The organism is Streptomyces sp. PKA51 (assembly GCF_057552455.1).
Genome location: NZ_BAAJPZ010000004.1, coordinates 57,672 through 170,242, shown reverse-complemented (window position 1 = coordinate 170,242; position 112,571 = coordinate 57,672). Strand labels below are relative to the sequence as shown.

Genomic DNA, 112,571 nt, shown 5'->3' with positions numbered 1-112,571 from the left:
CCGGCGAGGGCGAGGTCCTCGTCGAGGTGGTGGCCAGCGGCGTCAACCGCGCCGATGTGGTGCAGCGGCAGGGCTTCTACGACCCGCCGCCCGGCGCCTCCCCGTACCCGGGCCTGGAGGTCTCCGGCCGCATTGCCGCGCTGGGCCCGGGCGTGAGCGGCTGGGCGGTGGGCGACGAGGTGTGCGCGCTGCTGGCGGGCGGCGGGTACGCCGAGCAGGTGTGCGTGCCGGCCGGTCAGCTGCTGCCCGTGCCGGACGGCATGGACCTGGTCTCGGCGGCCGCGCTGCCGGAGGTGACCGCCACCGTCTGGTCCAATCTGTTCATGATCGCGCACCTGCGGCCGGGCGAGACGCTGCTGGTGCACGGTGGCGGCAGCGGCATCGGCACGATGGCCGTGCAGCTGGGCAAGGCGGTCGGTGCGCGGGTGGCCGTCACCGCGGGCGGCCCGCAGAAGCTGGAGGCGTGCCGCGAGCTGGGCGCGGACATCCTCATCGACTACCGCGAGCAGGACTTCGTCGAGGAACTGCACAAGGTGACCGGCGGCATCGGCGCCGACGTCATCCTCGACATCATCGGCGCCAAGTACCTCGACCGGAACCTCGACGCCCTCGCCGTCAACGGCCGGATGACGATCATCGGTCTGCAGGGCGGCCGCCGCGCCGAGCTGGACCTTGGCAAGCTGCTCGCCAAGCGCGCGGCCGTCGCCGGTACGTCGCTGCGCGGCCGCCCGCTCGCCGAGAAGGCGGCCATCGTGGCGGCCGTGCGCGAGCACGTGTGGCCGCTGATCGGCGGCGGCCGGGTACGGGCGGTGATCGACCGCACCCTGCCGCTGCGGGAGGCGACCGCCGCGCACCGTGTGCTGGAGGAGAGCAGCCACGTCGGCAAGGTGCTCCTGACGACGGCCTGACGACGGCCTGACGACGGCCTGACCCGGGGCGCCCGGGTGCTCCTGACGACGGCCTGACAACGGCCCGACCCGGGGCGCCCGTCACCCGACCGGCCCTCCAGCGCGCCGCCCCGCCGCCGGCGGCGTGTGAGGGTGGGGAACGTCCGCAGATGTCCGCAGGGGGGCTCTCGGAGGCGGCGACATGGCCGGCAGCACCGGAGCGCGAGGGTTCCTGTCCGCCCTGACGGTCTCGCTGACGGTCTCGGCGGCCCTCATGGCCCCGGCCGCGACGGCGACGCCGGCACTGGCGTCCGACCGGGAGCCCACGGCCGCCCCGTCGGCGCCCGCCGCGGACCCGCCGTCCCCCTCCCCGAGCGGGCGCCTGGCGGGCACCCTGGCGGGCGAGGGGCGCCGGCACCCCGGCCGAGCGCCCCGGCACGGTGCGCCCCGCCGGGACCCCGGCGGCGACGGCGACGCCGACTACGGCACCGACTACGGCACCGACGACGTGACCGGCGAGCAGGAGGAGGATCCGGCCGCCACGCCGGCCGCCACACCGGCCGAGCCGCCGCCGGCGGCCTCGCCGGTGCCCGACGCGGCCCGGGCGCCCGCCACCACGGCGGCGCGGCGCACGGCGACGCGGGAACGTGACCGTGTCATACGCGTGCTGCCTCTGGGTACGGGGATGACACTGACAGGTCTGGGCCTGGGCTTCCTCGCGCTGCGGCTGCGACGCCGCTAGCGGACGGAGGGCGTGCGCCCGGACGAAGTTCACGCCCCCGCGCGCCCCCGCGGTGGATCAGGCGTGTACGGGGGCATCAACAGGGGGAAATCACCTGTGCGAGAGAATGGCGGCATGGATATGCCGAGGAATGAACGGTCGCAGGAGAGCCAGCACATCCTGGTCGTAGGGCCGGACGGCATGGCTCTCGGCAGCGCCAGCCCCGGCGGCGGGGAGGGCGAGGACGAGCCGCGCGAGGTCCCGGTGACGGAAATGGTGGAACAGCCCGCCAAGGTCATGCGGATCGGCAGCATGATCAAGCAGCTGCTCGAGGAGGTCCGGGCGGCACCTCTCGACGAGGCGAGCCGGGTGCGGCTCAAGGAGATCCACCGCGGCTCCATCAAGGAGCTGGAGGACGGTCTGGCACCCGAGCTCGTGGAGGAGCTGGAGCGGCTGTCCCTGCCCTTCACCGACGGGACGATCCCCAGCGAAGCGGAACTGCGCATTGCGCAGGCCCAGTTGGTCGGCTGGCTGGAGGGGCTCTTCCACGGCATCCAGACGACGCTCTTCGCCCAGCAGATGGCCGCCCGCGCCCAGCTGGAGCAGATGCGCCGCGCCCTGCCGCCCGGTCTGACGGTCGACGACGACCACGAGGGTCCCCAGCACGGCGGTGCCCGCTCGGGCCCGTACCTCTGAGTCGCCTGCAGGTCCCTGGAGACCTACGGAAAAGAGCGGGTGGTCGATGCCGACCACCCGCTCTTTACGTACCGGCCCGATGCGCCCGACGCGCCCTACGAGCCCGACTCGCCCGTGGAGACCTGCAGCACGACCGTGCCGCTCTTGGGGTCGAACGGGTCGCCGGCCTCCGGCTGCTGGGTCATCACGGTGCCCTTGCCCCAGGTGTTCTCGTTGATCACGTCCACGCGGTACTTCCAGCCCGCCGCCTGCAGGCACTCCTTGACCGAGTCGATGTAGATGTACTTGAAGTCCGGCGTGGTCTTCTTCGACTTGTCCGAGTAGCTGTCGTACGCCTTGGTGCACTTCTCCGTCGCGATGGTCTTGGACTTGTCGCCGTCCTTGACCTTCGCCCGGGCGCCGGAGCCGCCGCCCGTGCCGGTGCCGCCGGTGGTGGTGTTGCCGCCGCCCGGGGCGGGGGCGGCAGACTGGGAGCTGCCGCCGCCACCGGCCTGGTTGTCGTCGTCCTTGTTCTTGGTCAGGGCGATGGCCGCGATGACGCCGATGACGGCGAGCACGGCGACGACCGCCGAGCCGATGACGACCGGCTTGTTGCTCTTGCCGCCGCCGCTGCTGCTCACGGGGGCGGGTGCCGAGGGCGCGGCGTACGGCGGCGGGGTGCCCGGACCGGCCTGGTAGCCGGCGGCCGGGGTCGCGTACGCCGGCGGGCCCTGCGGGGGCGTGGCGGGCCCGTACGGGCCGCTGTACGGCCCCTGGGGCGCCGGCTGGGGCTGGTAGGGGGTCTGGAGCGACTGCGGGCCCGGAGCGGGCGCCTGGCCGTCGACGGGCGGGAAGACGGCCGAGCCGAGGCCGGCACCGCTGCTGGTGGGGCCAGCGCCGGGCACGATCAGGGGCGAGGGCGCGGCCTGGGCGGTGCCCACGACCCGGGCGCACTCGTCGCGCATGGCCTCGGCGCTGGGGAAGCGCTCGTTCGGGTTCTTCTTCAGCGCGCGGGCGACCAGGGCGTCGACGGCCGGCGGGATCGAGCGGTTGATCGAGGAGGGGACCGGCGGCTCCTCCTGGACGTGCGCGTACGCGATGGCCAGGGGCGAGTCGGCGTCGAACGGCAGCCGGCCGGTGAGCAGCTCGAAGAGCATGATGCCGACCGAGTACAGGTCGGAGCGGGCGTCCACGCCGCGGCCCAGCGCCTGCTCGGGGGAGAGGTACTGCGGGGTGCCCACGACCATGCCGGTCTGAGTCATCGAGGTCACGCCGGACTGCATGGCGCGGGCGATGCCGAAGTCCATGACCTTGACCACGCCGCGCTTGGTCATCATCACGTTGCCGGGCTTGATGTCCCGGTGGACCAGGCCCATCTCGTGGCTGACCTCGAGCGCGGCCAGCACATCCGATGTGATCTTGAGCGCTTTTTCGGCGGGCATCGCGCCGAAGCGGGCCACGTCCTCGTCGAGCACCGAGCGCAGCGGCCGGCCCTCGATGTACTCCATGACGATGTACGGCATCGTGGTGCCGTCCAGCTCGTCCTCGCCGGTGTCGAAGACCGAGACGATGTTGGTGTGCGTGAGCTTGGCCACGGCCTGCGCCTCGCGGCGGAAGCGCTCGCGGAAGGAGGACTCGCGCCCCAGTTCGGTGTGCAGGGTCTTGACCGCGACCTGCCGGTCGAGCACCGTGTCGTAGGCGAGATGGACGGATGCCATGCCGCCTTCGCCGAGCAGGTCGCGCAGCTGGTAGCGACCGCGGCCGACGGACCGTCCGGCGTAGCGGGCCTGTGCGCCGTCCTGGCTCATGGTGTTGCTTCCCCCTCGGCGCTCGCCTGGTGATCCCTTGTCGGGCTCACAGCCGTCCGGCAAGCGCTCGGATCCGGCTGTTCTTCGGTTTATCCCGGCCAAGTCTGCCCCAGGGCGCGGGCACGTCAAGCCGCGTGCCCGTTCCGTGACCGGATGCGCGACAAGCCGTCACGGGATTTGCCTTGCTCATACCGGTACGGGTTTGATAGCCGGTCCATCCCGGACCGGAGCGCGGCGCGAAGGCTGTACCGTGCCCTAGCGGAAGAACCTACGAGTTTCCCCGCGCAATCGCCTCCCACGCGAAGCGGCCAGACACGACGGCGAGGACTGATGGCACAGACGCAGAGCGACCAGGGTCCGTCCGACCCTGACGCCAACGGGGCCGGAATGCCCGATGTGCCTGAAATGTGGGGCAATGGAGGGCTGGTCGGCGACGGCCGCTACCGCCTCACCCACCGGCTCGGCCGCGGCGGCATGGCGGAGGTGTTCGCCGCCGAGGACGTGCGCCTCGGCCGCACCGTGGCCGTCAAGCTGCTGCGCGCGGACCTGGCCGAGGACCCGGTCTCCAAGGCCCGCTTCACCCGCGAGGCACAGTCCGTCGCCGGCCTGAACCACCACGCCGTCGTCGCCGTCTACGACTCCGGCGAGGACACCGTCGGGCGCAACGTCGTGCCGTACATCGTCATGGAGTTGGTTGAAGGTCGCACCATTCGCGACCTCCTCCTCAACTCCGAGGCGCCGCCGCCCGAGCAGGCCCTGATCATCGTCTCGGGCGTGCTGGACGCGCTGGCCTACAGCCACCAGCACGGCATCGTGCACCGCGACATCAAGCCCGCCAACGTGATCATCACCAACACGGGCGCGGTCAAGGTCATGGACTTCGGCATCGCCCGTGCCCTGCACGGCGCGGCCTCGACCATGACCCAGACCGGCATGGTCATGGGCACGCCGCAGTACCTCTCGCCCGAGCAGGCCCTCGGCAAGACCGTCGACGCCCGCTCGGACCTGTACGCCACCGGCTGCCTGCTGTACGAACTGCTCGCGCTGCGTCCGCCGTTCACCGGCGAGACCCCGCTGTCGGTGGTCTACCAGCACGTCCAGGACACCCCCGTGCCGCCCTCGCAGGTGCTCGGCGCCGTCCCGCCGGAGCTCGACGGGCTCGTCATGCGCGCCCTCGCCAAGGACCCGGACGACCGGTTCCAGAGCGCCGAGGAGATGCGCGGCCTGGTCCAGTACGCGCTGCAGATGCTGCACGAGGCCGGCAGCCACACCGGCCAGTGGAACACCGGCCCGGTCGACCAGGCCACCGCGGCCACCCAGGTCATCGGCGGCGCCGGCCCCGGCATGGCGGCCACCACCGCGCTGCCGCAGGTCCCGCAGCACGGCGGCCCCGCGCAGCCGCCGCTCATCCCCCGCCGCAACGGTGGCGACGAGGGCGGCTTCGACGGCTACAACGGCCCCCGCGGGGGCGGCGGCCGCGGCAACGGCGGTGGCGGCCGGGCCCGTACGGTCCTGCTCGCGGCGGTCGCGCTGATCGCGATCGTGGCGGGCGTGGTGTGGGCCGTGCAGATGACCAACAAGGGCTCCAGCACCGGCAACAAGAACGACAAGGTCACCACCTCGCCCTCCGTCTCCGACTCCCCAAGCCCGAGCAAGTCGAAGTCCCACAAGCCCGGCAACGGCGGCACCGACCACAACGGCACCACCGGCGGCGACTCCGGCGACCGGGGCAGCTGGACGGGCCCGGACGAGGACGACCAGACCGCCGCTCCGTCCAAGGGCACGCACCCCTCGACGCAGCCCTCGACCGGCCCGAGCAACGAGCCGTCGAACCCGGGCAAGCCGTCGGACGGCGGTGACAACAAGCCCTCGGGCCAGCCGTCGACGCCGACCGACACGGGTGGCAACACCGGCAACACCGGGACGACCGGCAACCCGGGCACCACGGGGAACCCCGGCACCACGACCCGCGGGGTCACCGGAGGCTGAGAAACGCGTCGAGCGGCCCTACGGGGCCGCTCGGTTCGTTTGTGGCGAGTGTTTGTAGCGGGCGTTCGTGGCGGGCGTTCGTGGCGGGGTTTCAGTCCGTGAAGGCGTCGCGCACCGCGTCGTACGCGCGCGTCCACCACACCGACAGGGCCGCGGACGCGGGGAAACCGGGGTCGGCGCGGTGGTCGCCGAGCTGGTAGCGCCAGCGCAGCATCCAGAAGTCGTTGAGCCGCTCCCACCACACGCGGTGCACGGCGGCCGCCAGCTCCGCCGCGTCGGCGCCGGCGGCCCGGCGGTAGGCGCGGGCGTACGGCCGTACCTTCACCAGGTCCAGGGTGCCGTCGGGCCGCAGGAAGAAGATCACGGCGGCCCGGACGGCCTCCTCGGCGCGCGGTTTGACGCCCAGCCGGTCCCAGTCGACGATCGCGGCGGGCTCGCCGTCGCGGTAGAGCAGGTTGAGCGGGTGGAAGTCGCCGTGCACCCAGCCGCGGGCCGGGATGACCGCGGCGGGCGGCCTCAGGTGGGCGTAGCGCTCCAGCAGGGCGCGACGCTCGATCAGGCGGTGCTCGGCCAGCTCGTCGAAGCAGTCGCGGGGGCGGCCGCGCCTGCCGCGCCGTACGAGCTCCAGGAGCTCCTCGATGAGGGCGAACGTCCGCGCCGGGTCCGCGGCGGCGTCAGGGGCGCCCGTGGCGCCCTCGGCGGCCCGCTCGGCGGCGGGGACGCCCGCGCGGCCCGCCATGACCTGTTCCAGCGAGGTGTGGACCTTTCCCAGCAGCGCGCCCAGGCGGCGGGACTGGGCGGCGGTGAGCTCGCCGCCGTCGCGGTGCCGGCCCTCGACCCAGGGGTGCAGGGCGTAGCAGCGGCCGCCGAGGACGGCGACGGTGTTGCCGTCGGCGTCGGGCACGGGCGGGGCCACGGGCAGGCCGATCTCGCCCAGGCGGCGGGTGGCCTCGTGCTGGTGGGAGATGGCGTCGCGGTCGCCGTCGAGGTGGTGCTTGAGGAAGAAGCGTCCCCTGGTGGTGGAGAGGCGGTAGCCGCGGTTGAGGAGTCCCTCGGTCAGCGTTTCGCAGGAGACGACTTCGCCGGCACGTTCGTAGCGGCGCAGCAGGGTGCGCAGGGTGCCGTGGTCGGGCAGGGTGCCGTTGTGAGGTGGGGCGTCGGGTGGGGCAGAAGGGGATACAAGTGAGCGCGGCACGTCCCAAATGTTAGTTCACGCAGCGTGCACGGAGCGTCGCGCGGGCACGCCTTCGAGGTGGTGCAGGCTGATGAACTGGGGTTCTATGCACAGGTATTCGGCCCGGAAGGGCTCGCCGTCCGCGGTGTGCGGGGCGCGGCCGAAGCGGGCGAGCTCCTCGGGCCGCGGGGTGATCGCCCGCGCGGTGCCGACGAACTGCACGGTCCACACCGCCTCGTCCCCCTCCGCGCGGTCGGCGAGGTTGTCCGCGCCGTACGCCACCACGCTGCCGTCGCAGGCCCGCGCGTAGCCGAAGCCGCCGTGCAGCCGCAGCAGGACCCGCGCGGGGGCGTCGCCGGTCACGATGTGCCGGGCGACGGTGACGAACGGCAGGGCGCGCATGCTCACGGAGACGCGGCCGTAGGGGGTGCGGGCGAGCAGGTCGAGGGCGCGCCGTTCGTCGGGGTATGCGGTTGGCATGGGCACCACTTTGCCGTGCAACTGAAGGGATGCCCCAGGGGCTCCCGGCCCTGGGTAATGGGACGTAAGTCCTTACTTCACGTTTATCAATGCTCGTCAGCGCACGTCAGTGTGCCCGTCGGCGCAATGCCGCGCACATTCTCAGCGCTTTTCCGCCTGCAAACGGGCGACGTAGGCGGCGGCCTGGGAGCGGCGCTCCATACCGAGCTTGGACAGCAGGCTGGAGACGTAGTTCTTGATGGTCTTCTCCGCCAGGTGCAGCCGCTCGCCGATGGCGCGGTTGGTCAGCCCCTCGCCGATCAGGTCGAGGATGCGGCGCTCCTGGTCGGTCAGGGAGGCGAGCCGGTCGTCGCCGCGGCCGCCCGTGCCGTCCCGCAGCCGCTCCAGCACCCGGGCGGTGGCCACCGGGTCCAGCAGGGACCGGCCGGCCGCCACGTCCCGCACGGCCGAGAGCAGCTCGGTGCCGCGGATGGCCTTGAGGACGTAGCCCGCCGCCCCCGCCATGATCGCGTCGAAGAGGGCCTCGTCGTCGGCGTAGGAGGTGAGCATCAGGCACTTGACGCCCTCGTCCTGCGAGCGGATCTCACGGCATACTTCGACCCCGCTGCCATCCGGAAGGCGAACGTCCAGTACGGCGACGTCGGGGCGGGTGGCCGGAATGCGCACGAGCGCGTCGGCGGCCGTCCCGGCCTCGCCGACCACCTCGATGTCCTCCTCGCCGGAGAGGAGCTCATGCACGCCGCGCCGTACGACTTCATGGTCGTCAAGCAGAAATACCGTGATTTTTCGTTGCTCGCGCACGCTGCCAGTCTCACACATCGACTCTTCCCCCGCCCGAGTCCTCCGGGATAACGTGCCCCCGTTCCGGCCGCTCGCAAGGCGCTGACCAGTGGAAGTGTCCCCGCATTGGCCCGGCTTTCTCGATTTACTTGGAAATCCAAGCAAAATCGCAGGTCAAGCGGGGTTTCGCAGGAATGCCCCCCACTGGGTAACGTGCTTATTGCAGGCCATTGGCCGGGGCGCCTGTCACGCCCGGTTCCGGCCTCGGCACACCCACCCCGTGTGCCGCCGGGGATCGAGCGAGCCTCTTCCCGCCCCACGGCGGGGGGACCCCCTCTGGCCGCCGGCGACCCCGGGGGCCGGACAGACGGAGGAGCACACGTGACCGTGGACAGCACTGCCGCGCGCAAGCCGCGACGCAGCAGCAAGCGCGCCGGGGCCAAGAAGGCCGCCGGCGAGAGCGAACTCGTCCAGCTGCTGACGCCGGAAGGCGAACGGGTCGAGCACCCGGACTACTCCATCGACCTGTCGCCCGAGGAACTGCGGGGTCTGTACCGCGACATGGTGCTGACCCGCCGCTTCGACGGCGAGGCCACCACCCTGCAGCGGCAGGGCGAACTGGGCCTGTGGGCCTCGCTGCTGGGCCAGGAGGCCGCCCAGATCGGCTCGGGCCGGGCCACTCGTGACGACGACTACGTCTTCCCCACCTACCGCGAGCACGGCGTCGCCTGGTGCCGCGGCGTCGACCCCACCAACCTGCTGGGCATGTTCCGCGGCGTGAACAACGGCGGCTGGGACCCCAACGAGAACAACTTCCACCTCTACACCATCGTCATCGGCTCGCAGGCGCTGCACGCCACCGGCTACGCCATGGGCGTGGCCAAGGACGGCGCCGACTCCGCCGTCATCGCCTACTTCGGCGACGGCGCCTCCAGCCAGGGCGACGTGGCCGAGGCCTTCACCTTCGCCGCCGTCTACAACGCGCCCGTGGTGTTCTTCTGCCAGAACAACCAGTGGGCCATCTCCGAGCCCACCGAGCGCCAGAGCCGCGTCCCGCTCTACCAGCGCGCCCAGGGCTACGGCTTCCCCGGCGTGCGCGTCGACGGCAACGACGTCCTCGCCGTCCTCGCCGTCACCCGTGCCGCGCTCGACCGCGCCCGCAGCGGCGAGGGCCCCATGCTCATCGAGGCGTTCACCTACCGCATGGGCGCCCACACCACCTCCGACGACCCCACGCGCTACCGCCGCGACGAGGAGCGGGAGCTGTGGGAGGCCAAGGACCCGATCCTGCGCCTGCGCGCCCTGCTGGAGCGCGAGGGCCACGCCGACGAGGCGTTCTTCACCGAGCTCCAGGCGGAGAGCGACGCGCTCGCCAAGCGCGTGCGCGACACCGTGCGCACCATGCCGGACCCGGACGACATGGCGATGTTCGAGCACACCTACGCCGACGGCCATGCGCTGGTCGACGAGGAGCGTGCACAGTTCTTGGCCTACCAGGCGTCGTTCGCGGACGAGGAGAGCAAGTAGTCATGGGCACCGAGAAGCTCACGATCGCCAAGGCGATCAACGCCTCCCTGCGCACCGCACTGGAGAGCGACCCCAAGGTCCTCGTCATGGGCGAGGACGTCGGCAAGCTCGGCGGCGTCTTCCGGGTCACCGACGGTCTGCAGAAGGACTTCGGCGAGGAGCGGGTGATCGACACCCCGCTCGCCGAGTCCGGCATCGTCGGCACCGCCATCGGCCTGGCCCTGCGCGGCTACCGGCCCGTCGTGGAGATCCAGTTCGACGGCTTCGTCTTCCCGGCGTACGACCAGATCGTCACCCAGCTCGCCAAGATGCACGCCCGTGCGCTCGGCAAGGTCAAGCTGCCCGTCGTCATCCGCATCCCCTACGGCGGTGCCATCGGCGCCGTCGAGCACCACAGCGAGTCGCCCGAGGCGCTGTTCGCGCACGTCGCGGGCCTGAAGGTGGTCTCGCCGTCGAACGCGCAGGACGCGTACTGGATGCTGCAGCAGGCCATCCAGAGCGACGACCCGGTGATCTACTTCGAGCCCAAGCGCCGCTACCACGACCGCGCCGAGGTCGACACCACCGCCATCCCCGGCCCCCTGCACGCCGCCCGCACGGTGCGCGAGGGCACGGACCTGACGCTCGTGGCCTACGGCCCCATGGTCAAGACCTGTCTGGAGGCCGCCGCGGCGGCCGCCGAGGAGGGCAAGTCCCTGGAGGTCATCGACCTGCGGTCGGTCTCCCCCATCGACTTCGACGCCGTGCAGAGGTCGGTCGAGAAGACCCGCCGGCTCGTCGTGGTGCACGAGGCACCGGTGTTCTTCGGCTCGGGGGCGGAGATCGCCGCGCGCATCACCGAGCGCTGCTTCTACCACCTGGAGGCCCCCGTCCTGCGGGTCGGCGGCTACCACGCCCCCTACCCGCCCTCGCGGCTGGAGGACGAGTACCTGCCCGGCCTGGACCGGGTGCTCGACTCCGTCGACCGGGCGCTGGCGTACTAGGGGAGAGGGTTTCGTGACCATGACTGCAAGCACCCAGCGCTTCCGCGAGTTCAAGATGCCGGACGTCGGCGAGGGACTCACCGAGGCCGAGATCCTCAAGTGGTACGTGAACGTCGGCGACACCGTCGCCGACGGCCAGGTGGTCTGCGAGGTCGAGACCGCCAAGGCGGCCGTCGAACTGCCGATCCCCTTCGACGGCGTGGTGCACGAACTGCGCTTCCCCGAGGGCACGACGGTCGACGTCGGGCAGGTGATCATCTCCGTGGACACCCAGCCCGGCGCGGGGCCCGCGGAGGAGGCCCCGGCGGCCACCGCTGCCCACGCGGAGAGCCGCGCCGAGGCCGCCCCGGCGCTGCCGGACGAGGCCGAGGCCGAGCCGCAGGGCCGGCAGGCCGTGCTGGTGGGCTACGGCGCGGCGCCGTCGTCCACCAAGCGCCGGCCGCGCAAGGCGCGCCCGGAGGCGGGTACGGCCTCGGTGGCCGCGGCCGTGCAGGCCGAGCTCAACGGGCACGGCGCGGCGGCACCGGCCGCCCCGGCCGCGCCGGTCGCCCCCGCGGCCCCCGGTGCCGTGCCGGCGCAGGGACGGGCGCTCGCCAAGCCGCCCGTGCGCAAGCTCGCCAAGGACCTGGGCGTCGACCTGGCCTCCGTCACCCCGACCGGCCCCGGTGGGGTCGTCACCCGTGACGACGTGCACGCCGCCGTCGCCGCGGCGACGCAGCCGGCACCGGCACAGGCCGTCGAGACCCCCGCCGCCCCGGCCCCCGCCGCCGAGGTCCCCGCGTACGGCGCCCGCGAGACGCGGATCCCCGTCAAGGGCGTCCGCAAGGCCACCGCGCAGGCGATGGTGGCCAGCGCCTTCACCGCGCCGCACGTCACGGAGTTCGTGACCGTCGACGTCACGCGCACGATGAAGCTCGTCGAGAAGCTGAAGTCCGACCCCGACATGGCGGGCCTGCGGGTCAACCCGCTGCTGCTGGTCGCCAAGGCACTCCTCGTCGCCATCAAGCGCAACCCGGAGGTCAACGCCGCCTGGGACGAGGAGAACCAGGAGATCGTCCTCAAGCACTACGTGAACCTGGGCATCGCCGCCGCGACCCCGCGCGGCCTGATCGTGCCGAACATCAAGGACGCCCACGCCAGGACGCTCCCGGAGCTCTCCCGGGCGCTGGGCGAGCTGGTGGCGACCGCGCGCGAGGGCAGGACGAGCCCCGCGGACATGGCGGGCGGCACCGTCACGATCACCAACGTCGGCGTCTTCGGCGTCGACACCGGTACGCCCATCATCAACCCGGGCGAGTCCGCGATCCTGGCCTTCGGGGCGATCAAGCTGCAGCCGTGGGTCCACAAGGGCAAGGTCAAGCCGCGCCACGTCACCACCCTGGCGCTCTCCTTCGACCACCGCCTCATCGACGGTGAGCTCGGCTCCCGCTTCCTCGCGGACATCGCCGCCGTCCTGGAGGACCCGGGGCGCCTGATCACCTGGGGCTGACGCAGCGGAAGGGCCCGCGAGGGCACCAAAGGAAACAGGGCCCGGACGATCTCTCCTCGCCCCCCTCCAGCGAGGAGAGAGCGCGTGTCCGGGCCCTGTTTCCGTGTACGGAGCGGCCTCGGGCCCCCACCCTGTCAGAGGGTGGAATGGCCCGTGCTGGGCAATTTACTTAAGATTGACCGACACTTGCAGTGTCGGATTGGGAGGCCGCCGTGAAGGGCGCCGCTGGTCGAGCCGACGACGGCGAATCCATCAGCCGCCTGCTGCGGGCCTGGCGCGCACGCGTCGACGCCCGGACCGTCCCGGAACTGCGCTACGTCCACCCCCGCCCCGGGCGCCGGCTCTCGCAGCAGCATGTCGCCCGGATGACGGGCGTCAGCGAGGGGTGGTACCGCGCCCTGGAGGCCGGCCGGCGCCAGGACTTCTCCGAAGGCTTCCTGCTGCGCGTCGCCGCCGCCCTGCGGCTGAGCGAGGACGAGACCCTGACCCTCTTCCTCGCCGTCACCGGCCGCCGCCCGCCCCGGCCCGCCGAAGCCTGCGGCGACCTGCCCCGGGGCGTGCGCGCCCTGCTCGAACAACAGGTCACCTACCCGGCCTACCTCTCCGACGGCGCCTGGAACATCGTGGCCGCCAACACCCTGATGGGCGCGTGGTTCCCGTGGGTGCTGCGGCCCCGGCCCAACCTCATGCGCTGGGCCCTGCTGCACCCCGAGGCCCGCGAGCAGATGCTCGACTGGGAGGACAGCTGCGCCCGCGTCTACCTCGCGATGCTGCGCGTTGCCGCCAACAGCAACCCCACCGACGCCGCGCTGCGCGCCCTCGTGAGCGAGATCCTGGAGGCAGACGCCGACTGCCGGCGCATCTGGGCCGAGGAGTTCGACGTCGTCGAACACCGCGACGGCCACGTCTTCCGATTGCGCCTGCCGTACCACGACCACGCGGAGGTGCGGGTGACCAGCCACGTCCTGCTGCCGATACAGCGCATGGACCTGCGCTTCGTCTTCATCACCCCGGCCGACGGCCCGACCGAGTAGGGCCGGTCGCGCGGCCCCGGGGCGCCTCGTCTGCGGGCGCGTCGTGGCTTGTCGCGCAGTTCCCCGCGCCCCTGACGGGGCACTGCCCCAGGGCCTGCCCGGCGGATCATGCAGTGCCCCGTAGGGGCGCGGGGAACTGCGCGATCGGCCGGCGACGGGCCGCAGCTGACACACCACCCCGGGCCCCGGGCGCAACACGGCACCCCTCTGCGGGCCGTCGCCGGCCGATCGCGCCCACGCGGCGGCAGCCGCAGATCGGGCACTGCCCCGCGCCCCTACGGGGCGCTAGCGCAGGACGCGGTCCTTCAGGGCCGGGAAGTCCTCGCGGGTCCTGGCCACTCGGGCCGGGTCGAGGTCCACGGTGAGGATCTCCTCCTGCTCGCCGGCCTCCGCCAGCACCTCGCCCCACGGGTCGACGACGAGGCTGTGCCCGGCCTGGGGGACGCCCGCGTGGGTGCCGGCGGTGCCGCAGGCCAGGACGTAGGACTGGTTCTCCACGGCGCGGGCGCGGGCCAGCAGCGTCCAGTGCTCGCGGCGCCGGGCCGGCCAGCCCGCCGGGACGACGAAGGCTTCGGCGCCGGCGTCGACCAGGGAGCGGAACAACTCGGGGAAGCGCAGGTCGTAGCAGGTGGCCAGGCCGACCGTGGTGTCCGCCAGGCGGACGGTGGTGGGCTCGGTGCCCGCGGCCATCAGCACGGCCTCGCCCTCGTCGAAGCCGAAGCGGTGGATCTTCCGGTAGGTCGCGGCGAGTTCGCCGGCGGGGGAGAAGACCAGGGAGGTGTTGTAGAGCCGGCCCTCGGCGTCCCGCTCGACGACGGAACCGGCGTGCAGCCACACCCCGGCCTCGCGCGCGGCCCGTGCCATGACCGCGGCCGTCGGCCCGTCCGGCGTCTCGGCCTCCGCGGCGTACGCCTCGTACGCGAACGCGCCGACCGTCCACAACTCCGGCAGGACGACGAGGTCGCTGCCGTCCAGGCCGCGCACCAGGTCCGCGGCGCGCTCGCGGCGCGCGGCGACGGACTCGTCGGTGCCGACACCCAGCTGGATCAATGAGGCGCGCACAGTACCACCACTCTCCCCGTCCCTCGCCCGAAACCTCTGCCGGGGCGACCTGTCGCAGCGTAACTTAGCCGGTGAGAACCCACGCAGCACTTGCTCCCCGCCACTTGCCACGTACGTACGCACGCGCCCACGCACGCACCAGCACCGCCGAGGGAACCGCCCGTGACCGTCCACCCGAGTCTGCAGCCCGCGATCGACGCCTGGACCCACTGCGTCGAATCCGTCAACGAGTTGGTCAAACCCCTTGCCGAGAGCGACTGGAACCGGGCCACCGAATGCCCCGGCTGGTCGGTGCGCGACGTCGTCTCGCACATCATCGGCGTCGAGTGCGAAATGCTGGGCGAACCCCGGCCCATTCACACCCTGCCGCGCGATCTGCGCCACGTCACCGACGAGTTCACCCGCTACATCGAGGTGCAGGTCGATGTGCGGCGCTGCCACACCGCGCCGGAGATGACCTCCGAGCTGGAGCTGACGATCATCCGGCGTTCGCGGCAGCTGCGGGGCGAGCACCGCTCGCCGCAGGCCGTCGTGCGCTGGCCGCTGGGCAGCGGCACCGAGCGCACGCTCGAACGCACCCTGACCATGCGGGCGTTCGACGTGTGGGCGCACGAACAGGACCTGCGCCGCGCCCTGGGCGTCCCCGGCAACCTCGACTCGCCCGCCGCCGCCATCAGCCGCGACGTCCTGCTGGAGGCCCTGCCCACCGTCGTCGCCCGGGACGCGGGCGCGCCCGCCGGTTCGGTCGTCGTCTTCGACGTGCACGGCCCCCTGGAGTTCCTGCGGACCGTACGGGTCGGCCCGCAGGGCAAGGCGACCGTCGACACCCGCGTCTCGCTCGGGCCCACCCTGACGCTCGGCCTGGACTGGGAGACGTACGCCCGCCTGGCCTGCGGCCGGGTGCGTCCCGGGGCGGTGGCCGACAGCGTCAAGATCGAGGGGGACGAGGGGCTGGCGCAGCGGATCCTGCACTCCTTCGCCGTCACTCCCTGACGGCCCGCCGGCAGCCGTCAGTTGGTGGTGCCGCTGTGCGGCACGGGCACGTGCACGGTCTCCACGCGCGAGGCCACGATCCGCTCCCGCTCGCGCCGCCGCGCCCGCCCGCGCAACCGGAGGATCTGCGTCAGGCCCAGGGCCTGCAGCACGAAGACCGAGGCGAACGCCGTGCGGAAGTCCTCGCCGGTGGCGTCCAGCAGCAGGCCCACCGCCAGCAGGGTGGTGATCGAGGCGATGAAGCCGCCCATGTTCACGATGCCGGAGGCGGTGCCCTGGCGCTCGGGGGGATTGGCGGGCCGCGCGAAGTCGAAGCCGATCATCGACGCCGGCCCGCAGGCCCCCAGCACCACGCACAGCGCCACCAGCAGCGCCATCGGCGCCCGGCCCGGCCAGCACAGCACCGCCGTCCACAGCAGGGCGGTCGCACCGAGCGTGCCGAGGGCCAGCGGCAGCCGCGCCGCGTGATGGCGGGCGATGACCTGCCCGTAGACGAGGCCGACGGCCATGTTGGCCAGCACCACCAGCGTCAGCAGCGAGCCGGCCGTACCGCGCGTCAGGTGCTGGTCCTCGACCAGGAACGGCATGCCCCACAGCAGCAGGAAGACCATCGCCGGGAACTGCGTGGTGAAGTGCACCCACATGCCCAGCCGGGTGCCCGGCTCCCGCCAGGCGCCGGCGATCTGCCGCCCGACGCCGCCGTGCCCGGGGCGTGCGCCGGGGGCCGGGGCATGGCCCTCGGGGTGGTCCTTGAGGAAGACCAGCAGCAGGACGAGCACGATCAGCCCCGCCGCCGCACTGCCCGTGAACGTCGCCGTCCAGCCCTCGTCGTGCAGCAGCCGGGCCAGCACGAGCGTGGAGACGAGGTTGCCGGCCATCCCGAACAGCGCGGCGACCTGCGCGATCAGCGGCCCGGTGCGGGCGGGGAACCAGCGCGCCCCCAGCCGCAGCACGCTGATGAACGTCATGGCGTCCCCGCAGCCCAGCAGCGCCCGGCAGGCCAGTGCCATGGCGTACGCATGGGACAGCGCGAACCCCAGCTGCCCCACGGTGAACAGCACGGTGCCCAGCGCCAGCACCTTCTTGGTGCCCAGCCGGTCCACCATCAGGCCGACGGGTATCTGCATGCCCGCGTAGACCAGCAACTGGAGTATGGAGAACGTCGACAGCGCCGAGGCGTTGATGTGGAAGCGCGCCGCCGCGTCGATGCCCGCGACGCCCAGGCTCGTGCGGAAGATGATGGCGACGAAGTAGACGGCGACGCCGATGCCCCACACGAAGACCGCCCGGCGGCCGCCGGGCGGGTCGGCGGCCCGGCTCACCGCTCGTCCCCGCGCGCGAGGTTGCGCACCCAGCCGATGTGCCGGTCGACGACGGCGGTCGCCGCGTCGGTGTCCCCCGCGCGCAGCGCTTCGAGGATCTCGGTGTGCTCCGCGATGTTCTTGGCGATCCGGTCGGGGTGGGCGTGCATGACGGCCACGCCCATGCGCAGCTGGCGGTCGCGCAACTGCTCGTACAGACCGGCCAGGATGCGGTTGCCGGCGTTGCGCACGATCTCGGCGTGGAAGGCGCGGTCGCTGTGCGAGACGGCGGCCAGATCACCGGCCGCGGCCTGCCGCCGCATGTCCGCCACCAGCCGCTCCAGCCGCCTCAGCAGCTCCGGCGGCGCCGGCACGGACCTGGCCACCGCGTGCTTCTCCACCAGCAGCCGCGTCTCCACCACGTCCGCGATCTCCTGCGCCGACACGGCCAGCACGAGCGCCCCCTTCTTGGGGTAGAGCTTGAGCAGCCCCTCGCCCTCCAGCCGCAGCAACGCCTCCCGCACGGGCGTGCGCGAGACCCCGACCTCCTCGGCCAGGTCGCCTTCGGTGAGGAGCGTGCCCCCTTCGTAACGCCGCTGCAGTACGGCGTCCTTGACGTGCGCGTAGACGCGTTCGGCGGCGGCGGGACGTCTGACCTGGACGGTGGAGGCGCTCGGCATGCGCACAGCATAGATACAACACAGATGCGTGATGAGTCCCTGTCCGCCATGTGGAACGCTCCCGGCCGTGGACGCCGTGGACAAACCGATGTGATCCTGCGTTCATCAACGGATGGCACCCTGGTGACATGAACGCTGCCTCCCCCGCCCCGCGTCGTGCCCGCGTCCGTGCCCCCGAGCTGACCGGAAAGGGCGGCTGGCTCAACACCGGAGGCGAGCAGCTGACGCTCGCCGGGCTGCGCGGCAAGATCGTGATCCTCGACTTCTGGACCTTCTGCTGCATCAACTGCCTGCACGTCCTCGACGAGCTGCGCGAGCTGGAGGAGAAGCACCGGGACACCGTCGTCGTCATCGGGGTGCACTCGCCGAAGTTCGTGCACGAGGCCGACCATCAGTCGGTCGTCGACGCCGTGGAGCGCTACCAGGTGCACCACCCCGTGCTCGACGACCCCGAGCTCGCGACGTGGAAGCAGTACGCCGTGCGGGCCTGGCCCACGCTCGTGGTGATCGACCCCGAGGGGTACGTGGTCGCCCAGCACGCCGGGGAGGGGCACGCGCACGCGATCGCGCGCCTGGTCGAGGAGCTGGAGGCCGAGCACGGGGCCAAGGGCACGCTGCGGCGCGGCGACGGGCCGTACGTGGCGCCCGAGCCGGTCGCGGGCGACCTGCGGTTCCCCGGCAAGGCCCTCGTGCTGCCCGGCGGCAACCTGCTCGTCTCCGACTCCACGCGGCACGCGCTCGTCGAGCTCGCGCCCGACGGGGAGAGCGTGGTGCGCCGCATCGGCAGCGGCGAGCGGGGCCTGGCCGACGGGCCCGCCGAGGCGGCGCGCTTCAGTGAGCCGCAGGGGCTCGCCCTGCTGCCCGACGGCACGGTCGTCGTCGCCGACACCGTCAACCACGCCCTGCGCACGTACGACCCGGCCACCGGCCTCGTCGCCACCGTCGCCGGCACCGGACGGCAGTGGTGGCAGGGATCGCCCACCGACGGCCCGGCCCGCGAGGTGGACCTGTCCTCCCCGTGGGACGTGGCCTGGTTCGACGGCCGCGTCTGGATCGCCATGGCCGGCGTCCACCAGCTGTGGACGTACGACCCGGCCGCCGGCACCGTCGCCGTCGCCGCGGGCACCACCAACGAGGGCCTGGTCGACGGGCCCGCCGCTCAGGCGTGGTTCGCCCAGCCCTCCGGGCTCGCGGCGGCCGGCGAGCGGCTGTGGGTCGCCGACTCCGAGACCTCGGCGCTGCGCTACGTCGAGCGGGACGGCGAGGGCTACGCGGTACGCACCGCAGTGGGCACCGGCCTGTTCGACTTCGGGCACCGCGACGGCGCGGCCGGCCAGGCGCTGCTGCAGCACCCGCTGGGTGTGACCGCCCTGCCCGACGGCTCGGTGGCCGTCTGCGACACCTACAACCATGCGCTGCGCCGCTACGACCCGGTCGCGGACGAGGTCACCACGCTGGCCACGGACCTGCGCGAGCCCTCCGACGCGGTGCTCGTCGACGACGACATCGTCGTCGTGGAGTCCGCCCGGCACCGGCTGACGCGACTGCGGCTGCCCGAGGAGGCCGTACGGGTGGAGGCGGTGGCGCACCGCACGCAGCGGGAGGCGACGGCGGTCGCCGGCGGGAAGCTGCTGCTGGACGTGGTCTTCCAGGCCCCGGCCGGGCAGAAGCTGGACACGCGCTACGGGCCGTCCACGCGGCTGCTGGTGAGCTCGACGCCGCCGGAGCTGCTGGCGGAGGGCGCCGGCCAGGGCAGCGATCTGCGCCGCGAACTGGTGCTGGCCGACGGAGTGGCCGAGGGGGTGCTGCACGTCTCGGCGATGGCGGCGTCCTGCGACGACGACCCCGCGAACGAGTACCCGGCGTGCCACGTCCACCAGCAGGACTGGGGCGTGCCGGTGCGGGTGGCGCCGGGCGGCGCCGAGCGGCTGCCGCTGGTGCTGGCGGGCCTGGACGACTGACGCGACGGCCTGCGCGGGCCTTGAGCCCGTCGGGCGGATCATGCAGTGCCCCTACGGGGCGGCAACACGGCACCCCGCCTGCGGGTGCGTCGTGGCTTGTCGCGCAGTTCCCCGCGCCCCTACGGGACGCCCGTCAGGGGCGCGGGGCGGTGTCGATCTGCGGCTGCCGCCGCGTGGGCGCGATCGGCCACCGACGGCCCGCAGTCGACGCGCCACCCCGAGGCCCGGGCGAGGCCGGATCGCGGGCGCGGCGGAGCGTCACCGCACGATGCGGTGGTCCTCCTCGACGACCGGCGCGGCCGGGGGCGGCGGCTGCGTCCGGCGGCGTTTGAAGATGCTGATGTAGGCGGCGAGGCCCAGGATGCCCGCGGCCATCAGCATCAGGCCCACGAGCGGCAGGTTGACCCCGTCGACGTGCCAGTCGACGGCGAACGTGAGGATGCCGCCCACGGCTATCAGGGCGACGCACCATCCCATGCCCATGCGGAAGCCTCCCATGCGATCGGCTCGCCGGTGGTGACCGGCCGGGCATGAGTGCGGCTACCCGGCCTGTTCGCGCCCATGCCGGGGTTCACCACTTGAGGGCGGAGGCCTCGTCCGGCTGCCAGTACGTCGTGCGGGCGGTGTCGTCGACGCGCAGGGTGCCGCCGGGCAGGTCGGGGTGGGCGGGCTCGCTGGAGAGCGGTTCGCCGGCCGGGGTCTGGAAGCTCACCGAGATCTGTTCGGCGTCGTGGCCGCTGCCGCCGGAGCCGTCCGCGGAGGAGGCCAGCACCCCGGCGTAGGCGGACTTGCCGGGGGCGAGGGTGAGCCTGCCCTGCGTCCTGCTCTTCTCCTCGACGCCCACCGTCGCCTGGTCCTGGTCGAAGCGCAGGAAGGGGAAGCCGTAGGCGACGCAGGCGGCGTCGGAGGTGTTGGTGGCCACCAGCACCACGTGGTGGGCCGGCGAGCTCACGGCCTTGACCTCGATCTTGACCGCCCCGGGGCCGCAGGCGTCGCCCTTCTCCCCCGCCTTGTCGTCGACCGTGGTGCCGGCCTCGCCGTCGTCCTCCCCGCCCTCGCCGCCCTCGTCCCCGGCGAGGGTCTGCGGCTCCGGGGCGGCGGAGGGGCTGCCGGTGGCGGCGGCCTGCTGCTCGTCCTCGGCCTGGCCGCTCCCGGAGTCCGAGCCGCCGCCGCAGGCGGTCAGGGTGAGGGCGGCCGCGGTCGTGAGGGCGGCGACGGCGATCCGCAGGGTGCGGGTGGTCATGGTGCTTCCCCCGGGGGAGTGGGAACGGTGCGGTGGCGGGTGCGGGTGTGTGGGGTCAGCCTTCCAGGAAGGCGGTCAGTGCGGAAGCCAGGAGGTGCGGGTCGTCGGAGCCGCACAGTTCGCGGGCGGAGTGCATGGACAGGATCGCCACGCCGATGTCGACGGTGGTGATGCCGTGCCGCGCTGCGGTGATGGGACCGATCGTGGTGCCGCAGGGCATGGAGTTGTTGGAGACGAAGTGCTGCCACGGCACGCCGGCGCGCTCGCACGCGGCGGCGAAGAGGGCCCGTCCGTGGCCGTCGGTGGCGTAGCGCTGGTTGACGTTGACCTTGAGGATCGGGCCGCGGTTGGGCATGGGGTGGTGGCCGGGGTCGTGGCGCTCGGGGTAGTTGGGGTGGACGGCGTGGCCGGTGTCGGAGGACAGGCACACGGTGCCGGCGAAGGCGCGGGCGCGGTCCTCGTACGTGCCGCCGCGGGCGAGGACGGAGCGCTCCAGCACGGTGCCCAGCAGGGGGCCCTCGGCGCCGGTGTCGGACTGGCTGCCGTTCTCCTCGTGGTCGAAGGCGGCCAGGACGGGGATGGAGGGCAGGCTGGCGGAGGTGGCGGCGGCGGTGAGGGCGGCGACGCCGGCGTGCACGGAGAGCAGGTTGTCCATGCGCGGGCCGGCGAGCAGCTCGCGGTCGCGGCCGAGGTAGGCGGGCGCCTCGACGCTGTGCGTCATCAGGTCCCAGCCGGCCACCTCGTCGGCGGCGACGCCGGCCTCCTCGGCGACGAAGCGGATCAGGTCGCCCTCGTGGACGTCGCCGAGGCCCCAGATGGGCGTCATGTGGCGCTGCTTGTCCAGCTTCAGGCCGTCCTGGTTGACGCCCCGGTCGAGGTGGATGGCCAGCTGCGGCACGCGCAGCAGCGGGCGGTCGACGACCACGAGCCGGTGGCTGCCGTCGCGCAGCGTCAGCCGTCCGGACAGGCCGAGGTCGCGGTCGAGCCAGGTGTTGAGCAGGGTGCCGCCGTAGAGCTCCACGGCCACCTGCCGCCAGCCGTGCGCACCGGTGTCGGGCAGCGGCTTGACGCGCAGGTTCGGCGAGTCGGTGTGCGCACCGACGATGCGGAACGGGGAGGCGGGGGTGGCGCCTTCCGGCACGTACCAGGCGATGATCGCGCCGCCGCGCCGCACGAACTTCCCGCCGGCCTGTCCGTCCCAGGCGTCGGTCTCGGCGACCTCGTGGAAGCCGGCCTTCTGCAGTCGCTCGGCGGTGGTGGCCACCGCGTGGTACGGGGAGGGACTGGCGGCGAGGAAGGACATCAGGTCGTCGGTGTGGCCGCGGTCGAAGCGGTGCGCAGAGCTCATGCCAGCAGCATAAAGATGGGGGCAAGAGCCGGGCTGCCCTTTCGGGAGCCCGGCTCCTGCCCGGTGATCCATCGGTGGGAGGGCCTTAGAAGGCGGCCTCGTCCAGCTCCATCAGGGAGCGGTCGACGCTCTCGGCGAGGACGCGCTCGGTGGCCACGCCCGGCAGGACCGTGTCGGCGAAGAACTTCGCCGCGGCAATCTTGCCGGTGTAGAACGCCTTGTCCTTGGCGGAGGCGGTCGGCAGCTTCTCGGCGGCCACGGCGGCACCGCGCAGCAGCAGGTAGCCGACGACGACGTCGCCCGAGGCCATCAGCAGGCGGGTGGTGTTCAGGCCCACCTTGTAGATGGACTTCACGTCCTGCTCGGTGGCGGCGAGGTCGGTCAGCATGGCGCCGACGATGCCCTCCAGGTCGACGGCGGCCTTGGCGAGCTTCTCGCGGGCCTCGGCGAGCTCCTCGCCGCCGGCGGCCTCGGCCAGGAACTTCTTGATCTCCTCGGACAGGGTGGTCATGGCCTGGCCCTGGTCGCGGACGATCTTGCGGAAGAAGAAGTCCTGGCCCTGGATGGCGGTGGTGCCCTCGTAGAGCGTGTCGATCTTGGAGTCGCGGATGTACTGCTCGATCGGGTACTCCTGCAGGTAGCCGGAGCCACCGAAGGTCTGCAGGGACTGGGCGAGCTGCTCGTAGGACTTCTCCGAGCCGTAGCCCTTGACGATCGGCAGGAGCAGGTCGTTCAGGCCGTGCAGGGCCTTGGCGTCCTCGCCCGCGGCCTCCTTGACCTGGATCTCGTCCTGGACGGCGGCGGTGTACAGCACGAGGGCGCGCATGCCCTCCGCGTACGCCTTCTGCGTCATCAGGGAGCGGCGCACGTCGGGGTGGTGGGTGATGGTGACCTTGGGCGCGGTCTTGTCCATGAAGTGCGCCAGGTCGGTGCCCTGCACGCGCTCCTTGGCGTACTCCAGCGCGTTGAGGTAACCGGTGGAGAGGGTGGCGATCGCCTTCGTGCCGACCATCATGCGGGCGAACTCGATGATGCGGAACATCTGGCGGATGCCGTCGTGCTTGTCGCCGATGAGCCAGCCCTTGGCGGGGTGCTTGTCGCCGAAGGTCATCTCGCACGTGTTGGAGGCCTTCAGGCCCATCTTGTGCTCGACGTTGGTGGCGTAGACGCCGTTGCGCTCGCCCAGCTCGCCGGTCTCGAAGTCGAACTCGTACTTCGGCACGAGGAAGAGGGACAGGCCCTTGGTGCCCGGGCCGTGGCCCTCGGGGCGGGCGAGGACGTAGTGGAGGATGTTCTCCGCCATGTCGTGCTCACCGGAGGTGATGAAGCGCTTGACGCCGGTGATGTGCCAGGAGCCGTCCTCCTGCTGCACGGCCTTGGTGCGGCCGGCGCCCACGTCCGAGCCGGCGTCCGGCTCGGTGAGGACCATGGTGGAGCCCCACTGCTTCTCGGTGGCGAGCTTGGCGATGTGCTTCTGCTGCTCGTTGCCCTCCTCGAAGAGGATGCCGGCGAAGGCCGGGCCCGAGGAGTACATCCAGATCGCGGGGTTCGAGCCCAGGATGGACTCGGCGTACGCCCAGATCAGCGAGCGCGGCGCGGTGGTGCCGCCGATCTCCTCCGGGATGCCCAGGCGCCACCACTCGGCGTCCATGTACGCCTGGTAGCTCTTCTTGAACGTCTCGGGGACCGGGGCGGTGTTGGTCTCCGGGTCGAAGACCGGGGGGGTGCGGTCGGCGTCGGCGAAGGACTCGGCCAGTTCGTTCTCGGAAAGGCGCGTGATCTCCGACAGGATGCTCTTCGCCGTCTCGACGTCCATCTCCCCGAAGGGACCGGTGCCGTACAGCTTGTCGCGGCCGAGGACCTCGAAGAGGTTGAACTCGATGTCGCGAAGATTCGACTTGTAGTGGCCCATGACAGACGGCTCCGTAGGTGACGGGAGGGCGTTCCTCTGTGCGTACCGGTCAGTAAGCAGCATGATGCTACCCGTCGGTAATAAGATGCAAGACCCGATCGGCCAACTGTGACCCTTTACGCTTTGGCCCATGTACGGCTACGACCAGACCGCGGCACAGCAGGGTTACGCGCCTCCGCAGCAGCCGGGCGGCTACGGCGAACAGCCGCTCTACCCCGAGCCGTCGCCCCCGTCCCTCGCGGATGCCGTGCGCGCCTTCACCACCGGCCAGATGTCCGCCGAGGACTTCCAGACCGTCTTCTCCGGCTCCAAGGTCTACTGCCCGCGCGGCGACAACCCCGGCTTCCTCGCCCTGCACAACACCCAGCAGCCGGTGATCCCGATGTTCACCTCGCTGAAGGAGCTGCGGCGCTACGCGGGCAAGGAGTCGAAGTACTTCGTGATCACCGGCGCCGAGGTGCTCGACCTGCTGCCGACCGGGTACGGCTTCGTCCTCGACATGGAGGGGGACCACCGCATCGTCTTCGACGCGAAGTCCGTCGAACAGATGGTGGACTTCGCCATGCGCCGGATGTACGGCTAGACGCCATTGCCCCGTAGACGGCCGATGCCGGGCTATCCGTCCGTCGCACGGCGGTAAAGACGCGCCACCGCGTCACCGAAGTACGCGGTGTACGAGGTCTCCTCGTCGCCGCCCTCGTCCTTGCCGCCCAGTACGCCCACCAGCGTCGCGCCGTCGTCCGCCAGGAACGGGCTGCCGCTGGTGCCGTTGAGCAGGCCCTCGCAGTCGAAGCGCAGCTGCGTGGCGCCCTCGGCCTGCGTCGTGCCGCGGCAGGCCACCGGCCGCTCCCCGTCGTTGGGGTAGCCCAGCACCCGGGCCGGGCCCCGCGCCGGCGGGTCGAAGCGGATGCGGGCCGCGCCGGTCGCCCGTTCGAGTGAGCCGTCGCCCTCGGCGGGCTCCATCCGCAGGAACGCCACGTCGTAGTCGGGGTCGCGGTCCTCGGTCCATTCCGGGGCCACGTCGATCGACCGGGGCACCCACACCCCGTACGGCGCCGCACCCCGGTCGTAGCCGGGGACGAAGGCCAGGTCCGTGCGGAAGCCGTCCATGTACACGCAGTGCGCCGCGGTGACCACCAGGTCGCCGGCCGCACTGTGGACGACGCTCGCCGTGCAGCCGTGAACCGGCTCGTCCTGCGCCGTGTAGAACAGCGGGCCGACCGCCGGCGAGGGGGCGGCCTCGGCCGCCGCGCCGTCCTCGGTGGCGGCCGCCTGCGGGGCGCCCAGCGGGCGCTGCCCGCCCTCGCGCACGGCCTCCTTCATGCGCTGCGCGCTGCGCTCGGCGACCTGCCGGGGCTGGGCGTAGTGCCCCTTGCCGTCCCCGGCCGCCAGTGGCGCGTCCGTGGCCAGGCCGCGGTGCGCCACGAGCAGGGCGACGGCGGCCAGAACCAGCGCGAGGGCGGCGACGGCGAGGACGCCGCGGGCTCTGAGACGGGAGCGCATTGATCAAGTGTGCCTCCTTCTGGGGGAACCCGCCGGACGGAGGAGGGGCCGGGAATGTGTCGCCCTTGCCTGTTGTTAAGGATTCAACTAAATTGGGGGTACGACCGAGGAGGCCATCCATGCCCGCAGTCACCGCAACCAACCCGCTGGCCCTGCCGCGCGTCACCGCGCCCGCCGGCGGCGCCCCGCGCCCCGTGGTGCACGTCGCCACCGCGCCCAGCGGCTTCGAGGGCGAGGGCTTCCCCGTCCGCCGTGCCTTCGCGGGGATCCCCTACCGCCACCTCGACCCGTTCATCATGATGGATCAGATGGGCGAGGTGGACTACGCGGCCGGCGAGCCCAAGGGCACCCCCTGGCACCCGCACCGCGGCTTCGAGACCGTCACCTACATCATCGACGGCACCTTCATCCACCGGGACTCCCACGGCGGCGGTGGCGTGATCACCGACGGCGACACCCAATGGATGACCGCCGGCTCCGGCCTGCTGCACATCGAGACCCCGCCCGAGGACCTGGTGATCAGCGGCGGGCTGTTCCACGGCCTCCAGCTGTGGGTCAACCTGCCGGCCGCCGACAAGATGATCGCGCCGAAGTACCAGGACATCCGCGGCGGCAGCGTCAAACTGCTCGCCTCCGAGGACGGCGGCGCGCTCGTCCGCCTGATCGCCGGCGACGTCGCGGGCCACGAGGGCCCGGGCGCGACCCACACGCCGATCACGATGATCCACGCGTCCCTGAGCCCCGGCGCGCAGCTGACGCTGCCCTGGCGGTCCGACTTCAACGCGCTCGCCTACGGCCTGGCCGGCCACGGCTCGGCCGGCACCGAGGGCCGCCCGTTCCGGATGGGGCAGGCGGTCGTCTTCGGCGAGGGCGACACCCTCGTCGTCCGCGCCGACGCCGCCCAGGAGACCCGCACGGAGAACTTCGAGGTGGTCCTGCTCGGCGGCCTGCCGATCCGCGAGCCGATGATGCACTACGGGCCGTTCGTGATGAACACCCACGCCGAGCTGGCCCAGGCCTTCGAGGACTTCCAGGCCGGACGGCTGGGCACGATCCCGGCGGCCTGAGCCGGGGACCCCGCGGCCCCGAGCCGAGTGGTGCCGTGCCCCCGTCGGGGGCACGGTGGAAGGGACGGGCATCCCCAGCGGACTCCTCCAGGAACGGAGGTCCCAGGCATGACCATCAGCCCCTACGGAGTGGTGACGGGCCGTGCGACCGGCAAGCGCCGGGAACCCGGCACCAGTGACAAGCCGCACTTCCAGCTGTTCATGGAGGACAACGCCGGCACCCGCTACCAGGTGCCGGTGAACGTCCTGTCCGACACGGCCCCCTCCCAGCTGCTGTTCCTTGCGGACGACGACTTCCGCCACCCGGTGACGGACCTCCTGCCGCCGGCGGGCAGCGGCTGGCACCCGCTGGCCTCGCAGGCGGGCACGGGCGCCCTCGACTACGTCCGCGGCAATCTGTTCGACCCCACCCGGATGCGGGTGCTGCCACCGGACGTCCAGGGAGTGGACAACGACCTGGAGGACTTCCTGGAGCACTACACGGACCGCGCCATCGCCGACCCCACGGTGGCCGTCTACGCCTTCGGCCAGCGCTTCGGACGGGTCTCCCTGCTGCGCAGGCTCGTCCGCTTCATGGCCCGCAGGCACAGCCACCAGGGCCCCGGCGTCCACGACATCCACATGAACCAGGGCAACGGCGTCAAGCACCGCCCCGACGACGGCATCTGGCAGGACGGCGGACTGCTCTTCCACTTCTCCGCCGAGCACCGCTGGGTGGCGATCTTCCTCGCCTTCCAGTCGCAGTCCTGGCACACCGACGACCAGGGCCACAGCATCGGCCCGCCGTCCCCGCCCGGGGAGCACGAGGCGCCGGTGCGCATCGTGGCGGCCCGGGTCGGGGTGTCCGCGGGGCCGGACGGCCAGTCGGTCACGCTGCTCAACGCCTCCGCGCACACCGTCGACCTGGGCGGCTGGCGGCTGGCCGACGAGCGCGGCCACGTCCGGCCGCTCCCCTCGCGCCGCCTCGCCGCCGGCAGTACGGTCACCGTCGAGGGCGGCGACGGACTGCGGCTCAGCCGGACGGGCGGGGCGCTCAGCCTGCTCGATCCGGTGGGCCTGAAGGTGCACGGCGTGGCCTACACCGACGAGCAGGTGCGCCAGGAGGGCTGGACGACCACCTTCGCGTGACGCATCTTCGCGTGACGCCGGCTACGTCACCGCCTCGAACCGGGCCTCCGCCGCGGCCGCGGCCTCGTACAGCTCGAACCAGATGCTCTTGCCCGCGCCCTGGGGGTCCACGCCCCAGGCGCCGGCCAGGAGTTCGAGCAGGACCAGGCCGCGGCCGGAGGACGCCATCTCGCCGGGGTGGCGGCGGTGGGGGAGCTCGTCGCTGGCGTCCGCGACGCTCACCCGCAGGCAGCGGGTGCCGGGGGCGCCGGACAGCTCGGCGATCAGCAGGGCGTCGCCGTCGGTGTGCACGAGCACGTTGGTGATGAGCTCGGAGACCATCAGCACCGCCGAGTCGCGCTGCTCCTCGTCGGGCCAGTCGTGCAGCAGTTCGCGCACCTGGTGGCGGGCCTCGGCGATGCGCTCCGGCTCGGCCTGGGCGATGCTCATGACCGTGCGCCGCGGCGGGCACGGCACCGCGCCCGCGCCCTCGGGCAGGTCGCGGCGCAGGAGCAGCAGGGCGATGTCGTCCTCGCGCCGGTCGATGAGCGGGCCGGTGGTGTAGTGCGAGGGCGGGCCGTGGACGGCCTGCACGAGGTCGTCGGCGAGCTGTTCGAGGTCCTCGGCGCCGTCGGGGCCCGTGCCGTGGTCCTCGATGATCTGCCGCAGCCGCATCCAGCCGGTCTCCAGGTCGTGGCCGCCGGTCTCGATGAGCCCGTCGGTGCACACCAGCATGGTCTCGCCGGGCTCCAGCACGATCCGCGTCGTGGGGTAGTCGGCGTCCGGCACGATGCCCAGCGGCAGCCCGCCGGCCGTGGGGCGTACGAGCAGGGTGCCGTCGCTGAGCCGGATCGCCGGGTCGGGGTGGCCGGCCCGGGCGATAACGAGCAGTCCGCTGCTGGGGTAGACCTCGATGTACAGGCAGGTGGCGAAGCGCGGGTCCGCGTCCTCGTCGGCACCGTTGATGCCGGCCAGGAAGCGCGAGGCGCGCGAGAGCACGGCGTCCGCGTGGTGGCCCTCGGAGGCGTAGGCGCGCAGGGCGATGCGCAGCTGGCCCATGAGCCCCGCGGCCCGTACGTCGTGACCCTGGACGTCGCCGATGACGAGGGCGAGCCGGCCGCCGGTGGAGGCGCCGTCCTCGGAGGTGCCGCCGGGCAGTGGGATCATGTCGTACCAGTCGCCGCCGACCTCCAGCCCGCCGCCGGTGGGCACGTAGCGCGCGGCCACCGACATGCCGGGGATGTCGGGCTGGACGGTGGGCATCATCGAGCGCTGCAGGCCCACGGTGAGCTCGCGCTCGGACTCGTGCACGCTGGCGCGCCCGAGCGCCTGGGCGAGCATCCGGGCGACGGTGGCGAGCACCGAGCGCTCGTCGGGGGTGAAGGAGACCGGGACGGAGAAGCCGGCCATCCAGGCGCCGATGGTCCGCCCGGCGTTGATCATCGGCAGGAAGGCCCAGGACCGGCGGCCGAAGCGCTCGACCATCGGGTAGATCTCGGGGAAGCGGCGCCGGTAGTCCTCGGGGGAGGGCAGGTACACGGCGCGGCCGGTGCGGATGACCTCGGCGGCCGGGGCGCCGGCCCCCATGGGCTGGTCCATGAAGGCGTCCATGTCGCCGGGGGCGTAGCCGTGCTGCCCGATGAGCTTGACCCGGCCGGCCTCGCCGACGAAGACGGCCAGGCCCGAGGGCTCGAAGCCCGGCATGGACAAGGTGGCCGCGACCCGCAGCACCTCGGAGGTGGAGCGGGCCTCCGCCAGCGCCCGGCCGGCGTCCAGCAGGAACGCCTCGCGGTTGCGCCGCCAGTCGCCGGTGACGGTGCTGCGGGCGGCGGAGGTGCCGGGCTGGGGCGCGGGGACCTCCTCCAGCGTGCCGACGAGGCGGGCGGCGGGCCCGATGCCGTACGGCCGGGTGCGGCTGCGCACGGTCCGCAGCACCCTGCCGTCCTCGTCCACGACCCGCAGCCGGGCCTCGGCGAGGGTGCCCTCGGCGGCGGCGAGGCTGATGATGCCCTGGACCTCCACCCAGTCCACGGCGTGGAAGCGGGCGCGGACGCCGGACTCGGTCAGCTCCACCCGGGTGGGCGGCAGGCCCATGAGCCGGGCGCCTTCGGCGTCGAAGGTGACGGTGCGCGAGGCGGTGTCCCAGTACCACAGGCCGGTCTGGACGGCGGCCAGTACGTCCTCAGTGCGCATTGCCCCACTTTATGCAGGTACGGCCGTAGCGGACCACTGATGGTATGCGAGGGGCAGTACCCTTGCCTGGTGCTGTATGCGCACACTCCACGCCTTCGACCACGACTTGGATGAACGATGCATCGTTACCGGTCCCACACCTGCGGCGAGCTCCGTGCGGCCGACGTCGGCACCGACGTGCGGCTCAGTGGCTGGCTGCACAATCGGCGCGACCTGGGCGGCATCCTCTTCATCGATCTGCGTGACCACTACGGCCTGGTCCAGCTGGTGGCGCGCCCCGGCACCCCGGCCAACGAGGCGCTCGGCCACCTGACCAAGGAGACCGTCGTGCGCATCGACGGCAAGGTCGTCAGCCGCGGCGCCGACAACGTCAACCCCGACCTGCCCACCGGCGAGATCGAGATCGAGGTCGCCGAGGTGGAGGTGCTCGGCGCCGCCGAGCAGATCCCCTTCACCATCAACGCCGAGGACGGGGTGAACGAGGAGCGCCGTCTGGAGTACCGCTTCCTCGACCTGCGCCGCGAGCGCATGCACCGCAACATCATGCTGCGCACCGCCGTCATCCGCGCCATGCGCGAGAAGATGACCGCGCTCGGCTTCAACGAGCTGGCCACCCCGATCCTGTCCGCCACCTCCCCCGAGGGCGCGCGCGACTTCCTGGTGCCCTCGCGCCTGCACGCCGGCCGCTTCTACGCCCTGCCGCAGGCCCCGCAGCAGTTCAAGCAGCTGCTGATGATCGCCGGCTTCGACCGCTACTTCCAGATCGCGCCCTGCTTCCGCGACGAGGACGCCCGCGCCGACCGCTCGCCGGGCGAGTTCTACCAGCTCGACGTGGAGATGTCCTTCGTCGAGCAGGAGGACGTCTTCCAGGTGATCGAGAAGGTCATGACCGAGCTCTTCGAGGAGTTCGGCGGCGGCCGCCACGTCACCTCCCCCTTCCCGCGCATCCCCTTCCGCGAGGCGATGCTCAAGTACGGCTCCGACAAGCCGGACCTGCGCGCCAAGCTGGAGCTGGCCGACGTCAGCGACGTCTTCGCGGGCTCGGAGTTCAAGGCGTTCGCCGGCAAGCACGTGCGGGCCCTGCCGGTGCCGGCCGTCCAGGACCAGCCGCGCAAGTTCTTCGACGGCCTCGGCGACTTCGCGGTCGAGCAGGGCGCCAAGGGCCTGGCCTGGATCCGCGTCGGCGAGGGCGGCCAGCTGTCCGGCCCGATCGCCAAGTTCCTCACCGAGGACGACGTCAAGGCCCTCACCGAGCGCCTCGGCCTGGAGGCCGGCCACGCCGTGTTCTTCGGCGCGGGCGACGTCGACGAGGTCTCCAAGATCATGGGCGCGGTGCGCGTCGAGGCCGCCAAGCGGGCCGGCCAGTTCGAGGAGAACGTCTTCCGGTTCTGCTGGATCGTCGACTTCCCGATGTTCGAGAAGAACGAGGACACCGGGCAGATCGAGTTCTCCCACAACCCGTTCTCCATGCCTCAGGGCGGCCTTGCGGCCCTGGAGAGCATGGACCCGCTGGACATCCTCGCCTGGCAGTACGACATCGTCTGCAACGGCGTCGAGCTGTCCTCCGGCGCCATCCGCAACCACGAGCCCGACGTCATGTACAAGGCGTTCGAGATCGCCGGCTACAGCAACGAGGACGTCGAGCGCGAGTTCGGCGGCATGCTGCGCGCCTTCAAGTTCGGCGCCCCGCCGCACGGCGGCATCGCCCCGGGCGTCGACCGCATCGTGATGCTGCTGGCCGACGAGCCCAACATCCGCGAGACCATCGCCTTCCCGCTCAACGGCAACGCCCAGGACCTGCTCATGGGCGCCCCCAGCGAGGTCGACGACGCCCGCCTGAAGGAGCTCCACCTGAGCATCTACAAGGGCGCGGCCAAGCCGACCCCGTACAAGCCGACGAAGTAGTCGCACCGCACGTGCACCGAAGGCCGGCCGGGCAGCAGCCCGGCCGGCCTTCGGCATGACGGCCTCACACCAGGGCCAGGGGCAGCGGGACTCTCGGGCAGCAGCCGGCCGCGTTGTGCACGGCGCGCGAGAGCCGGCCCGGGGTCAGCCGCTCGCGCCACAGCACGGACTGCACGCCGTACTCCCCGACCGCCATCAGCTCCGCCGGGCCCAGGTCGTCGGCGACCACGAGCAGCGGGGCGCGGTTCGCGCGGACCATCGCCCGCAGCCGGGCCGGGGCGTCGGGGTCGTGCCGCGACAGCAGGAGGACGTCGACGGCCGCGGTGCCGTCGTCCGCCGCGACGACGCCGATGCCCGCGAGGGCGCGCAGCTGCCGGACGACCCGGTACCGGCCCAGCTCGTCGCCGCCGTGGACGCTTACGGTGATGCCTTCGTCGAACACTGCGAACACTGCTCTTCCTCAATCACGCCGAAAGGACGCCTTCAGCGTGCGGGGCGGCGCTCAACGAACGATTGCCGATGGATCAACGCATGCATGAGGGCCCCGGAACCGCACGGTTCCGGGGCCCTTACGCGTACGTCGTTACGCCTCGTCGGCGGCGCCGAAGCGCTCGCGGTAGGACTCCAGGTCCTCCTCGGTGATCTTCGCGAAGAGCACCGGCGGCACGCTGAACGCGGTGCCCGCCGGGACGAACGTCAGCGACTTCGCCTCGTCCGCCGTCACCCACGTCGCGGTGGCGGCCGCCGAGTCCTCCGGCAGCGCGAACGCCGAGCGCATGGCCGCCGCGGAGGCCGGGATGAACGGCTCGGAGACCACCGCGTAGAGGTGGATGAGGTTCATCGCGGTGCGCAGGGTCAGCGCCGCGGCCTCGGGGTCGGTCTTGATCTCCAGCCAGGGGGCCTTGGTCTCCAGGTAGGAGTTGCCCGCGCTCCACAGCGCGCGCAGCGCCTGCGCGGCCTTGCGGAACTGCAGCTCCTCCATGTACCGCTCGTACTCGGCGAGCAGCTCGGCGACCTGGCGGCCGAGCTCGGCCTCGGCCTCGCCCTCCTCCAGACCGGCCGGGACGCTCTCGCCGAAGCGCTTGCGCGAGAACGACAGCACACGGTTGACGAAGTTGCCGAGGGTGTCGGCGAGGTCCTTGTTGACCGTGCCGGCGAAGTGCTCCCAGGTGAAGGACGAGTCGTCCGACTCCGGGGCGTTCGCCATCAGGAAGTAGCGCCAGTAGTCGGCCGGCAGCAGCTCCAGTGCGGCGTCGGTGAAGATGCCGCGCTGCTGCGAGGTGGAGAACTTGCCGCCGTAGTACGTCAGCCAGTTGAAGGCCTTGACGTAGTCGACCTTCTTCCACGGCTCCCGGGTGCCCAGCTCCGTGGCCGGGAACATCACGGTGTGGAAGGGCACGTTGTCCTTGGCCATGAACTGCGTGTAGCGCACGTCGCCGGCCTCGTACCACCACGACTTCCAGTCGCGGTTCGCCGGGTCCTGGCCGGCCCACTCCTTGGTGGCGCCGATGTACTCCACGGGCGCGTCGAACCACACGTAGAAGACCTTGCCCTCGGCCGCCAGCTCCGGCCAGGTGTCCGCCGGGACCGGCACGCCCCAGTCGAGGTCACGGGTGATCGCCCGGTCGTTCAGGCCCTCCGTCAGCCACTTGCGGGCGATGGAGGAGGCCAGCAGCGGCCAGTCCTTGCCGTGCTCGTCGATCCACGCCTCGACCTCGCCCTGCAGCTTCGACTGCAGCAGGAACAGGTGCTTGGTCTCGCGCACCTCCAGCTCGCTGCTGCCGCTGATCGCCGAGCGCGCGTCGATCAGGTCGGTCGGGTCCAGCACGCGGGTGCAGTTCTCGCACTGGTCGCCGCGCGCCTTGTCGTAGCCGCAGTGCGGGCAGGTGCCGACGATGTACCGGTCGGGCAGGAAGCGGCCGTCGGCCAGGGAGTAGACCTGGCGGATCGCGCGCTCCTCGATGAACCCGTTCTTCTGCAGCTGACGCGCGAAGTGCTGGGTGATCTCGTGGTTCTCCGGCGAGGAGCTGCGGCCGAAGTAGTCGAACGAGATGTGGAAGCCGTCGTAGATCGCCTTCTGCACGTCGTGCTGCTGCCCGCAGAAGGTGTCCACCGGCAGCCCGGCGTCCTTCGCCGCCAGCTCGGCCGGGGTGCCGTGCTCGTCGGTCGCGCAGATGTACAGCGTCTCGCGGCCGGTCTGCCGCAGGAAGCGCGCGTACACGTCCGCCGGGAGCATGGACCCCACCATGTTGCCCAGGTGCTTGATCCCGTTGATGTACGGAAGGGCGCTGGTGATGAGGTGTCGAGCCATTGCGGCTGCTCCCTGGTCGCAGTGTTTTCAGGTGTACGTGCCCCTTTAGCGTATCCGAGCACCGGAGCCCGACCGCGCCCCGTTTCCTACCCGCGGTAACGGAGAGTATTTGATGTGTTGCTGACAGGTACACTGAAAGCGTCCCATTCGGGGGGAGTCCCCCGGATATGCCTTTCGAGGAGTTGTCCCACGTGAAGCGCACCACCCTCCGAGCCACCGGTGTCTCGGTCCTGGCCGCCGCCGTCCTGGGCGCCGTCGCCCCCGCCGCCCTCGCCACCCCCGCGAGCGCGCCGTCCGTCGAGGTCAGGAAGATCTTCACCGGGAACGGCATCGTCGCGTCCCTCGACGTCTCCTTCGACTACGTCTGCAACGTCGACACCGAGCGCCTGGAGATCACCCTGCTGTCCGCCCCGGCCGGCAGGAAGCCCGTCTACCTGACGGCCACCAAGGACAAGCGCGACCTGCAGTGCGACGGCAAGAAGCACACGGGCCTGGCCGAGTGGCACGACATGGTCGACGCGAACGTGCCCGCCCGCGCCACCCTGGAGCTCTACGGCAAGGGCGGTCTGCTGCAGACGCCCCTGGTCGAGAAGACCATGAAGCCGGGCCCCGGCCGCCTGCCGTTCGGCGACTGACGGCAGGACGACTGACGGCGGAACGCCTGACATCACAACGCCGGACGGGCCGCATGCGCAGCCCGTCCGGCGTTCGAGGGTCGCTACTTCAGGACGCCCGCCGTGCGGGCCTCCTCCAGCCACCCGGGGAACTCCAGCAGCAGCTCGCGGTAGAGCTCCTCGTGCGGCAGCAGCCGCGGTTCGCGGCCCGCGTGGAAGAAGCCCGTGTTGTCGACCGCCCGCCGCTCGGGCACCGCGAGGTCGTCCAGCCGGCGCAGGAAGTCGAAGCCGCGCGCCTCGGGGTCGCCGAAGCCCACGAACTGCCAGAAGACCGGCAGGCCGGCCGCCTCGCACAGGGCCTTCTCGGCGGCCGCCCGGTTCGAGGGGGCGCCGTCGGTCTGGAAGACGACGAGGGCGGGGTCGGTGGTGCCCGTGGCGCGGTAGTGGTCGAGGACGGCCTCGACGGCCAGGTGGTAGTGGGTGCGGCCCATGTGCCCGTAGGAGGCGTGCAGCTCGGCGATGCGCTCGCGGTGGTCGTCCGCCGTCAGTTCGGCGGTGCCGTCGATGCCGGTGGAGAAGAAGACGACGGGCAGGGTGCCGCCCTCCGTGAGGTGGCCGGCGAGGGCGAGGGTCTGTTCGGCGAGGTGCTGGACGGTGCCGTCCTTGTAGTAGGGCCGCATGGAGCCGGAGCGGTCGAGGACGAGGTAGACGGCGGTGCGCTGCCCGGTGAGGCCGGCGGCGGCCAGGGCCGCGCCGGCGGCCATCGCGGGGGAGGGCTCGGGGTCCGGCCCGGGCGGGGGTTCGGGCACGGGGTGGGGGTCGGGCCGCGGGGCCGGCTCCGGTTCGGGCACCGGTTTGGGCTTCGGCATGGGCGTGGGCTGGGGTTCGGGCTCGGGGAGGGGCTCGGGCCGGGCGGGGCCGGGCGTGGGGATGGGGCCGAGGGGGCCGGGGTCGGGGACGGTGGGGGTGCCGGCCCGGTCGGACTCCTCGGCGGTCGGCTGGGTGGGGACCGTGACGGCGCCGCCCGGCGCCTCCTCCTGCACCGCCGGCGCGCAGGCGCCGGGGCCCGTGCTCTGCTGGGGCAGGCTCGCCTCGTCCTGTTCGCCCCCTCTGGCCGCCCGGCCGAACGCGGTGCGCAGCAGACTCCGAATGCCCATGGGGAAGTTGCCCTTCGTCCTATTAGCTGTCCGTAATGCCCGTAAAATCCCGTTTGCTTGACGAATACGTAAGGCTAGTGGTCAAGCACGGTCCAAGGCGTTCACTCGCGACACGCCGTCGTGCGTGTCGTGTCACGGACAGGGTCGTGAACCGGGCTACGGACAGGGTCGCAACAGGGATACGGACAGGGCCGGAACAGGGCTACGGACAGGGGTCCGGGATCCAGTTCCCGTGGAAGCCCACCGGCACCCGCACCGGCAGGTGCACCCGGGCCACCGGTCCGCCGGCGAGGTCGCCGGCGGCCAGGACGAGCAGGTCGGTGGCCCCGCGCCGCGGGTCGTGGGAGAAGGCCAGCACCCAGCCGTCGTCCTCGGCGGCGGCACGGGACGCCGGCACGAAGACGCCCTCGCCGACGTCCCCGCCCTCCGGGACGGTGAACTCCTCACGCGTACCGCGCTCCAGGTCGTACTTGACCAGCCCCGGCCCCCGGCCCGGCAGCGGCTGGCGCACCGCGTAGCCGAAGCGGTGGTGGACGGTGAGCCGGCGGGGGTCGATGCGCGGGTACTCGGCGGGCAGGTCGTCCAGGCGCGTGCGGTGCACGGTGCCGCGGGCCGGCTCGACCGTCCAGCGTTCCAGGTGCGCGACATGCCGCCCGGGGGCGGGCCGGCGAGGGTCGAAGGCGTCGAACCAGCGGTCGTAGCGCAGGAGATGGACGACGAGCCGCCGGCCGCCCGGCTGCTCGTAGGCGTTCATCTGGTGCAGGACGAAGCAGGGTTCGAGCTCCAGCCAGCGCACCTCGCCCGCCCCGCCGTCGCGCGGCAGCACCCCGAGCCGGGCGGGCCGGTCCGGGTCCCACACCGGGTGGTGCGCGCCGGTGCGCCCGTTGCGGGCGAAGACCACCGGCAGGTCGTACAGCAGCACGTAGTGCTCGGTCAGCGAGAAGTCGTGCATCATCGGGTGCCCGTCGAGGGGGACGTCCACGTACCGCCGTACGCGGCCGTCGCGGCCCGCGACCACGTACTGCACGTACGGCCAGGCCGGGCAGTAGGCCACCGCGTGCAGTTCGCCCGAGCGCGGGTCGACGATCGTGTGCGCGGCCAGCCCGCCCGGCAGCGTGCCGTGGAAGTCGAACGGGCCGATGGTGTACAGCTCCGGGTCCAGTTCGTACGGCAGGGTGCCGCCCTCCACCAGGGCCAGGCAGTGCCCGGCGAAGTACTGCACGTGCGTGTTGGGCGCGAAGTCCATGCCCAGGTGGCGCGGCCCGTGCAGCAGCTTCTCGCCCAGGGCCCCGGCCACGGCGTCCGAGCGCACCCAGCGGTTGCGGTACCACTCGGCGCGCCCGTCGCGCAGCCGGACGCCGTGGATCATGCCGTCGCCGCTGAGCCAGTGGTGGCCTGCCGGGTCGTCGACGTGCACCGGGTTGGGGCCGTTGCGCAGGTAGCGGCCGCGCAGCGCGGCGGGCAGACGGCCGGTGACGGGCAGGTCGACGGCGGTGGTCTCGTCGTGGACCGGCGCGTAGGGGCCGCTGAGGTAGGGATTGGCGCACGGTCCGGGGCGCGGGGCCGGGTACGTCATGCCCTCCACCATCCAGCGGAAGGGGGCGTTCGGCCAGTGCCGTACGGCAGCGGACGACGGCGCGAACAACGGGACACGGGCAGGACAAGACCAGTGCAACAAATGGACGAAGGGCAACCCTCTCCGCACGAATCGGCTTCTTTATCGGTGAGGACGACCGGACACGAGGACGAGAAACCCAGCAGGGGGCAGGAAGTGGGAACCGCATGGGCCTGACCAGCAGGTCGCTTCTGTACACGGTGGTGTTCGCCGCCGTGTTGTGCGTGGGGCTCACCGTGTGGATCTGGCCCCGGCTGGCCGGCCGCGGCGTGCGCCCGGTGCTCGGCCGGCTCGCGGCCATCGCCACGACCCAGCTGGCGGTCATGGCCGCGCTGGCGCTGGCCGTGAATTCCTGGGGCGGTTTCTTCGGCACCTGGAACCAGCTCCTCGGCCGCGTCGACAAGGCGCCGGTCAATGTCACCGAGATGGGCGGCAGCGGCCCGTACGCCACCGTCACCGGGTCGAAGAACGGCCTGGTGCAGCCGGCGGGCCCGCAGGGCCTGGACAAGATAGGCGGAATTCCGCGGGGCCCGGCCGAGAAGGTGGGCAGCGTCCAGTCGGTCAACATCGTCGGGGCGCGCTCGCGGGCGATCAACCCGGCCTTCGTCTATCTCCCGCCGCAGTACTTCCAGAAGCAGTACGACCGCCAGCGCTTTCCGGTGATGGTCGTGATCAGCGGCTATCCCGGCGGGATCACCAACCTGGCGCAGCACCTGCAGGTGCCCCAGACGGCGGGCCGGCTGCTGGCCCAGAACAGAATGCAGCCGACCGTCGTCGTCATGGTCCGCCCGACGATCGCGCCCCCGCGCGACACCGAGTGCGTGGACGTCCCCGACGGGCCGCAGGCGGAGACCTTCTTCACCAAGGACCTGCCCGACGCCCTCAAGAGCACCTACCGCGTCGGCCACGACCCCAGCGCCTGGGGCGTGCTCGGCTACTCCTCCGGCGGCACCTGCGCGCTGGAGCTCGCGATGCGCCAACCGGGCGTCTACCCGGCCGCGGCCGCGCTGTCCGGCGACTACAAGGTCGGCAACGACCTGACCACCGGCAACCTCTTCGGCAGCGGCCCGCAGGCCAAGCGCAACCAGCAGGAGCACGACCTGATCTGGCGGCTGGAGAACCTGCCCGCGCCGCGGGTGTCGGTGCTGGTGACCAGCAGCAAGAAGGGCGAGAAGCAGTACGGCGAGACGGAGCGGTTCCTCAAGGCCGTCAAGCCGCCGATGAACGCCTCCTCGATCATCCTGCCGGAGGGCAGCCATCACTTCACCACCTGGCGCCGGGAGATCGGCCCGGTGCTGGAGTGGATGAGCCGGCAGCTGACCTTCCCGCAGGACACCGCCGACAAGCCCAAGAGCGAGCAGGAGAAGAAGAAGGACGCCGAGCGCAAGGCGCGGGAGGACGCGGCGCAGGACGCGCCGGCGGTGGAGCCCTCGCCGCAGGCGTCGCCCAGCGCCTCGCAGGACGAGGGCGACGAGGACTGAGCCCCCCTCCCCGCATCCGGGAGCGTCCGGGCAGCGGGCGGGCCGGTTACTCCGGACCGCCCCCCAGCTGCTCGGCCAGCCACGAGAACGCCGCGGGATAGAGGTTGATCCACGTTCCGTAGTTGTGGCCCCCGGTCGGCAGCAGCATCGTCTTCAGCCGCACCGCGCTGTCCGCGGCCTCGCGCTGGAACTCCTCGATGTAGCGGGGCGGGCTGTCGCGGTCCTGTCGCGAGGTCGCCAGGAACAGGGCCACGTCCGCGTCGCTGTGCCGCACCAGGTGCATCGGGCTGTTGCGGCGGCGCAGCTCCGGGTCGGCGATCGCGCCGCCGTCGCCGTCGAGCGGGTCGGGGTCCAGGGCGGCGCCCGCGCCGAAGACGCGGGGGTACTGCAGCGGCAGCTTCGCCGCGCAGAAGCCGCCCGTGGAGATGCCGACCAGGCCCCACGACTCGGGGGCGGCCTCGGTGCGGAAGTGCTTGCGCAGCAGCTCGGGCACGTCGGCGGCGAGCCAGGTGGCGACCTTGCGGCCGGGGACGTCGGAGCAGTCGGTGTCCACGCCGCCGGGGTTGATGATCGGCACGGCGAGGATGAACGGGCGGGTGGTGCCCTCGGTGAGCAGCCGCTCGTACGCCCCCGGCATCCGGCCCTGCTCCAGCCAGGACTGCGGCGAGCCGGGCACGCCGTGCAGCAGCACCACCACGGGGAAGGCGGTGTGGCGGTGGTCGGGCTCGGAGTACTGCGGGGGCGTCCAGACCATGACCTGGCCGGACAGCTGGGAGTGCGCCCCGCGGAAGTACGTCTCGCGCATGCCGCCGTCGCCGCGCGTGAAGCGCGCCCGCTCGGCCGGCGGGCCGGGCATCGCCACGGGCCCGGACTCGCTCGTACGGCCCATCAGGTCGTCCCACGAGGCGTACAGGCCGTAGCTGGCGTTGATCCACACCGCGACCACGCAGATGGCGGTGGCCTGGCACAGCACGATCAGGGCGAGCCGGCCCGCCCAGCGCACGGCGCCGGGGCCGGGGATCCTCGTCCACAGCAGCAGCGCCGCCAGGACGGCCAGCAGGCAGGCGACGACGAGCAGGGCGAAGAACGCGGTGCCGGTCAGGCTCGGAATCATCCCGCGGATACGCTCCCCCGGCTCGGTGGACCGATGGCGCAACGACCCTAAGCGAGGACGGCGGCGGACGGCGGGGAAAACGCGGCGGGTGACCCGGACGGGTCCGTCAGGCGGCCACGGAGGGGTGCTCGCAGGTGAGCGAGCAGGCGAAGACCCATGCGCCGTCCTGGTGACCGCTGATTCGCGTGAGAGTGCCGCCGGTCCCGGTCTCCTCCACGGGATCGGCGGATATGTGGACGGGTCTGTCGAGCTCGGCGTAGCGGTGGAAGGAGCTCCTGATCGAGGTCGGCAGGACGACCGGCCAGGGGGCGAGGGCGGTGGCCGCCTGCCGGGCCGCCTCCAGCAGCACCATGCCGGGGATGTGGTCCACCGGATGGTCGAACAGGACGGGATGACGGCCGTCGGCCCGCAGCAGCCAGGAGCGGGGGCGCGCACTGTCGTCCGGCGAGAGGACGACGTCGAAGGGAAAGGTCCGGCCCACCTGCTGCGGCACCACCGGCGCGGTCGTCACCGTCGGCGTGCCGGGCAGCCGGGGGCCGCGCAGCCGGCGGTAGACCTCCGGCGAGGTGCAGGTGAACGAGGCGCTGCCGGTGGCGGCGACGTGTCCGTCGCGGCGTACGGTGACGTCGTAGCGCATGCCCCCGAAGACGCCGCCCCGCAGGCGGATCCGTGAGCACTCGACGTCGAGTTCGAGGTCGGCGGGCGCCGTGCCGATGGTCATGCGATCGGGCCGGACCGTGTAGTCCAGGTGCCACATCAGGAACTGGTGCCCGAGCGGCACGTCGAATTCCGCGTGGGCGAGGAGGGAGCCGATCTGCCGCACGGTCTCGGCGGCCATCATCGGGTCGTACACGGTGCCGTCGACCGGGGTGAAGAAGCTGTGGCCGCGCGGCCATTGGGCCCAGACGGTGAACCGGTCCGGCCCCGCCTTCCGCCATCCGGTCAGCAACACCTCGGCCACGGCGGCCCGGTGGACGTACTCGCGGGGCACGGTCGTGGTCAACCGGGGCAGCGAGGGCGCGGGGGATGTCGGGGCGGAGGTGGTCTGGGACATGGTTCCCCCTCGGATCGGTCGGCGCAGCGGGGCAGGTCGACCGCGGATGGTCAAGGCGGGTGCTGTCCGGACGGGTGCTTTTAGAGTGTTAACGTTCCCCGGTCAACGCCCTTCGGGGGGTCAAGATACAAGGCGGTTGACGACCACTCAGCCCCGATGTGATTCAGCTCTCTGCGGGGGGAACGCCCGCATCGCGCGGGCGGGTTTTCCGGGATCCTTCACCCGACAATGGAGGCAGATAGTGGTCGAACAGCTGAGCCGGTTACGCCTGGCCGCCGTCAATATCGACGGGGTCCTTCTCAACGACACGTTCAGCCCGGTGATCCACCGGTTCGTGACCGCCCGGGGCGGCCGGTACACCGCGCAGGTCGAGCGGGCCGTCTTCTCCCAGCCCCGGCACATCGCCGCGCAGGCCCTGGCCGAGGCCGCGGGCGTCGACTGGCCGCCCGAGAAGGTGCTCGAGGTCTACTTCGCCGAGCGCGCCGCCCACCTCGTGCACGACCCCGTCCGGCTCCTGGACGGCGCGGTCGAACTCGTCGCGCGATTACGGGCGATGGGTCTGCGCACCGTCTGCTACGGAGGTCTGGACGCCTCCCACTTCACCCGCCACCTCGGCGAGCACGCCCACCTCTTCGACGGCCCCGGCTATGTGTGCACCAACGACTTCCGCCCCGGGGTGCGGGAGATCGCTGCGATCTTCGGACTGCACCCGGGCGAGACGCTCTTCGTCGACGACGTGGCGCGCGTCGCGGAGGCCGCCCGCGACCTGGGGGCCGCCTTCGTGGGGCACCCCTCCGCCTTCCCCCACGGATTCCAGCGCGCCGCCATGCACGAGGCGGGCGTACGGCATGTGGTGGACTCCTTGGCCGCCGTCGACGAGGCGCTGGTGCGCACGGTCGACGCGGAGGCGTCGGCGGGCACGCTGTGGTCCCCCGGCCCGGAAACGCGAAGCGACGGATGAAGGAAATCGAGGGAATTCACGGCATGGCCACCGACCACGGAATACCGCAGGGCGCACCCCAGGAAATAGCGCCTGCAATGCCGCCCGTAATACAGCCTGCGGCACCGCCCGCAATGCCACAGGGAATGCTGCACGGGAAAGTCGCGCTCGTCACGGGCGCCAGCAGCGGCATCGGCGCCGCTGCCGCACGGGTGTTCGCACGCGAGGGTGCCACGGTGGTGCTGGCCGCCCGGCGCGAGGACCGTTTGCGCGAACTGGTGGACGAATTGCGGGAAAAGGGTGCCGAGGCCGCCCACGTCGTCACCGACGTCACGCGGCGCACCGACACGGCGCGCGCCGTCGCGTACGCGGTGGAGCGGTACGGCCGGCTGGACGCGGCGTTCAACAACGCGGGTTGGGGCGAGGGCCGCTCGCCGCTGCACTTGATGGACGACGCCACCTACGAGCGCATCATGGACGTCAACGCGCGCGGCGTGTGGAACTGCCTGCGCGACGAGATCACCGCGATGCTCGCCACCGGCGGTGGCTCGATCGTCAACACCAGTAGCGTGGGCGGCCTGTTGGCCACGCCGGTCGCCGCCCCGTACGTGGCGGCCAAGCACGCGGTCATCGGTCTGACGAAGGCAGCGGCCGCCGAGTACGCCGCGTCCGGCATCCGGGTGAACGCGCTCGCGCCGGGAACCACGCGCAGCGAAGTGGTCGTGGAGTGGTTCGCGCAACGGCCGGGCATCGAGGAGGCGTTGCACGCCGCCACCCCGCAGGCGCGCACGGCGGAGCCGGAGGAGGTCGCCGAGGCCGCCGCCTGGCTGCTCAGCGACCGGGCGTCCTTCGTCACCGGGGCCACGGTGCCGGTGGACGGCGGGCTGACGATGGTCTGATCGCGTCAGATCGTGCGGATACCGTCCCGGCCGTGCGGGGCACGCTCGTTGGCCCCTGCAAGGATCGGGACGGTGTCCTCCAGCGCAATTCACAGAGTGAATTGCGCCAGATTGCCAAGCCGCTCTTGATACGATACGTACTCGCCGGTTTGATTTTCGAGGGGCGGCAGCGGTGTGACGGCCGGTTGCGTGCCGCCCCTCGCCGCCCGGGATGCGGCGGAGATATCTCATCGATCCGGAGGCAGACCGTGGCAAAGCAGGACCGCGCGATCAGGACTCGCCAGTCCATTCTCGAAGCGGCCGCGGTGGTGTTCGACGAGCGGGGCTACGACGCCGCCACGATCACCGAGATCCTCGCGCGGGCCGAGGTCACCAAGGGGGCGCTGTATTTCCACTTCGCCTCCAAGGAGGAACTGGCGCTCGCGGTGATCGACGCCCAACTGGCCACCGACATGCCGGTCGGCGAGCCGGGCAGGACCTCCAAGATGCAGGAGCTGGTGGACATGGGCATGATCTTCGCCCACCGGCTGCTGGTGGACCCGCTCCTGCGCGGCAGCGTGCGGCTGACCCTCGAACACGGCTCTACCAACCTCAACCGCAGCAGCCCGTTCAACGGTTGGACGGAACTGCACACGCGCGTCCTGGAGGAGGGCAAGGAGCGCGGCGAGGTGCTCCCGCACGTCGTGCCGGCCGACACCGCCGAGCTCATCGTCGGCGCCTATGCGGGCATCAACACCATGTCCCAGGCGATCAACAACCGCGCCGACCTGGAGCGCCGCGCCACCGTGCTGTACGAGCACGTGATGCCCAGCGTCGCCGTGCCCTCCGTGCTGGCCCGCCTCGACATGGCCCCCGGCCGCGGGGCCAGGGCGCTGGCGGAGGCGGAGCGGCGACGGGCCGCGGCGGAGGCCCCCGAGGTGGCCCCGGCGGGCGTGGCCTGAGGTCCTGCCGACACCTGCAGCCTCCTTGACGGAATCAACTGTTCCGTAAGCGGAGGGTGAATTCTTCCCACCGGCGGGACCGCCCGGTGATCAAGAAACCGACTCTCCGGTATTGAAGCGGGGCCCGAGGGGGCGCAAGGCCCCGTACGGGCGTCCCGGCGGCCCCCCGGCGCACGGGCGCGCGGGCCGGGGCCCGCGGCGTTGCGCAAGCGGGCCCGCCGGCTCAGCCCACGGCGTCCAGGGCGGCCGCGGTCTCCTCGCGGGTGGCGGAGTCGAGGATCTCCAGGCCGACGCGCAGCACGGCCATCCGCTTCTCCTCCTTCTCGCCCGGCAGCCCGTCCAGGGTCAGTGCCCCGAAGTGCACCGCCGCCATCGCGCTGGAACAGCGCACCCGGCCGTCCAGGGAGCCCGCACCGGCCTCCAGCAGCGCGCCGACGGCCGCCAGGCGCTCGCGCAGTGCCGCGCCGATGTTCAGCTCGCGCAGCGTGGCCTGGTTCTCCTGCAGGATCCGGTAGATGGGGGCCGCGTCGCGCAGCGCCTCGCTGTAGCGGCGCAGCAGCTCGCGCTTGGTCTCCGGCGTGGGCGGCTGCTCCCGGCCCCAGGCGACGAGCTCGTCGACCGGCCGGCCGAGGTCGTCGGAGAGCGCGGTGAGGATGTCCTCCTTGGTCTTGAAGTGGTAGTAGAGCGCGGCTTTGGTGACCCCGAGCTCCTCGGCGATCTCCCGCAGCGAGGTCTTCTCGTAGCCGCGTGAGACGAAGAGGTCGAGTGCCGTCCTCTGGATGCGTTCGCGCGTGCCGCTCCTGCGCGCCTTCGGGGTGCTCCCCATGGGCTCACTCTCCTGCTGTCCGTCATGAACCAGCCACCCCGGGTGAGCCTACTTGACGCCCGGCTAGTGGGTGGCCGCCCCTGCCACGAGGGCTAACCCGGCCCGGCGGGCCCGGGGTAACGGCCGCGGTCGTACCTCCACGGTATCTAGCCGGTCGGCAGGCCAGGCAAAACCATACTTGACGCCCGGCAAGGAGCCTCATACGCTTCCCGCTGAGCTGACTAGCCTGGCGGCAGGTACGTAAATACGACTGACCGAGGGGATGGTGTGCGTCGACATGGCACGAAACGCTGCTGCCGCGATCGACTCCTACGCCACGTACGACGACGACGCGACGGCCGGCCGCACGGCGTGCCGGCGCGCTGCGGAGGAACCCATGCCCGCGGTCTTCGAGGGGCTGAGCGTCCCGGTGCGCACGGCCGCCTCCCTGCTGGGGCTCTCGCCGTGGACCGTGGCGCACCTGATCGACCGCGGGGAACTGCGCAGTGAGCGCGGCGGACAATATCGTTATGTGACGCTCTCCAGTATCTTTTCCTATCGGCGGCTGACCCGCTGATGCCTATTGCCTTTCGGTGACAACACCCGCACTGGCGCGAATGAGTGAAACTCTGGAACCTCCGGAACCTCGGGAATGGACCGGAGTTATTCAGAACGCTTTCTCAGTGGGGGCGCTACTCGATCGAAAGGCATAGACGTGCTCAAGAAGGTACTCGCCACGGCCGCCGTCACGGCTACGGCGGTCGGCGCCATGGCCACTCCTGCGATGGCCATCGACGACGACCAGGATGTCGCGAACGCCAACGGCGCGAAGACCGGTTACGGCAACACCGTCACCGGTGGCAAGGAAAGCCCGCAGATGAGCCTCATCCAGGGCACGCTGAACAAGCCCTGCATCGCCATCGGCAAGATCGGCATCCAGTCCGTCCTCGCCCTGCTCAACATCGGCATCCAGGACATCCCGATCCTCACGTCGCAGCAGCAGCAGCAGTGCACGGACAACTCCACGATCAACGACGGCGACGACCCGCTGTCGCACATCCTGGACGAGATTCCGATCCTCTCGGGGAACGGGTCGGGCAACTCCGAGCACGACCACGGTCACTGAACCGGCCGGAGCGCCATTCGGTGAAATCCCCCTGCGGCGGGTGTGCGGGACCCGCGGCGGGGGGATTTCCCCTGTTGGGCCGAATGCATGACTGCGGATAACCTCCGCCGGACCTCCCGGGTTAGGCAGGTAGTTCATGCAATTCGTCGACCGGAGCTGAGGAAAATCTCGTGATCAAGAAGTTTGTGGCCACGGCCGTGGTGGCGCTTTCCGCAGTCGGCGGAACCGCAGCTCCCGCGCTGGCCTACGGCAGCGGGCCCACGCCCGGCTACGGCAGCGGTGACGGCCGCAACGTCTGGAACGCCAACGGCGCCACGCAGATGTACGGGAACACCTACACCAGCGGCTACATGAGTCCGCAGATGGGTCTGATCAACGGCTCGTTCAACAAGCCGTGCATCGCCATCGGCAAGCTCGGCGCGCAGTCGCTCCTCGGTCTGATCAACATCGGTCTGCAGGACATCCCGATCCTGTCCTCGCAGCAGCAGCAGATGTGCACCGAGAACTCCACGATCAACGACGGCGACGACCCGCTGTCGCACATCCTGGACGACATCCCGATCCTGTCCGGCAACGGCTCGGGCAACGGCGAGGACGACCATCGCCACGGTCACCACCGGCACTGACCGGTACGGCTCAACCGGCGCCCGGAACCGCCCCCTTGCACGGCACGGGGGCGGTTCCGCCTTTGTGTTGACCTCAGTTGTGCGGCAGTTGCATGGCAGTCGTGCCGCACCGGATCGGCTTTCGCCGCCGGATCAGCTCTCGTAAATGGTCAGCACGGCGCCGTCCACCTCCACCCGGCGCCGCCCGAGCGGTTCGCCGCGGCGCAGCGCGCACAGGCATGCGCGGAACATGGTCATCTCCTCGCCGGTCAGCACCGCGGCTGCCAGGTCGAGGAGTTCGGCAACGCTCCGGTCGGTGAGCACTTCGGGCAGTTCCCCGGAGAGCAGCACCACGGATTCCCCGGAGCGCCCCCGGACGACGGCGTTGGAGGTCGATCCACCACTGACAACGAGCACGCATTCCCCCTGGCTTCGGGCAGATCGAGACGATAGCGGGGAAGGGGGGTGCGGCTCGGCCGGACGCGAATATTCGCTGGATTCAACCGTTCCGGGAACCGGGTGCCGGGCGGACGGCGTCCGTTTACGGCTCAGCTCTCGCCGCGGGGCTCGTCCCCGGCGGTCTTCGGTCCGCGTTCGAGCAGGGATTCGACCAGGGCGGCCACGTGTCGCCGGTCGTCGGAGCTGAGCCGCTGGACACTGGCGATCAGCAGGTCGACCTCGGGGTCCGGCGGGGTGTCGGGGGTCTTGTCCTCGTCGGCCGGGTAGAGGTGGATGCCGCAGGTCTCGGCGGCGGCGTGGCGCACGGTGTCCAACGGCAGATCGAGCCCGCGGGAGAGCCCTTCGAGGGTGGCCGGCTGCGGCATGCGCACCAGGCGTTCGGCGGTGGCCAGGTGGTGCACGGTCGAGCGGGGGATGCCGCCCCTGCGGGCCACGTCCCCGTACGACCACCCCTGACGGTCCAGGCGCTGTCTGATGATCTGCTGCAGTGCGTTCGCCACGGACTGGTCGCTTCCTGCTCAGGTCGGATCGGGCCTCGGGTGAACCGATTCTACGGGGGGCGTCCAGAGGCCCTTTCGCCGGAACCGCTTGCGCGGCGTCCGACGACGCCGCTAGTGTCCAATCTCGTTGGACAGCTCGTCCGACCGCATCGGACGCGAGGCCGGGGGGAACCTGCCTGCGTCCGGGCGCCACCGCACGGTTCGCAGGCGAACCGTCGTCCCGGAGGGGGAACCGGCATGCTCGACATGCACGAGCTCGAGGCCGAGTCCGCGGAGCTGCTGCCGGGCCGTGAGGCCCTGGGGAAGCTGAAGTTCAGCTTCACGCGCACCACCACCGTCACCAAGCACGTGGCCGACGTCCACGCCCACAACACGTCGACCGCGCTGAACGTCTGCTCGCCGGACGCCGTGGCCCAGTCGGCCGCCACGCAGGCGATCGCCATCCAGCAGTAGCAGCGATCCCCGGCAGGAGCAGTTCCCTGCCGTAGCGGCAAGTCCCAGCAGTAGTAACGCCATCCAGCTGTCGTAGTGAAGGAGAGCATCACCATGAGCATGAACCCGCACGAGCTCGAGGCCGAGTCCGCTGAGCTGCTGCCGGGCCGTGAGGCCCTGGGCAAGCTGAAGTTCAGCTTCACCCGCACCACCAACATCACCAAGCACGTGGCGAACGTCCACGCCCACAACGAGTCCCTCGCCGCCAACGACAACTCGCCCTGGGCGGTGGCGCAGTCCGAGGCCGCGCAGTCCATCTCCATCAAGCAGTAACCGGCCGAGGGGGGCACCACGAGCGCAGCGTCCCGTCCAGGGGGGAGAGCAGATGACGGTGGTCGGAGATCACCAGGCCGGCCACAGCCGCCATCGCACGACGGGCGGGACGACGACGCTCCCGCCCGGCACCACCGGCTCCGGACTGCGGACAGGGGAGACCGGAGCGCCGGTGCCGGGATACGGCGGCTTCCCGTACGCCTCCGCGGCGTACGACGAGGGGGAGGAAGCCGCCACGCTCGAACTGCCGGTGATCCGGCAGGCCGAGCACGAGAAGGAGGCGCAGGAGGGGGAGCCGCCCGCGGCCGGGGACGTCGTCCCCCGGCTCAGCGCGGGCCTGCGCCTGCACGGCGAGTACCAGGGCTCGGGCTTCACCGAGCCCAAGTACATCGCCCGCCGCGGCGACGGCCAGGTGGTGCAGCTCTCCCGCCTGCTGCACCTCGTCGCCTCCGCCGTCGACGGCGTCCGCGACCAGCGGGAGATCGCCCGCCTCGTCAGCGCCGACTTCGGCCGCGAGGTCAGTGCGGAGAACGTCGGTTACCTCGTCGAGAGCAAGCTCCAGCCGCTCGGCATCACCGTGCCGCCCGGCCAGGAGAGCGACGAGGTCGACGGCCCGCGCTCGGACCTGCTGCTCGCCCTCAAGGGCCACCGCGTCCTGTTCGACGAGCCCAAGGTCGCCGTCATCGCCCGCGCCCTGGCCTGGCTGCACCGCCCGCCCGTCGTCGCCACCGCCCTGCTGCTCGCCGCGGCCATGGACGTGTGGCTCTTCGGCTTCCACGGCGCCATGACGCCCGTCCTCAACGTGCTCGACCAGCCGCTGCTGCTGCTCGCCGTCTTCGGGCTCACCGTCGCCTCGCTGCTCTTCCACGAGTTCGGCCACGCCTCGGCCTGCCACTACGACGGCGCCAGACCCGGCTGCATCGGCTGCGGCCTGTTCCTGATCTGGCCCTCGATGTACACCGACGTCACCGACGTCTACCGCATCGGGCGCGCCGGACGCCTGCGCACCGACCTCGGCGGGGTCTACTTCAACGTCGTCTTCATGCTCATGCTGACCGGGCTGTACTTCGTCACCGGGGCGCCCTTCCTGCTCTGCGCGGTCTACCTCGGCCACTTCGAAGTGCTCGAACAGCTCATGCCGGCCGTCCGCCTCGACGGCTACTTCATCCTCGGCGACCTCGCCGGCGTCCCCGACCTCTACGGCAAGATCAAACCGATCCTGCTCGGCATGGTGCCCTGGCGCAAGCCCGAGCCCGCCGTCGCCGACCTCAAGCGCAGCACCCGCGTCATCGTCACCACCTGGGTGCTGACCATGGTCCCGCTGCTGGCCGCCGAGGCCGGGTACGCCCTGTGGAACCTGCCCCGGCTCGTCGGCACCGGCATCCGCTCGCTCACCACCCAACTCACCGGCACCTACGAAGCCTTCGCCGACGGCGAGATCGCGGCCGGCCTCGCCGGCGTGCTCGGCAGCCTCATGCTCATCGTGCCGCTCGCCGGCATGACCTACCTGTCGATCCGGCTCTCCGGCCGCCTCGGCCGCAACGCCGTGCGCGCCACCGACGGACGCCCCCGGCTGCGCGCCGCCCTCCTCCTCGGCGTCCTCGCCGTGGCCGGCACCCTCGCCTACGCCTGGACCAGCGGCGTCACCCCCAAGCCACTGCCGCCCAAGCCGCCCATCGCGCCCATCCTGCAGCCGCACGTCCCCGTCGCCCCGGCCACGCCCGAGGACGACCGGCTCGGCGAGCGCCCCGCCGCACAGGAACCCGACCCGGTCGGCGGCCACCGCCCCGACGGCAGCGCGCCGATCGTCGCACCCCTGCCGTGGCGCACCCCGCCGCCCGCCCCCGGCCTCCCCTCGCCGCCCCCCTCCGCCGCCCCCGCGCCCCCCGCCGGCGCCCCGGCACCCGGCCCCGCCCCGGCCCCCGCGCCCAGCACCGGGCCCGTGCCCGCCCCGGTCGTACTGCCCCCGGCGCCGCAGCCCAGCGCCAGCCCCAAGCCGGTGCCGGCACCCAGCCCCTCGGCCTCCGCCCCCGCCCCGGCGACCAGCGTCCCCGCGCCCGCCCCCAGCACTCCGCCGCCGGCCGCCACCACACCCCCGCCGGCCTCGCCGCCGGCCCCCGCGCCCAGCGCGTCCACACCGTGAGTCACACCTTCAGGACCTTCAGGAGCAACCCGTGAACCCGTACCTCACCCGCCACTTCGTCCGGATCGGCCTGCTCGCCGCCGGCCTCGCCACGGCCGCCACCGCCGGGCCCGCCCAGGCCGCCTCGTCGGTCGCCGTCGTCGGCGACGGCGCCCGCACCACCGCCAACCACCGGCACCACATCGAGTACCACGACACCTTCGCCGTCCACCAGCTCGGCACCGTCCTCGCCGCCCGCGTCGCCAACCACGCCGACGCCACCTCCGCCGGCTGCACGGCCGACGACGCCTGCCGCTCGGTGGCCCTGTCCTTCCAGATCGTCACCCTCTCCGGGGAGAACGTCCGGCTCAACGCCATCAACAAGGGCCACGCCGTCAACGACCACTGCACGGGCTGCCAGACGCTCGCCGGCGCCTACCAGTTCGTGGTCTCCACGGCCCACCCCACGCGCCTGACCCCCGACGCCCAGCGCCAGCTCGACGGCATCCACCGCCGCCTCGACGACCTGGGCCGCTCCCGGCTCCCCGCCGCCGACCTCAAGCGCAAGGCCGACGCCCTGGCCGCCGAGGTCACCGCCCTGCTCTCCCGCCCCACCTCCCTGACGCCCACCACCGCCCACACCGCGGCCCTGCGCCCGGCCGTGCAGGTCCACCGCCACCTGGACGGGTGGCCGGGCCGCTAGGGCCCGACGGTTACCGACCGGGACGGCGCGGAAGCGGGATAATCCCCGGTATGTCGACCGACAACAAGCTCCCGCAGCTCGGCGCAGGAACGGACGCGGAAGCCGCGTGAGAATCACCGATCTGCACCGGCGGCTGCTCGCCGACGTCGTGGCCATCGGCTCCCCGTACCCGCTCGTGCTCACGGGCGGGTACGCGGTACAGGCCCACGGACTGGTGGAGCGGCCCGGCGACGACCTCGAACTGGCCACCGAGGCTCAGCTGCCGATGGCGGACATCGCGGCAGCCCTGCAGCGCGGTCTGATCGAACGCGGCTGGAGGGTCGGCGCGGTCGAGACCGAGCCCATCTCGGCCCGCATGGTCGTCACCGACCCGGAAACGGGCGAGGAGTGCGAGGTGGACGTCCTCAAGGAGACGATGGCCCGCCCGCCGCTGCAGACCGCCCACGGCCCCGTCCTCGCCCTCGACGACGTCGTCGGCACCACGGTGCGCGCCCTCGCCGCCCACGGCCACCCCCGCGACCTCGTCGACGTCCACGCCGCCTCCGCCACCGGCCGCTGGTCACGCATCGAACTCGAGGAGCTCGGCCGCAGCCGTGCCCGGGACGACTTCGACCTCACGGACCTGCGGGCCCGGCTGGAGACCGTCGAACTCCTCGACGACCGCCTCTTCGCCGCCTACGGCCTGGACGAGGAGCAGATCGCCGAGCTGCGCCGCTGGGCGCAGGAGTGGTCCGACGACATCGGCGAACGGCTGATGGAGGAGGCCCCGTACGAGGAGCCCTCCGAGGAGCTCCCCGAGGACTAGGGCCGCCCCTGGCGGGGGCCTAGTAGTCGTCGCCCTCGTAGTAGTTGTTGACGATCACCTCGGGCTCGTCGTCGCTCATCGCCTCGTTCAGCAGCGCGCCGCCGACGAGACCGGCCGCGCCCGCGCCGATGAGCGCACCGGTGCCGAAGCGCCGGCCCTGGCCCTGCTGAGCGGGCTGGCCGGGCTGGCCCTGCTGCGGGTAGCCCTGCTGCTGCACCGGCTGGGGGTAGCCCTGCTGCGGGTACCCGGCCTGCGGGTACCCCGCCTGCGGCGGAGCCGAGTAGTACGGCGGGGCGGTGGTCTGGACGCGCTGGGCGCACCCGTGGCACGCGTCCACGGGGCGGGCGACGCCCCACTGCGGCGACCACATCACGGAGACGGCACCGGGGCCGTGGCCGGCATCGAAGAAACACGTCACGGGGGAACTCCCTGGGGTGTGCTGAGGTGTGGGTACGGGTGCCGGCGGTACGGGCGCGGGCGGTACGGGTGCCGGCGGTACGGGTGCGGGCGCCGCGGCCTCCCGCAGGACGTCGACGCCGTAGTCGGTGGCGATGCCGGCGAGCCCGGAGGCGTACCCCTGGCCGATCGCGCGGAACTTCCACTCGGCGCCGTGGCGGTACAGCTCGCCGAAGACCATCGCGGTCTCGGCGGAGGCGTCGCTCTTCAGGTCGTAGCGGGCGAGCTCGGCGCCCCCGCCGTCCTCGTCGACGACGCGGATGTACGCGCCGGCGAGCTGCCCGAAGTTCTGCCCGCGCTGCGCGGCCTCGTAGATCGAGACCGGGAAGACGATGCGGGTCACCTCGGCGGGCACGCGGGCGAGATCGACGCGGATCCGCTCGTTGTCCCCGCCGCTGCCGCCACCGCTCGCGTTGCCGGTGTGGACCACCGAGCCGTCGGGGCTGCGGAGGTTGTTGAAGAAGACGAAGTGCTGGTCGGAGAGCACGGTGCCGTTCGCCCCGCACAGCAGCGCACTGGCGTCCAGGTCGAAGCCGTCGCCGGCTGCGGCCCCCGCCCGTACCTGCCATCCGAGCCCGACCGTCACGGTGGTCAGACCGGGCGCCTGCTTGGACAGCGACACGTTGCCGCCCTTGGTCAAGGCCACGCCCATCAACGTCCTCCAGTGCTGGTGCGTCTTCTCCTGCGTCACTGCAGGAAACGGGACCGAGTGGCCCACGGTTCCCCAGTTGCGCAAGTAAGAAAATAACCTCCAAGAAAATAACCCCGCGGCATCCGGTGGGGTTGCAGCGGGGGTGGGCGTAGGCGCCGCGCGCCGGCGCATGACGTAACCCGCCGTGCGCCGTCCGCATGGGCCCCCGCGGGCGCCGGGTAGGGACGGCCCGACGCGCACGCACCCGAAGGAAGGCCCCTGGATGTCCCTCTCCCCCGCCGAGCCGCAGCCGGCCCTCGTGGATCTCTCCACCGCGAAGGGGCGCGTTTTCGCAATGCTGGACATGGACGGGGACGGCGTCGCCTCCCGGCACGACTACTTCGTACGGATCGAGCGGGCCACCGAGGCGTCCGGCCGCAAGGGCGACGACCCGCTGGTCGTCGCCGCATTCGCCGCCGGCGAGCGCGCATGGGCGGCGATGGATGCGAACGGCGACGGCGTGATGACCTTCGAGGAGTACGCGGCGTGGGTCGACGCGGAGAAGTTCGACACCATCTGCCAGTACGCGCTCGGGGCCCTGTTCGACCTCGTCGATACCGATCGGGACGGCGCCCTGGACCGCTCGGAGTTCACGATGCTGCGGCAGGCGCTGGGCAACCGGGCGGACAACGCGGGCGCGGCGTTCGACGCGCTGGACGCCGACGGCGACGGCCGGGTCGGCCGTCGCGAGTACCTGGCGTCGATCCGCGCCTACGTCACCGGCGAGGACTCCCCGATGGGGGATGCGTTGTACTGAGTCGTACAGAGTTGTACGGAAACGAAGCATGCCCAGGTCACCGACCTGGGCATGCCGTCCTCCTCCTCTTCCCTACTTCTCTTCGGTGACGCAGGTGGTGTGGTTGAGGATGCCGATCGTGTCCGTCCCGCAGTTGTTGCTGAACCCGGAGGCGTTGCGGGAGTCGATGTTGGAGAGCAGGCCGCCGCTCGGGACGTTCACCTGACGGTTGTCACCGTGGCGGTGGTGGGAGTCGTACCGGGCCACACAGGTCCGGTCGTTGAGCAGGCCCACCCGGCTGGAGCCGCACTGGTTGGAGTGGGCAGCGGCGTTCCGGCTGCCGATGTTGGACAGCAGGCCCCCCGCCCCTTGGTCGATCGTGTCGGCGCTCGCGGCCCCGATGCACGCCGGGGAGGTCAGGATGGCCACGGCCATGCCGGACAGGACTGCGAATCGCTTGAAGGAAGCCACTGCTCCGCCTTGTTCTTCGGTGGGATACGGCAGGGTGGGAGGCGCCGTCCACGCCGTGCGGCCCTGTCGCCGGCCCCCACCCGGTCGGCCTAACGCAACGGTGTGAATGGAGTTACGGTCCGAAGAGACGCCAAGCGCCATCATCGCTACGCGGCTTCCGCCAGGTCGATCAGAGCCCACAGATTCCGCCACCATTGCTCCAGGAAGCCGTAGTGGCGAACGGTGTGCGCCACGAAATAGAGCCCGAAGCGGTTGACGGCCAGGTCCTTGAGGGCGAGGCGGTATCCGCGCTCCCACTGGGCGCGGGCGAGGGTGGTGCGGGCGTGGCTCTCCAGGGACCTGCGGTGGATCTCCGAGAGTTCTGCGACCGTCGTGGCATCGATGTCGGCGGGGTCGAGGGCGGTGCAGAGCAGTTCGGCCAAGTCGTGCTGGGGAATGTGCAAGGTGGCGAGCTCCCAGTCGTACGCGCACAGCCTGCCGTCCGTCCGGATGGCGAGGTTGCGAGGGTTGAAGTCGTTGTGGACGAGCGTCCTGGGCATCGCCTCGATCTGCGGCCACCAGCGGTCGATGGTCCCGATGCAGGAAAGCAGCCGGTCGTGGTGGTGTGCGTCGACAATCTCGGGAAATTCCTCCGCCGCGTGGTCGGCCAGGGCCAGCCACAGGTCCTTCATCTCCACCATGTCGCAGGCGTTGGGAATGTGCCCGATCCACGGCATACGGCTCAGCGCCGGTTCCTTGCCGTACCAGAGGGAGTGGAGCTGGCCGAGGTCGCGCAGGGCGATGCCGAGGTGCCGGCGGGACCATCCGCCGGGATTCTCGGACGTGTCCATCAGCTCCATGTCGCCGAGGCACTCCATGACGATGACGTACGCCTCCCGCCGGTCGTCGCGATAGGTCCGGTACGGCCGCGGCACGAGGCTGGTGAAGCGGGTGTCGGTCTGCTCGTACAGGGCCAGTTCCCGTACGTCGCATCCCACGAAGCCGAGACGTTGCTCGAACCTGCGGTAGTGGGTGGCCACCGGGCCGCCGCACAGGCCGGCTGCCAGGCCGGCCATTTTCATGACCTCCCGGTCGGTGGGCTTGACCTTGACCATGACCTCGAGCTTTTCCTCCGTATCGCCGTGGGCGACCTTCAGCTGCATCGGAAAGAGCCCGACGGCTTTCTTCACCGTCCGTGACGTCAGCTCGGACAGGACGCTGGGTCCCATGGGAATGCGGGAGGCTTCGACGCCGGTGACCTTGACGCCCGGCATGGCGGAGCGGCCCAGTGCCGACTCGAAGAATGCGGCGTCGAGTTCGTCGAGGTCGAACCAGCGGACCGGCCTGTTGCGGCCGAGACGCTCGTGGGCGCTGGCGAACTGCCCGGAAACGGCGGCAGAAACGGTCGACAGGTCCAGGGCCAGGGCGAAGCCGGCGATGATTTCCGCCAGGCGGGCCGCGCTTCCCGGGCCCGTGCACCCCATCGTTTCGAGGAGTTCGTGCTGCGTGGTCAGGTGGGTGCCGCCGCCGACCGTTCCGATCGCGAGGCCGGGGAGGGTCATGCTCGCGTAGACGCCGTCCGGCGTCCGTTCGAGGATGAACTGCCCCCCACCCGATTCGTGCACGCAGGCGATGTCCTGACCGGTCGCGGTGAAAATCGCCGCCACCATGTTGGCGGTGTTGGCGTTGGAGCCCAGCACGCCGCTGTGCACCGCGCCTGCGGCGATGTGCTGGTAGCCCCTGACCAGTTCGTCGGGGGTGGTCTTCAGCACCCGTTCGACGACACCTGCCGGCAGGAGGCAGTCGGCGGACACCCTGATGCCGCGGCCTTCCCCCATGGCCTGCGACGACGCCTTCTTGTCGCCCGAGGTGTTCCCCTCGATGAGGAACGATTCGCATTCCTCGTTCCCGGCCAGGTGGGGCTGCTGGAGGATCCACTGGCAGGCGTGCCAGGTGCAGGCCGTGGTCATGTTCTGCCCTGCGGCGTCCCCGGTGGTGTACCGGAACCGCAGGTGAACCGTCCTCCCCAGCACCACGGGTTCGAGGGAGACGAGTTCGGCATGGTGGGAGACCTGCCGGACGGCCGTGCGGAGGTCGTCGAGATGGCGGGGAATCTCCGCGGCGAAACGGCCGGCGGCCGACAGCCGGGAGAAGGCGAAGACGGGTGCGCGCGTCATCGCCTGCGCAAGGGCACAGGTGGTGACCCCGCCGGCCATGGTGACGGCCAGGGCGCCCCGCGTGGCGGACGAGACGAGGGCGCCCTCGGTGGTCGCCATGGGCGCGTAGATCTCGCCCCGGACGTTCTCCCCGCGGAACGCCAGGGGCCCGGCAATGCCGATCGGGATTTCGACGGTGCCGACGAATCCTTCGATGTTCCCGGTGAGTTTGCCGGCGTCGAGCCGTGTGTGCTGCAGGGAGTCCAGGCGCGTCCCGGTGGTGGAGCGAAGCCAGCCGAGCCGCTGAATGCGCGCGGACTCCGTGTGGATTCCCCTGGCGGGAACGTACCGTCCGGTGGGGCGGGACGGACGGGGCGGGCCCGGATGTCCTCCAGAGCTCATGCGGCATCGCTTTCTCTTTGCGGGCACGCGTGTGCCCGGTCGGCTGGTTCGGGGGCGGTGGTGTCCCGGGGCACATCGGTGAGCGAGGACGTGCGCAGGACGAGGAACGGGACGGCGAGGGCGAGGGTGCCGACGGCCAGGCCGTTCCACAGGCCCAGCCAGGTGCCGGCGGTGCCGGCGAGGAGGGCGGCCACCGGCTGCGAGCCGTACACCACCCACCGGCTGGTGGCGAGCATGCGGCCCTGCAGCGCGGGGTCGCAGACGGCCTGGCGGACGGTGCGCTGGGTGGAGCCCTGGGCCACGGCACACCCCGACTGGACGAACATCGCCAGGCCGACGGCGATCTGCCAGGTGCGACCGGGCGTGGCGAGCAGGAGCGGCACCTCGGTGAAGGGGGCCAGGGCGAGGGCGGTGAGCATGACGCGCACCGGTCCGTGCCGTGCGACCACCGGGCGGACGACGAGCGCGCCGCAGAACCCGCCGAGCGCGGCCACGCTCAGCGTCGTGCCCAGAGCCGCACTCGAATAGTGCAGCTCGCGCAGCACGTACACGGACCACAGCGTGGTGAGGAACGCCATGACGGCGACGTACGCGGTGGCGGCGAGCACCAGCGGCCGGATCGTGGGGTGGGACCACACGTAGCGCATGCCCTCGGCGATCTCGGCCCGGAAGGTCGTGTGCTTCCCCGGCCGAGCCGCAGCCGGTTCGGCGGTGCGGATGCGGGCGAGGAGGAGGGCGCAGACCAGGTAGGAGGCGGCGTCCAGGCAGAGGGCACGGGCCGCACCGAGCACGGCGACCAGGGCGCCGCCGAGCTGGGAGCCGGCACTGTCGGCCAGGGAATTGATGCCGCTGATCTTGGAGTTGGCCTCCAGCAGCCGGTGCCGGGGCAACAGCGAGGGGAGGAAGCTGATGCGCGCGGTGGAGCCGAAGACCTCGGCGACCGCGCTCACCAGTGCCACGCCGTACAGCAGCTCCAAGGACAGCCGGCCGACGGCGTCGGCCAGCGGGACCACGAGGAACGCGGCACCGCCGACCAGTGCCGCGCCCACCATCACAGGACGCTTGCGGTGGCGGTCCGCGAGTGCCCCGGCGGGGAGCGAGACCAGCAGGGGCGGGAGTGTCTGGGCGCACGACAGCAGCGCGACCTGCCAGACGGAGGCGTGCAGAACCACCACTGCGACCAGCGGAAGCGCCACCCGCGTGACGCCGCTGCCCACGAGGTCGACGGCGTTCGCGCTCCAGTAGTGGAGGAAGCCCCGGTGCCGCCAGAGGCCGGCGTCCGCCGGGGCGTCCGCGCGCCGTCGTACGGTCATACCTATGACAACGAGGGGCACGGAAAAGGGTTCGTCCGGACAACGACGAACCCCCAGGCCGCTGACCTGGGGGTTCGGTGAAGAGCGGGCGACGAGAATCGAACTCGCGCTCTGAGCTTGGGAAGCTCATGTTCTACCATTAAACTACGCCCGCGCGGGACGCCCATCGGGGCGTCTCATCGTCGCACACTGTACCTCATCACGGACCCCCGGTGCATCAGCCCGGGGGTTCCGTCGTTGTGTGAGGGGGGTGTGCGGGGAGGGGGATACGGGCGGTGGGGGCCGGGAGTTGGGGCGTACCGTGGGGGCGCGGCAAACGGCCGGGGGAGTGGTCGGGGTGCCGCCTTCAGGAGGGTCCGACGCATCCCTTAATGTGGCTTTTGTCCTTTCGTCTCGGCCATGGGAAAGGGAGCTCGATGGAGCGCACCGTCGTTCGTTGTGCCGAAGGGCACGTGTTCAGCACCGCGTCGTTCCCGATGCAGCACCTCGGCCCCGACCGGATCGGCCCCGGGCGGCTCCTGCGCTGCCCGCGCTGCGCCCGGTTGCGGCAGTCGGTGCCGGTGGGGCCGGAGAAGCGGTGAGCCCGGTGCGGGCCCGGCCCGGGAGGGGGCCGGGCCCGCGTTGTCGGGGTGCCTGTCTTCTTTGCGTATCCTCGAAGCGTGCTTCTCTCAGACAAGGACATCCGGGCCGAGATCGACGCCGGCCGTGTGCGGATCGACCCGTTCGACGAATCGATGGTGCAGCCGTCGAGCATCGATGTGCGGCTGGACCGCTACTTCCGGGTGTTCGAGAACCACCGGTACCCGCACATCGACCCGGCCGTCGAGCAGCCGGACCTGACGCGCGAGGTGGTGCCGGAGGGCGACGAGGCGTTCATCCTGCACCCCGGTGAGTTCGTGCTGGCCTCGACGTACGAGGTGATCACGCTCCCCGGTGACATCGCCTCGCGACTGGAGGGCAAGTCCAGCCTCGGCCGGCTGGGGCTGCTGACCCACTCGACGGCCGGCTTCATCGACCCGGGCTTCTCCGGGCACGTGACGCTGGAGCTGTCGAACATGGCAACCCTGCCGATCAAGCTGTGGCCGGGGATGAAGATCGGCCAGCTGTGCATGTTCCGGCTGACCTCACCCGTCGAGCATCCTTACGGGTCCGCGAAGCACGGTTCCCGGTACCAGGGACAGCGGGGCCCCACGCCCTCGCGGTCCTTCCAGAATTTCCACCGCACGCAGGTCTGAGCGACCAGGGAACAAGGCGAAGAGCAACGTGAGCGACATCCGCGAGAACCTGACCTACCCGATCTTCGGGCAGGCCATCCGTGAGCTGGCACAGACCATCGCGGACGACGGCTACGAGCCGGACATCATCCTGTCCATCGCGCGCGGCGGCGTCTTCGTCGCGGGCGGCCTCGCCTACGCGCTGGACTGCAAGAACATCCACCTGGTGAACGTGGAGTTCTATACGGGAGTCGGTTCGACCCTCGAGATGCCCGTCATGCTCGCCCCCGTGCCGAACGCGATCGACTTCTCCAACAAGAAGGTCCTCATCGCCGACGACGTCGCCGACACCGGCAAGACGCTCAAGCTGGTGCACGACTTCTGCCTGGAGCACGTCGCCGAGGTGCGCAGCGCGGTCATCTACGAGAAGCCGCAGTCGCTGGTGAAGTGCGAGTACGTCTGGAAGCGCACCGACGACTGGATCAACTTCCCGTGGTCGGTCGAGCCGCCGGTCGTGCGCCGCGAGGGCCAGGTTCTCGACGCCTGACAGCCTCGACGCCCGACAGGCGCAAGGCATGGAGAAAGGGCCCGTTCCGGGATCGGAACGGGCCCTTTCGTATGTCCTCGTGGCTACAGCGTGCCCAGCTTGATCAGCGACAGCAGGGCCACCAGCTGGATCGCCGACGCCCCCAGCGCCCTCGGCCACGGCAGGTCGTGGGACTTGCTCACCATGGACGTCAGCAGCGCGCCGGCCGCCACCCACGTGGCCCAGCCCAGTACCTGCACGAGCGTGCTGTCGCCGCCGAGGAACATCGCGAAGAGCAGCCGCGGCGCGTCCGTGATCGACATGATCAGCATCGACAGGCCGACCGTCGGCTGCCATATGCCGTCGCCGCCCAGCTGGCGGGCGAGGGTGTGGGTGACCGCGCCGAGGATCAGGCCGGCGATCACCATGATGACGCCGGTGATCAGTACGGCGGGCAGCACCTGGCCCAGTGACGCCTTCAGGACGTCCGCGCGCGCCTTGTCGAAGCCGAAGACGGCCAGCAGGCCGTAGACGAACGTGACGATCAGGGCCGGCGCCCACACCTGGTGGTCGCGCATCTGCCAGAAGGTGGCCGAGGGGCGCAGCACGATGCCGCTCAGCAGGTCCTTCCAGTGCAGCCGCGGCCCGGGGGGCGGCGCCGGCGGGCCGCTCTCGCCGCCGTACGGGCCGTAGGCGTCCTGCCCGTACGCGTCGGGGGCCTCGCCGATGCTGAACTGGCGGGTCTGGTCCGCGCCGCCGGGGGCCTGCCCCTGCCCGTAGTACGGGTCGTAGCCGCCCTGCGGGTGCGGCTGGGGGTGCGGCTGCCCGCCGAAGTACTCGGGCTCGTCGTACCCGCCGCCCTGCTGCTGCCACTGCGGTTGCCCGCCGGGCGCGCCCTGGCCGCCGTACGGCGCCTGCGCCTGCTGCTGTCCGTGCCATGCGGGCCCGGGCTGCTGCTCGTCCCGTCCGCGTCCCATCCTGAATCCAGCCACGTCAACGAACGTACCCGCTCCGAGGAGCGCCCGGAGCCGCCCCCGGGGGAACGGGCCGTGCTTTGCGGCCGACCTGTGACATCCCCTAGGGGAAAGCCCGGGGGCCCGCCGCGGGCGCGTGTTCAGCGCTTGGGCAGCCAGCGGTCGGGCGAGAGCAGCTCGTCGGCGCCCACGTTGCTGATCATGCGGCGCAGGACGGTGAGGGCGGCGGCGTACTCCTCGTCCGTGATGCCGGCGTGGATCTCCGCGCGCACCCGGCGCACGACCTCGAAGATGCGCTCCTTGGCCTCCCGGCCGGCCTCGGTCAGCACGTACCGGCCCTCGGTGCCCTCGGTCAGCCAGCCGCGGGCGACCATGGCGTACAGGGCCTGGTCGATCTCCTCGGGCCGGTGGTCGAGGTGGACGGTGAGCGACTCGCGCAGCTCCTGCTGCGTCAGGCCGCCCTCGACGAGGTCGGTGCGGTTGAGGGTCCACCACTGCGGCTGCGTGACGTCCTGGGTGGCCAGGGCGGCCCGGATGTGCCGGATGACGGCCTTGTGGGCCGCGTACGTCCAGTAGCCGACGGGCTGTCCGGCGAGGTTGGAGTCGTCGCCCTTCGGCGTGGTCAGCTGCGTGTCGGCCTGCGTGTTCTGCGTCGTCGTCATGTCCTCGACGGTAGGACCTCAAGCGAGCTTGAGATCAAGTGTGTTCGTCGTCACGGGAGTCACAGGACGTCACGGGACGTCGTGGGGACGACGAAGGCCGGGCCCCGCGATCGCTCGCGGGGCCCGGCCTCGTACCCACCTCGACAGGCGGCTGCTTCGGCTACTTCACCGGCTCCGGGTCCGGCGAGGGCGTGCCCGCCGTCTCGCCGTCGCCGTCGCCCTCCGGGGCGGCCGGCGTCTTGACGGACTCCAGCAGCAGCTGGGCGACGTCGACGACCTGGATGGACTCCTTCGCCTTGCCGTCGTTCTTCTTGCCGTTGACCGAGTCGGTCAGCATGACGAGGCAGAAGGGGCAGGCGGTGGAGACGATGTCGGGGTTGAGCGACAGCGCCTCGTCGACGCGCTCGTTGTTGATGCGCTTGCCGATGCGCTCCTCCATCCACATGCGCGCGCCGCCGGCGCCGCAGCAGAAGCCGCGCTCCTTGTGGCGGTGCATCTCCTCGTTGCGCAGGCCCGGCACCTTGGCGATGATCTCGCGCGGCGGCGTGTAGACCTTGTTGTGGCGGCCCAGGTAGCAGGGGTCGTGGTAGGTGATCAGACCCTCGACCGGGGTGACGGGGACGAGCTTGCCCTCGTCGATGAGGTGCTGCAGCAGCTGCGTGTGGTGAATGACCTCGTACTCGCCGCCGAGCTGCGGGTACTCGTTGGCGATCGTGTTGAAGCAGTGCGGGCAGGTCGCGACGATCTTCTTCTTCGACTTCTCGACCTTGACGCCTTCTTCGGCGTCCTCGCCGAAGGCCATGTTGAGCATCTCGACGTTCTGCTGGCCGAGCTGCTGGAAGAGGAACTCGTTGCCCAGGCGGCGTGCGGAGTCGCCCGTGCAGGCCTCCTCGCCGCCCATGATGGCGAACTTCACGCCCGCCATGTGCAGCAGCTCCGCGAAGGCCTTGGTGGTCTTCTTGGCGCGGTCCTCCAGGGCGCCGGCGCAGCCGACCCAGTAGAGGTAGTCGACCTCGGTGAGGTCCTCGACGTCCTTGCCGACGACCGGGACCTCGAAGTCGACCTCCTTGGTCCACGCCAGGCGCTGCTTCTTCGCCAGGCCCCAGGGGTTGCCCTTCTTCTCCAGGTTCTTGAGCATCGTGCCCGCCTCGGACGGGAAGGAGCTCTCGATCATCACCTGGTAGCGGCGCATGTCGACGATGTGGTCGACGTGCTCGATGTCGACGGGGCACTGCTCGACGCACGCGCCGCACGTGGTGCAGGACCACAGCACGTCGGGGTCGATGACGCCGTTCTCCTCCAGCGTGCCGACCAGCGGGCGCTCGGCCTCGGCCAGGGCGGCGGCCGGGACGTCCTTCAGCTGCTCCTCGGTGGCCTTCTCGTTGCCCTCGGCGTCCTTGCCGCCGCCGGCGAGCAGGTACGGCGCCTTGGCGTGCGCGTGGTCGCGCAGCGACATGATCAGCAGCTTGGGGGAGAGCGGCTTGCCGGTGTTCCAGGCGGGGCACTGCGACTGGCAGCGGCCGCACTCGGTGCAGGTGGAGAAGTCGAGGATGCCCTTCCAGGAGAACTCCTCGATCTTCGATACGCCGAAGACGTCGTCCTCGCCCGGGTCCTCGAAGTCGATCGGCTTGCCGCCGCTGGTCATCGGCTGCAGGGCGCCGAGGGCCACGTCGCCGCTCGCCTCGCGCTTGAACCAGATGTTGGGGAAGGCCAGGAAGCGGTGCCAGGCCACACCCATGTCCGTCTTCAGCGAGACCGTGATCATCCAGATGAAGGACGTCGCGATCTTCAGGCCGGCGAAGAAGTAGGTGAGGTTCTGGAGGGTGGAGAGGTCCATTCCCTCCAGCCACGAGACGACCGGGTACGAGATGAAGAACGAGGCCTCGTAGCCGTCGACGTCGTGCTGGGCGCCCTCCAGGGCGTGCAGCATGAAGATGCAGATGCCGACGATGAGGATGACGGCCTCGACGAAGTACGCCTGGCCGAAGTTGGAGCCGGCGAAGCGGGACTTGCGGCCCGCCCGGCCCGGCCTGCTCAGCTGGCGGATGACGATCAGGACCAGGATGCCGAGCGCGGTCATCGTGCCGAGGAACTCGACGAAGACGTTGTACGGGGCCCAGTCGCCGATGATCGGCAGGATCCAGTCGGCCTTGAACAGCTGGCCGATGGCGTTGACGATCGTCAGCAGCAGCGAGAAGAAGCCCACCGCCACGAACCAGTGCGCCACGCCGACGACGCCCCACTTGTTCATGCGGGTGTGGCCGAGGAACTCCTTGACCACCGTCACGGTGCGCTGCACCGGCTCGTCCGTCCGCGTGCCGGCGGGGACGGGCTGGCCCAGTCGCATGTGCCGGTAGATCTGGAGGAGGGCACGGCCGAACAGCGCGATGCCGACCGCCATTAGGGCCAGCGACACGATGATCGCGGCGAGTTGCATGGGTGGCTCCTCGGGCTGCGAAAGCGGGATTACTAATCGGTAACTTATCCAGTCCGTACGAGACTACTCACTCTCGCGCGCGCGATATACCCGCATCGCCGGTGATCTGTGTCGCGCAAGGCAACCCTTGCCCCGGTGCCACGACAGCGTGAACGTTCGCCACTGCCAGTAAGTGCCGCATAAAGGTTGAGCCCGGCTGACTCAGGTCTGTTGACAGGTTTGCATCCCTGTTGCACTCTTGAGTCTGTTCCACTCAAGTCAGCTGGAGGAATCGACATGGCACGTGCGGTCGGCATCGACCTGGGTACGACGAACTCCGTCGTCAGTGTTCTCGAAGGCGGTGAGCCCACCGTCATCACCAACGCCGAGGGCGCCAGGACCACGCCGTCCGTCGTCGCCTTCGCGAAGAACGGCGAGGTGCTGGTCGGTGAGGTCGCCAAGCGCCAGGCCGTGACCAACGTCGACCGGACGATCCGCTCGGTCAAGCGCCACATGGGCACCGACTGGAAGATCAACCTCGACGGCAAGGACTTCAACCCCCAGCAGATCAGCGCCTTCATCCTGCAGAAGCTCAAGCGGGACGCCGAGGCCTACCTGGGCGAGAAGGTCACCGACGCGGTCATCACCGTCCCGGCGTACTTCAACGACTCCGAGCGCCAGGCCACCAAGGAGGCCGGCGAGATCGCGGGCCTCAACGTCCTGCGCATCGTCAACGAGCCCACCGCGGCCGCCCTGGCCTACGGTCTCGACAAGGACGACCAGACCATTCTCGTCTTCGACCTCGGTGGCGGCACCTTCGACGTCTCGCTGCTGGAGATCGGCGACGGCGTCGTCGAGGTCAAGGCCACCAACGGCGACAACCACCTCGGTGGTGACGACTGGGACCAGCGCATCGTCGACTACCTGGTCAAGCAGTTCGCCTCCGGCCACGGCGTCGACCTGTCCAAGGACAAGATGGCGCTGCAGCGCCTGCGCGAGGCCGCCGAGAAGGCGAAGATCGAGCTGTCCTCCTCCACGGAGACCTCGATCAACCTGCCCTACATCACGGCGTCCGCCGAGGGCCCGCTGCACCTGGACGAGAAGCTCACCCGCGCCCAGTTCCAGCAGCTGACCGCGGACCTGCTGGAGCGCTGCAAGGTGCCGTTCCACAACGTCATCAAGGACGCGGGCATCGCCCTGTCCGAGATCGACCACGTGGTCCTGGTCGGTGGCTCCACCCGTATGCCCGCCGTCGCCGAGCTCGTCAAGGAGCTGACCGGCGGCCAGGAGGCCAACAAGGGTGTGAACCCGGACGAGGTCGTCGCCATCGGTGCCGCCCTGCAGGCCGGTGTCCTCAAGGGCGAGGTCAAGGACGTCCTGCTCCTCGACGTCACCCCGCTGTCCCTCGGCATCGAGACCAAGGGCGGCATCATGACCAAGCTGATCGAGCGCAACACCACGATCCCGACCAAGCGCTCGGAGATCTTCACCACGGCCGAGGACAACCAGCCGTCCGTGCAGATCCAGGTCTACCAGGGCGAGCGCGAGATCGCGGCGTACAACAAGAAGCTCGGCATGTTCGAGCTGACCGGCCTGCCCCCGGCCCCGCGCGGCGTCCCGCAGATCGAGGTCGCCTTCGACATCGACGCCAACGGCATCATGCACGTGACCGCCAAGGACCTGGGCACGGGCAAGGAGCAGAAGATGACCGTCACCGGCGGCTCCTCGCTGCCGAAGGACGAGGTCAACCGCATGCGCGAAGAGGCCGAGAAGTACGCGGAGGAGGACCACAAGCGCCGCGAGGCCGCCGAGACCCGCAACCAGGGCGAGCAGCTCGTCTACCAGACGGAGAAGTTCCTCAAGGACAACGAGGACAAGGTCCCGGCCGAGGTCAAGACCGAGGTCGAGACGGCCGTCGCCGAGCTGAAGGACAAGCTCAAGGGCGAGGACACCGCCGAGATCCGCACCGCGGCCGAGAAGGTCGCCGCGGTCAGCCAGAAGCTCGGTCAGGCCATGTACGCCGACGCCCAGGCCGCGCAGGGCGCTGCCGGTGCCGCGGGCGACGGCCAGGCCAAGGCCGATGACGATGTCGTCGACGCCGAGATCGTCGACGACGAGAAGCCGAAGGGCGGTGCGTCGGCGTGACGGAGGAGACCCCGGGCTTCAACGAGAACGAGAAGCCTGAAGGCCCCTCCGAGCCGACCGCTCCCGACGACGCGGCGAAGGCCGCCGGGTCCGCCGATCAGGCGGGCCCGGCCGGCCCGGCCCCCACGGGCGAGGAACTCGTCGAGGTAGGCCTCAAGGCACAGCTGGACCAGGCCCAGGCGGCGCTCGGGGAGCGCACCGCCGACCTGCAGCGGCTCCAGGCCGAGTACCAGAACTACCGTCGCCGGGTCGAGCGGGACCGCGCCGCGGTCAAGGAGGTCGCCGTCGCGAACCTCCTGTCCGAGCTCCTGCCCGTCCTCGACGACATCGGCCGCGCCCGTGACCACGGCGAGCTCGTCGGCGGCTTCAAGTCCGTCGCCGAATCCCTGGAGACGGTCGCCGCCAAGATGGGCCTGCAGCAGTTCGGCAAGGAGGGCGAGCCCTTCGACCCGCTGGTGCACGAGGCGCTGATGCACAGCTACGCGCCGGACGTCACCGAGACGACCTGCGTGCAGATCCTGCAGCCGGGGTATCGCATCGGCGAGCGCACCATCCGCCCCGCGCGGGTGGCCGTCGCCGAGCCCCAGCCCGGCGCCCAGCCCAAGGCCGAGGACGAGTCGTCGGACGAGGAGAGCGGTGGCCCGGACGAGGGCTGACGCACACCGGATGACGAGGAAGGAGGGACGTCGAGGATGAGCCTCAGCAGGGACCTGCTCGAAAAGGATCTGTACAAGGTCCTCGGCGTCCCCAAGGACGCCACCGAGGCGGAGATCAAGAAGGCGTACCGGAAGCTCGCCCGCGAGTTCCACCCGGACGCCAACAAGGGCGACACCTCCGCGGAGGAGCGCTTCAAGGAGATCTCCGAGGCGAACGACGTCCTCGCCGACCCCAAGCGCCGCAAGGAGTATGACGAGGCGCGCGCCCTGTTCGGCAACGGAGGCTTCCGTGCCGGGCCGGGCGCCGGCGGATCGTTCAACTTCGACCTGGGCGACCTCTTCGGAGGCGCCCAGGGCGGCGCCGGCGGCTTCGGCGGAGGCGGCGGCATCGGTGACGTCTTCGGGGGACTGTTCAACCGCGGCGGTGCCACCCGCACCCAGCCGCGCCGCGGCCAGGACATCGAGTCCGAGGTCACCCTCAGCTTCACCGAAGCGGTCGAGGGTGCCACGGTCCCGCTGCGCATGTCCTCCGCGGCCGCCTGCAAGGCGTGCTCCGGCACCGGCGACAAGAACGGCACACCGCGCGTGTGCCCCACCTGCGTCGGCACCGGCCAGGTCTCCCGTGGCACCGGCGGCGGCTTCTCGCTGACCGACCCCTGCCCCGACTGCAAGGGCCGCGGGCTCACCCCCGAGCACCCCTGCGACGTCTGCCACGGCAGCGGCCGGGCCAAGTCCGCCCGCACCATGCAGGTCCGCATCCCCGCCGGAGTCTCCGACGGCCAGCGGATCCGCCTGCGCGGCAAGGGTGCTCCCGGCGAGCGCGGCGGCCCCAGCGGCGACCTCTACGTCGTCGTCCACGTCGGCAGCCACCCCGTCTTCGGGCGCAAGGACGACAACCTCACCGTCACGGTCCCCGTCACCTTCACGGAGGCGGCCCTCGGCGGCGAGATCAAGGTGCCCACCCTCGGCGGGCCCCCGGTCACCCTGAAGCTGCCCGCCGGCACCCCCAACGGCCGCACCATGCGCGCCCGCGGCAAGGGCGCCGTCCGCAAGGACGGCACCCGCGGCGACCTCCTGGTGACCGTCGAGGTCGCCGTGCCCACCAGCCTCGACGACAAGGCCCGGGAAGCCCTGGAGACCTATCGGGAGGCGACCGCCAGCGAAGACCCGCGAGCGGAACTGTTCCAGGCCGCGAAGGGAGCCTGAGCCATGGAAGGTAGTGGCCGTCGACGCAACCCCTACGAGCTGACCGACGACTCGCCGGTCTACGTCATCTCCGTAGCCGCCCAGCTGTCGGGCCTGCATCCGCAGACCCTCCGGCAGTACGACCGCCTCGGTCTGGTCTCCCCCGACCGCACCGCCGGCCGCGGCCGCCGCTACTCCGCCCGTGACATCGAGCTCCTGCGCCAGGTGCAGACGCTCAGCCAGGACGAGGGCATCAACCTCGCCGGCATCAAGCGCATCATCGAACTGGAGACCCAGGTCGCCGCGCTCCAGGCCCGCGTGGCCGAACTCCAGGCCGTGGTCGACGGCGCCGCCGCCGCCATGCAGCAGCGCGAAGCCGCCGTCCACGCCTCGTACCGGCGCGACCTCGTGCCGTACCACGAGGTCCAGCAGGCCAGCGCGCTGGTCGTCTGGCGCCCCAAGCGGGACCAGAAGAAGCACTGAGCGCCCACCCCCACCCCGCCCCTGCCTCAGGGGCGGGGTGGGGTCGCATCAGGGACTTCCCCCATGGGCGCCGCCCCTTGCCCGCGCATAGCCTCTCCGTATCTGATCTTCCTCAAGAACGGTGGGAACCCTCATGCGCGCGCGTCTCCGTCTGATCACCGCCCTCGCCGCGACCGGCGTGGCCGTCGGAGCCCTCAGCGCCTGCGGCAGCCTGCTGAACAAGGACTTCGAGGACGACACCACGATCTCCGAGAAGATCACGTCCGTCCGCATCGACAACGGATCCGGCGCCGTCACCCTCATCGGCGACGAAGGCGGCACCAACGTCGGCCTCCACCGCCGCGTCGAATACGGCAACGACCGCCCCCAGGGCGCCACCCACCGCATCGAAAACGGCGTCCTCGTCCTCCGCGGCTGCGGCGACGACTGCTCCGTCGCCTACACCGTCCACCTGCCGGCCGGCCTCCCCGTCACCGGCAAGAACGCCAGCGGCGCCCTCACCCTCAAGAAGACCGGTGCGGTGTCGGTGTCCACCGGCTCCGGAGCCATCGACGTCGTCGACGTGAACGGCCCCGTCGACGTCCGCGCCGACAGCGGCGCCATCACCGGCCGCGGCCTGGGGGGCGGCCCGGTGCAGGCGAGGACCGGCAGCGGAGCCATCGACCTCAAGCTGTCCGCGCCGCAGGACGTCCGGGCCACGGCCGGCAGCGGGGCCCTCGACCTCACCCTCCCGAACGCGACCTACCGCGTCGCGGCCAAGACCGGCAGCGGCGGCAAGGACATCGAGGTCGACAACGACTCCTCCGGCAAGTACCGCATCGACGCCTCGACGGGCAGCGGCGCGCTGACCATCAAGCGCGGCTGATCTCGCACCACACGGATTTGGCTCCGCCGCCGGGGGAAGGGGCGTGCCCCCAGCGGTCCGCGAGCGCCTGCAGCAGGCGCAGCCCCCGGCCGTTCTCCCCGTACGGGCGTACGGCCCGAGGGGTCGGCGGACGCGGGTAGTTGTCCCGCACGGTGACACGCAGCACGCGCCACTCCGACCACCACAGGCTCAACTCTGCGGTACCGCTCGTGTGCACGATGGCGTTGGTGAGCATCTCGTTGGCCAGCAGCTCGGCCCGGCCGATGAACTCCCCGAGCTCGTGCGCGAGCAGCGCGGCGCGCAGCGTCGTACGGGCGACACGGACCGCTCTCGCGTCGTGCGGCACGAGCAGGCTGTACTCGAACGGTTCGATGCGCGCTTGAGCGGACGGCTCCGGTACGGGGAAGGGCAGCAGCATGTCGCCTCCTGCGGTGGGGATGAGGCGGCCTCGTCGGTGTCATTGCCGGTCCCTGCCGCGTTTCGGGGCAGCCCGGTGCACTTCCGCGAGCCGGAACGGTGCCGCTGCGTGTGCGGCACGCGACTCAACGTAGGGGGCTATGTAGCCCCGCTGCAACGGAGTCGCCGAAGTTCGCCCCATCGGGGCACGGCATGGCGTCACGCCGTTCGCAGCAGCGAGACTGGCCCCATGCCGCCCAGGAACAACCCCACCGCGCGACAGGCGCGCCTCGGTGCCGAGTTGCGCAAGATGCGCGAGCGCGCGGGCCTGACCGCCCGCGAGGCCGCCGCGCAGCTGGGCGTAACGCCCATGCGGATGAGTCACATCGAGATCGGCCGCCTCGGTGTGAGCGAGGAGCGGCTGCGGAAGTTCGCGACGCATTACGGTTGCAACGACAGTGCCTACATCGATGCGCTGGCGGAGTTGACGGGGCGCCAGGAGCGTGGCTGGTGGGAGAAGTACCAAGGGCTGCTGCCGCAGCGATCGCTGGATCTAGCCGCCTTGGAGTGGCACGCCAGTGGGATCGACGGGCTGCAGATTGTTCACATCCCTGGACTCCTGCAAACCGAGGCATACACCCGGGCGATCTTCTCGTACATGCCGCAGGAGGCCAGACCCAGCAACCTTGACGCGATCGTCGACTTTCGGATGCGACGCCAAGAGGTGCTCGATCGTGAGGATCCGTCTCCCTACAGGGCGTTCATCCATGAGGCGGCGCTGCGCATGAAGGTTGGCGATCGCAATGTCGTGCGCCAGCAGCTGGAGCTGATCGCAGCGAGGTCGGAACGCCCCGGCCTGACTGTGAGGGTGGTGCCGTTCTCGGCCGAGGGTTTCGTCTGCATGGGCTACGCGATGCAATACATGGCGGGAGTGGTCCCCCGGCTCGACACCGTGCAGATCGACGAAGTGCACGGCAGCGTGTTCCTCGATGCCCAGGAAGAGCTCGAACGCTACCGCACCGTCTTGCGGACGGTTGATCGGTTGGCCCTCGGAGTCGAGGCGAGTCGAGACTTCGTCCGGAGCATTGCCCACGAGCGTTAAGAGGTGCTGTCGTGAATCCCCTGATGTGGCAGAAGAGTTCGCTGTCGGGCACCGGCCCGGACAACTCCTGCGTGGAGCTGGCCGCGCTGGACAGCATGCGCGCGCTGCGCGAGAGCGACGACCCCGGGGTCGTCATAACCACTGCCCCCGCCACGCTGGCGGCCCTCGTACGCGCCGCCAAAGGCGGGCGGCTGAGCGCCCCGTAGGGGCGCGGGGAACTGCGCGGTCGGCCACTGGCGGCCTGTAGCCGAGGCACGGTCCCCATCTGCGGGTGCGTCGTGGTTTCTCGCGCCGTTCCTCGCGCCCCTGGGGGGCGCTGTGGTGCTGCGTGGCGTCGAACTGCGGGACGCGGCTGGGGGTGCCCTGTAGGGGCGCGGGGAACTGCGCGGTCGGCCACGGACGGCCTGCAGTCGAGGCACGGTCCTCATCCGCGGGCGCGTCGTGGCTTGGCGCGGCCGTTCCCCGCGCCCCTGCGGGGCACGGCGCCGCTAGGCGCGTACGTGGGGGGTGGCGCCGTTGAGGAGGGCGGTGCCGAGCGCCGTTGTCGCGTGCAGAACCGCGTTGCGGTGGCGACTGCTGTGGATCAGGCCCGCTTCGCGCAGGGTGCCCAGGTGCCGGCTCGCGTTGGGGGCGGTGGTGCCCGTGCGGCGGGCCAGTTCGCCGGTGGTGGCGGGGCCGTGGGCGCTCTCCTGCAGCAGTCGGGCCCGTACCGGTCCCAGCAGGGCGGACAGGGCCGTCGGTGCGCCGCCGGAGGCCCAGCCGGGGTCGTGGTCGATGGGGTGGACCAGGACGGGGGCCATGTCCTGGGCGACGACGGTGGTGGCCTGGTAGCGGCAGAAGAAGGACGGTTGCAGGACGAGGCCGCGCCCTTCGAGGTGGACGTCGCGGTCGTCGGGGTAGTCCAGTTCCAGTACGGGAGGGTTCCAGCGTGCCGTGGGGTGCAGGGAGGTGAACACCGCTTCCCAGCCGCCGGTGGCGAGCAGTGCGGAGCGGCGGGCGCGGTCCTGCCGGATCTCCTTGCCGATGCGCTGCCAGTGGGGGGCCAGGCAGGCGTCGAAGTAGGTCTTCACGGCGTCGGTCAGGCGCCCGAGGGTCTCCGTGCCGTCGGCCAAGTGGGCGCACCAGGCGGGTAAGCGGCGTCCGGGGTGCTGCCGGTGGAACTCCTGCAGGTCGCGGCGGATGGCGCTGCGCTCCGTGGAGCGCAGCAGGTCGAGGCCGGCGGCGAGGCTGCCGCCCGATGGGGCCGGGGTGAGGAAGTCGAGGCAGTAACCCTTGGCGGGGGCGACGGGGGAGAGCATGCGCGTGGCTGCCGTGGGGAGGCGGCGCAGGACGTCGCGTCGCCAGGGAGCGAAGAGGATGCCGCTGTCGCGGCGCTGGAGCCGGTGCAGGCTGATGGACACCTCCCAGAGCGGGTCGGGGTGCTCGGCGAGTGTCGTGCGGGCGAGGTCGTCGCCGGTGAAGTGGATGCGGAGCATCTGGGTCTCCTTGGGGCCGGGCCTGTGAGCAGGGAGTGTGCGTTCAGGCGCACACAAGTGCCGCGCGTGGGCGGCTGGTTGCCAGACTCGCGGTATCCCGACGGAAAGGGGAACGAGCATGTGCAGATCAGCGTGGCTCGCGGCTCTCGCCGGTGCGGCAGTTCTGGGCTCGGGCCTTGCTCTCGGCCCTGTGGCGCACGCCTCGGGGGCGTCGCAGGGGCTGCCGCCGGAGCTCGCCCTGTTCGGTTGCTCCCATGCGTGGTCCGACCAGGACGACGGCGAAGCGAAGATCGATCGGACGGACGTCAACGTGCGCTCCGGTCCCCATGCCACCTCCGACGGCGGCCCGTGCAGAGTGCTGTTCCAGCTCGACCGCGACGACCACGTCTACTACCACTGCTACACGTTGACGAACAGCGAGGGCAGCTGGACGCATCTGCGCAAGAAGGGCGGCTCGCAGATGGGGTGGGTGAAGGACACGCTCCTTCCCGGCGGGGGAAGCGGCAAGCCCTGCTAGTGCCGCGCCCCTGACGGGGCGCAGGGGGCCCGGAGCGGTTGCGCGCAACCGTCCCGGGCCCGGTGGTGTTCATTCGGTGGGGACGATCCGCTCCACCGCCGCCGTCACCAGCTGCTCCCGCTCCTCCTCGGTGAAGACGTCCGGCAGGGTGAGCTGCTCCACGATCAGCCAGTTCAGGGCGAGGATGAGGAGTTTGACGGCCGTGGCGTCGCCGGGCAGGCCGGAGGACTCGTGGTAGGCGAGGTTGGCGTCGATGTCGGCGCGGACGCGCTCGGTGAGGACCTTGCGCAGCTCGGGGCGGCGGGTGGCCTCCAGGCGCAGTTCGAGCAGGGCGAGGTAGCCGGTGCGGAAGGCCGCGATGCGGCCGACGAGTTCGCGCATGAGCTGCGCGTACGTCTCGCGGTCGCGGCCGGCGGTCCGCTGGCGGATGATCGTGGCCTCGTCGGGCCGGAGGCGTTCGTAGACGCGGGCGCCGGCCTGGGTGAGCAGGTCGTCGCGGTTGGCGAAGTAGTTGGAGGCGGTGCCGGTGGGCACGCCGGCGGCGGTGTCGACCGCCCGGAACGTCAGGCCGCGCGCGCCTTCGGCGGCCAGTACCTCGATTGCAGCGTCGACGAGGGCGGCGCGTCGCTCGTCGTTCCTTCTCACCATTGACACCACTCCAGATGTAGTACTACGGTTCTGATCACTTCAGTCAGAGTACTACGCAAGGAGTGGTCAAGGTATGCGCAAGCTCGTCTACTACGTCGCCGTCACCCTCGACGGGCGCATCGCCGGCCCCGGCGGTGAGTACGACTTCTTCCCCCAGGGCGACGAGAAGCAGGCAGCCGCCTACTCCGCCTGGATCAACACGCTGTACCCCGAGACCGTGCCGACCGCCTTCCGTGCCGCGTTCGGCGTGGCCGACGCGCCCAACCGGCACTTCGACACCGTCCTGATGGGCCTGGGTGCGTACCGCCCCGGCTTGGACGCGGGCATGACGAGCCCGTACGCGCACCTGCGCCAGTACGTCGTCTCCAGCACGCTGCAGGCCGACATCGACCCGGCCGTCACGGTCGTGCCGGGCGATCCGCTCGCGCTCGTGCGCGAGCTCAAGCGGGAGGAGGGGACGGAGCTGGGCATCTGGCTCTGCGGCGGCGGCAAGCTGGCGGGTGCGCTGCTGCCCGAGATCGACGAACTGGTGATCAAGACGTATCCGGTCGTCGCCGGCGACGGGATCCCGGCCTTCGACGGTGCCTTCGACCCGACGGTCTTCGACGTCGCCGAACGCACGGCCTTCCCCAACGGCGTGACCCTCACCCACCTGACCCGCCGCGTCCTGGACAACTAGCCCCTGCGGCGCTTCGCCCGACTGCAGGCCGTCAGTGGCTGATCGCGCAGTTCCCCGCGCCCCTACGGGGCGCTGCCTGTCCGCCGGACAGGTCTTTGTCGCGCGGCACCCACGGCGCCCTATAGGGGCGCGGGGAACTGCGCGACAGGCCACGATGCGCCCGCAGGTGCGGTGTCGGCTGCAGGCCGTCGGTGGCTGATCGCGCCCACGCGGCGGCAGCCGCAGATCGGCACTGGCCCGCGCCCCTACGGGGCGCTGCCTGTCCGTCGGGCAGGTCTTCGTCGCGCGGCACCCCGCGCCCCTGACGGCGCAGGTCGTCAGCCGCGGCCCAGGGCTCGGGTGACGGTGATTTCTATGAGGACCCGGTCCGGGTTGGGGGAGGGGACTCGGCCGTAGCGCTCCGCGTAGCGGCGTACCGCGTCGTCCACCGCGTCCGCCTCCGTGCGGACGATCGCGCGGCCCTCCAGCGTGGCCCAGCGCCTGCCCTGGTGCTGGGCCACGGCGACGCGGGCGCCGGCGGGGCCGGCGGCCTGGACGTTGGCGACCTTGCGGCTGCTCTTGTTGCAGATGACCCGGGCGGTGCGGGTGGCCGGGTCGAAGGTGACGCCGACCGGGACGACGTGCGGGGAGCCGTCGGGGCGCAGGGTGGTCAGCGTGCACACGTGCCGCTCCTGCCAGAAGCTGAGGTAGGCGGCGTCGAGGGCGTCGAGGTCGAGGGCCATGCGGCCAGGTTAGGTCAGGGGCGGCCGCGCCGAGGGGCGCGCCCGTCCGGGTGTGCGCTGCACTTTTCGGGTGAGGGGGCTGCCTCTGTCGGGTTGAGTGGAATAGACTCAACTTATCGCACGTTGCTCCAAGCAATGCTGCCGTTCGGACAGGAGGAGGAGCGCAGGCCGTGGATGCCGAGCTGACGAACAAGAGCCGGGAGGCGCTCAGCGCCGCCAACGACCGGGCCGTCACGGCGGGCCACGCCGACATGACGCCGGCGCATCTGCTGCTGGCGCTGCTGGCCGGCCGGGACAACGAGAACGTGATGGATCTGCTGGCCGCCGTCGAGGCGGACGCGGCCGCGCTGCGGTCGGGTGCCGAGCGGCTGCTGGCGGGCCTGCCGAGCGTGCAGGGGTCGACCGTGGCGCCGCCGCAGCCCAATCGCGAGCTGCTGGCCGCGCTGGCGGACGCCGCCGACCGCGCCCGGGACCTGGGCGACGAGTACATCTCCACCGAGCACCTGCTGATGGGCCTGGCCGCGAAGGGCGGGGCCACCGGGGAGCTGCTGGCGCGCCAGGGCGCATCGGCCGCCCGGCTGCTGGAGGCGTTCGAGAAGGTGCGCGGCGGGCAGCGGGTGACCACGCCCGATCCGGAGGGCACGTACAAGGCGCTGGAGAAGTTCGGCACGGACTTCACGGCCGCGGCGCGCGAGGGCAGGCTCGATCCCGTCATCGGGCGCGATCACGAGATCCGCCGTGTCGTGCAGGTGCTCTCCCGGCGCACCAAGAACAACCCCGTGCTCATCGGTGAGCCGGGCGTCGGCAAGACCGCCGTCGTGGAGGGCCTGGCCCAGCGGATAGTCAAGGGCGACGTCCCCGAGTCGCTGCGCAACAAGCGCCTGGTCGCCCTCGACCTGGGCGCGATGGTGGCGGGCGCGAAGTACCGCGGCGAGTTCGAGGAGCGGCTGAAGACGGTCCTGGCCGAGATCAAGGCCAGCGAGGGCCGGATCATCACGTTCATCGACGAGCTGCACACCGTGGTCGGCGCGGGTGCCGGCGGCGATTCGGCCATGGACGCGGGCAACATGCTCAAGCCCATGCTGGCGCGCGGCGAGCTGCGCATGGTCGGCGCGACGACGCTCGACGAGTACCGCGAGCGCATCGAGAAGGACCCGGCGCTGGAGCGCCGCTTCCAGCAAGTACTGGTCGCAGAGCCGTCCGTCGAGGACACCATCGCCATCCTGCGCGGCCTCAAGGGCCGCTACGAGGCGCACCACAAGGTGCAGATCGCCGACTCGGCGCTGGTCGCCGCGGCGACCCTGTCCGACCGCTACATCACCTCCCGCTTCCTGCCGGACAAGGCCATCGACCTGGTCGACGAGGCCGCCTCCCGGCTGCGCATGGAGATCGACTCCTCGCCCGTGGAGATCGACGAGCTCCAGCGCGCGGTCGACCGGCTGAAGATGGAGGAGCTGGCGCTGAACAACGAGTCGGACGAGGCCAGCAAGGAGCGCCTGGCCAAGCTGCGCCGCGACCTGGCCGACAAGGAGGAGGAGCTGCGGGGGCTGACCGCCCGCTGGGAGAAGGAGAAGCAGTCCCTCAACCGGGTCGGTGAGCTCAAGGAGCGCCTGGACGACCTGCGGGTGCAGGCCGAGCGCGCCCAGCGCGACGGCGACTTCGACACCGCCTCCAAGGTGCTCTACGGGGAGATCCCCGGCGTCGAGCGGGAGCTGGAGGAGGCCGCGCGGGCCGAGGCGGAGGCCGAGCAGGAGGCCGCCGAGAAGGACCTGATGGTCAAGGAGGAGGTCGGCCCGGACGACATCGCGGACGTCGTCGGCTCCTGGACGGGCATTCCGGCCGGCCGCCTGCTGGAGGGCGAGACGCAGAAGCTGCTGCGCATGGAGGAGGAGCTCGGCAAGCGGCTGATCGGGCAGGCGGAGGCCGTCCGGGCGGTCTCGGACGCCGTGCGGCGCAGCCGGGCCGGCATCGCCGACCCCGACCGGCCCACCGGCTCGTTCCTCTTCCTGGGCCCGACCGGCGTGGGCAAGACGGAGCTGGCCAAGGCGCTGGCCGACTTCCTCTTCGACGACGAGCGGGCCATGGTCCGCATCGACATGAGCGAGTACGGCGAGAAGCACTCGGTGGCCCGCCTGGTCGGTGCCCCGCCCGGCTACGTCGGCTACGAGGAGGGCGGCCAGCTCACGGAGGCGGTGCGCCGCCGGCCGTACAGCGTGATCCTGCTGGACGAGGTGGAGAAGGCCCACCACGAGGTCTTCGACATCCTGCTGCAGGTGCTCGACGACGGGCGGCTCACGGACGGCCAGGGACGGACGGTCGACTTCCGCAACACCATCCTCATCCTCACCTCCAACCTCGGCTCGGTCTTCCTGGTGGACCCGCTGCTGAGCGAGGAGCAGAAGAAGGAGAAGGTGCTGGAGACCGTCCGCGCCTCCTTCCGCCCCGAGTTCCTCAACCGCCTCGACGACACGGTCGTCTTCCACCCGCTGGGCACCGGGCAGCTGGAGCGCATCGCCGAGATCCAGATCGGTCACCTGCAGCGACGCCTGGCCGACCGTCGGCTCACCCTCGACGTCGACGCCGACGCCCTGCGCTGGCTGGCCCGGTTGGGGCAGCCGGAGGAGGCCGGCGCCGCGCCGGACCTCAGCTACGGCGCCCGTCCGCTGCGCCGCCTGGTGCAGACGGCCATCGGCGACCGGCTGGCCCGGGCGATCCTCGCGGGCGAGGTGCGCGACGGCGACACGGTGGGGGTTTCGGTGGCGGACGGCGGGAAGGAGCTCACCGTCACCCCCGTCCGCGCCGCCGCACGTCAGGAGGCCGCGGCGAAAAGCCTGTGACATACGGCGAGGCGGGGGTACCAGCGCCCGCCCGTGATGGGGGAGGATGGCGGGAGACCGTACGAAGGGAATTTAACGGTGAGCATCGACCCGTCCTCGATTCCGAATTTCGGGGGCCAGCCCGAACCGCAGCCTGAGGCGGGCCCGACCGGCCCCGTCATCCCCGACCAGGACCTGATCAAGCAGCTCCTCGAGCAGATGGAGCTGAAGTACGTGGTGGACGAGGAGGGCGACCTCGCCGCTCCGTGGGAGCAGTTCCGCACGTACTTCATGTTCCGCGGCGAGGCGGAGCAGCAGGTCTTCTCCGTGCGCACGTTCTACGACCGTCCGCACGCCATCGAGGAGAAGGGCAAGATCCTCGAGGTCGTCGACGACTGGAACCGTCGCACCCTGTGGCCGAAGGTCTACACCCACACCCACGACGACGGCACCGTCCGCCTGATCGGCGAGGCGCAGATGCTGATCGGCGTCGGCGTGGCGCTGGAGCACTTCGTCTCCAGCACGGTCAGCTGGGTGCGCGCCTCGATCGAGTTCGACAAGTGGCTCGCGGAGCAGCTCGGCCTGGAGGCCGACTTCGAGTCCGGCGACGACAAGCCGGACGACGAGGCCTGAGCCCCGCTCTTCCCATCGGGACCTGCTTCACACCGGGACCTGCCTCGGATCGGGACCCGCTTCACATCGGGACCCTGGCGACCGTCAGCAGGTACGTCCCGTAGAAGAACGACAGCCCGGCCAGCGCGGCCGTCGCCAGGGCGGCGGTGCGCGGCCGGGCTCTCGCCATGGCCAGCGCGGCCGGCAGCAGCAGCGGGAACGCCGGCAGCAAAAAGCGCGGCTTGGAGGCGAAGTAGCTGGAGCCGCCGACCGCGATGACGACGAGCACCAGCACGTACACCAGCAGGGCGGCCGGCGGCCGGTCCAGGGCCAGCAGCACCAGCGCGAACAGCGCCACGACCAGGATCAGCAGCGTGGCGTAGTACGCCAGGGAGTCCCGCCCGACGATCAGGTGCCGCACGAAGCCGAAGGCGTTCTGGCCGAAGTCGAAACGCGAACCCCACAGCCGCTGCACCTCGAAGTAGCCCAGCACCCCGTGCCCCGAGCGCAGGCCCGCCCACAGCACGTATCCGGCCCAGCCCAGGGGCGCCAGCAGTGCCCCCGCCCACAGCCGTACGTCGGTGCGGGCGCGCGGATCGCGCCACAGGGCGAGCGCGGCGGCGGTGCACACGGCCGCGGCCACGGCGACCCCGTTGGGCCGCGACAGCCCCGCGGCCAGGGCCAGCACGCCGGCCGCCAGTCTGCGCCCGGTGAGCACCGCGTACAGCGCCCAGGCGGCGAGCGCGGTCATCAGCGACTCGGTGTAGGCCATCGTCTGCACGATGGCGTGCGGCAGCAGCCCCCACAGCAGCACCAGCGCGGTGGCCACCCGGCGCCCGTACAGGTGCTCGCCCACCGCGTACAGCCCCCAAGCGGCGGCCAGCGCCGAGACCCCGGAGACCAGCAGCCCGGCGGTGACGGGCGTGATCGGCAGCACGGTTGTCAGGGCCCGCACGAGGCCGGGGAAGAGGGGGAAGAAGGCGAGGTCGTTGAAGACGACGCCCTTGCTGGTGGGGGAGGGCACGACCAGGCCGTAGCCGTGCCGGGCGATGCCCGCGTACCAGATGCCGTCCCACAGGTGGCCCAGCAGCGTGCGCGGGTGCTTGCCGATCCACAGGGCCCAGGCGGCCATGGCGATGGTGCCGGTCATCCGCACCACCGCGTACAGCCCGAGCGCGGGCAGGGCCCGGTCGAAGGCCAGGAGCACCCGGTCCCTGCGCGGGCGGCGCTCCTCCGGGGCGCGGCGCGGCTCCGGAGCCCGTACGGGCGCGGCGGCGTCGGCGGACACGGGGGCACCTCCGGTGCGATGCGGGGGGCTGCTGACGTGACGATCCGGGCATACCGACCATGTCGCGCGCGCCTCGCGCGCGCGACCGGGAAACGCCCGTAAGCGGTGCCCCTTCCACCCGCTCGGCGGCACCCGGGCGTGTCGCGCCCCGCGCCCCGCGGCCCGTGTGCTGCGGCGACCCCTGGGGCGCGCGGGCGGGCCCGCCTATGGTGATCCCGACGACGCCGGCCCGGGCGATCCCCGACGGCCGGTGACCGGACGATCCAGGGGAGTGGGCATGACGACGGCCGGAAGCGGTACGGGCAGGGGCGCGCGGGCCCGCGCGGCGCAGCGGGTGCAGGGCACGGGGGTGTCGGTCTTCACGGAGATGACGGAGCTGGCCAGGAGCACCGGGGCGGTCAACCTGGGCCAGGGCGTGCCCGAACTGGACGCGCCCGCGGTCCTGCTGCGCGACGTGGCCGACGCGGTGCTCGCCGGCGCCAACCAGTACCCGCCCGCGTACGGCTTCCCCGCCCTGCGCGAGGCGGTGGCCGCACACCAGCACCGGCGCTACGGGCTGGACTACGCGCCCCAGGGCGAGGTGCTGGTGACCACCGGGGCCACCGAGGCGCTGGCGGCGTGCCTGCTCGCGCTGTGCGATCCCGGCGACGAGGTGCTCGCCTTCGACCCCTGCTACGACGCCTATCCGGCCGTGGCCCGCTTCGCGGGGGCGCGCCTGGTGCCCGTGCCGCTCGCGGAGGACGGCGAGCGCTTCGTGCTGGACGCGGACGCCCTGCGCGGCGCCGTCACCGCCCGTACGCGCGTGCTGGTGCTCAACACCCCGCACAACCCCACGGGCAAGGTCTTCACCGCCGCGGAGCTGGAGACGATCGCGCAGGTGTGCCAGGAGCACGACCTGGTGGTGGTGACGGACGAGGTGTACGAGCACCTGGTCTACGACGGTGGCGTGCACCGCACCATCGCCGCGCTGCCGGGCATGCGGGAGCGCACGATCACCGTCTCCTCGGCCGGCAAGACCTTCAACGTCACCGGCTGGAAGGTCGGTTGGGTGTGCGGCCCGGCGCCGCTGGTCGGTGCGGTGGCGGCGGCGAAGCAGTTCCTCACCTACGCCTCGGGCACGCCGTACCAGGAGGCGCTCGCGCGGGCCCTGGGGGGCGTGGAGGCGTGGGCGGGGGAGCTCAGGGAAACCCTGCGCCGTAACCGCGACCTGCTGACCGAGGGGCTCGACCGGGCCGGGCTGCGGCCCTACCGGGCGGAGGCGGGCTATTTCGTCCAGGCCGACATCCGCGCGTGGGGGTACACGGACGGCGTGCAATTCTGCCGTGAACTCCCCACGCGCGCCGGGGTGGTGGCAATTCCCACGTCCGCCTTCCAATTGCGCCCGGGCGCCCCGGCCCACTGGGTGCGTTTCTCCTTCTGCAAGCAGGAGAAGTCAGTGGTCGCGGCGGTCGAGAAGCTCGTGAACGCGGTCTGAACGCCATTCCCGTGAACGTGTGTGCGCCGGTCTGTTGAACATTTGAACTGTATGGCCCTCGCGTGGATGGAAACTTGCAGATGATGGGTAAAACTGCTGTGGGCACCGCTGCACTCGTGATTCCCTTTCATTCAGAGCCACGTTGAGAGCACCTCCCCGGATTCCCCGGGCTCGCGGAGGTACAAGGATCCCTCCACCGGAACGGAGCCGAGGACCTCAAATGTGGGCATGAGCCGGCGCACCTCGACGGGACACCGCGGCGGAACCACTCGCCGGTGTCCATCGGGACCGGGCCGGCCCACCCTCCACTGCTCGCTCGCGGAGCCGACCCATGCTCACCACCCTCAAGACCACCTACACCGACACCCGCGCCGCCGACCTCGCCTGGTGCCTGGGGAAGGAACCCCTTCCCGCGCTGGCGGTGCTCGACCTGCAACTGGCGGACTCCACCGTCCAGTTGCGCCTGCTCGGCGCCTCCCATCAGGTCATACTCACCGAGGAGGCAGGCGTCTGCTCCGAGACGGTCGCCTGCATACCCGGCAGCCAGACCCCCCTGCCGCTGGGGGTCGCCAAGCGCGTGGGGGCGTGGGAGTACGAGTTCGCGGCGCGCGTGGAGACGCTCACGCGCTGCTCGTTCACCGGACGCGCCCAGGAACTGCTCGCCCTGGTCGCCGACCACCCCCACGGGCTGGCCGGAACGTTTCCCGGCGATCCCAACGCCTTCACCGCCCTCCTCGCCCAGCGCAGCGACGGCCAGATCGGCTGGCGCACCTGGCACGCCTATCCGCAGGAAGGCAGACTCGTGGCCACCAGGACCCGGGTGGGGGTGCGCATGCCCGCCGCCCTGTGAGATCCGGTGACCAACGCCCCCGCGGCGGCCGGCCGAAAGACGGCCGCGTCGCGCCCGGGGCGCGCATTAAACCCTTGTGGGTGACAAGTGGGTGCTTGCTCGTGACGTAGCGTTACCGCATGGTCCACCAGCGCCCGGTACCGGCGCGGCTGCCCGTACCGGCCGGGCTCGGCCGCCTCGCCGTCCTGACCACCGTCTTCGTGTGCGCGGCCTGCGGCCTGGTCTACGAGCTCGAACTGGTCGCCCTCGCCTCGTACTTGATCGGCGACTCCGTCACCCAGGCGTCCGTCGTGCTGTCCGTGATGGTCTTCGCCATGGGCGTCGGCTCCCTGCTCGCCAAGCGGCTGCGCCGCCGGGCCGCCTTCGGATTCGCCGTCGTCGAGGCCGTCCTCGCGCTCACCGGCGGCCTGTCCGCCATGGCGCTGTACGCCTGCTTCGCCTGGTACGGCCAGGCCCGGCTCGCCCTGGTCGCCTTCTCCCTGGCCATCGGCATCCTGATCGGCGCCGAGGTGCCGCTGCTGATGACCCTCATCCAGCGCATCCGCCGCCAGGACGCCGGCGGCGCCGTCGCCGACCTGTTCGCCGCCGACTACGTCGGCGCGCTCGTCGGCGGCCTCGCCTTCCCCTTCCTGCTGCTGCCCGTCCTCGGCCAGCTCACCGGCGCGCTGGTCACCGGGGCGGTCAACGCGGTGGCGGGCGGCGCCCTGGTGCTGTGGCTCTTCCGCTGCGACCTGAGCGCCCGCGCCCGCTGGGCCCTGCTCACCGCCAACGGCCTGGTGCTGGTGGTGCTCGCCGTCTGCTCCCTGCTCAGCGGCCCCTTCGAGCGCGCCGCCCGGCACGCCGTCTACGGCGCCGACGTCCGCGTGGCCGTCCACTCCGAGGTCCAGGAGGTCGTGCTCACCGGCGGGGGCGGCAGCGGCCGCCCGGTCTCCCTCTTCCTCGACGGCCACCTGCGCGTCAGCGGCACCGACGCCTCCCGCTACCACCAGGCGCTGGTCCGCCCCGCCATGACCGGGCCGCACCACCGCGTCCTCGTCCTCGGCGGCGGCGACGGGCTGGCCGTGCGCGAAGTGCTGCGCCACCCCGGCGTCGCCTCCGTCACCGTCGTCGAGCGCGACCCGGAGGTGCTGCGCCTGGCCCGCACCGACCCCGACCTCGTCGCCCTCAACCACGGCGCGTACGACGACCGGCGCGTCCACTGCGTGACGGCCGACCCCTTCGACTGGCTGCGCGAAGGACGCTGGGCCGGCGACGGGCCGTACGACGTGGTGGTCTCCGACCTGCCCGGGCCCGGCGTGACGCCCAGCACCAAGCTGTACTCCCAGGAGTTCTACGGGCTGGTGGGCCGGGCCCTCGTGCCCGACGGCCGCATCGTCGTCCACGGCGGCGACACCGGCGACGCCGCCGGCTCCCCCACCCTGTGGACGGTCGACGAGACCGTGCGCTCCGTGGGCCTGCACACCACCCCCTACACCGCCGCCGGCCCGCCCGGGCCCGGGGAGCGGCCCCGGATCTGGGGCTTCGTGCTCGCCGCCCGGGAGCCCGTCGGCGTGCACGGCCCGGGCCTGCGGCCCTGCACCCACCGCCCGCCGGGCCTGCTGCCGTCGACCCTCATGCACCCGCGGTACGACAACTGATGCTCACTCGGTAACCGATGCTCACCCGGTGTCGTGCCGGCGCAGGGCGGCACGGAAGGCGCCCGGGGAGACGCCGGCCCGGTGCTGGAAGAACTTCGAGAAGTTCGCCGCGTCCTCGAAGCCCAGGTGCTCCGCCACCCGCACGGCCGGCAGCTCGCTGTGCGCCAGCAGCCGCTGGGCCTCCAGCATCATCCGCCGGTCGATGAACTCCTTGGCCCCGACCCCGGCCGCCGCCTGCGTCGCCCGGGTCAGGGTGCGCGGTGCGTAACCGAGCTCCCGGGCGTAGTCGGCCACCCGGTGCCGGTGTGCGAAGCCCCGCTCGACGGCGGCACCCTGCGGATGCCACAGCACCGGGCGGAAGGGGTCGTCCGCCGCGTGCGAGACGGCGGTGCCCGGCGGGGCGGCGTAGGCGAGGTCGACCAGGTCATCGTGTCGTTTTTTCACCATGAGCAGGCGCGAGCCTACCTGGCTGCGCACCCCTGGCGTGCCTAGCGTGGTCGGGGAGAACAACAGTGATTCACCGATGAACCAGGAGAGGTCCCATGGCGAAGATCGCGCTTTTCGGCGCCACCGGAACGATCGGCAGCCGCATTCTGCGCGAGGCGCTGGACCGCGGTCACCGGGTCACGGCCGTCGTCCGTGACCCGGCCAAGCTCGCCGAGCAGCACCCGGCCCTCACCGTCGTCGCCGGCGACGTCCTCGACCCCGTCTCCGTGGCGGCCGCGGCCCGGGGCCAGGACGTCGTCGTCAGCGCCGTCGGCGGCGGCGACGGCCCCGGCCACATCGCCACCATCGAACCCGCCGCGAAGTCCCTCGTCGCAGGCGTACGCCAGCTCGGCGCCGACGCGCCGCGGATCATCGCCGTGGGCGGCGCGGGCTCGCTGCGCACCCCGAGCGGCAAGCTCGTGTGGGAGCAGGAGGGCATTCCCGGCTTCCTGCTGCAGATCATGCACGCGCACGGGGACGCGCTCGCCTACTACCGCAGCATCACGGACGTCCGCTGGACCAACATCAGCCCCGCGGGCACCATCGAGCCCGGCGAGCGCACCGGCACGTACCGCACCGCGCTCAACGACCTCGTCGTCGACGCGGAGGGCAACAGCCGTATCTCCGCGGAGGACTACGCGGTCGCCCTCGTCGACGAGATCGAGAACCCGAAGCACGTGGGTGAGCGCTTCACGGTCGGATACTGACCGTCTTCCGACGGAAAGTTCGATCGGATTCGACCGGGGCGGCGCCGCTGCGGATCCCGGTGGGTAGGCTCGCATGCCATGGAGCATGAGGTGTTCGTTCCGTATCCCGTCGGTGCGGTGCGGCGGGTCCTGTCCGACCCCGCGCGCGTCGCCCGGTGCGTGCCGGGGCTGCAGCAGGACGCGTCGGCAGGCGCCGCACTCGAAGGGCGGCTGCGGCTGCGCATCGGCGGGTCCACGATCACCTACCGCGGTTCCCTGCGGCTGACCGAGCGGGACGGCTCCTACGAGGTCTGCGGCGAGGGCACCGAGGCCCGGGGCAACGGCAAAGTGACGCTCACCCTCAGCGCGCACCCGCAGGAGATGCCCGGCGGTACGCGGCTGAACTGCACCGGCTCGGTCGGTGCGGCCGGCCGCCTCACCGAATTCGACCCCAAGACGGTGGAGTCGACGGCCCGCCGCCTGTTGGACCGCTTCGCGGCGGCGCTGGCGGAGGAACTGTCACAGGAGCTGCGCGAGGAGTCCGAGGCGGACCCCTCGGGCGGTGAGCCGGAGGAGGACCTGCCGGCACCGTCGCCGGACGAGGACCTGCCCTTCGAGGACGCCGAACTCGACGGTGAGCTCGACGGTGAGCTCGACGGCGGCCTCGACGGCGGTCTCGACGACGAGGAGCCGCCGGCGGAGGCGGCGCACGCGCGCCGGACGATGATCGGCCGCAGCGCGGAGGAAGTCGACCACGCACCCCCGCGGGGGCGCTACGCGCCGGTGCCGGCCCCGGAGACGGCCTCCGGCACGGCGGTCCTGCGCTGGGCCGCCCCGGCGGCGGCGATCGCCATCGCGGGAGCGGTGGTGGTGGGGCGCGCGCTGCGCCGCAGGCGGTAGGACGACCGCCTATCGTCGAAGGCGTGACGCTCATTCATCTGGCCCGCGGCGACGCCGCCGTAACCGTCGACCCCACCAACGGCTGCCGCCTCGGCAGCCTCCGCGTCCACGGAGCGGAGCTCCTCCGGCAGGGGGAGCGCTACGGCTCCTTCCCCATGGTCCCCTGGTGCGGACGCACCGCCCACGGCCGTTTCCGCAACGGCGGCGACGTCCACCAGATGCCGCTCAACTCCGGCCCGCACGCCATTCACGGCACCGCGCGCGACAACCCCTGGCGCACGGCCCGTGCCGACGAGACCTCGGCCGTCTTCACCTATGACCTCGCCGACCCGTGGCCGTACCCGGGCCGCGTCACCCAGATGGTGGAGCTGGGCGAGGATTCCCTCACGCTCACCCTGGGCGTGGAGACGTACGGCGACTCCTTCCCGGCGCAGGCCGGCTGGCACCCGTGGTTCCTGCGCAATCTGGGCACCGGCAAGGACGCCGAGATCGCGTTCAGCGCCGCCTGGCAGGAGGAGCGGGGCGAGGACCATCTGCCCACCGGCCGCCGGATCGAGCCCCGGCCGGGCCCGTGGGACGACTGCTTCGCCATGCCGGACGGCGTGGAGGTCACGCTCACCTGGCCCGGGGTGCTGGAGCTGACGGTGGCCAGCCGGGCCGAGTGGGTGGTGATCTACGACGAGCAGGCCGAGGCGGTGTGCGTCGAGCCGCAGTCCGGTCCGCCGAACGGCCTCAACACCCACCCCCGGCTCGTCACGCCGATCGATCCGCTGGAGATCTCCACGACGTGGAGCTGGCGGGCCCTGGCCTAAGCTCATGGCCATGACCGACGTGCGTGACGCCCTGCTGCAGCAGATCAAGGACAAGGCCGTGATCCACGGCAAGGTGACCCTCTCCTCCGGCAAGGAGGCCGACTACTACATCGACCTGCGCCGGATCACCCTGGACGCCGAGGCGGCCCCCCTGGTCGGTCAGGTGATGCTGGACGCCACGGCCGACCTGGAGTTCGACGCGGTCGGCGGGCTCACGCTCGGCGCCGACCCGGTCGCCGCCTCGATGCTGCACGCCGCCCACGCGCGCGGCCGCAAGCTGGACGCGTTCGTGGTCCGCAAGGCCCAGAAGACGCACGGCATGCAGCGCCGTATCGAGGGCCCGGACATCAAGGGCCGCCGGGTCCTGGTCGTCGAGGACACCTCCACCACCGGTGGCTCCCCGCTGACCGCCGTCGAGGCGGCGCGCGAGGCGGGCGCGGAGGTCGTGGCCGTGGCGACGATCGTCGACCGGGGCGCCTCCTCCGCCATCGAGGGTGCCGGCCTGCGCTACATCACCGGCTACACCCTGGGCGACCTGGACCTCGGCTGACGTTTCACGTGAAACAGGGGTCCGCTCGTATGAGCGTGGCGGACCTCATGTGGAGTAATTCAGGGAGTCTGGGAAGATGGGGGCGACGATGACCGTCGCCCCCTTACCCGCAACACCCCAAGGAGCGGACAGATGCCCATCGCAACCCCCGAGGTCTACAACGAGATGCTCGACCGGGCGAAGGCAGGCAAGTTCGCCTACCCGGCCATCAACGTGACCTCGACGCAGACTCTGCACGCCGCCCTGCGCGGTTTCGCCGAGGCGGAGAGCGACGGCATCATCCAGATCTCCACCGGTGGCGCGGAGTTCCTGGGCGGCCAGTACAGCAAGGACATGGTCTCCGGCGCGGTGGCGCTGGCCGAGTTCGCGCACGTCGTGGCGAAGAAGTACCCGGTCAACATCGCCCTGCACACCGACCACTGCCCGAAGGACAAGCTGGACGGCTACGTCCGCCCGCTGCTCGACCTCTCCGCCGAGCGCGTCGCCAAGGGCGAGAACCCGCTGTTCCAGTCGCACATGTGGGACGGTTCGGCCGAGACCCTCGCCGACAACCTGTCCATCGCCCAGGAGCTGCTGGCCAAGGCCGCCGCCGCCAAGATCATCCTCGAGGTCGAGATCACCCCGACCGGTGGCGAGGAGGACGGCGTCTCCCACGAGATCAACGACGAGCTCTACACCACCGTCGAGGACGCCGTGCGCACCGCCGAGGCCCTCGGCCTGGGTGAGAAGGGCCGCTACCTGCTGGCCGCCTCCTTCGGCAACGTCCACGGCGTCTACAAGCCGGGCAACGTCGTGCTCCGCCCCGAGCTGCTGAAGGACCTGCAGGAGGGCGTCGCCGCCCGCTTCGGCAAGGACAACCCCTTCGACTTCGTCTTCCACGGCGGCTCCGGCTCCACCCAGGAGGAGATCCGCACCGCGCTGGAGAACGGCGTCGTGAAGATGAACCTCGACACCGACACCCAGTACGCCTTCACCCGCCCCGTCGCGGCCCACATGTTCGCCAACTACGACGGCGTGCTGAAGGTCGACGGCGAGGTCGGCAACAAGAAGGCCTACGACCCGCGCACCTGGGGCAAGCTGGCCGAGGCGAGCATGGCCGAGCGCGTCACCAAGGCGTGCGCCGACCTGCGCTCCACCGGCACCAAGCTGAAGTAACCACCGGCTCGCGCACGGGCCCGGCACCCAGGGGGTGCCGGGCCCTTCGCGTGGCCGCCTGCCGCCGTCCGAGGGACCATCGGGGCATGAGCGACCCCGTTGCCGTCGCCGAAGGACACACCGAGGGCCCCGCCGTACGCCTGGGCACCCCCACCGGGCGGGCCGTGCTGGGCACGGCCGTCCTGGGATCGGGCATGGCCCTGCTGGACAGCACCGTCGTCAACGTCGCGCTGCCGCACATCGGCCGCGACTTCGGCGTCGGCCTCGACGCCCTGCAGTGGACCGTCAACGCCTACATGCTCACCCTCGCCGGGCTGATCCTGCTGGGCGGGGCGCTCGGCGACCGGTACGGGCGGCGGCGCGTGTTCGTGCTCGGCGTCGTGTGGTTCGCGCTCGCCTCGCTGCTGTGCGGGCTGGCGCCCAGCGCCTGGGTGCTCATCGCGGCCCGGGCCCTGCAGGGCGTGGGCGGCGCGCTGCTCACCCCCGGCTCGCTCGCCCTCATCCAGTCCGTCTTCCACCCCGACGACCGGGCCGGCGCGGTGGGCGCCTGGTCCGGGCTCGGCGGCGTGGCGGCGGCGGTGGGGCCGTTCGTCGGCGGCTGGCTGGTGGACGGGCCCGGCTGGCGCTGGGTCTTCCTGATCAACCTGCCGGTGGCCGCCGTGTGCGTGCCCCTCGCCCTGCGCCACGTACCGGAGACCAGGGATCCCCGGGCCCACGGCCGCTTCGACGCCGCCGGCGCCGCCCTGGGGGCGCTCGCCCTCGGCGCCGTGACCTACGCGCTGATCGCCGCACCGGGCAACGGGGCGTCCCCCGCGGTGATCGTCCCGGCCGTCGCCGGGGTGCTGCTGGGGGTGGCGTTCGTGGTCGTCGAGCGGCGGCGGGCCGACCCCATGCTGCCGGTGTCGATCTTCCGGATTCGGATGTTCTCCGCGGTCAACGCCGTCACGCTGTTCGTCTACGCGGCCTTCAGCGGCTTCTTCTTCCTCGCCGTCATCCAGCTGCAGGTGGTCGTCGGCTGGTCCGCGCTGGTGGCCGGCACGGCGCTGCTGCCCACCACCGTGCTGATGCTGCTGCTGTCCTCCCGGGCCGGGCGGCTCGGCCAGCGCCTGGGCCCGCGCCTGCCGCTGACCTGCGGACCGCTGCTGTGCGCGGTGGGGCTGCTGCTGATGACCCGCGTCGGGGCGGGCGCGGTCTACTGGCGCGACGTGCTGCCGGCGCTGCTCGTGCTGGGCCTGGGCATGGTGATGCTGGTCGCGCCGCTCACCGCGACCGTCCTGGCCTCCGTCGACGTCGCCCGGGCCGGCCTGGCCAGCGGCATCAACAACGCCGCCGCCCGGGCCGCCGGGCTCGTCGCGGTGGCCGCGCTGCCGCTGGCGGCGGGCATGGGCGAGAACGCCTACCGGGACCCCGCCCTCTTCTCCGCGGCGTTCGACCGGGCGATGCTGTGGTGCGCGGGCGCGCTGGTGGCCGGGTCGGTGCTGGCCTGGGCGACCGTGCGCGAACCCGCCCCGCGCGCGGCGTGCCACCCCGAGTGCGCCTACCACTGCGGCGTGGGTGCGCCGCCGCTGGATCCGGGCGAGGAGCCGGGACGGACTGCGGCAGACTGAGGGCATGTCCCTTCACGAGAACCTGCTCGGTGGGCCGCCCCCCACCCACCTGCCCGACGACCCCGAGCCGCGCGAGCTGCTCGCCTCCGGCACCGCCCCCGCCGACGTCGCCGCCAAGTACCCCGCGTCCTCGCTCGCCTGGGCGCAGCTCGCCGACGAGGCGTACGAGGCCGGCCGGGTCGTCGAGTCGTACGCCTACGCCCGCACCGGCTACCACCGCGGCCTGGACGCGCTGCGCCGCAACGGCTGGAAGGGCCACGGCCCGGTGCCGTTCGAGCACGAGCCCAACCGCGGCTTCCTGCGCGCCCTGCACGCCCTCGCGCGCGCCGCGCAGGCCATCGGCGAGCAGGAGGAGTACGAGCGCTGCTCCACGTTCCTGCGCGACAGCTCCCCCACGGCCGCCGACATCCTCGGCTGAGGCGCGCCGCCGCGGCAGCGACCGGGCACCGCTCACGCCTCTTGCCGTGAGCGGTGCCCGCGGCGCACGATGCACGCAGGGGACCGGGGCTCCAGGACGAGACGGAAGGGGCGGACCGCTACCCGGGAGCAACTGTTGCCGAGGAGCACGCCATGCTGCACGCAGCCCTGCCCGCCGCCCCCCAGCTGGAGTTCGAGGGCACCACGCCGTACGAGGACTACGTCCGCGCCCAGATCCTCACCAACCTCCAGCACCCGCTGTCCGACGACCCCGGCGAGATGGTCTTCCTCGTCACCACGCAGGTGATGGAGCTGTGGTTCACCGTCGTCGTCCACGAATGGACCACCGCCGCCCGCGCCCTGCGCGCCGACGACCTGCCCACCGCGATGGACGCGCTGCGGCGCTCCACCTACGAGCTGCAGTCGCTCAACGACTCCTGGCGCCCCCTCGCGCATCTGACGCCCGCTCAGTTCAACTCCTACCGCGCCGCCCTCGGCGAGGCCTCCGGCTTCCAGTCCGCGACCTACCGGCGCCTGGAGTTCCTGCTGGGCGAGAAGTCCCCGGCCCTGCTCGTGCCCTACCGCGGCGCCCCGCGCGTGCACGCCGAACTCGAAGCCGCCCTGCACCGGCCCGGCCTCTACGACGAGGTGCTGCACTGGCTCGCCCGGCGCGGCCACGCGGTGCCCGCCGACGTCCTCGAACGCGACGTCTCCCGGCGCTACACCGCCCACCCCGCCGTCGAGGACGTCTGGCAGCGCATCTACGCCGGCGACCAGGGCAGCGACGAGTGCCGCCTCGGCGAGGCCCTCACCGAGGTCGCCGAACTCGTCTGGCGCTGGCGCAACGACCACCTCGTCGCCACCCGCCGCGCCATGGGCGCCAAGACCGGCAGCGGCGGCTCGGCAGGGGTCGCCTGGCTGGAGAAGCGCGCCGCAGGGCACGTCTTCCCCGAACTGTGGACGGCCCGCAGCCGTGTCTGACCGGCCGCTCGCCGGCGAGGCGGCCGCACGTGATGCGGCCGACCCGCTGCGCGCCCTGCGCGCGGCGTTCGCCGTCGACGACGCCGTCGCCTACCTCGACGGCAACTCCCTCGGCGCCCTGCCGCACGGCGTTGCCGAGCGCCTCGCGCACGTCGTGCGCCACGAGTGGGGGCGGCTCGGCATCCGCTCGTGGACCGAGTCCGGCTGGTGGACCGCGCCCGAACGCGTCGGCGAGCGCATCGCGCCCCTGGCCGGCGCCGGCCCCGGCCAGGTCGTCGTCGGCGACTCCACCAGCGTCAACCTCTTCAAGGCCGTCATCGCCGCCGTCCGCCTCCACGACGGCGACCGGACCCGCGACGAGATCCTCGTCGACGCCACCACCTTCCCCACCGACGCCTACATCGCCCGCTCCGCCGCCCGCCTGACCGGCTGCACGCTCCGCGCGGTGCCGGCCGGCCGGATCCCGGACGCCGCCGGGCCGCGCACCGCCGCCGCCCTGGTCAACCACGTCGACTACCGCACCGGCCGGCTCCACGACCTGCCCGCGACCACCGCCGCCCTGCACGCCGCCGGGGCGTACACGGTGTGGGACCTCAGCCACAGCGCCGGCGCCCTGCCCATCGGCCTCGACGCCCACGGCGTGGACCTCGCCGCCGGGTGCACGTACAAGTACCTCAACGGCGGACCCGGCGCGCCCGCCTTCCTCTACGTGCGCCGCGACCTGCAGGAACGCTTCGACTCACCCCTGCCCGGCTGGAACTCCCACGCCCACCCCTTCGCCATGGCCGCCGACCACACCCCCGCCCCCGGCGCCACGCGCGCCCGCTGCGGCACCCCCGACATCCTGTCCCTGCTCGCCCTGGACGCCGCCCTCGACGTCTGGGACGGCGTCCGCCTGACAGCCGTCCGGACCAAGAGCCTGGCCCTGACCGACTTCTTCCTCACCTGCATCGACGCGTACGTCCCCGCCGGGCGCGCCGTGCCCGTCACCCCCGCCGCGCACCACGAGCGGGGCGGCCAGGTGTCGCTCGCCTGCCCCGCCGACGACGCCGCCGCCGTCATGGGCGAGCTGCTGCGGCGCGGCGTCGTCGGCGACCACCGCCCCCCTGACCTGCTGCGTTTCGGCTTCGCCCCGCTCTACACGCGCTTCGCCGAGGCGGAGCGGGCGGCCTGGACCCTGGCCGCGGTGCTCCGCCGGCGCACCGCGTAGTACTTGAGACGGACCCCCGTATATCCGCTCGCAAGCTGACGACTCAGGCTTGTGGCCTGCCTACCGTTGATGCCGTGAACAAGACGTACGAGCACAACGGCCTGCGCAGCGAGATGCGCGTCGTGCAGAGCGCCACGGACAGCATCCGCAACGATCTGTTCACGGACGCGTTCGCCCTGCGGCCCATGGCGCCGCTCACCGAGCACAACCCCCTCCTGCGCCGCACACCCCGGCCGCTGCGCCGGTACGTGCGCTGGCTGCCGCACGCCCTGGTGTCCGCCTTCGCGGCCCTGCTCGCCCTGCTCATGCTCGACCGCCAGCCCGGCACCGGCGGCCTGCTCCTCACCTTCCTGGCCTGCGCCCCGATCGTGGTCACCCTCTTCCGGCCCGTCGGCGCCTTCTGGCTCTCCCTCGGCGGCATCTTCGCGAGCGGCATCCTGCTGACCGGCACCCCCTGGCACCCCGCCGGATTCGCCTCCCACCTCGCCGTCACCGCCGTCGTCGCCGCCCGCACCCGGCCCCGCGTCGCCGCCGAGATGTGGCTGCTCACCATGGGCTTCGCCGCCTTCCTCAACGCCTTCAACGGCTACGGCTACGGGTCCGCGGAGGTGCTGCAGACGGCCGTCCTCTTCGGCATGGTCCTCTTCGTCGTCGCCGCCGTCCGCGGCCTGCGCGACTCCAAGCAGCAGGTCGCCGCCCAGGCCGCCGTCACCGAGGTCGAACGCTCCCGGCGCACCCTCCTCGAGGAGCGCACCACCATCGCCCGCGAACTGCACGACGTCGTCGCCCACCACATGTCCGTCGTCGCCATCCAGGCCGAGGCCGCGCCCTACCGCGTCCAGGAGACCCCGCCCGAGCTCGCCGCCGCCTTCGCCACCATCCGCGAGAACGCCGTGGCCGCCCTCACCGAGCTGCGGCGCGTCCTCGGCGTCGTACGCTCCGAGAACCCCGACGCCTTCGGCGCCGCCGAACCCGAGGCACCCCAGCCCACCCTCGCCGACCTCGGCTCCCTGATCGCCAACGTCCGCGACGCCGGCCTCCACGTCGAACACGTCACCACCGGCGCGGTGCGGCCACTGCCGCAGGGCGTGGAGCTGTCCGCCTACCGCATCGTCCAGGAAGCCCTCAGCAACGTGCTGCGCCACGCCCCCGGTGCCACCGCCCGCGTCGAGATCGGCTACGTACCCGTCGGACTCGGACTGCGCATCGTCAACGGCCGCCCCGACCGCCTCGCCAAGCCCTCCCCGGGCGCCGGCCACGGCCTCCTCGGCATGCGCGAACGCGTCACCATGCTCGACGGCGAGATGACCGCACAGGCCACCCCCGACGGCGGCTACGAGATCGCCGCATTCCTTCCCGTCGCCCCCGCCGCCGGGGCCGCCGCGTGAACACGATCAAGGTCCTCATCGTCGACGACCAGATGATGGTCCGCGAGGGCTTCTCCGTCCTCCTCGGCGCCCAGCCCGACATCGACGTCGTCGGCGAGGCCGTCGACGGCCGGCAAGCCGTCGAAAAAGTCGCCGAACTGCGCCCCGACGTCGTCCTCATGGACATCCGCATGCCCGGCATGAACGGCCTGGAGGCCACGCGTGAGATCGTCGCCGCCGACTCCGGGGCCAAGGTGCTCGTCCTGACCACCTTCGACCTCGACGAGTACGTCTACCAGGCGCTGCGCGCCGGAGCCAGCGGCTTCCTCCTCAAGGACGCCTCCGCCCGGCAGCTCGCCGACGGCGTCCGCATCGTCGCCGACGGCGAGGCTCTCCTCGCCCCCGCCGTCACCAAACGCCTCATCCAGGAGTTCTCCCGCCTCGGCGCCCCCACGGCGGCGCAGACCGCACCGGAGCGGGTCGGCGACCTCACCGAACGCGAGACGGAGGTGCTCGTGCTCGTCGCCAAGGGCCGCTCCAATGCGGAGATCGCGGAGCACCTGGTGGTGGCGGAGTCGACGGTGAAGACGCACGTGAGCCGCATCCTGGTGAAACTCGGCCTGCGCGACCGCACGCAGGCGGCGGTCTTCGCGTACGAAGCGGGCCTGGTCACGCCGGGCGGCTAGCGCCCCTGCGGGGCACGGGGCTACGCCCGGGGCAGGGTCAGGCGCCAGGCGTCGGGGAGGGCCGTCCAGGTGCGGGTGCGGACCGGGCCGCGGACGCGGTTGTCCGCGCGGTAGCGGAAGTCCGGGCCGGACAACGTCACCGTGCGCGCCCGCACCCGCAAGGGCTCCGGGGAGGCCGCCGGCGCATGCACGACGACGTCCGCCGCGCCGTCCGGCCCGGCGGAGACGGAGACCCGGCCGAGCGGCCGGTCGAGGTCGGCCAGCACCTCCCCGTCCGCCTCGACGCGCAGCCGCAGCCCCGCCCCCGGCACCGCGTGCCGCCCGGAGGAGGGCCCGGTGAGCAGGGTCAGCGCGGTGCGGGCGGCGGTGCGTACGGCCGCCTCGGCCGGGGTGCGCGCGGGAGCGTGCCGGTGGGCGGCCGTGGCGGCGGCCCCGGCGGGCGCCCAGAGGCCGCCCAGGACGACGCCGTCGTCCTCGTCGGCCAGCAGCCCCAGCCGGTGCTGTTCGCCGTCCAGGACGGCCCTGGCGGCCGCCACGGCACCGAGCGGCACGCCCAGGGTGCGGGCCACGGTCACGCTCGGCAGGGCGCCGACCGGCACCCAGGCCAGCGGGGCCTCGGTCAGCTCGCGGCGCCGGTGCAGGAGGGCGACGACGCGCAGCAGGGCCCGGTCGTCGCCGATGACGACGATGCGGCGGCGGCCGCGCCTGGCGACCGCCCGTGCCACTTCCTCGGGCCCGCCGGGGAGGGCGATTTTGGCCACCGCTCCGGCGCACAGTACGTCCCGCGCGATCCGCGTGGACTCGCCGTCCACGCGCCTGGCGACCGGGTCGACGACGACGAGCAGCTGCGCTCCGCTCGGGTCTGCAGCCGACACCTTCGTCCTTCCTCAGGTAATCTCTCGGTGCAAGAGCCCCTGTCGCTGTTGCGCCAGGGGCTTCGTCTATCCGGGGCACCGGTTCGACGGCTCCGGCGGTGGTGAACGCCCGAAACCAGCGGGCTCACGCCGCCTGTGCACGTTGGACATGCCCCGCCCGGAAGGGGTGTACGCCTGTGCCCGCACTTGTGCTGCTCGGTGCTCAGTGGGGTGACGAGGGCAAGGGAAAGGCCACCGACCTGCTCGGTGGTTCCGTGGACTATGTGGTGCGCTATCAAGGTGGCAACAACGCCGGCCACACCGTGGTGGTCGGTGACCAGAAATACGCGCTCCACCTCCTCCCTTCCGGGATCCTCTCGCCGGGGTGCACCCCGGTCATCGGCAACGGTGTCGTCGTCGACCCGGCGGTCCTGCTCTCCGAGCTGAGCGGGCTGAACGAGCGCGGCGTCGACACGTCCAAGCTGCTCATCAGCGGTAACGCGCATCTGATCACGCCCTACAACGTCACCCTCGACAAGGTGGGCGAGCGCTTCCTCGGCAAGCGCAAGATCGGTACGACCGGCCGCGGCATCGGCCCGACCTACGCGGACAAGATCAACCGCGTGGGCATCCGGGTCCAGGACCTGTACGACGAGTCGATCCTGACCCAGAAGGTCGAGGCGGCCCTGGAGCTGAAGAACCAGCTCCTGGCGAAGCTCTACAACCGCCGCGCCATCGACTCGGCGCAGATCGTCGACGGGCTGCTGGCCTACGCCGACCAGATCAAGCCGTTCGTCGCCGACACCACGCTGATCCTGAACAACGCCATCGACGAGGGCAAGGTCGTCCTCTTCGAGGGCGGCCAGGGCACGCTGCTGGACGTCGACCACGGCACGTACCCCTTCGTCACCTCCTCGAACCCGACCGCCGGCGGTGCCTGCACGGGTGCGGGCGTGGGCCCGACGAAGATCAACCGCGTGATCGGCATCCTGAAGGCGTACACCACCCGCGTGGGCGCCGGTCCGTTCCCGACGGAGCTGTTCGACGAGGACGGCGAGAAGCTGCGCGTCATCGGCGGCGAGCGCGGTGTGACCACCGGCCGTGACCGCCGCTGCGGCTGGTTCGACGCGGTGATCGCCCGCTACGCCACCCGGGTGAACGGCCTGACGGACTTCTTCCTCACCAAGCTCGACGTCCTCACCGGCTGGGAGCAGATCCCGGTCTGCGTGGCCTACGAGATCGACGGCAAGCGCGTCGAGGAGCTGCCCTACAGCCAGACCGACTTCCACCACGCGAAGCCGATCTACGAGATGCTGCCGGGCTGGACCGAGGACATCTCCAAGGCCAAGACCTTCTCCGACCTGCCGAAGAACGCGCAGGCGTACGTGAAGGCGCTGGAGGAGATGTCGGGCGCGCCGATCTCCGCGATCGGCGTCGGCCCGGGCCGCGACGAGACGATCGAGATCAACTCGTTCCTGTCGTAACCCCCGCACGCGCGACGGCGCCCCGGTGGCCTTCCAGGCCGCCGGGGCGCCGTCGCGTTCAGCCGGTCGTTCAGCCGGTCCTGCGGTAGACCAGCGAGGCGTCCTTCGTGCCGGAGTCGGCGAAGTCGCGCCGCATCCGGCCGTCCGGCAGCAGGACCAGGTCCGAGGCGGACCCGGGCTGGCAGGCCGAGGTCGGGTTGGCCTGGACGACGGACGACGGGCCGAGGTGCAAGGTGGTGGCCGTGCCGCCGTCGGTGGCGCGCGTGCGCCACTGGCAGGTGTAGGAGGTGCCGTCGTCGAGGACGCCGCCGCCCTGGATCGTCACGTCGGTGCCCACACTGCTGCGGTAGACGGTGATCGTGCGCCGGTTGGTGCCCGCGCCGGTGTCGAAGCTGGTCTGCCAGGTGCCGGCGAATGCCTCGGCCCCGGTGGCCGCGGGTGTCGTCGTACCGGGCGTCGTGCCGGGCGTCGTGGCCGGCGTCGAGGGGGCCGTGCCCCCGGGGACGGAGGTCGGCGCGGACGGCGCGGAGGAGACCGGGGCGGGCGGGGCGGCCTGGTTGCCGGTGCTGCCGCTGTGGTTCTTCTGGCTGAGCAGGTAGACCGTGCCGCCGCCGGCGAGCAGTCCGGCGGTGACGATCGCGGCGACGAGATAGGGCGTCTTCGTGCTGCGCGCCGGCGGCAGCGGCGCGACCTGCACGGTCGGCGGGTGGTACGGCGCCCCGTACGGGCCCGGGTACGACGGCCCGTAGCCGGGCCCGTACGGGGCGCCGTGGGCGCCCGGTGCGGTGACCGTGGGCTGCTGCGGCGGCGGCGCGGCCGGCGGCTGCACCTGGGTCGGCGGCTCCGCCGCCGGGTGCGCCGCGGGTGCCGCGGGTATCGCCTCCCCCGCCGTGGGGCCGGCCGGGCCCTCCGCGTTCAGCAGCTGCACGGCGTGCCGGCCGAGCTGGGCCACCAGGCCGGCGGGCAGCCAGGGCTCGGCGGTGCGCAGGTCGGTCAGCAGGTCCTGCACGCCGGTGCGCTCGGCCACCTGCTCGGGCGTGGGCCGCTGCGCGGGGTCCTTGGCCAGGAAGGCCGTGATGAGCGGGCGCAGCCCGCCGGGCACGCCGGTGAGGTCGGGCTCCTCCTCGGCGATGCGGAACATCAGGGCGTGCACCCCGCTGTCGGCGGTGCCGAACGGCATCCGGCCGCTGGCGGCGTAGGCGAGCACCGACCCCAGGCAGAAGACGTCGCTGGCCGGGGTGACCTGGTCGCCGCGCACCTGCTCGGGCGACATGAAGCCGGGGGAGCCGACGGTCGCGCCGGTACGCGTCAGGCCGCCGCCGTCGGTGACCGTCTGCAGGGCCCGGGCGATGCCGAAGTCGATGACGCGCGGGCCGTCGAGGGTGACGAGAACGTTGGAGGGCTTGAGGTCGCGGTGCACGATGCCGGCCGCGTGGATCGCCTGCAGGGCGCGGGCCAGGCCCGCCCCGAGGATGCGCACCGAGCGCTCGGGCAGCGGGCCGAAGTCGTGGTCGACGACCTGTCGCAGGGAGGGCCCGGCTATGTAGCCGGTGGCGACCCAGGGGACGTCGGCGTCGGTGTCGGCGTCCAGCACGGGCGCCGTCCATTCCCCGCCGACCTGCCGGGCGGCGCGCACCTCCTGGCGGAAGCGGCGGCGGAATTCCTCCTGCCCCGCCAGTTCCGGCTGGATCAGTTTTACCGCGACCGTACGGCCACGGTCGTTGCGGGCCAGGTAGACCCGGCCCATCCCGCCTGCGCCGAGCCGGCCCAGCAGCCGGTAGGCGCCCAGCGTGCGCGGGTCCTCCGGTGTCAGTGCTTCCATACCGGGCGCGCTCCTTCCCCCGGGTTTTCCCCCGTGTTTCTCCGCGGAGAATAGCGGCACGAGGAGGGGCCGGGTATCCGGTACGGCAGGACGTACGGGTACCCGGAGCGGCGCAGCCGAGCTGCAGCGGAGGCTGGGGGCCCGCCCGAGGAACGAGGGCAGGCACCCGGCCGCAGCGGAAGCGAGGCGGAGCGCGACCGAGGACAGAACCCGGCGCACGGCGGACGGAGCCGTCCGCCGGCCGCTCCGTTCAGGTGCTCGGCACGATGTTCTCGGCCTGCGGGCCCTTCTGACCCTGTGTGATGTCGAAGGTGACCTTCTGGCCCTGCTGGAGTTCGCGGAAGCCGCGCGTTGCGATGTTCGAGTAGTGGGCGAAGACGTCGGCGCCCCCGTCGTCCTGCTGGATGAAGCCGAAGCCCTTTTCCGAGTTGAACCACTTCACGATGCCGGTAGCCAAGCTGATCTCCTTATCGGGGGCGCACGGCGGAATTCCGTACTCCAGCAAAACCGAAGTGCGCCCGAGGTCACGGACCTTCAGGCGCACATGACAAATGGCAAAGGGGGCACAGCCCCTACGAAAACCGCAATCGACCGTAGCAGCCCATTGCCGTCGAAAAGGGATTTCCCGCTGCCCCGGCGATTCGCGGACCGCCGCCGCCCGGCACTGTGTCCAGGCACGGCACGAGGGCGGCGACACCGTGCCGGTGGCGGGGGCCGCGGGGGGCTGCCTAGGCTGCGGCGCACAGCAGCAGCCAGCCCCCCGCACACCGATCAGAGGTCGCCCGTGAGCACCGGCAGCACCGGCAGCAGCAAGAGCACGAAGGCCGCGGTCAAGGCCGCCGACCGCGCGCACGTCTTCCACTCCTGGTCCGCGCAGGACCTCATCGACCCGATGGTCGTCGCCGGCGCCGAGGGCTCGTACTTCTGGGATGCCGACGGCAACCGCTACCTCGACTTCTCCTCCCAGCTCGTCAACACCAACATCGGCCACCAGCACCCCAAGGTCGTCGCCGCCATCCAGGAACAGGCGGCCCGGCTGTGCACCGTCGCACCCGGCTTCGCCGTCGACGTCCGCTCCGAGGCCGCCCGGCTGATCGCCGAACGCACCCCCGGCGACCTCGACAAGATCTTCTTCACCAACGGCGGCGCGGAGGCCGTGGAGAACGCCGTGCGCATGGCCCGGCTGCACACCGGACGCCACAAGATCCTCAGCGCCTACCGCTCGTACCACGGCGCCACCGCGGCCGCCATCAACCTCACCGGCGACCCGCGCCGCTGGCCCTCCGACACGGCCTCCGCGGGCGTCGTGCACTTCTGGGGCCCGTACCTCTACCGCTCGCACTTCCACGCCACCAGCGAGCTGCAGGAGTGCGAGCGGGCGCTCGCCCACCTGGAGGAGGTCGTCGCCTTCGAGGGCCCGCAGACGATCGCCGCCATCGTGCTGGAGACGGTCGTCGGCACCGCCGGCATCCTCGTGCCGCCGGCCGGCTACCTCGCGGGCGTCCGCGAGATCTGCGACCGGTACGGCATCGTCCTCGTCCTGGACGAGGTCATGGCCGGCTTCGGCCGCACGGGCCGCTGGTTCGCGGCCGACCACTGGGGAGTCGTCCCCGACCTGCTCACCTTCGCCAAGGGCGTGAACTCCGGCTACGTGCCGCTCGGCGGCGTCGCCATCTCCGAGGAGATCGCCGCCACCTTCGCCCGGCGCCCCTACCCCGGCGGGCTCACCTACTCCGGCCACCCGCTGGCCTGCGCCTCGGCGGTGGCCACGATCAACGCCATGGCGGACGAGGGCATCGTCGAGAACGCCGCCCGCATCGGCGCGGACGTCCTCGGACCGGGCCTCGCGGCCCTCGCCGAGCGCCACCCGTCGGTGGGGGAGGTCCGGGGCACGGGCGTCTTCTGGGCCCTCGAACTCGTACGGGACCGCGAGACGCGCGAACCGCTGGTGCCGTACAACGCGACGGGCGAGGCGAACGCCCCCATGGCCGCCTTCGCCGCGGCCTGCCGCGAGGGCGGCCTGTGGCCGTTCGTGAACATGAACCGCACGCACGTGGTGCCGCCCTGCACGATCACCGAGGCGGAGGCGAAGGAGGGCCTGGCGGCCCTGGACTCTGCGCTGACGGTGGCGGACGCCTACACGGCGGCCTAGAGCGCCCCGAAGGGGCGCGGGGAACTGCGCGACAAGCCACGACGCGCCTGCAGGGAAGGTCGGCTGCGGGCCGTCGCCGGCCGATCGCGCAGTTCCCCGCGCCCCTTACGGGCGCCGTGGTGGCCGATCGCGCCCACGCGCGGCGGCAGCCGCAGATCGGCACCGCCCCGCGCCCCTACGGGGCACCGTGGTGGCGCGTGACGAAGATCCACCGGACACGGCCCGGGCCGCGCCCGGCGCCCCCGCAGGGGCGCGGGGCGCGGCCCGGGGCACGGTCCGCCGGAGGCGTCCGGTACCGTTTCTCCGCCACCGGAAGGGGAGACGAAGACCAGATGCCCGGCAGCGAGGCTGTCAAGCGCACGACACTGCGCTCGCAGATCGCCGACGCCCTGCTCGACGAGGTCATCGCGGGCCGGCTCCCGGCGGGACGGCAGTTCACGGTCAAGGAGATCGCCGAGCAGTACGGCGTCTCCGCCACACCCGTGCGCGAGGCACTGCTCGACCTGTGCTCCCAGGACCTGCTCGACGTCGAGCTGCACAAGGGTTTCCGGGTGCGCGAGTTCACGTACGCCGACTTCCGGGACATGGTCGAGGCCCGCACTCTGATCATCGAGGGCATGTTCCGTCGCTCGGAGGACGTGCTGCGCGCGGTCACGCCGCAGCAGCTGGCGTCCGCGCGGCGGCGGGCGGAGGAGGCCGAGCGGGCCGCGCTCGCCGGGGACCTGGACATCCTCATCGGCTACGACCTGCGCTTCTGGCGGGAGATGTCCGGGCTGGTCGGCAACTCCTACATAGCCGACTTCCTGGACCGGGTCCGGGTGCAGAGCTGGATCTTCACGGTGCCGCTGCTGCGCCGGCTGCCGGACCTGCGCGGCCGGCTGTGGCACGGGCACGCCGACCTCGTGGCGGCGGTGGGGGCCCGCGACGTGGTCCGGGCACAGGAGATCGTCGACGCCTACAACCGCTTCACCCTCGACCTCGTGGACGGGCTCACCCGCGCCGACGACGCAAGGTGACCCCGGTCGTCCCTGTGTGACAAAACGCTGAACGGCACTACGCTGTCCCGACCACCGCAGACGGGCGAGACGCGAAAGTGAGCTCACGTTGGCCTGTGACCTCTGGCTAGTGCCCCTCGTGGACGTGCTGTGCCACAGCCCCGACAACCCCTTCGCCGACGAGATCGCCGCGTACGACAAGGCGCTGGGCGAGGCCGGGCTGCCGCCGGTGCCGGTCTTCGGCTACATGCCCGGGCTGTCCGGCGACGTGGCGCCGGTCGCCGGCTTCGACTACGACGCGCTGCACTTCCTGCGGCGCGCCCACATGCTGAACCTGTGCGGGCTGCCGGTCGCCCCCGTGGACGAACTCGGCGGCGACTACGAGCAGTTGCTGGAGATGTTCGAGGCGACGGCCCGGGAGTCGCACCTGGTGTGGCACTACGACCACGCGGGCGCGTACGTCCCGGTGGACTTCGCCCACCCGCTGTCCAACGACGAACTCCTCGCCGGGGGAGGCCCCTTGGGGTCGAGCCACGGACTGCTGCGCGAACTGGAGGCGGTGGCACCGGTGCTGGGCATCGACCCGGCCAACCCGCCCGCGCCGCCCGCCGCCCCGCGGCGGCCGACGACGCTGGAGGAACGCGCCGCGCCGCCCCCGCACGACGACAGTCCGTTCGCGCGGGAGCGGCACGTGTGGCTGGGTCTGCACGCGGCGGCCACGCGCAGCCTGGGCCAGGGCTCGATGATCGTCTTCAGCTGACGCGGCCGCCGCGCGCCGGCCGCGTCAGCGCGGCGACTCCGGGGGCCGCTGGCGCGGCATGTTCGGCCGGGTGTGGGGCGGCAGCGGGAAGCGGCCCACCTGCCCGCCCGCCTCGCCCCGCGGCCCCCACGCCACCAGCGACTGGGTCAGCAGGGGCGCCGGGCCCGCCCGGAACTCCACCATCCAGTCGGCCGTCTCCGCCCGCACGAGCTCCGAGACGTCCTCGGAGAAGCGCCGCAGCACCGTCAGGCAGCGCTCGGCCGCCTCACTGGCCGTGCCCTCCGTCGGGCCGAGCACCTCGCGCACGCACTCCGACGCCCAGTCGAACTGCAGCACCTCCAGCCGGCGCTGCACCGCCTGGGCCGTGGCCACCCCCCGCATCCACCCGGACGTCAGCCCGAAGTAGCGGTCGCACGCCACGCACGCCACCGCGCCGAGCAGCGCCAGGAACGCCCACGCCGATCCCGTGTGCAGCACCTTCGTCAGCTCCAGCAGCGGCAGCGCGGCACCGATCACCGCGAAGGCCGCCGTGGCCAGCCGCAGCCCGCGCGCCCAGCGGCGCTTCCAGGCGCGGTCGGTGAGGTACCAGTCGGCCAGGGCGAGGGCACCGCCCTCCACCCATCTGTACAGCTCGTCCAGCCGCTCGGCGGGCTCGCCCCAGTCCCCGAGGGGGAAGGTCCGGCCGCGCAGGTCGCCCCGGTGCTGCCCTCCTTGGTGGCCTCCCTGCTCGCGCGGAAGCCCCTCGGGCTGCATCTCAGGCTGGCTCACCCCTGCACTCCCTCTCCGCCGTGTGCCGCATCCGGTTGCGTTCGCGTACGCCCCTAACCGCAAGGGCAGCCTCCCTTCTACCGCCGAACGGCTGGCGTTGCGCACAAGATCCAGCCTTTTCCGTCCCAAAGTGCAGGGGTATGCGGTAGAGGTCCCTCCACCCCCTCACCCGAAAGAGTGCGCCGCACAGCGGACAAGAGGTTCCTACGAGGACGCGGCGACCCCCGAGTCGTAGTGATCCACAAGGCAGGCAATAGGGTGGCACCCGTGAAGGTCCTCGTCATCGGCGGCGGCGCCCGCGAACACGCCCTGTGCCGCTCCCTGTCCCTCGACCCCGACGTCACGGCGCTGCACTGCGCCCCCGGCAACGCCGGCATCGCCGCCCTCGCCGAGATGCACCCGGTGGACGCGCAGGACGGCGCCGCCGTCGCGGAGCTGGCCGGGCGGCTCGGCGCCGACCTGGTGGTCATCGGCCCGGAGGCGCCGCTCGTGGCGGGCGTCGCGGACGTGCTGCGCGAGCGCGGATTCGCCGTCTTCGGCCCGTCCGGCGAGGCGGCGCGGCTGGAGGGCTCCAAGGCGTTCGCCAAGGACGTCATGGCCGCCGCCGGCGTGCCCACCGCCCGCAGCTACGTGTGCACCACCGCCGAGGAGATCGACGCCGCCCTGGACGCCTTCGGCGCCCCGTACGTCGTCAAGGACGACGGCCTGGCCGCCGGCAAGGGCGTCGTGGTCACCTCCGACCCCGTCGCCGCCCGCGAGCACGCACTGGCCTGCGGGCGCGTGGTGATCGAGGAGTTCCTGGACGGCCCCGAGGTGTCGCTGTTCGCGATCACCGACGGCGAGACCGTGCTGCCCCTGCAGCCCGCCCAGGACTTCAAGCGCGCCCTGGACGGCGACGAGGGCCCCAACACCGGCGGCATGGGCGCCTACTCGCCGCTGCCGTGGGCCGAGCCGGGCCTGGTGGACGAGGTGCTGCGCACGGTGCTGCAGCCCACCGTCGACGAGCTGCGCCGCCGCGGCACGCCCTTCTCCGGACTGCTCTACGCGGGCCTGGCCATCACCTCGCGGGGGGTGCGGGTCATCGAGTTCAACGCCCGCTTCGGCGACCCCGAGACCCAGGTCGTCCTCGCCCGCCTGAGCACGCCGCTGGCAAGCGTCCTGCTCAACGCCGCGACCGGCAACCTCTCCGCCGAACCGCCGCTGCGCTGGCGCGACGATGCCGCCGTGACGGTCGTCGTCGCCGCGCAGGGCTACCCCGCCGCCCCCCGCAAGGGTGACGTGATCGAGGGCCTGGCCGAGGCGGACGCGGTCGAGGGCGCGTACGTGCTCCACGCGGGCACCGCCCACGACGCCGAGGGGCGCGTCGTGAGCGCCGGCGGCCGGGTGCTGTCGGTCACCGCCACCGGGCCGGACCTGGCCGTCGCCCGCGAGCGCGCCTACGAGGCCGTCGCCCGCGTCCGGATGGACGGCTCCCACCACCGTACGGACATCGCGGAGAAGGCGGCCGCCTCGGCCTGAACCGGCGCCCCGGGCCGGTCCCTTGCGGTCGTTTCCGGTCGTTTCCGGTCGCTGTGCCCGGCGGCTCACCCTCCCGTCGTTCGCCCGTCCGGCCCCCTTGAAGTGGCGTGCGGCGGCCCCCGCGGCCGCCGCACGAGGCTTTGCCCAAAGCCATTCCATCGGGTGAGCGGTTGCCCAACCTGCTGACGCGCGCCCCGCCCCCAACTAGGGTGCGGCGCGGGGCGGCTGCGCACGGCCGGTCCACCGGCCCGACCGGCCCACCGGCATTGCGATGTCAGTGGCCGGTGCCACAGTGGGGGTGGTAGGCAACGCACCTCGGCAGAGCACGACAGGCAACTGGGGGTGATCGGTCTCGTGGCAGGTACGGAAGCAGGCGCGCTGGCCGCGCGCACCCGCGCCCTGGCGGTGCTGCGGGTGCGCAGCGCCGCACTGGCCCTCGCCCTCCTGCCGGCGGCCGTCGCCGTCGTGCTGGCGGCCGGCTCCGCCACCGGCCACATCGCCGACGGCTCGCCCTGGGCCGCGGCCCGCCCGGCCGTCACCGCGGCCGCCGTGCTCGCCCTGCTGCTGACCGCGGCCGTCGCCACCGTCGTCGCCCGGGCCCGGCCGGCCCTGAGCCCCACGGTGCCGATCCCCGAGGAGACGGCCCCCGATCTGTACCGGCTGGTGCGCGACCTCGCCGACCGGCTGGAGGTCCCCCCGCCGTCCGCCATAGCCCTCACCCCCGACTGCGACAGCTGGCTGGAGGACCGCACCCATCCGGCGCACGGCCCGCCGCGCCGGTTCGCCCTGGTGCGCCCGCGCACGGCCGCCGCCCCCGTGCTGGTGATCGGCTCGCCCTTCCTGTGGTGGATGCGCGTGGCCGAGCTGCGTGCCCTGCTGGCCCCCGTCGTGGCCGGCACGGGCCCGGCCGCCCACCCCGACATAGCGGCCGCCCGCCGCTTCGTCAGGGGTCTGGACGCCGCCGTGGCCGTCGCGGCGGGCCGGCCCCCTCTCGCATTCGTGGGCTGGGTCGCGCGCCTGCTGCTGCGCGCCTGCCGCGACCACGCCGCGGAGATGGAGCGGGGGGTGGCCGCGGCCGCCTCCGAGCGCGCCCAGGCCGTCGACTACGGGCTGCGCATCGTCGCCCAGGAGCAGGTCGGCCTCGCCTATGCCGGCTGGGACCGGCTGCTCAACCGCGTGGCCCTGCCCGCCTGGCGCATGGGCCGCTGGCCCTCCCGGCTGGACGCCGGCGTCGTCTCCGCCCTCACCGAGCTCTCCCGCCGCGACCGCCTGGCCGAGGGCTTCGCCTCCCGGCTGGGCGAGCGGCCCGCCTGCGACCTGCTGGAGGAGCCCGGCCTGATCGACGAGGCCGCCTCCCTGCTGGCCGCCCGGCTCTTCCACGGCGGCCCGCCCGAGCCCGGCCCCGGCTGGTCCCCGGTCGCCTGGAGCCAGTACCCGCAGGAGGTCGTGGACCGCAAATGGCGCCTGGAGGCCGCCCGCCTGCACCGCGTCCTCGACGAGATCGCCGCCTGCGGCGCCGCCCCCGGCAGCCCGTCGGAGGCCCCGCCCGCCCCGGCCGCCGCTCCGTCCGCCGCCGCACAGGACTCGGCGCCCGGCGCCCCCACCGTCGCCCGGGTCCTGGAGCGGCTCACCGGGCCCGGTGGCGGCGGGGTGGGGGAGGAGCTGGAGCTGCGGCTGAGCGCCGCGGTCGCCCGCGAGGCGGCCCGCGAGGAGCGCGCCGCCCACAGCGGCGCCCTCGGCTCCCCGGCCGGCACCTGGATCGACGGCCTCGCCCCGCTCTTCCCCCTGCAGCCGCCCCGCAGCGGGCGCGAGCTGCTCGCCGACCACGTGACGGCCATGGTGTGCTGCGCCGCCGTCGACACCGCGGGCGCCACCCCCGGCCTGGACTGGCTGGACGGGCCCGCCCTGATGGTCGGCGGCGCCCGCTGTGCGGGCCTGGCCCATTCCGTCCTCAGCCTCATCGAGGACGGTGACGGCGAGCCCCTGCGGGCCTGGCTGGGCGACCTCGGGGTACGCATGGAGAAGCCCGTACGGCTGGTCTGACCGCCCCTGCGCGGTGACGTTCGGTGACGGCATCACGCAGCGTAGGGGCAGAGCCATCACTTTCGGGGAATTTCCCGACGATCGGTGACGGACCGGTTGCGTCATGTGATCTGCTGGGAATCTGCCGGGAAACCGAAAAGGTATGCGGTGGCCCAGGGGAGGGAGCGCACATGGAGAGGGAGCACAACCGCCGCTGGGAGTCCGGCGCGCTCGCGCACGCCGTCTCGGACCCGTTCGGGCAGGGGCCGCTGCCCTGGCTGCGCGGCGGCGAGTTCTACTTCGACGGCACCGGGCAGATCATCCCCTGGTACGTCGACCCGGTCCCGGCCCCCGCCGAGGCCCGCATCCCGCCGCCCCGCAGACCCGGGCCGCGCGCCGCCGACGACGTCCACTGCCAGATCAAGGGCTTCGCCTCCGCCAGCGCCGTCGCCCCCGGCGAGGCCATCGACTTCCGCATCACCGTCGACCCACCGCAGCAGTTCAGCGTCGACATCTACCGCATCGGCCACTACGGCGGCGTGGGCGCAGCGAAGATCACCACCAGCCCCCGGCTGTCCGGCATCGTCCAGCCCCCGCCGCTCGTCGCCGAGCGCACCGTCTCCTGCCACCACTGGTGGCTGTCCTGGCGGTTGCAGATCCCCGCCTTCTGGAGCAGCGGCGCCTATGTGGCCGTGCTGACCACCGCCGACGGCTACCGCAGCCACATCCCCTTCACCGTTCGCGACGGCAAGCCCGCCGACCTGCTGCTGGTCCTGCCCGACATCACCTGGCAGGCCTACAACCTCTACCCCGAGGACGGCCGCACCGGCGCCAGCCTCTACCACGCCTGGGACGACGAGGGCCGGCTGCTCGGCGAGGAGGGCGCCGCCACCACCGTCTCCTTCGACCGCCCCTACGCCGGCGCCGGCCTGCCCATGCACGTCGGCCACGCCTACGACTTCATCCGCTGGGCCGAGCGCTACGGATACGACCTCGCCTACGCCGAGACCCGCGACCTGCACGCCGGGCGAATCGATCCGGCACGCCACCGGGGCGTCGTCTTCCCCGGCCACGACGAGTACTGGACGGCCGAGATGCGCCGCTCCGTCGAACACGCCCGCGACTGCGGCACCTCGCTCGTCTTCCTCTCCGCCAACACCATGTACTGGCGCGTGGAGCTCGCCGCCTCCCCGGCCGGCCCCCACCAGCTGCTGACCTGCCGCAAGCGCCGCGGCCCCGGCCGCCCCGCCCTGTGGCGCGAGCAGGCGCCGGCCGAACAGCAGCTCCTGGGCATCCAGTACGCCGGCCGCGTCCCCGAGCCGGCCCCCATGGTCGTCCGCAACGCCGACCACTGGCTGTGGGAGGCCACCGGCGCCGGCGAGGGCGACGAACTGCCCGGGCTCGTCGCCGGCGAGGCCGACCGCTACTTCCCGCGCACCGCCCTGCCCGAGCACACCCGCCGCATCCTGCTGACCCACTCCCCGTACAAGGACGGCGAAGGCGTCACCCGACACCAGGAGACCTCGCTCTACCGGGCTCCCAGCGGCGCCCTCGTCTTCGCCTCCGGCACCTTCGCCTGGTCCCCCGCCCTCGACCGGCCCGGTCACGTCGACCCCCGCATCCAGCGGGCCACGGCCAATCTCCTCGACCGCATCTGCAAACGCGTCTGACCCCTCCCGGCGGCAGCGCACGGCCGTGCGGCAGAATCGGGGTGTTTGGACAAACCACCAGGAGGACGCGTGTCCGGATTCGTCGAGAAGCCCAAGCCGGCCCAGGTGCCGGGCCTGGTCCACCTGCACACCGGCAAGGTCCGCGACCTCTACCGCGACGAGGCCGGAAACCTGGTGATGGTCGCCAGCGACCGCATGTCCGCCTACGACTGGGTGCTGCCCACCGAGATCCCCGACAAGGGCCGCGTCCTCACCCAGCTCTCCCTGTGGTGGTTCGACCTGCTCGCCGACCTCGCCCCCCACCACGTCATCTCCACCGAGGTGCCCGCGGGCGCCCCCGCCGACTGGGCCGGGCGCACCCTGATCTGCCGCGACCTCGACATGGTCCCCGTCGAGTGCGTCGCCCGCGGCTACCTCACCGGCTCCGGCCTCGCCGAGTACCGGGAGAGCCGCACCGTGTGCGGGCTCGCCCTGCCCGAGGGCCTTCAGGACGGCTCCGAACTCCCCTCCCCGATCTTCACGCCCGCGACGAAGGCGGAGGTCGGCGAGCACGACGAGAACGTCTCCTACGAGGAGGTCGCCCGCCGGGTCGGCGCGGAGACCGCCGCCATGCTCCGGCAGCTCACCCTCGCCGTCTACAGCCGCGCCCGCGACATCGCGCGCGAGCGCGGCATCCTCCTCGCCGACACGAAGTTCGAGTTCGGCTTCGCGAAGGGCGACGACGGCGAGGCCGGGCTCGTCCTCGCCGACGAGGTCCTCACGCCGGACTCCTCCCGCTTCTGGCCCGCGGAGACCTGGCAGCCCGGGCGCGCGCAGCCGTCCTTCGACAAGCAGTACGTCCGCGACTGGCTGACGTCCCCGGCATCCGGCTGGGACCGCCACGGCACGACGCCGCCACCGGAGCTGCCGGCGGAGGTCGTCGAGCGGACGCGGGCGAAGTACGTGGAGGCGTACGAGCGCCTCACCGGCACGAAGTGGGCATAACGCCCCGCCCCACGCGGCGGTAGCCGCGGATCGGCGCTGCCCCGTCAGGGGCGCGGGGAACTGCGCGATCGGCCACGACGCACCCGCAGGGTCGGGGACGGCAGGTCGACTGCGGGCCGCCGGTGGCTGATCGCGCAGTTCCCCGCGCCCCTAGCGGGGCGCTGGACGCGTCCTAAGACGGGGCCTCGCCGGGCAGGTCGACACGGCGGGTCGTCGCCCACAGCAGGAGCGCCGCGGGGCTGAAGGAGGCGCCGAGACTGCTGCCCGCCCAGTAGAAGACGGACGGGGGCCGCTGAGCGGGCCCCGCGCCCGGCCCGCCGGAGGCGCACCGGCCCCGTCTGCGATCGTGGGCACCATGCCGCCGCCGTCCATCCTCGTCGTCGACGACGACCCCGATGTCCGTGCCGCCGTCGCCGACGGCCTCACCGTCGAGGGCTACACCGTGCGCGAGGCCCCCGACGGCCTCGCCGCCCTGTCCGCCGTGGCCGCCGCGCCCCCGGACGCCCTCGTCCTGGACCTCGCCATGCCCGTCCTCGACGGCCTCGCCGTCTGCCGCCGGCTGCGGGAGCTGGGCGACCGTACGCCCGTGCTCGTCCTGACCGCCCGTGACGCGGTCTCCGACCGCGTGGCCGGCCTGGACGCCGGGGCCGACGACTACCTCGTCAAGCCGTTCGCGCTCGACGAGCTCTTCGCCCGGCTGCGGGCCCTGCTGCGCCGTGCCGCCCCCGCGCCCGAGCAGCACGACGCCTGCGAGGGGCCGCTGACCTTCGCCGACCTGACCGCCGACCCGGCCACTCGCACCGGCGAGCGCGCGGGCCGGGCCATCGAGTTCACCCGGACCGAGTTCGCCCTGCTGGAGCTCTTGATGCGCCACCCCGGACAGGTGCTGCCGCGGGAGCTGATCCAGGAGCGGGTGTGGGGCGCCGACTTCGGCCCGGAATCCAACTCGCTCGCCGTCTACGTCGGCTACCTGCGCCGCAAGCTGGAGGCCGGCGGCGCGTCCCGCCTGGTGCACACCGTGCACGGCGTCGGCTACCGGCTCAAAGAGACGCCGTGAGAGCCCTGCTGCGCCGCAGGCCCCTGCGCGCCCGCCTGGCCCTGGTGACCACCGCCGCCGTGGCCGTCGTCGCCCTCGGCGTCCTCGCGGCCGCCTACGTCGTCATCCGCTACGAGCTCGTGCGCCAGCTCGACCTGCAGCTGCGCCAGCAGGCCCAGCTGATCGCCCAGCAGAGCCGCGGCAGCGGCCCCGGCGTGGTGGGGGACCAGTGCGCCTGGCGGGCCGCACCGGCCTGCGCCCAGATCGTGGGCGCCGACCCGGCGGCCCCCGGCCCCGGCCCGCACGGCGGCCTGCTCCTGCCCGTCACCGGCGCCACCCGCCGCGTCGCCGCCGGCACCCTCGGCCCGTACTACAGCGACATCACCCACGACGGCCGCCCCATGCGGATGCTCACCACGCCCCTGCCCGGGCGCAGAGGCCAGGCCCTGCAGGTCGCGGCGCGCTCCGACTCCGTCGACCAGGGCGTGCGCCAGGCCGGGCTGCTCCTCGGCGCGGTCGGCGGCGCGGGCGTCCTGCTCGCCGCGGGCCTGGGGTACGCCGCCTCGCGGACCTCGCTGCGCCCGGTGACGCGGCTGACCGCGACCGCCGAGCGCATCGCCGCCACCCGCGATGCGGCCCACCGCATCGAGCTGGCCCCCTACGAGGCCCGCCGCGGGGACGAGATCACCCGCCTGGCCACCAGCTTCAACACCATGCTCGGCGAGCTGGAGGAGGCCGTGGCGGCCCAGCGCCGCCTGGTCGCCGACGCCTCGCACGAGCTGCGCACGCCGCTGACCGCCCTGCGCACCAACGCCGAACTCCTCGCCCGCGCCGAGCGGCTCTCGCCGGCCCAGCGCACGCGCGCCGCCGACGCGCTGGGCCGGCAGCTGCGCGAGGTGACCGGCATGGTGGGCGACCTGATCGAGCTCGCCCGGGACGAGGAACCGCAGCCCTTGGTGGAGCAGGTGCGCCTGGACCGGCTCGCCGAGCGCTGCGTGGCCGACGCCCGCGGCCACTGGCCGGCGACGCTCTTCACGGCCGACGTCGTGCCGGTGACCGTGGCGGGCGTGCCCGCCCGGCTGGCCCGGCTGCTGGGCAACCTCCTCGACAACGCGGCCAAGTTCAGCCCGGCCGGTGCGACGGTGGACGTGGAGCTGCGGCGTACGCAGGGCAGCGCCTGCCTCACGGTGCGCGACCACGGCCCGGGCATCACGCCCGAGGACCTTCCGCACGTCTTCGACCGTTTCTACCGCTCGCGGCAGGCCCGGGCACTGCCCGGCTCCGGGCTGGGCCTGGCCATGGCCCGGCAGATCGCCCGGGCGCACGGCGCGGAGCTGACGGCCGAGCACGCGCCGGGCGGCGGCGCTCTCTTCCGGCTGACCATGCCCCGGGCACACGACGAAGGCCCCGGTCGGTGACCGGGGCCTTCGCTCCCTGAGCGGACGACGAGGCTCGAACTCGCGACCTCAACCTTGGCAAGGTTGCGCTCTACCAACTGAGCTACGTCCGCATTCGCTCCGCGCGTTTCCGTGCGGTGCGGGTTCCACTATAGCCAACCCTGGGCGCGTGCGATGCGCGCCGCCGCGTGACGGTTCTCCGCGCCGAGCTTCGCGGCGGCCGAGGAGAGGTAGTTCCGCACCGTGCCGGGGGTGAGCCGGGCGCGCTCGGCGATCTCCGCGACGGGGGCGCCGTCCTCGGCCAGTTCCAGCAGCTCCGCCTCGCGCGCGGTCAGCGGGGAGTCGCCGGCGCTGATGGCGTCGGCCGCCAACTCCGGGTCCACATAGCGGCTTCCGCCGTGCACCGTGCGGATGATCTCGGCGAGCCGCTGGGCCGACACCGTCTTCGGGACGAAGCCGCGCACGCCCGCCTCCAGGGCCCGCTTCAGGTGCCCGGGCCGCCCGTGACCCGTCACGATCATGGTGCGGCAGCCGGGGAGTTCGGCCCGCAGCGATGTGGCCACTGTCACACCGTCCAGCCCTGGCATCTGGAGATCCAGAACGGCCACGTCGGGCCGGTGGGCCCGGGCCATGGCGAGCGCCTCCGGCCCGCTGGCGGCCTCGGCGACGACGCGCAGGTCGTCCTCCAGCCCGAGCAGCGCGGCCAGCGCCCCGCGAATGAGGTGCTCGTCGTCGGCGAGCATGACGCGGATCACACGGTCCTCCCCTCGCCGGCCGCGGCCCACCGGCGCACGCCGCTCACCGTCACGGCGGGCGGGGGTGGCGCGGGCGAGGGATCCGCCGCCGCGCCCACCGGGACCCGCGCCGT

General features: G+C 72.2%; 105 protein-coding genes, 2 tRNA genes and 2 pseudogenes (2 of these 109 cut by a window edge). 66 read left to right on the top strand and 43 right to left on the bottom strand.

All coding sequences use genetic code 11. The annotated features are described in order from the left end of the window. From AC27L3_RS08010 to AC27L3_RS08000, 3 genes are all read left to right on the top strand, one after another. Window positions 1–908: the 3' portion of an NAD(P)H-quinone oxidoreductase gene (locus AC27L3_RS08010; RefSeq protein ID WP_487233302.1), read on the top strand. It extends 73 nt beyond the left edge of the window; 908 of the gene's 981 nt are visible here — the last part of the coding sequence; the start codon falls outside the window, past its left edge; the stop codon is at window positions 906–908. A gap of 181 nt (window positions 909–1,089) precedes the next feature. Next, window positions 1,090–1,629, top strand: a complete 540-nt coding sequence (locus AC27L3_RS08005) for a hypothetical protein (RefSeq protein ID WP_487233301.1) — start codon at window positions 1,090–1,092, stop codon at window positions 1,627–1,629. A gap of 114 nt (window positions 1,630–1,743) precedes the next feature. Beyond that, window positions 1,744–2,304 carry a bacterial proteasome activator family protein gene (locus AC27L3_RS08000; RefSeq protein ID WP_487233300.1) on the top strand — a complete coding sequence of 187 codons (561 nt, stop codon included), beginning with the start codon at window positions 1,744–1,746 and terminating at the stop codon, window positions 2,302–2,304. A 95-nt stretch (window positions 2,305–2,399) separates the two neighbouring features. Here AC27L3_RS08000 and AC27L3_RS07995 read toward each other — a convergent pair whose 3' ends face one another. Next, window positions 2,400–4,091 carry a protein kinase domain-containing protein gene (locus tag AC27L3_RS07995; RefSeq protein ID WP_487233299.1) on the bottom strand — a complete coding sequence of 564 codons (1,692 nt, stop codon included), beginning with the start codon at window positions 4,089–4,091 and terminating at the stop codon, window positions 2,400–2,402. 330 nt (window positions 4,092–4,421) lie between these two features. Here AC27L3_RS07995 and AC27L3_RS07990 point away from each other — a divergent pair, with 330 nt between their 5' ends. Beyond that, complete coding sequence (locus AC27L3_RS07990; RefSeq protein ID WP_487233298.1) at window positions 4,422–6,080, top strand: protein kinase domain-containing protein; 1,659 nt, start codon at window positions 4,422–4,424, stop codon at window positions 6,078–6,080. A gap of 91 nt (window positions 6,081–6,171) precedes the next feature. Here the strand turns inward: AC27L3_RS07990 and AC27L3_RS07985 are convergent, their stop codons facing one another. The 3 genes from AC27L3_RS07985 to AC27L3_RS07975 all read right to left on the bottom strand — a co-directional run bounded on the left by AC27L3_RS07985 (window position 6,172) and on the right by AC27L3_RS07975 (window position 8,535). Next, window positions 6,172–7,275, bottom strand: coding sequence for a phosphotransferase (locus tag AC27L3_RS07985; RefSeq protein ID WP_487233297.1), 1,104 nt, complete (start codon window positions 7,273–7,275; stop codon window positions 6,172–6,174). 15 nt (window positions 7,276–7,290) lie between these two features. Next, a complete protein-coding gene (locus AC27L3_RS07980) occupies window positions 7,291–7,734 on the bottom strand; it encodes a pyridoxamine 5'-phosphate oxidase family protein (protein WP_487233296.1) in 444 nt (147 codons plus the stop codon). Between the two features lie 141 nt (window positions 7,735–7,875). Then, window positions 7,876–8,535 carry a response regulator gene (locus tag AC27L3_RS07975; RefSeq protein ID WP_487233295.1) on the bottom strand — a complete coding sequence of 220 codons (660 nt, stop codon included), beginning with the start codon at window positions 8,533–8,535 and terminating at the stop codon, window positions 7,876–7,878. 360 nt (window positions 8,536–8,895) lie between these two features. Between AC27L3_RS07975 and pdhA the strand changes: the two genes are divergently transcribed. From pdhA to AC27L3_RS07955, 4 genes are all read left to right on the top strand, one after another. Then, window positions 8,896–10,041: a pyruvate dehydrogenase (acetyl-transferring) E1 component subunit alpha gene (gene pdhA / locus AC27L3_RS07970; RefSeq protein ID WP_487233294.1), complete on the top strand. Its 1,146-nt coding sequence runs from the start codon at window positions 8,896–8,898 to the stop codon at window positions 10,039–10,041. A gap of 2 nt (window positions 10,042–10,043) precedes the next feature. Next, window positions 10,044–11,024: an alpha-ketoacid dehydrogenase subunit beta gene (locus AC27L3_RS07965; protein ID WP_487233293.1), complete on the top strand. Its 981-nt coding sequence runs from the start codon at window positions 10,044–10,046 to the stop codon at window positions 11,022–11,024. Between the two features lie 19 nt (window positions 11,025–11,043). Further along, window positions 11,044–12,513: a dihydrolipoamide acetyltransferase family protein gene (locus AC27L3_RS07960; RefSeq protein WP_487233292.1), complete on the top strand. Its 1,470-nt coding sequence runs from the start codon at window positions 11,044–11,046 to the stop codon at window positions 12,511–12,513. 212 nt (window positions 12,514–12,725) lie between these two features. After that, window positions 12,726–13,547 carry an MmyB family transcriptional regulator gene (locus tag AC27L3_RS07955; RefSeq protein WP_487233291.1) on the top strand — a complete coding sequence of 274 codons (822 nt, stop codon included), beginning with the start codon at window positions 12,726–12,728 and terminating at the stop codon, window positions 13,545–13,547. A 285-nt stretch (window positions 13,548–13,832) separates the two neighbouring features. Here AC27L3_RS07955 and AC27L3_RS07950 read toward each other — a convergent pair whose 3' ends face one another. Next, the gene (locus tag AC27L3_RS07950; protein ID WP_487233290.1) at window positions 13,833–14,609 is read right to left on the bottom strand and encodes a carbon-nitrogen family hydrolase; all 777 of its coding nucleotides are present in this window, start codon (window positions 14,607–14,609) and stop codon (window positions 13,833–13,835) included. 162 nt (window positions 14,610–14,771) lie between these two features. Here AC27L3_RS07950 and AC27L3_RS07945 point away from each other — a divergent pair, with 162 nt between their 5' ends. After that, a complete protein-coding gene (locus AC27L3_RS07945) occupies window positions 14,772–15,602 on the top strand; it encodes a maleylpyruvate isomerase family mycothiol-dependent enzyme (protein WP_487233289.1) in 831 nt (276 codons plus the stop codon). 17 nt (window positions 15,603–15,619) lie between these two features. On the opposite strand, the gene AC27L3_RS07940 is transcribed toward AC27L3_RS07945, so the two are convergent. Both AC27L3_RS07940 and AC27L3_RS07935 read right to left on the bottom strand, forming a co-directional pair. Next, the gene (locus tag AC27L3_RS07940) at window positions 15,620–16,924 is read right to left on the bottom strand and encodes an MFS transporter (protein ID WP_487233288.1); all 1,305 of its coding nucleotides are present in this window, start codon (window positions 16,922–16,924) and stop codon (window positions 15,620–15,622) included. Further along, window positions 16,921–17,583 (bottom strand): GntR family transcriptional regulator, encoded by a 663-nt coding sequence (locus tag AC27L3_RS07935; protein ID WP_487233287.1) that lies wholly within the window; start codon window positions 17,581–17,583, stop codon window positions 16,921–16,923. The genes AC27L3_RS07940 and AC27L3_RS07935 overlap by 4 nt, the downstream gene beginning before the upstream one ends. A gap of 128 nt (window positions 17,584–17,711) precedes the next feature. Here AC27L3_RS07935 and AC27L3_RS07930 point away from each other — a divergent pair, with 128 nt between their 5' ends. Next, the gene (locus AC27L3_RS07930) at window positions 17,712–19,544 is read left to right on the top strand and encodes an NHL domain-containing thioredoxin family protein (RefSeq protein ID WP_487233286.1); all 1,833 of its coding nucleotides are present in this window, start codon (window positions 17,712–17,714) and stop codon (window positions 19,542–19,544) included. A gap of 258 nt (window positions 19,545–19,802) precedes the next feature. Here AC27L3_RS07930 and AC27L3_RS07925 read toward each other — a convergent pair whose 3' ends face one another. The 4 genes from AC27L3_RS07925 to AC27L3_RS07910 form a co-directional block, all read right to left on the bottom strand. Continuing rightward, window positions 19,803–20,027, bottom strand: coding sequence for a DUF6458 family protein (locus AC27L3_RS07925; protein WP_487233285.1), 225 nt, complete (start codon window positions 20,025–20,027; stop codon window positions 19,803–19,805). An 88-nt stretch (window positions 20,028–20,115) separates the two neighbouring features. Continuing rightward, complete coding sequence (locus AC27L3_RS07920) at window positions 20,116–20,787, bottom strand: DUF4232 domain-containing protein (protein ID WP_487233284.1); 672 nt, start codon at window positions 20,785–20,787, stop codon at window positions 20,116–20,118. A gap of 55 nt (window positions 20,788–20,842) precedes the next feature. Continuing rightward, a complete protein-coding gene (locus AC27L3_RS07915; RefSeq protein ID WP_487233283.1) occupies window positions 20,843–22,135 on the bottom strand; it encodes a M18 family aminopeptidase in 1,293 nt (430 codons plus the stop codon). 85 nt (window positions 22,136–22,220) lie between these two features. Beyond that, window positions 22,221–24,047 (bottom strand): acyl-CoA dehydrogenase, encoded by a 1,827-nt coding sequence (locus AC27L3_RS07910; protein WP_487233282.1) that lies wholly within the window; start codon window positions 24,045–24,047, stop codon window positions 22,221–22,223. A 130-nt stretch (window positions 24,048–24,177) separates the two neighbouring features. Between AC27L3_RS07910 and AC27L3_RS07905 the strand changes: the two genes are divergently transcribed. Then, the gene (locus tag AC27L3_RS07905) at window positions 24,178–24,630 is read left to right on the top strand and encodes an SseB family protein (protein ID WP_344432935.1); all 453 of its coding nucleotides are present in this window, start codon (window positions 24,178–24,180) and stop codon (window positions 24,628–24,630) included. Window positions 24,631–24,662: 32 nt separating this feature from the next. Here the strand turns inward: AC27L3_RS07905 and AC27L3_RS07900 are convergent, their stop codons facing one another. Next, window positions 24,663–25,550, bottom strand: coding sequence for a trypsin-like serine peptidase (locus AC27L3_RS07900; protein ID WP_487233281.1), 888 nt, complete (start codon window positions 25,548–25,550; stop codon window positions 24,663–24,665). Between the two features lie 119 nt (window positions 25,551–25,669). Between AC27L3_RS07900 and AC27L3_RS07895 the strand changes: the two genes are divergently transcribed. Both AC27L3_RS07895 and AC27L3_RS07890 read left to right on the top strand, forming a co-directional pair. Continuing rightward, the gene (locus AC27L3_RS07895) at window positions 25,670–26,617 is read left to right on the top strand and encodes a pirin family protein (RefSeq protein ID WP_487233280.1); all 948 of its coding nucleotides are present in this window, start codon (window positions 25,670–25,672) and stop codon (window positions 26,615–26,617) included. 108 nt (window positions 26,618–26,725) lie between these two features. Further along, the gene (locus AC27L3_RS07890) at window positions 26,726–27,745 is read left to right on the top strand and encodes a DUF2278 family protein (RefSeq protein ID WP_487233279.1); all 1,020 of its coding nucleotides are present in this window, start codon (window positions 26,726–26,728) and stop codon (window positions 27,743–27,745) included. A 21-nt stretch (window positions 27,746–27,766) separates the two neighbouring features. On the opposite strand, the gene AC27L3_RS07885 is transcribed toward AC27L3_RS07890, so the two are convergent. Continuing rightward, window positions 27,767–29,917 carry an ATP-binding SpoIIE family protein phosphatase gene (locus AC27L3_RS07885; protein WP_487233278.1) on the bottom strand — a complete coding sequence of 717 codons (2,151 nt, stop codon included), beginning with the start codon at window positions 29,915–29,917 and terminating at the stop codon, window positions 27,767–27,769. A 117-nt stretch (window positions 29,918–30,034) separates the two neighbouring features. Between AC27L3_RS07885 and aspS the strand changes: the two genes are divergently transcribed. Further along, complete coding sequence (gene aspS / locus AC27L3_RS07880) at window positions 30,035–31,822, top strand: aspartate--tRNA ligase (RefSeq protein ID WP_487233277.1); 1,788 nt, start codon at window positions 30,035–30,037, stop codon at window positions 31,820–31,822. Window positions 31,823–31,886: 64 nt separating this feature from the next. On the opposite strand, the gene AC27L3_RS07875 is transcribed toward aspS, so the two are convergent. Continuing rightward, on the bottom strand, window positions 31,887–32,273 hold the full coding sequence (locus AC27L3_RS07875) for a DNA-binding response regulator (RefSeq protein ID WP_487233276.1): 387 nt from the start codon (window positions 32,271–32,273) through the stop codon (window positions 31,887–31,889). Between the two features lie 132 nt (window positions 32,274–32,405). Then, entirely contained in the window at window positions 32,406–34,133 is a 1,728-nt protein-coding gene (metG, locus tag AC27L3_RS07870; protein ID WP_487233275.1) for a methionine--tRNA ligase, read from the bottom strand. Window positions 34,134–34,324: 191 nt separating this feature from the next. On the opposite strand from metG, the gene AC27L3_RS07865 reads away from it, so the two are divergent. Then, window positions 34,325–34,768, top strand: coding sequence for a hypothetical protein (locus AC27L3_RS07865; protein WP_487233274.1), 444 nt, complete (start codon window positions 34,325–34,327; stop codon window positions 34,766–34,768). Window positions 34,769–34,851: 83 nt separating this feature from the next. Here AC27L3_RS07865 and AC27L3_RS07860 read toward each other — a convergent pair whose 3' ends face one another. Continuing rightward, complete coding sequence (locus AC27L3_RS07860; RefSeq protein WP_487233273.1) at window positions 34,852–35,904, bottom strand: VWA domain-containing protein; 1,053 nt, start codon at window positions 35,902–35,904, stop codon at window positions 34,852–34,854. 202 nt (window positions 35,905–36,106) lie between these two features. Further along, window positions 36,107–37,480 carry a carotenoid oxygenase family protein gene (locus tag AC27L3_RS07855; protein WP_487233272.1) on the bottom strand — a complete coding sequence of 458 codons (1,374 nt, stop codon included), beginning with the start codon at window positions 37,478–37,480 and terminating at the stop codon, window positions 36,107–36,109. A 206-nt stretch (window positions 37,481–37,686) separates the two neighbouring features. Here AC27L3_RS07855 and AC27L3_RS07850 point away from each other — a divergent pair, with 206 nt between their 5' ends. Beyond that, window positions 37,687–39,000, top strand: coding sequence for an alpha/beta hydrolase (locus AC27L3_RS07850; protein WP_487233271.1), 1,314 nt, complete (start codon window positions 37,687–37,689; stop codon window positions 38,998–39,000). Window positions 39,001–39,046: 46 nt separating this feature from the next. Here AC27L3_RS07850 and AC27L3_RS07845 read toward each other — a convergent pair whose 3' ends face one another. Together AC27L3_RS07845 and AC27L3_RS07840 are read right to left on the bottom strand one after the other, a co-directional pair. Then, window positions 39,047–40,114, bottom strand: coding sequence for an alpha/beta hydrolase (locus tag AC27L3_RS07845; protein WP_487233270.1), 1,068 nt, complete (start codon window positions 40,112–40,114; stop codon window positions 39,047–39,049). Window positions 40,115–40,220: 106 nt separating this feature from the next. Then, window positions 40,221–41,168, bottom strand: coding sequence for a ScbA/BarX family gamma-butyrolactone biosynthesis protein (locus AC27L3_RS07840; protein WP_487233269.1), 948 nt, complete (start codon window positions 41,166–41,168; stop codon window positions 40,221–40,223). A gap of 241 nt (window positions 41,169–41,409) precedes the next feature. Here AC27L3_RS07840 and AC27L3_RS07835 point away from each other — a divergent pair, with 241 nt between their 5' ends. The 3 genes from AC27L3_RS07835 (at window position 41,410) to AC27L3_RS07825 (ending at window position 43,948) form a co-directional block, all read left to right on the top strand. Further along, window positions 41,410–42,129 (top strand): HAD family hydrolase, encoded by a 720-nt coding sequence (locus AC27L3_RS07835; RefSeq protein ID WP_487233268.1) that lies wholly within the window; start codon window positions 41,410–41,412, stop codon window positions 42,127–42,129. A gap of 125 nt (window positions 42,130–42,254) precedes the next feature. After that, complete coding sequence (locus tag AC27L3_RS07830) at window positions 42,255–43,007, top strand: glucose 1-dehydrogenase (protein ID WP_487233267.1); 753 nt, start codon at window positions 42,255–42,257, stop codon at window positions 43,005–43,007. Between the two features lie 248 nt (window positions 43,008–43,255). Continuing rightward, the gene (locus tag AC27L3_RS07825) at window positions 43,256–43,948 is read left to right on the top strand and encodes a ScbR family autoregulator-binding transcription factor (RefSeq protein WP_487233266.1); all 693 of its coding nucleotides are present in this window, start codon (window positions 43,256–43,258) and stop codon (window positions 43,946–43,948) included. 223 nt (window positions 43,949–44,171) lie between these two features. Here AC27L3_RS07825 and AC27L3_RS07820 read toward each other — a convergent pair whose 3' ends face one another. Then, window positions 44,172–44,774, bottom strand: coding sequence for a TetR/AcrR family transcriptional regulator (locus AC27L3_RS07820; protein ID WP_487233265.1), 603 nt, complete (start codon window positions 44,772–44,774; stop codon window positions 44,172–44,174). Window positions 44,775–45,051: 277 nt separating this feature from the next. On the opposite strand from AC27L3_RS07820, the gene AC27L3_RS07815 reads away from it, so the two are divergent. From AC27L3_RS07815 to AC27L3_RS07805, 3 genes are all read left to right on the top strand, one after another. Continuing rightward, the gene (locus AC27L3_RS07815; RefSeq protein WP_487233264.1) at window positions 45,052–45,330 is read left to right on the top strand and encodes a hypothetical protein; all 279 of its coding nucleotides are present in this window, start codon (window positions 45,052–45,054) and stop codon (window positions 45,328–45,330) included. A 138-nt stretch (window positions 45,331–45,468) separates the two neighbouring features. Then, window positions 45,469–45,879 carry a rodlin gene (locus tag AC27L3_RS07810; protein WP_487233263.1) on the top strand — a complete coding sequence of 137 codons (411 nt, stop codon included), beginning with the start codon at window positions 45,469–45,471 and terminating at the stop codon, window positions 45,877–45,879. A 170-nt stretch (window positions 45,880–46,049) separates the two neighbouring features. Further along, complete coding sequence (locus AC27L3_RS07805; RefSeq protein WP_487233262.1) at window positions 46,050–46,505, top strand: rodlin; 456 nt, start codon at window positions 46,050–46,052, stop codon at window positions 46,503–46,505. 132 nt (window positions 46,506–46,637) lie between these two features. Here the strand turns inward: AC27L3_RS07805 and AC27L3_RS07800 are convergent, their stop codons facing one another. Together AC27L3_RS07800 and AC27L3_RS07795 are read right to left on the bottom strand one after the other, a co-directional pair. Continuing rightward, window positions 46,638–46,901 (bottom strand): hypothetical protein, encoded by a 264-nt coding sequence (locus AC27L3_RS07800; protein WP_344432913.1) that lies wholly within the window; start codon window positions 46,899–46,901, stop codon window positions 46,638–46,640. A gap of 131 nt (window positions 46,902–47,032) precedes the next feature. Continuing rightward, entirely contained in the window at window positions 47,033–47,443 is a 411-nt protein-coding gene (locus AC27L3_RS07795) for a helix-turn-helix domain-containing protein (protein WP_487233261.1), read from the bottom strand. A gap of 237 nt (window positions 47,444–47,680) precedes the next feature. On the opposite strand from AC27L3_RS07795, the gene AC27L3_RS07790 reads away from it, so the two are divergent. The 5 genes from AC27L3_RS07790 to AC27L3_RS07770 all read left to right on the top strand — a co-directional run bounded on the left by AC27L3_RS07790 (window position 47,681) and on the right by AC27L3_RS07770 (window position 51,838). Further along, the gene (locus AC27L3_RS07790; protein ID WP_487233260.1) at window positions 47,681–47,896 is read left to right on the top strand and encodes a hypothetical protein; all 216 of its coding nucleotides are present in this window, start codon (window positions 47,681–47,683) and stop codon (window positions 47,894–47,896) included. 93 nt (window positions 47,897–47,989) lie between these two features. Beyond that, window positions 47,990–48,208: a hypothetical protein gene (locus AC27L3_RS07785; protein ID WP_365967837.1), complete on the top strand. Its 219-nt coding sequence runs from the start codon at window positions 47,990–47,992 to the stop codon at window positions 48,206–48,208. Window positions 48,209–48,260: 52 nt separating this feature from the next. Then, complete coding sequence (locus tag AC27L3_RS07780; RefSeq protein WP_487233259.1) at window positions 48,261–50,351, top strand: hypothetical protein; 2,091 nt, start codon at window positions 48,261–48,263, stop codon at window positions 50,349–50,351. 31 nt (window positions 50,352–50,382) lie between these two features. Further along, window positions 50,383–51,033 carry a hypothetical protein gene (locus tag AC27L3_RS07775; RefSeq protein ID WP_487233258.1) on the top strand — a complete coding sequence of 217 codons (651 nt, stop codon included), beginning with the start codon at window positions 50,383–50,385 and terminating at the stop codon, window positions 51,031–51,033. A 106-nt stretch (window positions 51,034–51,139) separates the two neighbouring features. Beyond that, window positions 51,140–51,838: a hypothetical protein gene (locus tag AC27L3_RS07770; protein ID WP_487233257.1), complete on the top strand. Its 699-nt coding sequence runs from the start codon at window positions 51,140–51,142 to the stop codon at window positions 51,836–51,838. Window positions 51,839–52,364: 526 nt separating this feature from the next. Here AC27L3_RS07770 and AC27L3_RS07765 read toward each other — a convergent pair. After that, window positions 52,365–52,946, bottom strand: a pseudogene (locus tag AC27L3_RS07765) (TerD family protein); the annotation flags it as partial. A 262-nt stretch (window positions 52,947–53,208) separates the two neighbouring features. Here AC27L3_RS07765 and AC27L3_RS07760 point away from each other — a divergent pair. Beyond that, window positions 53,209–53,742: an EF-hand domain-containing protein gene (locus AC27L3_RS07760; protein ID WP_487233256.1), complete on the top strand. Its 534-nt coding sequence runs from the start codon at window positions 53,209–53,211 to the stop codon at window positions 53,740–53,742. Between the two features lie 72 nt (window positions 53,743–53,814). On the opposite strand, the gene AC27L3_RS07755 is transcribed toward AC27L3_RS07760, so the two are convergent. The 4 genes from AC27L3_RS07755 to AC27L3_RS07740 all read right to left on the bottom strand — a co-directional run bounded on the left by AC27L3_RS07755 (window position 53,815) and on the right by AC27L3_RS07740 (window position 58,196). Then, complete coding sequence (locus tag AC27L3_RS07755) at window positions 53,815–54,156, bottom strand: hypothetical protein (protein WP_487233255.1); 342 nt, start codon at window positions 54,154–54,156, stop codon at window positions 53,815–53,817. 182 nt (window positions 54,157–54,338) lie between these two features. Continuing rightward, the gene (locus AC27L3_RS07750; RefSeq protein ID WP_487233254.1) at window positions 54,339–56,729 is read right to left on the bottom strand and encodes a phosphotransferase; all 2,391 of its coding nucleotides are present in this window, start codon (window positions 56,727–56,729) and stop codon (window positions 54,339–54,341) included. Beyond that, window positions 56,726–58,042 (bottom strand): MFS transporter, encoded by a 1,317-nt coding sequence (locus AC27L3_RS07745; RefSeq protein WP_487233253.1) that lies wholly within the window; start codon window positions 58,040–58,042, stop codon window positions 56,726–56,728. The genes AC27L3_RS07750 and AC27L3_RS07745 overlap by 4 nt, the downstream gene beginning before the upstream one ends. 83 nt (window positions 58,043–58,125) lie before the next feature. Further along, window positions 58,126–58,196: transfer RNA gene (locus tag AC27L3_RS07740), tRNA-Gly, on the bottom strand. 262 nt (window positions 58,197–58,458) lie between these two features. On the opposite strand from AC27L3_RS07740, the gene AC27L3_RS07735 reads away from it, so the two are divergent. The 3 genes from AC27L3_RS07735 to AC27L3_RS07725 all read left to right on the top strand — a co-directional run bounded on the left by AC27L3_RS07735 (window position 58,459) and on the right by AC27L3_RS07725 (window position 59,803). Beyond that, a complete protein-coding gene (locus AC27L3_RS07735; RefSeq protein WP_487233252.1) occupies window positions 58,459–58,623 on the top strand; it encodes a hypothetical protein in 165 nt (54 codons plus the stop codon). A 78-nt stretch (window positions 58,624–58,701) separates the two neighbouring features. Then, window positions 58,702–59,277 carry a dCTP deaminase gene (gene dcd / locus AC27L3_RS07730; protein ID WP_365967847.1) on the top strand — a complete coding sequence of 192 codons (576 nt, stop codon included), beginning with the start codon at window positions 58,702–58,704 and terminating at the stop codon, window positions 59,275–59,277. A gap of 28 nt (window positions 59,278–59,305) precedes the next feature. Beyond that, a complete protein-coding gene (locus AC27L3_RS07725) occupies window positions 59,306–59,803 on the top strand; it encodes a phosphoribosyltransferase (RefSeq protein WP_365967848.1) in 498 nt (165 codons plus the stop codon). An 83-nt stretch (window positions 59,804–59,886) separates the two neighbouring features. Here the strand turns inward: AC27L3_RS07725 and AC27L3_RS07720 are convergent, their stop codons facing one another. From AC27L3_RS07720 to AC27L3_RS07710, 3 genes are all read right to left on the bottom strand, one after another. Then, entirely contained in the window at window positions 59,887–60,759 is an 873-nt protein-coding gene (locus AC27L3_RS07720; RefSeq protein WP_487233506.1) for a Yip1 family protein, read from the bottom strand. 137 nt (window positions 60,760–60,896) lie between these two features. Next, entirely contained in the window at window positions 60,897–61,418 is a 522-nt protein-coding gene (locus AC27L3_RS07715; RefSeq protein ID WP_487233251.1) for a MarR family winged helix-turn-helix transcriptional regulator, read from the bottom strand. 160 nt (window positions 61,419–61,578) lie between these two features. Beyond that, complete coding sequence (locus AC27L3_RS07710) at window positions 61,579–63,855, bottom strand: (Fe-S)-binding protein (RefSeq protein WP_487233250.1); 2,277 nt, start codon at window positions 63,853–63,855, stop codon at window positions 61,579–61,581. Window positions 63,856–64,131: 276 nt separating this feature from the next. Here AC27L3_RS07710 and dnaK point away from each other — a divergent pair, with 276 nt between their 5' ends. From dnaK to AC27L3_RS07685, 5 genes are all read left to right on the top strand, one after another. Further along, complete coding sequence (gene dnaK, locus AC27L3_RS07705) at window positions 64,132–65,979, top strand: molecular chaperone DnaK (RefSeq protein ID WP_487233249.1); 1,848 nt, start codon at window positions 64,132–64,134, stop codon at window positions 65,977–65,979. Beyond that, the gene (grpE, locus tag AC27L3_RS07700; protein WP_365967941.1) at window positions 65,976–66,635 is read left to right on the top strand and encodes a nucleotide exchange factor GrpE; all 660 of its coding nucleotides are present in this window, start codon (window positions 65,976–65,978) and stop codon (window positions 66,633–66,635) included. The genes dnaK and grpE overlap by 4 nt, the downstream gene beginning before the upstream one ends. A 36-nt stretch (window positions 66,636–66,671) precedes the next feature. Further along, window positions 66,672–67,841, top strand: a complete 1,170-nt coding sequence (dnaJ, locus tag AC27L3_RS07695) for a molecular chaperone DnaJ (protein WP_487233248.1) — start codon at window positions 66,672–66,674, stop codon at window positions 67,839–67,841. 3 nt (window positions 67,842–67,844) lie between these two features. Then, window positions 67,845–68,303, top strand: a complete 459-nt coding sequence (locus tag AC27L3_RS07690; protein ID WP_487233247.1) for a heat shock protein transcriptional repressor HspR — start codon at window positions 67,845–67,847, stop codon at window positions 68,301–68,303. Window positions 68,304–68,436: 133 nt separating this feature from the next. Next, window positions 68,437–69,168, top strand: a complete 732-nt coding sequence (locus AC27L3_RS07685; protein ID WP_487233246.1) for a DUF4097 family beta strand repeat-containing protein — start codon at window positions 68,437–68,439, stop codon at window positions 69,166–69,168. Here the strand turns inward: AC27L3_RS07685 and AC27L3_RS07680 are convergent. Continuing rightward, entirely contained in the window at window positions 69,155–69,586 is a 432-nt protein-coding gene (locus AC27L3_RS07680; protein ID WP_487233245.1) for an ATP-binding protein, read from the bottom strand. The genes AC27L3_RS07685 and AC27L3_RS07680 overlap by 14 nt on opposite strands. Window positions 69,587–69,814: 228 nt before the next feature. Here AC27L3_RS07680 and AC27L3_RS07675 point away from each other — a divergent pair, with 228 nt between their 5' ends. Next, window positions 69,815–70,666, top strand: a complete 852-nt coding sequence (locus AC27L3_RS07675) for a helix-turn-helix domain-containing protein (RefSeq protein ID WP_487233244.1) — start codon at window positions 69,815–69,817, stop codon at window positions 70,664–70,666. Window positions 70,667–70,677: 11 nt separating this feature from the next. Next, on the top strand, window positions 70,678–70,872 hold the full coding sequence (locus AC27L3_RS07670; RefSeq protein WP_487233243.1) for a DUF397 domain-containing protein: 195 nt from the start codon (window positions 70,678–70,680) through the stop codon (window positions 70,870–70,872). A 282-nt stretch (window positions 70,873–71,154) separates the two neighbouring features. Here AC27L3_RS07670 and AC27L3_RS07665 read toward each other — a convergent pair whose 3' ends face one another. Next, window positions 71,155–72,141 carry an ArsR/SmtB family transcription factor gene (locus AC27L3_RS07665; RefSeq protein ID WP_487233242.1) on the bottom strand — a complete coding sequence of 329 codons (987 nt, stop codon included), beginning with the start codon at window positions 72,139–72,141 and terminating at the stop codon, window positions 71,155–71,157. Between the two features lie 118 nt (window positions 72,142–72,259). Between AC27L3_RS07665 and AC27L3_RS07660 the strand changes: the two genes are divergently transcribed. Next, window positions 72,260–72,658, top strand: coding sequence for an SH3 domain-containing protein (locus AC27L3_RS07660; RefSeq protein WP_487233241.1), 399 nt, complete (start codon window positions 72,260–72,262; stop codon window positions 72,656–72,658). A 69-nt stretch (window positions 72,659–72,727) separates the two neighbouring features. Here the strand turns inward: AC27L3_RS07660 and AC27L3_RS07655 are convergent, their stop codons facing one another. Beyond that, window positions 72,728–73,306: a TetR/AcrR family transcriptional regulator gene (locus AC27L3_RS07655; RefSeq protein ID WP_487233240.1), complete on the bottom strand. Its 579-nt coding sequence runs from the start codon at window positions 73,304–73,306 to the stop codon at window positions 72,728–72,730. A gap of 73 nt (window positions 73,307–73,379) precedes the next feature. On the opposite strand from AC27L3_RS07655, the gene AC27L3_RS07650 reads away from it, so the two are divergent. Beyond that, window positions 73,380–73,985: a dihydrofolate reductase family protein gene (locus AC27L3_RS07650; protein ID WP_487233239.1), complete on the top strand. Its 606-nt coding sequence runs from the start codon at window positions 73,380–73,382 to the stop codon at window positions 73,983–73,985. Window positions 73,986–74,302: 317 nt separating this feature from the next. Here AC27L3_RS07650 and AC27L3_RS07645 read toward each other — a convergent pair whose 3' ends face one another. Further along, window positions 74,303–74,707, bottom strand: a complete 405-nt coding sequence (locus AC27L3_RS07645; RefSeq protein WP_487233238.1) for a pyridoxamine 5'-phosphate oxidase family protein — start codon at window positions 74,705–74,707, stop codon at window positions 74,303–74,305. Window positions 74,708–74,877: 170 nt separating this feature from the next. Here AC27L3_RS07645 and clpB point away from each other — a divergent pair, with 170 nt between their 5' ends. After that, complete coding sequence (gene clpB, locus AC27L3_RS07640; RefSeq protein ID WP_487233237.1) at window positions 74,878–77,544, top strand: ATP-dependent chaperone ClpB; 2,667 nt, start codon at window positions 74,878–74,880, stop codon at window positions 77,542–77,544. Window positions 77,545–77,622: 78 nt separating this feature from the next. Then, a complete protein-coding gene (locus AC27L3_RS07635; protein ID WP_487233236.1) occupies window positions 77,623–78,156 on the top strand; it encodes a YbjN domain-containing protein in 534 nt (177 codons plus the stop codon). Window positions 78,157–78,217: 61 nt separating this feature from the next. Here the strand turns inward: AC27L3_RS07635 and AC27L3_RS07630 are convergent, their stop codons facing one another. Continuing rightward, window positions 78,218–79,423 carry a hypothetical protein gene (locus AC27L3_RS07630; RefSeq protein WP_487233235.1) on the bottom strand — a complete coding sequence of 402 codons (1,206 nt, stop codon included), beginning with the start codon at window positions 79,421–79,423 and terminating at the stop codon, window positions 78,218–78,220. A 277-nt stretch (window positions 79,424–79,700) separates the two neighbouring features. Between AC27L3_RS07630 and AC27L3_RS07625 the strand changes: the two genes are divergently transcribed. From AC27L3_RS07625 to AC27L3_RS07615, 3 genes are all read left to right on the top strand, one after another. Beyond that, window positions 79,701–80,897, top strand: a complete 1,197-nt coding sequence (locus AC27L3_RS07625) for an aminotransferase class I/II-fold pyridoxal phosphate-dependent enzyme (RefSeq protein WP_487233234.1) — start codon at window positions 79,701–79,703, stop codon at window positions 80,895–80,897. Window positions 80,898–81,228: 331 nt separating this feature from the next. Beyond that, the gene (locus tag AC27L3_RS07620) at window positions 81,229–81,747 is read left to right on the top strand and encodes a DUF2617 family protein (protein WP_487233233.1); all 519 of its coding nucleotides are present in this window, start codon (window positions 81,229–81,231) and stop codon (window positions 81,745–81,747) included. Between the two features lie 119 nt (window positions 81,748–81,866). Then, window positions 81,867–83,384: a polyamine aminopropyltransferase gene (locus AC27L3_RS07615; protein ID WP_487233232.1), complete on the top strand. Its 1,518-nt coding sequence runs from the start codon at window positions 81,867–81,869 to the stop codon at window positions 83,382–83,384. A gap of 21 nt (window positions 83,385–83,405) precedes the next feature. On the opposite strand, the pseudogene AC27L3_RS07610 reads toward AC27L3_RS07615, so the two are convergent. Then, window positions 83,406–83,711: pseudogene (locus AC27L3_RS07610) on the bottom strand (helix-turn-helix transcriptional regulator); the annotation flags it as partial. A 215-nt stretch (window positions 83,712–83,926) separates the two neighbouring features. On the opposite strand from AC27L3_RS07610, the gene AC27L3_RS07605 reads away from it, so the two are divergent. From AC27L3_RS07605 to AC27L3_RS07555, 11 genes are all read left to right on the top strand, one after another. Further along, window positions 83,927–84,577: an NAD(P)-dependent oxidoreductase gene (locus AC27L3_RS07605; RefSeq protein WP_487233231.1), complete on the top strand. Its 651-nt coding sequence runs from the start codon at window positions 83,927–83,929 to the stop codon at window positions 84,575–84,577. A gap of 78 nt (window positions 84,578–84,655) precedes the next feature. Next, window positions 84,656–85,456 carry an SRPBCC domain-containing protein gene (locus AC27L3_RS07600; protein WP_487233230.1) on the top strand — a complete coding sequence of 267 codons (801 nt, stop codon included), beginning with the start codon at window positions 84,656–84,658 and terminating at the stop codon, window positions 85,454–85,456. Window positions 85,457–85,488: 32 nt separating this feature from the next. Next, window positions 85,489–86,268, top strand: coding sequence for an aldose epimerase family protein (locus AC27L3_RS07595; protein ID WP_487233505.1), 780 nt, complete (start codon window positions 85,489–85,491; stop codon window positions 86,266–86,268). Between the two features lie 4 nt (window positions 86,269–86,272). Next, window positions 86,273–86,818: an orotate phosphoribosyltransferase gene (gene pyrE, locus AC27L3_RS07590; protein ID WP_487233229.1), complete on the top strand. Its 546-nt coding sequence runs from the start codon at window positions 86,273–86,275 to the stop codon at window positions 86,816–86,818. Between the two features lie 132 nt (window positions 86,819–86,950). Continuing rightward, window positions 86,951–87,973: a class II fructose-bisphosphate aldolase gene (fbaA, locus tag AC27L3_RS07585; RefSeq protein WP_487233228.1), complete on the top strand. Its 1,023-nt coding sequence runs from the start codon at window positions 86,951–86,953 to the stop codon at window positions 87,971–87,973. A gap of 86 nt (window positions 87,974–88,059) precedes the next feature. Further along, the gene (locus AC27L3_RS07580; RefSeq protein WP_487233227.1) at window positions 88,060–89,580 is read left to right on the top strand and encodes an MFS transporter; all 1,521 of its coding nucleotides are present in this window, start codon (window positions 88,060–88,062) and stop codon (window positions 89,578–89,580) included. A 4-nt stretch (window positions 89,581–89,584) separates the two neighbouring features. After that, the gene (locus AC27L3_RS07575) at window positions 89,585–89,998 is read left to right on the top strand and encodes a DUF3151 domain-containing protein (protein ID WP_344438624.1); all 414 of its coding nucleotides are present in this window, start codon (window positions 89,585–89,587) and stop codon (window positions 89,996–89,998) included. Between the two features lie 152 nt (window positions 89,999–90,150). Beyond that, window positions 90,151–90,978: a tryptophan 2,3-dioxygenase family protein gene (locus AC27L3_RS07570; RefSeq protein ID WP_487233226.1), complete on the top strand. Its 828-nt coding sequence runs from the start codon at window positions 90,151–90,153 to the stop codon at window positions 90,976–90,978. Beyond that, entirely contained in the window at window positions 90,971–92,188 is a 1,218-nt protein-coding gene (gene kynU / locus AC27L3_RS07565) for a kynureninase (protein ID WP_487233225.1), read from the top strand. Before AC27L3_RS07570 ends, kynU begins: the two co-directional genes overlap by 8 nt. Before the next feature lie 113 nt (window positions 92,189–92,301). Beyond that, window positions 92,302–93,576: a sensor histidine kinase gene (locus AC27L3_RS07560; RefSeq protein WP_487233504.1), complete on the top strand. Its 1,275-nt coding sequence runs from the start codon at window positions 92,302–92,304 to the stop codon at window positions 93,574–93,576. Then, complete coding sequence (locus AC27L3_RS07555) at window positions 93,573–94,241, top strand: response regulator (RefSeq protein ID WP_487233224.1); 669 nt, start codon at window positions 93,573–93,575, stop codon at window positions 94,239–94,241. Before AC27L3_RS07560 ends, AC27L3_RS07555 begins: the two co-directional genes overlap by 4 nt. A 20-nt stretch (window positions 94,242–94,261) precedes the next feature. Here the strand turns inward: AC27L3_RS07555 and AC27L3_RS07550 are convergent, their stop codons facing one another. Beyond that, complete coding sequence (locus AC27L3_RS07550; RefSeq protein ID WP_487233223.1) at window positions 94,262–95,116, bottom strand: diacylglycerol kinase; 855 nt, start codon at window positions 95,114–95,116, stop codon at window positions 94,262–94,264. Between the two features lie 176 nt (window positions 95,117–95,292). On the opposite strand from AC27L3_RS07550, the gene AC27L3_RS07545 reads away from it, so the two are divergent. After that, entirely contained in the window at window positions 95,293–96,579 is a 1,287-nt protein-coding gene (locus AC27L3_RS07545; protein ID WP_365967966.1) for an adenylosuccinate synthase, read from the top strand. Window positions 96,580–96,649: 70 nt separating this feature from the next. Here AC27L3_RS07545 and AC27L3_RS07540 read toward each other — a convergent pair whose 3' ends face one another. Together AC27L3_RS07540 and AC27L3_RS07535 are read right to left on the bottom strand one after the other, a co-directional pair. Next, window positions 96,650–98,401 carry a protein kinase domain-containing protein gene (locus AC27L3_RS07540; protein ID WP_487233222.1) on the bottom strand — a complete coding sequence of 584 codons (1,752 nt, stop codon included), beginning with the start codon at window positions 98,399–98,401 and terminating at the stop codon, window positions 96,650–96,652. Between the two features lie 250 nt (window positions 98,402–98,651). After that, on the bottom strand, window positions 98,652–98,858 hold the full coding sequence (locus AC27L3_RS07535) for a cold-shock protein (RefSeq protein WP_487233221.1): 207 nt from the start codon (window positions 98,856–98,858) through the stop codon (window positions 98,652–98,654). A 327-nt stretch (window positions 98,859–99,185) separates the two neighbouring features. Between AC27L3_RS07535 and AC27L3_RS07530 the strand changes: the two genes are divergently transcribed. The 3 genes from AC27L3_RS07530 (at window position 99,186) to AC27L3_RS07520 (ending at window position 102,308) form a co-directional block, all read left to right on the top strand. After that, window positions 99,186–100,553: an aminotransferase class III-fold pyridoxal phosphate-dependent enzyme gene (locus tag AC27L3_RS07530; protein ID WP_487233220.1), complete on the top strand. Its 1,368-nt coding sequence runs from the start codon at window positions 99,186–99,188 to the stop codon at window positions 100,551–100,553. Between the two features lie 332 nt (window positions 100,554–100,885). Next, window positions 100,886–101,569, top strand: coding sequence for a GntR family transcriptional regulator (locus tag AC27L3_RS07525; RefSeq protein ID WP_344438610.1), 684 nt, complete (start codon window positions 100,886–100,888; stop codon window positions 101,567–101,569). A gap of 88 nt (window positions 101,570–101,657) precedes the next feature. Then, window positions 101,658–102,308, top strand: coding sequence for a hypothetical protein (locus AC27L3_RS07520; RefSeq protein WP_487233219.1), 651 nt, complete (start codon window positions 101,658–101,660; stop codon window positions 102,306–102,308). 24 nt (window positions 102,309–102,332) lie between these two features. On the opposite strand, the gene AC27L3_RS07515 is transcribed toward AC27L3_RS07520, so the two are convergent. After that, window positions 102,333–103,061 (bottom strand): SLATT domain-containing protein, encoded by a 729-nt coding sequence (locus tag AC27L3_RS07515; RefSeq protein ID WP_425583326.1) that lies wholly within the window; start codon window positions 103,059–103,061, stop codon window positions 102,333–102,335. A 282-nt stretch (window positions 103,062–103,343) separates the two neighbouring features. On the opposite strand from AC27L3_RS07515, the gene purD reads away from it, so the two are divergent. From purD to AC27L3_RS07485, 6 genes are all read left to right on the top strand, one after another. Then, the gene (gene purD, locus AC27L3_RS07510; protein ID WP_487233218.1) at window positions 103,344–104,594 is read left to right on the top strand and encodes a phosphoribosylamine--glycine ligase; all 1,251 of its coding nucleotides are present in this window, start codon (window positions 103,344–103,346) and stop codon (window positions 104,592–104,594) included. A gap of 345 nt (window positions 104,595–104,939) precedes the next feature. Further along, the gene (locus tag AC27L3_RS07505) at window positions 104,940–106,637 is read left to right on the top strand and encodes a M48 family metalloprotease (protein ID WP_487233503.1); all 1,698 of its coding nucleotides are present in this window, start codon (window positions 104,940–104,942) and stop codon (window positions 106,635–106,637) included. Between the two features lie 170 nt (window positions 106,638–106,807). Then, a complete protein-coding gene (locus tag AC27L3_RS07500; RefSeq protein ID WP_487233217.1) occupies window positions 106,808–108,286 on the top strand; it encodes a N,N-dimethylformamidase beta subunit family domain-containing protein in 1,479 nt (492 codons plus the stop codon). Window positions 108,287–108,355: 69 nt separating this feature from the next. Further along, window positions 108,356–109,270 carry a phosphoribosylaminoimidazolesuccinocarboxamide synthase gene (locus AC27L3_RS07495; protein ID WP_487233216.1) on the top strand — a complete coding sequence of 305 codons (915 nt, stop codon included), beginning with the start codon at window positions 108,356–108,358 and terminating at the stop codon, window positions 109,268–109,270. Between the two features lie 355 nt (window positions 109,271–109,625). Then, window positions 109,626–110,327 (top strand): response regulator transcription factor, encoded by a 702-nt coding sequence (locus AC27L3_RS07490; protein ID WP_487233215.1) that lies wholly within the window; start codon window positions 109,626–109,628, stop codon window positions 110,325–110,327. 5 nt (window positions 110,328–110,332) lie between these two features. Next, entirely contained in the window at window positions 110,333–111,724 is a 1,392-nt protein-coding gene (locus tag AC27L3_RS07485) for a sensor histidine kinase (RefSeq protein WP_487233502.1), read from the top strand. 19 nt (window positions 111,725–111,743) lie between these two features. On the opposite strand, the gene AC27L3_RS07480 is transcribed toward AC27L3_RS07485, so the two are convergent. From AC27L3_RS07480 to AC27L3_RS07470, 3 genes are all read right to left on the bottom strand, one after another. Continuing rightward, a tRNA-Gly gene (locus AC27L3_RS07480) sits at window positions 111,744–111,816 on the bottom strand. Between the two features lie 36 nt (window positions 111,817–111,852). After that, window positions 111,853–112,446, bottom strand: a complete 594-nt coding sequence (locus AC27L3_RS07475; protein WP_365968004.1) for a response regulator transcription factor — start codon at window positions 112,444–112,446, stop codon at window positions 111,853–111,855. An 8-nt stretch (window positions 112,447–112,454) separates the two neighbouring features. Next, window positions 112,455–112,571 carry the 3' portion of a sensor histidine kinase gene (locus AC27L3_RS07470; RefSeq protein WP_487233214.1) on the bottom strand. 1,218 nt of this gene lie beyond the right edge of the window, so the window shows 117 of its 1,335 coding nt (coding positions 1,219–1,335); the start codon falls outside the window, past its right edge; its stop codon occupies window positions 112,455–112,457.

Coding starts and splice junctions, on each gene's coding strand:
- AC27L3_RS07980 (WP_487233296.1), bottom strand. CDS start 7,734: ATGCCAACCGCATACCCCGACGAACGGCGCGCCCTCGACCTGCTCGCC.
- AC27L3_RS07760 (WP_487233256.1), top strand. CDS start 53,209: ATGTCCCTCTCCCCCGCCGAGCCGCAGCCGGCCCTCGTGGATCTCTCC.
- dnaK (WP_487233249.1), top strand. CDS start 64,132: ATGGCACGTGCGGTCGGCATCGACCTGGGTACGACGAACTCCGTCGTC.
- AC27L3_RS07925 (WP_487233285.1), bottom strand. CDS start 20,027: ATGGGCATGGGATGGTGCGTCGCCCTGATAGCCGTGGGCGGCATCCTC.
- aspS (WP_487233277.1), top strand. CDS start 30,035: ATGCATCGTTACCGGTCCCACACCTGCGGCGAGCTCCGTGCGGCCGAC.
- AC27L3_RS07515 (WP_425583326.1), bottom strand. CDS start 103,061: ATGCAGCCCGAGGGGCTTCCGCGCGAGCAGGGAGGCCACCAAGGAGGG.
- AC27L3_RS07915 (WP_487233283.1), bottom strand. CDS start 22,135: ATGAGCTCTGCGCACCGCTTCGACCGCGGCCACACCGACGACCTGATG.
- metG (WP_487233275.1), bottom strand. CDS start 34,133: ATGGCTCGACACCTCATCACCAGCGCCCTTCCGTACATCAACGGGATC.
- AC27L3_RS08005 (WP_487233301.1), top strand. CDS start 1,090: ATGGCCGGCAGCACCGGAGCGCGAGGGTTCCTGTCCGCCCTGACGGTC.
- AC27L3_RS07840 (WP_487233269.1), bottom strand. CDS start 41,168: ATGTCCCAGACCACCTCCGCCCCGACATCCCCCGCGCCCTCGCTGCCC.
- AC27L3_RS07490 (WP_487233215.1), top strand. CDS start 109,626: ATGCCGCCGCCGTCCATCCTCGTCGTCGACGACGACCCCGATGTCCGT.
- AC27L3_RS07645 (WP_487233238.1), bottom strand. CDS start 74,707: ATGGCCCTCGACCTCGACGCCCTCGACGCCGCCTACCTCAGCTTCTGG.
- AC27L3_RS07910 (WP_487233282.1), bottom strand. CDS start 24,047: ATGGGCCACTACAAGTCGAATCTTCGCGACATCGAGTTCAACCTCTTC.
- fbaA (WP_487233228.1), top strand. CDS start 86,951: ATGCCCATCGCAACCCCCGAGGTCTACAACGAGATGCTCGACCGGGCG.
- AC27L3_RS07655 (WP_487233240.1), bottom strand. CDS start 73,306: ATGGTGAGAAGGAACGACGAGCGACGCGCCGCCCTCGTCGACGCTGCA.
- AC27L3_RS07755 (WP_487233255.1), bottom strand. CDS start 54,156: ATGGCCGTGGCCATCCTGACCTCCCCGGCGTGCATCGGGGCCGCGAGC.
- AC27L3_RS07960 (WP_487233292.1), top strand. CDS start 11,044: ATGACTGCAAGCACCCAGCGCTTCCGCGAGTTCAAGATGCCGGACGTC.
- AC27L3_RS07665 (WP_487233242.1), bottom strand. CDS start 72,141: ATGCTCCGCATCCACTTCACCGGCGACGACCTCGCCCGCACGACACTC.
- AC27L3_RS07785 (WP_365967837.1), top strand. CDS start 47,990: ATGAGCATGAACCCGCACGAGCTCGAGGCCGAGTCCGCTGAGCTGCTG.
- dnaJ (WP_487233248.1), top strand. CDS start 66,672: ATGAGCCTCAGCAGGGACCTGCTCGAAAAGGATCTGTACAAGGTCCTC.
- AC27L3_RS08000 (WP_487233300.1), top strand. CDS start 1,744: ATGGATATGCCGAGGAATGAACGGTCGCAGGAGAGCCAGCACATCCTG.
- AC27L3_RS07900 (WP_487233281.1), bottom strand. CDS start 25,550: ATGCGCTCCCGTCTCAGAGCCCGCGGCGTCCTCGCCGTCGCCGCCCTC.
- AC27L3_RS07650 (WP_487233239.1), top strand. CDS start 73,380: ATGCGCAAGCTCGTCTACTACGTCGCCGTCACCCTCGACGGGCGCATC.
- AC27L3_RS07895 (WP_487233280.1), top strand. CDS start 25,670: ATGCCCGCAGTCACCGCAACCAACCCGCTGGCCCTGCCGCGCGTCACC.
- AC27L3_RS07930 (WP_487233286.1), top strand. CDS start 17,712: ATGAACGCTGCCTCCCCCGCCCCGCGTCGTGCCCGCGTCCGTGCCCCC.
- AC27L3_RS07815 (WP_487233264.1), top strand. CDS start 45,052: ATGGCACGAAACGCTGCTGCCGCGATCGACTCCTACGCCACGTACGAC.
- AC27L3_RS07615 (WP_487233232.1), top strand. CDS start 81,867: ATGGTCCACCAGCGCCCGGTACCGGCGCGGCTGCCCGTACCGGCCGGG.
- AC27L3_RS07890 (WP_487233279.1), top strand. CDS start 26,726: ATGACCATCAGCCCCTACGGAGTGGTGACGGGCCGTGCGACCGGCAAG.
- AC27L3_RS07605 (WP_487233231.1), top strand. CDS start 83,927: ATGGCGAAGATCGCGCTTTTCGGCGCCACCGGAACGATCGGCAGCCGC.
- AC27L3_RS07720 (WP_487233506.1), bottom strand. CDS start 60,759: ATGGGACGCGGACGGGACGAGCAGCAGCCCGGGCCCGCATGGCACGGA.
- AC27L3_RS07690 (WP_487233247.1), top strand. CDS start 67,845: ATGGAAGGTAGTGGCCGTCGACGCAACCCCTACGAGCTGACCGACGAC.
- AC27L3_RS07735 (WP_487233252.1), top strand. CDS start 58,459: ATGGAGCGCACCGTCGTTCGTTGTGCCGAAGGGCACGTGTTCAGCACC.
- AC27L3_RS07920 (WP_487233284.1), bottom strand. CDS start 20,787: ATGACCACCCGCACCCTGCGGATCGCCGTCGCCGCCCTCACGACCGCG.
- AC27L3_RS07790 (WP_487233260.1), top strand. CDS start 47,681: ATGCTCGACATGCACGAGCTCGAGGCCGAGTCCGCGGAGCTGCTGCCG.
- AC27L3_RS07750 (WP_487233254.1), bottom strand. CDS start 56,729: ATGAGCTCTGGAGGACATCCGGGCCCGCCCCGTCCGTCCCGCCCCACC.
- AC27L3_RS07780 (WP_487233259.1), top strand. CDS start 48,261: ATGACGGTGGTCGGAGATCACCAGGCCGGCCACAGCCGCCATCGCACG.
- AC27L3_RS07845 (WP_487233270.1), bottom strand. CDS start 40,114: ATGATTCCGAGCCTGACCGGCACCGCGTTCTTCGCCCTGCTCGTCGTC.
- AC27L3_RS07820 (WP_487233265.1), bottom strand. CDS start 44,774: ATGGGGAGCACCCCGAAGGCGCGCAGGAGCGGCACGCGCGAACGCATC.
- AC27L3_RS07905 (WP_344432935.1), top strand. CDS start 24,178: ATGTACGGCTACGACCAGACCGCGGCACAGCAGGGTTACGCGCCTCCG.
- AC27L3_RS07580 (WP_487233227.1), top strand. CDS start 88,060: ATGAGCGACCCCGTTGCCGTCGCCGAAGGACACACCGAGGGCCCCGCC.
- AC27L3_RS07935 (WP_487233287.1), bottom strand. CDS start 17,583: ATGCCGAGCGCCTCCACCGTCCAGGTCAGACGTCCCGCCGCCGCCGAA.
- AC27L3_RS07660 (WP_487233241.1), top strand. CDS start 72,260: ATGTGCAGATCAGCGTGGCTCGCGGCTCTCGCCGGTGCGGCAGTTCTG.
- AC27L3_RS07715 (WP_487233251.1), bottom strand. CDS start 61,418: ATGACGACGACGCAGAACACGCAGGCCGACACGCAGCTGACCACGCCG.
- AC27L3_RS07990 (WP_487233298.1), top strand. CDS start 4,422: ATGGCACAGACGCAGAGCGACCAGGGTCCGTCCGACCCTGACGCCAAC.
- AC27L3_RS07855 (WP_487233272.1), bottom strand. CDS start 37,480: ATGACGTACCCGGCCCCGCGCCCCGGACCGTGCGCCAATCCCTACCTC.
- AC27L3_RS07540 (WP_487233222.1), bottom strand. CDS start 98,401: ATGGAAGCACTGACACCGGAGGACCCGCGCACGCTGGGCGCCTACCGG.
- AC27L3_RS07620 (WP_487233233.1), top strand. CDS start 81,229: ATGCTCACCACCCTCAAGACCACCTACACCGACACCCGCGCCGCCGAC.
- AC27L3_RS07675 (WP_487233244.1), top strand. CDS start 69,815: ATGCCGCCCAGGAACAACCCCACCGCGCGACAGGCGCGCCTCGGTGCC.
- AC27L3_RS07680 (WP_487233245.1), bottom strand. CDS start 69,586: ATGCTGCTGCCCTTCCCCGTACCGGAGCCGTCCGCTCAAGCGCGCATC.
- AC27L3_RS07710 (WP_487233250.1), bottom strand. CDS start 63,855: ATGCAACTCGCCGCGATCATCGTGTCGCTGGCCCTAATGGCGGTCGGC.
- AC27L3_RS07685 (WP_487233246.1), top strand. CDS start 68,437: ATGCGCGCGCGTCTCCGTCTGATCACCGCCCTCGCCGCGACCGGCGTG.
- AC27L3_RS07625 (WP_487233234.1), top strand. CDS start 79,701: ATGACGACGGCCGGAAGCGGTACGGGCAGGGGCGCGCGGGCCCGCGCG.
- AC27L3_RS07885 (WP_487233278.1), bottom strand. CDS start 29,917: ATGCGCACTGAGGACGTACTGGCCGCCGTCCAGACCGGCCTGTGGTAC.
- AC27L3_RS07525 (WP_344438610.1), top strand. CDS start 100,886: ATGCCCGGCAGCGAGGCTGTCAAGCGCACGACACTGCGCTCGCAGATC.
- AC27L3_RS07830 (WP_487233267.1), top strand. CDS start 42,255: ATGCTGCACGGGAAAGTCGCGCTCGTCACGGGCGCCAGCAGCGGCATC.
- AC27L3_RS07600 (WP_487233230.1), top strand. CDS start 84,656: ATGGAGCATGAGGTGTTCGTTCCGTATCCCGTCGGTGCGGTGCGGCGG.
- pyrE (WP_487233229.1), top strand. CDS start 86,273: ATGGCCATGACCGACGTGCGTGACGCCCTGCTGCAGCAGATCAAGGAC.
- AC27L3_RS07860 (WP_487233273.1), bottom strand. CDS start 35,904: ATGGGCATTCGGAGTCTGCTGCGCACCGCGTTCGGCCGGGCGGCCAGA.
- AC27L3_RS07560 (WP_487233504.1), top strand. CDS start 92,302: ATGCGCGTCGTGCAGAGCGCCACGGACAGCATCCGCAACGATCTGTTC.
- AC27L3_RS07475 (WP_365968004.1), bottom strand. CDS start 112,446: ATGCTCGCCGACGACGAGCACCTCATTCGCGGGGCGCTGGCCGCGCTG.
- AC27L3_RS07995 (WP_487233299.1), bottom strand. CDS start 4,091: ATGAGCCAGGACGGCGCACAGGCCCGCTACGCCGGACGGTCCGTCGGC.
- AC27L3_RS07850 (WP_487233271.1), top strand. CDS start 37,687: ATGGGCCTGACCAGCAGGTCGCTTCTGTACACGGTGGTGTTCGCCGCC.
- AC27L3_RS07965 (WP_487233293.1), top strand. CDS start 10,044: ATGGGCACCGAGAAGCTCACGATCGCCAAGGCGATCAACGCCTCCCTG.
- AC27L3_RS07570 (WP_487233226.1), top strand. CDS start 90,151: ATGCTGCACGCAGCCCTGCCCGCCGCCCCCCAGCTGGAGTTCGAGGGC.
- AC27L3_RS07575 (WP_344438624.1), top strand. CDS start 89,585: ATGTCCCTTCACGAGAACCTGCTCGGTGGGCCGCCCCCCACCCACCTG.
- AC27L3_RS07500 (WP_487233217.1), top strand. CDS start 106,808: ATGGAGAGGGAGCACAACCGCCGCTGGGAGTCCGGCGCGCTCGCGCAC.
- AC27L3_RS07745 (WP_487233253.1), bottom strand. CDS start 58,042: ATGACCGTACGACGGCGCGCGGACGCCCCGGCGGACGCCGGCCTCTGG.